The organism is Thiohalorhabdus denitrificans, assembly GCF_001399755.1.
GTDB classification, from domain to species: Bacteria; Pseudomonadota; Gammaproteobacteria; order Thiohalorhabdales; family Thiohalorhabdaceae; genus Thiohalorhabdus; species Thiohalorhabdus denitrificans.
Genome location: NZ_LJCP01000009.1, coordinates 1 through 111,429 on the forward strand (window position 1 = coordinate 1; position 111,429 = coordinate 111,429).

Here is a 111,429-nt window from a genome sequence, read left to right on the forward strand (position 1 = left end):
TCCCATTCCGAACTCGGCAGTGAAAACGCGGCGCGCCGATGATAGTGCGGGGCCTCCCCGTGCGAAAGTAGGTCACCGCCAGGCATTTACGATAAGCCCCCGGGTACGCCCCGGGGGCTTTTTTTATTGGATACGCCAAAACGATTGGTACCCTTGGGCAAGGAGGTAGGCATATGGCCATGGGAAAACGGCTGCTGCTCTTGAGCGGGGTTGTCCTCTCCGGCATCGCCTGCGCCGGGGAGGATCTCGGGGGTTCCCCGGGGTTCTCCGCCCAATCGCTGAATTACCAGGAAGGCAACAAGGCTGGGGCCCAGGAGCTTCAGGTGTACCTCTCCCCCCAAGGGAAGCGGATCGAAGGGATCCCTCCCCGCGGTGTGACCATGATCGCCCCCGCCGAAGAATCCAAGCGGTGGCTGGTTGTGGAGAGGGAACGGGTATTCGCGGTGGACGCAAGCCGGGAGCAGGGGGCGCGCCTCGGCGGGCTCCTCGCCCATGAGCCCTGCCAGGGTTTCCCGGACTCCGAGCGCATCGGCTCCGGCCAGGTGGACGGGCGGGAAACCCAGAAATGGAAATGCACGCACCCCCGATTCGGCGAGGTGACCCAGTGGTTCGACGCGGAGCTGAACACGGTCATTAAGGACCGCTCCGCCAGCGGCAAGATCGAGGAGCTCCGCGATATCCGGGTTGGCCCGCAGAAGGAAGACCTGTTCCGGTTCGAGCCTGGAGACGACTATCAGCGGGTGACCCCTCTGCAGCTGTTCTGAATCGGGGGTGGGCTATGCCCAGGCTCTTTTCCGCTCCGTCCGGCCTTCCGCCGGTCCTCTTCGTCGCCGGTGCTCTCGCCCTCGTTGGTGGTGCCTCCGCCAAGGAAGAGGCGCCCTTCGCTGACGTGCACCTGCACTACAACTGGGACCACGAGGAGGTGACCTCGCCCCGGGAGGCGGCGGAAAGGCTGGCGGCGAACAATGTGGCCCTGGGGGTGGTTTCGGGGGTGCCCGCGCCCAGGGCGTTGAAGCTCCAGGAGGCGGCCGACTTCCCGGTGATTGCCCTGTTCAGCCCCTATATCCACCATCGGGGCCGGATGGACTGGTTCCGGGATGACGAGGTGGTTCGGCGCACCCGGGAGGCGCTGGCCTCAGGACGTTTCCATGGCATCGGGGAAGTCCATTTTGTGGCCAGCGTGGGTCCCCCCTGGGACAGCCCTGTCTTCCAGGGGCTGCTGGACCTGGCCCGCGAGTTCGACGTGCCGGTCCTGATCCACGCCGAATCCTCCGACTCCGAGTATTTCCGTCCCGTCTGCGAGGCCAACCCCGAGGTCCGTTTTCAATGGGCCCATGCGGGGTCGCGCCTCGGACCTGAGGAGGTGGAGGAGCTCATGGGAAGCTGTCCCAACGTGTGGACGGAGCTCTCCGCGCGAGACCCCTGGCGGTACGGGCGCTTCGCCGGGAAGGAGGGGGGGCTGGACGAGGCGTGGGTGCGTTTGTTCAAACGCTTCCCCGATCGATTCATGACCGGCTCGGACCCGGTCTGGCCGCCGGGATCGAGCATGCGGTGGGATCAGGCCGATTCCGGCTGGGAGCGCGTCGGCCAGTTCCTCGACTACCATCGGTCCTGGCTGGCCGAGCTGCCCCCGGATCTGGCGCGCAAGATCCGGCTGACCAATGCCAAGCGGTTCTATGCCCATGCCCTGGAGGGGGATAGGAACCAATAGGGCCGGGGGTGGTCTCAATGGGCAAGGGTTGGGAATCCCTGGATCTAATGATAGAATTCGGGATTCCATGGAGTTCGGCCAATCCCGAAAAGTGGGTCGCGCACCCGCTTTTTTTTATTTTAGAAGACCGAGGCGGGAAATGTCGGCAACCGGGCGGGATGGGCTCATCGACATGCTGGAGCCTACGGTCCACGCCATGGGCTACGAGCTGGTTGAGCTCGAGCTGGTCGGTGGCGGGGGAAACCGGGTGCTGCGGCTGTTCATCGATGCGCCCTCGGGCGTAACCCTGGATGATTGCGCCGCGGTGAGCGAGGCGGTGGAGGAGGTCCTCGATGCGGAGGACCCTATATCGGGGGAGTACAGCCTGGAGATCTCGTCGCCCGGTGTGGACCGGCCTCTCCGGAAGGCGGACGACTATCGAAGGTTCGCCGGCGAACAGGTCAAGGTCAAGACCTTCGGGCCGATCGATGGGCAGCGGAGCTTTACCGGCACCCTGGTCGGCCTGGAGGAAGAGCAGGTGATCGTGGAGACCCCGGAGGGGCGGGCCGCCATTCCCCGGGAGCAGGTCGCCAAGGCACACCTAGTGGCGGATCTGTAGGCCAGTAACACCAGATTCGGCAGGATTGAGAGGATGCTCCGCCTATGAGTAGCGAAATCCTGATGGTGGTTGATTCGGTTGCCAGGCAGAAGGGTGTCGACAAGGACATCATCTTCCAGGCCATGGAGGCGGCCCTCACCACTGTGTCCAAAAAGAAATACGGCCAGGACAAGGCCATCCGGGTGGAGATCGACAAGGATACCGGGGATTTCCGGAGCATCCGGTACTGGACTGTTGTTCCTGACGATGCAGAGCTCGAGGAGCCCGAGCAGGAGATGCACCTGTCCGAGGCCCGCGAGCGCGACCCCGAGGTGGAGGTCGGCGGCACCGTCGAGGAGGACCTGCCGCCCATCGAATTCGGGCGCATTGCGGCCCAGACCGCCAAGCAGGTGATCCTGCAGAAGGTCCGCGAGGCCGAGCGGGACATGGTGGTGGAGGAGTACGAGGACCGGGTCGGGGAGCTGATCACGGGCGTCATCAAGCGCATGGAGCGCGGCAACGCCATCATCGACCTCAACCGGACCGAGGCCATCCTGCCCCGCAACGAGCAGATCCCCCGGGAAAATCTGCGCGCCGGGGACCGGGTGCGGGCCTACCTCTACGATGTGCGGCGCACCCAGTCGGGGCCGCAGGTGTTCCTGTCGCGCACGCACCCGCAGCTGATCGTTCGCCTGTTCGAGCTGGAGGTGCCGGAGATCGCCGAGGGGATCATCCAGATCCGCGGCGCCGCCCGGGATCCCGGATCGCGGGCCAAGATCGCCGTCTCCACCTCCGACGACCGCATCGATCCGGTGGGGGCCTGCGTGGGCCTGCGCGGGTCCCGGGTGCAGAAGGTGGTGGACGAGCTCGCCGGCGAGCGGGTGGACATCATCCAGCACACCGGCGACCCGGCCACCTTCGTCTGCAACGCCTTGTCACCGGCCGAGATCAGCCGGGTGGTGGTGGACGAGGAGCTGCACACCATCGACGTCGTGGTGAACGAGGACCAGCTTTCCCTGGCCATTGGCCGCGGCGGCCAGAACGTGCGCCTGGCCAGCCAGCTCACCGGCTGGGAAATCGACATCCTCACGGAAGAGGAAGAGCGCGAGAAGCGGAACAAGGAATTCGAGGTCTACCAGAAGCTCTTCATGGAGCAGCTGGAGGCCGACGAGGAAGTCGCCGGGATCCTCGCCGAGGAGGGCTTCAGCAGCCTCGAGGAGATCGCCTACGTGCCCCTGTCGGAGCTCGCCTCCGTCGAGGAGTTCGACGAGGAGGTCGCCCAGGAGCTGCGCACGCGGGCGCGCGATGCCCTGCTCAACAAGGCCATCGCCGAGGAGGAGCGCCTCGAATCCGAGATGGACCCCTCCCTCATGGAGGTGGAGGGCATGGACGAGGCCACCGCCCGGCGCTTGGTGAGCGGCGGGGTGAAATCCCAGGAAGACTTGGCCGATTCGGCGGTGGACGAGCTGCTCGACATCGACGGGATTACCGAGCAGCAGGCCCATGACCTTATCATGGCCGCGCGCCGGCCCTGGTTCGAAGGAGGCGAGCAGGCCTCCGGCCAAGCGGAGAGCTGAACGAACCGCATGGCGAGACCGGAGCGCCAATGCTGTGCCTGTCGGCAGACTCATCCGAAGGATGAGCTGCTGCGCTTTGTCAGCGGGCCCGATGGGGCTCCGACTCTGGATCTTCGGGAAAAGCTGCCCGGCCGCGGGGCCTATCTGTGCCCCCGCATGGAATGCCTGCGGAAGGGGCTCCGGCCCAAGGGGATTGGCCGGGCCCTCGGCTGCGGGGCGCCGTCACTCTCCGCCGAAGAGCTGCGCACCCAGGCCCTGGAGGGCCTGGGCCGCCTCCTGAACGAACAGCTGGGCCATGCCCACCGGATGGGGGCCGTGGTCTGGGGGGGCGAGCGCGTAACGGAAGCCCTGGATGCAGGGCAAGTGGACTGGATACTGGTGGCCGCGGACGCGGCCCAACGATTACTGACCGACATGAGCAGCCGGGCCGACGGGAGACGGGTATACCGGGGTCCCGACAAGGCGGAGCTGGGACGCGTCCTGGGGCCGGCGGAGGTGGGGGTGGTTGCCGTCACCCACCCCCCCATGGCGGAAAAGATTCAGGCTCTGGCGGTGCGCTGGAATCGGCTGAGAGAGGAGAATGGTGATGGGCAAGGTTAAGGTATCTACATTCGCCCGCGAGATGGGGACGTCCGACGAAAAGCTCCTCGAGCAGTTACGGGCCGCCGGAGTGGACAAGCACTCCGCTGATCAGTTCGTCAACGACGAGGACAAGCGGCAGCTGCTCGCCTACCTGCGCAAGAGCCACGGCGGTGCCGAGGAGGAGGAAGAGCCGGCCCCCAGCAAGATCACCCTGAAGCGGCGCTCCAGCCGACAGGTCAAGCAGAGCTTCTCCCACGGGCGCTCCCGCACGGTGGAAGTGGAGGTCCGCAAGAAGCGCACCTTCGTGAAGCGCCGGCGCGAGGAGGAACTGGGCGAGGAGGAGCGCGAGCCCGAGACCGTGGAGGCGGAAGCCGCCGAGCTGGAGATGGAAGGGGCGGGCGCCGGCCCCGCGGGCGTTCCCGAGGAGCAGGAGGCCCCCGCCGCGCCCGAAGAGGCCGAGGCCGAAGCCGCGGCCGAGGAGGCCCCGACCGAGGAAGAGGCCGCCCCGGCGGAGCAGGGCCCGGCGGCCCCCGCCGAGGAAGCACCGGCCCAGCCGGCGGAGCCCGCCGCGGAGCAGCCCGCGCCCCAGGAAGCGCCCGCCCCGGAGAAGGCCAAGGGCAAAAAGGGCCGCAAGGAGGCCTACGAGGAGGAGGGTCACCCCAAGGAGGAGGCCGAGGAGGGGCTCGAGTCCAAGAAGCAGCGCAAGAAGCGCGAGAAGCGCGCCAAGCGGGACAGCCGCAAGCGCGAGGATCGCCGCGGCTTCGAGCGGCCCGAGCCGCAGGTCCGCGAGGTGGCCGTCCCCGGCACCATCTCCGTGGACGAGCTCTCCAACCGGCTGGCCATGAAATCGGCGGAGCTCATCAAGCAGCTCTTCAAGATGGGCGTGATGGTGACCAAGAACGACACCCTGGACTCGGACACCGCCACGCTGGTGGTGGAGGAGCTGGGGCACAAGGTCAAGCACGTCTCCGAAGAGGCCCTGGAAGAGGAGGCACTGGCCACCGAGAAGCCCCAGGGCGAGGCCCGTGGCCGGCCGCCGGTGGTCACCGTCATGGGCCACGTGGACCACGGCAAGACCAGCCTGCTGGACTACATCCGCCGGGCCAAGGTGGCCGCGGGCGAGGCGGGCGGCATCACCCAGCACATCGGCGCCTACCACGTGGACACGGACAGCGGCACCCTGGTCTTCCTGGACACCCCGGGCCACGAGGCCTTCACGGCCATGCGTGCCCGCGGCGCCCAGGTCACCGACCTGGTGATCCTGGTGGTGGCGGCCGATGACGGCATCAAGCCGCAGACCATGGAGGCCATCGACCACGCCAAGGCGGCGGGGGTGCCCATCGTGGTGGCGGTGAACAAGTGCGACCTGCCCGAGGCCGAGCCGGAAAAGGTCAAGCAGGAGCTCTCCCAGCACGATCTGATCCCCGAGGACTGGGGCGGCGAGACGGTCTACGTCAACGTCTCCGCCAAGAACGGCGACAATATCGACAACCTGCTGGAGATGGTGGGCCTGCAGTCGGAGATGCTGGAGCTGCAGGCGGTGGCCGAAGGGCCGGCCCAGGGCATCGTCATCGAGTCCAAGCTGGACCGTGGCCGGGGCCCGGTGGCCACCATCCTCGTGCGTGAAGGCCTGCTCCAGCAGGGGGATGTCCTCCTGGCCGGCCCGGAGTACGGCCGCGTGCGGGCCCTGGTGAACGAGTACGGAGAGAACGTGGAGTCCGCCGGGCCGTCCATGCCCGTGGAGGTGCTCGGCCTCTCCGGCGTGCCCGAGGCGGGCGATGACGCCCAGGTGGTGACCGAGGAGCGCAAGGCGCGCGAGATCTCCGAGATGCGCCACCAGCGCGCCAAGGAGCAGCAGATCGCCGCCAACAAGCGGGCCAAGCTCGAGGGCATGTTCGAGCAGATGCAGCAGGGCGAGGTGGCCGAGCTGCCGATCCTGCTCAAGGCCGACGTGCAGGGGTCCGTGGAGGCCTTGCGCGAATCTTTGGAGAAGCTCTCCAACGACGAGGTCCGGGTCAAGGTCATCCACGCCCAGGTGGGCGGTATCAACGAATCCGACGTGAACCTCGCTCTGGCCTCGGACGCCATTATCATCGGCTTCAACGTGCGGGCGGAGGCATCCGCCCGGCGCCTGATCGAGCAGAACGGCATCGATGTGCGTTACTTCAGCGTCATCTACGAGGCGGTGGACCAGGTGAAGGCCGCTCTGGAGGGGCTGCTGGAACCGGAGGTCACCGAGGAGGTCACCGGCCGGGCCGAGGTGCGCGACCTGTTCCGGGTGCCCAAGATGGGCACGGTGGCCGGCTGCCAGGTGGTGGAGGGCCACGTGACCCGCAACGCCAAGGTGCGGGTCCTCCGGGACAATGTGGTGATCTACAACGGTCAGCTCGACTCCCTCAAGCGCTTCAAGGACGACGTCAAGGAGGTGCGCGAGGGCTACGAATGCGGCATGGGCATCAAGGACTTCAACGATCTGAAGCTGGGTGACGTCCTGGAGTGCTACGAGTCCCGGGAGACCGCCCGGACGCTCGACTGAGCCCCCGATCCGACGGGGCTCCGGGCCGCGATCGACACCACACGGTATTGGTCCGCCCCTCCGGCAGGCGGGGAGGGCGGCCGAAGGATGGAGCGTTGAGCCAAGAAACCTCCCGAACCCGGCGTGTTGGCGAGCTCATCCAGCAGGAGCTCGGCTCCCTGGTGCAGAACGAGCTGCGGGACGAGCGGCTGGCCTGGGTAAGCATCCTCAAGGTGGATGTGGCCCCGGACCTGAAGTCCGCCCGGGTCCACTACTCCTGCATGCCCGGCACGGAGGCCGATGCCCACCGCGAAGAGGTGCAGGAGAGCCTGGAGCGGGCCGGCGGTTACCTGCAGCATCAGCTGGGGCGGCGCCTCACCCTGCGGGCCATCCCGCACCTGTACTTTGCGTACGACGACTCCCTGGAGCAGGGCGACCGCATGAACCGCCTGCTCCGTTCGCTCCACGACGGGGAATCCGATGGCGAATGAGGTGAGCCTGGCCGAGGCGGCGGCCCGCATCGCCCAGGCCGACAGCGTGCTGCTTTCCACCCATGTCAGCCCCGACGGCGACGGCATCGGTTCCGGTCTGGGCCTGGCGCGGGGGCTCGCCGGCATGGGCAAGCAGGCGCTGCTGGGCATGGCCGACCCCGTGCCCGCCTACCTGTCCTTCCTCCCGGCCGGCGACTTCGTGCGCACCGGCCCCGGGGACGACAGCCACTGGGACGTGCTGCTGACCCTCGACTGCGGTGACTGGGAGCGCCTGGGCGACGCCCCCGGCAACCGCGGGCGCTTCGGTACGGTGATTAACCTCGATCACCACCAGTCCAACGAGCGCTACGGGGATCTGAACGTGGTGGTCCCCCAGGCCTCGGCCACGGGGCTGCTGGCCTTCCAGATGCTGGAAGAGGTGGGGGCCCCCATCGGCGCCGACGCCGCGTTGTGCCTGTACACCGCCATCGCCACCGACACCGGCTTCTTCCGCTACAGCAACACCGATGTTGCCACCTTCGAGGTGGCCACGGAGCTGGTGCGGGCGGGGGCCGTGCCGTACACGGTGCATCACGCCCTGCACGAGAACAATCCGGCCTCCCGTCTGCGCATGATGGGCGAGGCCCTGCGCCTCACGGAATTCCACGGCGACGGCCGCATCGGCATCATCCCCCTGGATCCCGGAGCGTACGAGCGGGCCGACGCCAGCCCGGACGACGCCGAGGGCCTGGTGGAGCTGCCGCGCTCGGTGGCTGGCGTGGAGGTCGCGGTGCTGCTGCGCCCCACCCTCGAGGAGGACGGCTACAAGGCGAGCCTACGCTCCAAGAAGCAGGTGGACGTGTCGCGCGTGGCCGAGCAATTCGGCGGGGGCGGGCACGCCCGGGCGGCGGGATGCCGGCTGGATCTGCCTCTGGAGCAGGCGCGGGACCGCCTGGTGGCGGCCATCCAGGAAGAGCTCAACCGGGCCGAGTAGGCGCCACCCGCCGTATTAGTCAACTCCGATCAGGATGAAAACCGTCTTATGAGCGAAGCCGTCAACGGGATCCTGTTGCTGGACAAGCCCCGGGGACTGTCCTCCAACGCCGCGCTGCAGAAAGCCAAGAAGCTCCTCAAGGCTCGCAAGGCCGGCCATACCGGCAGCCTGGACCCCATGGCCACGGGGCTGTTGCCCCTGTGCTTCGGCGAGGGGACCAAGGTCTCCAAGTTCCTCCTGGAGGCGGACAAGCGGTACTGGACCGTGCTCCAGCTGGGCCAGGAGACGGCCACCGGCGACGCCGAGGGCGAGGTGGTGGAGACCGCCCCCGTGGACCTCACCGAGGAGCAGGTGCGCGAGGTGCTGGAGCGGTTCACCGGCGAGATCGAGCAGGTGCCTTCCATCTATTCCGCCATCAAGCAGGGCGGCGAGCCCCTCTACAAGAAGGCGCGCCGCGGCGAGGAGGTGGAGAAGCCCGAGTCCCGGAACGTGGCCATCCACGAGCTGAATCTGCTGTCTTTCTCCGGGGACCGCCTGGAGCTGAATATCCACTGCTCCAAGGGCACCTACATCCGCACCCTGGCCACGGACATCGGCCGGGCCCTGGGCTGCTTCGCCTACCTGTCGGAGCTGCGCCGGACCGCTTCCGGGCCCTTCCGCGTGGAGGACGCCGTCTCCCTGGAGACCCTGGAGGCGGAAGAGGGCGAGGAGCGTAGGGCCCGGGTCCTTTCCGTGGATGCGGCCCTGACCGACTTCCCCGCCGTGGAGTTGGGGGAGACCGCCGCCTACTACCTGCTCCAGGGCCAGCCGGTGATGGTGCCCAAGGCCCCGGAAGGGCAGTTCCTGCGCCTCTACGACGACTCCGGGCGGTTCCTAGGGGTCGGCGCCACCCTGGCGGACGGCCGGGTGGCGCCCAAGCGCCTGTTCCACCTGTCCTGAAGCGGGCTTTTGCCTTGCTCCGACAGGGCCGGGAAGGCTAGAATTAGGCCTTCTTGCCCCGGTGCCCGTTACCGGGGCCTTGAAGTTTTCTCCGCCGCGCCGGATCCGCGGAGGGTCTGGACGGAATGGATTGCAACCGAGGGGTTATAGCGGCATGACCATGACCGCCGAGCAAAAGAACGACGTCATCAGCGAATTCAAGCAGCACGAGAACGACACCGGCTCCCCGGAGGTCCAGATCGCGCTGCTGACCACCCGGATCACCGAGCTGACCGAGCACCTGAAGGATCACAAGCACGACCACCACAGCCGCCGCGGGCTGCTGAAGATGGTGGGCAAGCGTCGCAAGCTGCTCGACTACCTGAAGGGCAAGGACGTCAACCGCTATCGCGCCGTGATCCAGCGCCTCGGTATCCGCAAGTAACCCCTCAGGAGGCCCCTTTGCCGCTAGAAGTCCACAAGGTAGAGCTCGAATACGGCGGGCAACCGCTTACGCTGGAGACGGGGAACCGTGCCCGGCAGGCGGACGGGGCCGTTACCGTCAGTCTCGGCGACACCGTGGTGCTGGTCACTGCGGTGGCCCGGAAGGAGGCCAAGCCGGGCCAGGCCTTCTTCCCCCTGACGGTGAACTACCAGGAGCGCACCTTTGCCGCCGGGAAGATCCCCGGCGGCTTTTTTAAGCGCGAGGGCCGTCCCTCCGAGAAGGAGGCCCTGACCTGCCGACTGATCGACCGACCCATACGGCCCCTGTTCCCGGACTCCTTCCTCAACGAGACCCAGATCGTGGCCACGGTGCTGTCGGCGGACGGGGAGAACGACCCCGACATACCGGCCATGGTTGGCGCCTCGGCGGCCCTGTCCATCTCCGGCGTCCCCTTCGAGGGGCCCATTGGCGGGGCTCGTGTGGGGTATGTGGACGGCGAGTACGTCCTCAACCCCACCTTCGCCCAGCTGGAGGAGTCCGATCTGGATCTGGTGGTGGCAGGCACCAGCGAGGCCGTCCTCATGGTGGAATCGGAGGCCAACCGGCTCTCCGAACAGACCATGCTCGACGCCGTGCTGTTCGGCCACGAGAAGATGCAGCCGGTGATCGAGGCCATCAACGATCTGACGGCCAAGGCCGGTAAGCCCCGCTGGGAGTGGCAGGAGCCCGAGCCGGACGCCGAGCTGGTGGAGCGGGTCCGCGAGGCGGTAGAGGCCGACCTGCGCGCCGCGTACGCCATTCGCGAGAAGCAGGACCGGCAGGCGGCGGTGGATCAGGCGAAGGACAAGCTCTTCGAGGGCGTGGGCGTGGATCCGGAGGAGGATCCCGACCGCGCTGGTGAGATCAAGGACCTGTTCAAGGACCTGGAGAGCCGCATCGTCCGCGAGGATGTGCTGGCCGGCGAGCCGCGCATCGACGGCCGCAGCCTCACCGACATCCGCCCCATCACCGTGGAGACCGACGTCCTTCCGCGCACCCACGGCTCGGCCGTGTTCACCCGCGGCGAGACGCAGGCCCTGGTGGTGGCCACCCTGGGCTCCGGCCAGGACGCCCAGGTGATCGACGCCTTGGAGGGGGAGAGCCGGGAGCGCTTCATGCTCCACTACAACTTCCCCCCCTTCTGTACGGGCGAGACCGGTTTCATGGGCTCCCCCAAGCGGCGTGAGATCGGCCATGGCAAGCTCGCCAAGCGCGCCCTGGAGGCGGTGATTCCCAGCCAGGAGGCGTTCCCCTACACCCTGCGGGTGGTCTCCGAGATCCTGGAGTCCAACGGCAGCTCCTCCATGGCCACCGTGTGCGGCACCTCCCTGGCCCTGATGGACGCCGGCTGCCCCATCGAGGCCCCGGTGGCGGGCATCGCCATGGGCCTGGTGAAGGAGGACGACCGCTTTGCCGTGCTCTCCGACATCCTCGGCGACGAGGACCACCTCGGCGACATGGACTTCAAGGTGGCCGGCACCCAGGACGGCGTCACCGCCCTGCAGATGGACATCAAGATCGCGGGGATCACCCGGGAGATCATGGCCCAGGCCCTGGAACAGGCCCGCGAGGGGCGTCTGCATATCCTCAACGAGATGGCCCGGGTTATCACCGGTCCGCGCACCGAGCTCTCCGAGCACGCGCCGCGGATGATCACCATGAAGGTGAAGCCCGAGAAGATCCGGGAGATCATTGGCCCGGGCGGCAAGAACATCCGCACCCTCACTGAGGAGACCGGGACCAACATCGACCTGGACGACGACGGCACGGTCTATATCTCCTCCACCGACGCGGCCGGGGCCGAGGAGGCCAAGCGCCGGATCGAGAAGACCGTGGAGGAGGTGGAAGAGGGCAAGATCTACGAGGGCCAGGTGGTCCGCATCACCGATTTCGGCGCCTTCGTGAACCTGCTGCCCGGCACGGATGGCCTGCTGCACATCTCCGAGATCGCCCCGGAGCGGGTGGAGAAGGTCACCGACTACCTCAACGAGGGCGACACGGTCCGGGTGAAGGTCCTGGAGATCGACAACCGCGGCCGGATCCGCCTGTCCAAGAAGGCCCTGGACGCCGGTTGAGCCTTCCGCCTTCCCGGGACCGCCGCGTCCGCAACGCTCCCACGGGTCCCCGATGAGCCCACCGCCGCTCCCCTGCGCGCAGCCTGAGCGCACCGAATCGGACCCCGTCCATGTCCTGGACAACGGGGTCCGGGTGGTGGTGCGTCCGGAGCCCGGGCACCCCGCTGTGGCCCTTGGGGTCTGGGTGGAGAACGGCAGCCGGTACGAGGGGCCGGGCGAGGGCGGACTGGCGCACCTCCTTGAGCATATGCTGTTCAAGGGCACCCGCGAGCGGTCCGTGCGGGACCTGGCGGAGGCCATGGACCGGATGGGCTCGGAGGTGGATGCCTGGACCGGCCGCGAGCTTACCGCCTACACGGTGGAGGTGCTCCGCGAGGACGCCCCCGAGGCCCTGCATCTGCTGGCGGAGATGACCGCCCGCCCCACGTTCCCCGAGGAAGAGCTGGCCCGGGAACGTCAAGTAGTGGCGGCCGAGGCGGCCATGGTTCGGGAGGACCCCGAGGGCTGGCTGTTCGACGAGCTGGTGGGGGAGGCCTGGCCCCGGCACCCCGCGGGGGCGCCCATCCTGGGCCTGCCCGAGGTGATCGGCGGCACCACCCGGGAGACCCTGGTTGATTTCCACCGCCGCCACTACACCGGGGGGCGCATCCTGGTGGGCGTGGCCGGGGATGTGGATCCCGAGGCGGTGGTGGAGCAGTGTGCCCGCGAATTCGGCGCGCTGCCCGCGGGGGAGCGGCCCGCCAGCCCGCCCCCCGCCTTCGCCCCGGGCAGCAGCTTCCGGCACGGCCACGTGGAGCAGGCCCACCTGGGCCGGGCCGCCCCGGGCCCCGCGCGCACCGACGGGGCACGCTTTGCCGCCGGAGTGGCCAACCACGTGCTCGGCGGCTCCGTCACCTCCCGGTTGTTCCGCGAGCTGCGCGAGGAGCGGGGGCTCGCCTACGCGGTCTATTCCGAGCTGGATACCCTCCGCGACTGCGGCCTCTGGGGGATCTACCTGGCCTGTCCGCCCGAGGAGCGGGAGCGGGCCGGGGAGCTGGTGGACGGCATCCTGCGGGGCGTGGTGGAGGAAGGCCTGGAGGCCCCCGAGGTGGAGCGGGCCCGGCACAGTCTGCGGTCGGGGCTGCTGCGCAGCGGGGAGACCCTGGAGCAGCGCCTGTCCCAGGCCGCGGGCGACGTCCTTTACCATGGCCGCCTGATCCCCCGGGAGGAGCGCTTGGACGCGCTGGAGTCGGCGGACATGCGCGCGGTGCATGAGGTGCTCCGGGATCACTGGGCCACCTACCGTGATATGGTCCTGCTTCCCCACGAGTACTAAGGGCGGTGGTGGGCATCCGCGCCTGGGTCTTGCCGTACCGGCCGTGACGGTGGCCGCCGCGGCTCCACTGCCTGAGGCTTCGTCCGATGCGGGCGCACCCCTTCCGGCTGTCCTCTGCCTCCCAGGATCGGATCCCAAGCGGCCAGCCTGCTGACCCTCTTCCCCCCTGGCCGCCCCTGGCTCGCCTGCATCCCGAAAAGGACAAAGCCGACCCCATCGGTCCGGTGGCTACGGACGGGGGGATGCCGGGTACAATTCCCCGTCGCTGGGACCCTGCCCCGCCTGGGGGCGGGTTACCGGAAACCAGCGGTCATGGGCCCCGGAAGGAGTTGGTATGCAGGGTTGGAGCTTCCTGGTGGCGGCCATCGTCCTGGAGGTGGCGGGCACCACCTGCCTCAAGCTGTCGGACGGCCTGACCCGGCTGACGCCCACGCTGCTGATGCTCGTGCTCTACGGGGTGTCCCTGGTCTGCCTCGCGATGGCGGTGAAGCGCATCGAGATCGGCGTGGCCTACGCCGTGTGGGCCGGGATGGGCACGGCCCTGATCGCCGTGATCGGCTTCGTCTTTTTCCGTGAGGTGGTGACCCCCCTCAAGATCGCCAGCATCGGGCTCATCATCCTCGGGGTGGTGGGGCTGAACCTCGGTCCCACGAGCTAACCCCTCGGGCGGGCAGCCCCTTCCCCGCCTGCTTCGGGCCGCTCCCCTTCTTGATTGCCCTCGAGAACTCTTCTTCCCCCCATCGCGCCGCACCTGCTACGTCTATCCTAATCCCCCAGGGGCGGGTACCGCGGGAATGAATCGTCCCCCCAAGCCGATGGGAGGCCAGTCCCCCCCTGGGATGAACGCCACGGGCCCGTGATTGCCGGGCTGTCGGGAGGATGTTGCGGTGTGGACACCGTCCGGAAGCGGGGACGACGGCTCGAGGCAGGTCCCCCGGCTGGGCCGGGAAGGGGGCCTTCTGGCCTCGCCCGTGGGGACGCGCAAGGAGCCCGTCGCCCCGTTCGCGCCCCTGAAGCTCCTCCTCATCTCCAACGACACCGGTCTGGTTCGGATCCTCCGGTCCATGCTGCCTGAGGGGCCGAGGGGCCGGATCCAGATGCAGACCTGCGACCGGCTGGCCGGGGCCTTGGCCCGGTTGCGCTATCAGCCCTTCGACGTGGTGGTCCTGGACCTGGTCCTGCCCGATTGCCGCGGTCTCCCATCCATCCAGATCCTGTCGCGTTCCTTCCCGGAGATGCCCCTGGTGGTCCTGACCGAGTCCCCTGGCGAGGTCTCCGGGCAGGAGGCCCTGGAGGCCGGGGCCCAGGACTACCTCCAGAAGGGCCTCATGGACGCCGAGGTCCTGGTCCGGACGCTGCGATTCGCGGTGCACCGGCAGCGGAGCGCCTCCGCCCTCAAGGACAGCCAGGAGGGCCTCCGCGACCTGGTGGAGAATCTGCCGGATGGGGTGGTGCTGTACAACCAGCACGGCATCACCTTCGCCAATTCCGCGGCCATGGAGCTGTTCGGGGTCGCTTCGCTCATGGAGGTAAAGGGGCGGGAGGTGACGGAGTTCCTGCGCTGCCCCCAGGACCCCGACCTGGGGAGACGCCTGGAACGGATCGCGGCGGGCGGCTACCCCCGCCGGCTCTACCAGGAAGCCGAGTGTGTGGGTGACGCCCGCCGGGGCGAATCGGTGTGCCAGGTTATCGCGGCCCCTCTTCCCCAGAGCCGGGAGGCCCAGGGGCAGCTGGTCCTGCGGGATATCTCCTACCGCAAGCGCGCCGAGCAGTACCAGCGTCTGGCTACGTCGGTCCTGGAGGCCGCCCCCGGGGCCATGATGGTGCTGGATGCGCGGGGCAAGGTGGAGGGCGTGAACCGGGCCTTCCTGGCCATGACGGGCTATGCGGAGGGGGAGGTTCTGGGCCGGGACAGCCGGTTCCTCGGGGTGGCGGGGCAGGGAACGGAGCTCTTCCCGGGGATCGCCCGATGCGTTCGCGAGCAGGATGGGTGGCAGGGGGACTTCTGGGTCCTGGAGAAGGACGGCGGTGGGTTTGTGGCGCCCCTGACGGTTACGCCCATCCGGAGCGACCAGGGGCGGGTCACCCACTATGTCGGGGCCTTCGGCGGCCCCGAGGGGCGGGAGGGGGCGTCCCCGCCTTCCAGGTATCCGGCCCATCACGATCCCGAGACCGGGCTGCCCAATCTGGGCCTCCTCCATGACCGGATCGTCCGGGCCCTGGCGGATCGCCACCGGGAGCCCCCCGGCCGGGACCGAATGGCCCTGCTGCTCGTGGGCCTGGAAAGGGGGGGACGGGCCCCGGCTGGCAAGGCCCTGGAGCGGGACGTCTGGCCGGAGATCGCCCGCCGGGCGCGGGAGACCCTGCGTTCGGGGGACACGGTGGCCCGGGCCGGGGAGTGGGAGCTTGCCGTCCTGCTGGAGAACCTGCCGGGCCCGGACATGGCGGAGGACCTGGCCCGCCGGCTGATCCGGCGCCTGACCCGGCCCGTTACCCGCGAGGACGGGGAGCCCGCGCCCAAGCTCCGGGCCCGCGTCGGCATCGCCCTCGCCCCGGAGCACGGCGAGCAGGCCCATCAGCTGCTCCACCGGGCGGACGAGGCCCGCGACGCCGCCCGCGGCTCCGGCGCCCGCTGCTACGCCCTCTCCTGCCCCGTTCCGTCCGGACCGGAGCCGCGGCGCACCTAGAAGCGGTCCTTCCACTCCCGGATGGCGGCGAAGACGCTCACGGGATCGTCTCCGGCGGCGCCCCGGGCCTGGGCGGCCTCCTGCACGACGCGCTCGCGAACGCGCAGGAAGGGGTTGGTCCGCTTTTCCGCCCCGATGGTGGAGGGCAAGGTGGGCTGGCCCCGCTGGCGCTGCTCCTCCGCCCACCGCAGCTTCTCCTCGACGTCCGGGTTGTCCGGCTCCACGGCGCGGGCGAATTCCAGGTTCTTCAGGGTGTACTCGTGGCCGCAATAGACGCGCGTGGTGTCGGGGAGGCCGGCGAGGCGGGAGAGGCTGGCTTCCATCTGCTCCGGGGTGCCCTCGAACAGCCGCCCGCAGCCGGCCACGAACAGCGTGTCCCCGGCGAAGACCAGCTCGTCGTCGGGGAAGACGAAGGTGGTGTGGGTGCGGGTGTGGCCGGGGATGTCCCACAGGACCCCCGCGCGGTCCAGGCCCGCGGGGGTGACCCGGTCCCCGTCGTACATGGGATGGGTCAGGCCGGGGATGCGGTCGCGGTCCTCGGCGGCCCCGTAGACGGGCAGGTCGTAGGCCTTCTGCAGCTCCCGGTTCCCGCCCACGTGATCGGGGTGGTGGTGGGTGTTGAAGATGGCCACCGGCTGCAGGTCGTGCTCCCTCAGGTAGCGGATCACCGGCTCCGCCTCGGCGGGGTCGATGATGGCCACGTTGCGCCCGTTGGGGGAGTGCAGCAGGGCGACGTAGTTGTCCCGTAGGGCAGGGATCAGGACCACGGGGGTGTCCATGAACGTTCCTCTCGGGTTGGGAAACCGGGGCAAATCCCCGACAATGGTTGCCGGTGGCCCCCTACCTGTCAATCGGAGGCCAAGGTGGCGTGGCACGATGGTCCCCTTGGACGGTCCCTCATGGAGGCCGAGACCGACCTGCTCCGGCGGATGCTGGCCGACCTGCCGCCCGTGCAGGACGCCCTCGCCATCGCCCCGCAGGTCTACGCCCCCATCTACGACCATCTGCGGCGGCGCAGCCGCCGCCCCAACCTACTGGTGCCCGCCAGCGGCGAGGGGCTCGGCGGCGACCCCGGGACCACCCCCCGGCCCGATACCCTGGTATGGGGGATCCCCGAGGCTCTGCCCTATCCCAGCGGCCGCATGGACCTCCTGGTTCTGGTCCACCCGCTGGAGTTCTCCCGTTCCCCCTACCAGATCCTGGCGGAGGCGGAGCGAGTGCTCGCCTCCAACGGGCGGCTGATCGTCCTGGTGTTCAACCCGCTGTCGCTGTTCGGGGTGGCCCGCTCCTTCCACCGCTGGCCGCACCCCAACTCCCCGTGGGCGGGGCGCTTCTACCCCGGGTTCATGGTGCGACGCATGCTAGAATCCACGGGCCTCGTCCACGAGCGCAGCCGGTACCTCTTCTACCGCCCCCCGGTCGATCGGGAAGCGGTCCTACGGGCCACGCGCGTCCTGGAGCAGCTGCCCAAGAGGCAGCGCCTGCCCCTCGGCGGGGTGGCGTGCATCCAGGCCCGCAAGGAGGAGGCCGGGCTGACCCTGCTCGGGCCCGCCTTCCGGGAGGAGCTGAACCAGGTCCGCCCCGGGGGGCTGCCCGCCTACACCTTGGAAAGGATGCATGGCCCGCGACGATACCGTTGAGCTGTTCACCGATGGCGCCTGCCGCGGCAACCCCGGTCCCGGGGGCTGGGGGGCGCTGCTGCGCCACAAGGGACGGGAGCGGGAGCTCTACGGCTACGATCCCGACACCACCAACAACCGCATGGAGCTCACCGCCGCCATCCGCGGCCTGGAGGCGCTCAAGCGGCCCTGCCGGGTGGACCTGACCACCGACTCCCAGTACCTACGCAAGGGCGTGACGGAGTGGATGGCGAACTGGAAGAAGCGCGGCTGGAAGACGGCCAGCAAGAAGCCGGTGCAGAACCGCGACCTGTGGGAAGAGCTGGACGCCCTCCTGCAGAAGCACGACGTCACCTTCCACTGGATCCGGGGCCATAGCGGCCACGCGGAGAACGAGCGCGCTGACGGCCTGGCCAACCGCGCCATCGACGAGGCCCAGAGCAAGATAAAGTAAGGAGCCGGCCATGCTGCGTCAGATCGTGCTCGACACCGAGACCACCGGCCTCGACCCCCAGAACGGCGACCGGGTCATCGAGATCGGCTGCGTGGAGATCGCCGGACGCCGGCGCACCGGCCGGGTGTTCCACCGCTACGTCAATCCCGAGCGCTCCATCCCCGAGGACTCCACGGCCATCCACGGCATAACCGACGCCGATGTGGCCGATTGCCCCGTGTTCGCCGAGCTGGCCCAGGAGCTCTTCGAGTTCCTGGACGGGACGGAGCTGGTGATCCACAACGCGCCCTTCGATGTGGGCTTCCTGAACATGGAGCTGCAGAGGGCCGGCTGGCCGCGCCTGGAGGACCACTGCCAGATCCTGGACACCCTCCAGGAGGCCCGCCACCGGCATCCGGGCCAGAAGAACGACCTGGACTCCCTGTGCGGCCGCTACGAGGTGGACAATAGCCGCCGGGACAAGCACGGGGCGCTGCTTGACTCGGAGATCCTGGCGGATGTCTTCCTCGCCATGACCGGCGGCCAGGAGGATCTGGCCCTGGCCGCCGAGGAGCCCTCCCCGGCGAGCGCCGCCGAGCGGCTCCTGGCCCCCGAGGAAACCGGCCAACGCGAACCCTTGCCGGTGGTGGAGCCCTCCGCCGAGGAGTGGGACGCCCATCGCCGGCTCCTGGAGCGAATCCAGGAGGCCTCGGGGGGATGCCTGTGGCTGGAGCGGGAGGATTCCGGCGCCCGTTGACGGCCATCAAGGCAGGGGGCTCCGGCGGGCGGCACCCTGATCCGGTGCCCCGATAGCCATTCTAAACCTGGAGCCGGATCAGCATGGCCCGATCCCCCGACGCCCGAGCCGAGCGCCCCGTCCTCCTGCGCGAGCCCTACCGCCTGTTCTTCCCCGCGGGCGCCCTCTACGCCCTGATCGTCATGCTGGGCTGGGGGCTGTGGCTGCTGTACCTGCAGGGGCTGGGGCCGGGCGTGCCCGCGCCGACGATTCCCCCCGGCTGGCTGCACGGCCATACCCTGGTCTGGGGGGTCCTCCAGCTCTTCATCTTCGGCTTCATCCTTACCGCCCTGCCGCGGCAATGCCGCCACCCCGACGAGATCCCGCCGCGCCGCTGGATCGCCCTGCTGGTGGCCTTCGGTGTGGCCCAGGGCGGGATCTGGCTCGGGGCCCTGGGTGGCTGGGCGGGCCTGGCGGCCGGGGCGGCGGCGCTGGGCGGGCTCCTGGTCCTTGCGACCGCGCTGGGACTGGGCCGCTGGGTGCCCGATGCCGGCAATCCCCATCAGCCCCGCTACGCCATCCTCGCCCTCGGCCTTTCCGGCGTCGCCGCCCTGACCGACGCCGTCGCCTGGGGGCTGGGTAACGCCGCCCTCCACGGGTGGGCAGTGCGGGCGGGGCTCTACGCCGAGGTCGGGCTCGCCCTGGCCCTGCTGCACCGGCTGCTGCCCATGTTCGCCCGTAACGCCATCCCCGAATACACGGGCGCCCAGGGCCCCCGCTTCCTGCCCGTGCTGGCCGCGGGGATCGGAGTACGCCTGATCCTGGCCGGGGTCCCTGGTGCCGTCCCGGGGCTGTTGGGCGGGGCGGTGGACCTCTTCCTGGCGGCCTGGGTGGCGCGGGAGGCCTGGCGCTGGTCGCCCGCCACCGCGCTGCGCCGCTGGCTGGTGGGGGCCAAGCTGGTGCCGGTGGCTTGGTTCGTCCTGGGGCTGGTCATGAGCGGTCTGGTGGCGTGGGGGATGGCCTGGCCCGACGCCGGGCGCGCCTGGGTGCACGCCCTCGGCCTGGGCGGCATGGCCTCCCTGGCGATGGTGTTCAGCACCCGGGTGAGCCTGGGCCACGCCGGCCAGCCCCTGGATCCCGGGCGCCTCCTGCGGGCGGCCCTCTGGCTCCTGCAGGGCGCCGTGCTCGCGCGCCTGCTCGCCCCCCTCTGGACGCCGGCGGGGCAGGGCGGCATGATAGCGGCCACGCACTGGGCCGCCTGGCTGTGGCTGGCGGCCTTCGCCATCTGGCTGGTGCGGCTGCTGCCGCGCATGGCCGAGCATTCCTGACCCCTCAACGCCGGCGCCACCATGAGCCACGTCGAACCCCGCTGGGATTTCCACCCCGTCCCCGACCCCGTGGCCGGCCTGGAGGCCGCCTACCAGGGTATCCACTTCGAGCTGCTGGCCTACGGCAACCCCCGCCTGAACGAACGCCTGGAGGTGCGGGCGGAGGGCCCCGAGACCCGCGAGGGCTGGCACCGGGTGCTGCTGGTGACCCCCTGGACCGCCATGCGGGTGTACCTGCCGCAGGACCCCGCCCATCCGTCCGGGCTGCCCGAGCCCGGGAGCCTGGAGGTGGAGGACGACGGCCGGGTGGTCACCGGTTGCGAGGTGGAGCTGGTCTTCGACGGGGCGGTGCGCGCCCTGGAGGTGGCCCACGATCCCCGCGTGGGCCACCATTTGACCGAAACCCTGCTGCCCAGCATGGGGGCCTTTCAGGACACGGAGGAGGCCCTGGGCTGGGCGCGCGAACGGGCCGCCCACCGGGACGGGCAGGGGGGGGCCGCGGGGGCGTCCGCCCCTGCCGAGCCGCGCCGGGTAAGCCGCCGGGATTTGTTCCGGGGGCTGCTCGGCCGCCGGTAGGCTCGGGGCATGGCCGCCGCTCCCGAGGAGTTCCCCACCGACCCTGCCGCCGCCCGGGAGGTGCAGGAGGGGCTGCGGCAGCGGGTGCGCCTCGAGCCTTACCACGGGCCGGTGGAGCGGGTGGCCGGGGTCGACGCCGCCTTCCTCGGCGATCAGGTGGTGGCCGTGGTGGTGGTGCTCCGCTTCCCCGAGTTGACGGTGGAGGAGGAGGCGGTCGCCGTCCGTCCCGTTCCCTTCCCCTACGTGCCCGGCCTGCTGTCCTTCCGCGAGGGACCGGCGGTGCTGGAGGTCTTTCGAGCCGTCGCCAATCCCCCCGATCTGATCCTGTTCGACGGGCAGGGCATCGCCCACCCGCGGCGCCTTGGCATCGCCGCCCACCTGGGCGTGCTCCTGGACCGCCCGGCCATCGGCGTGGCCAAGTCCCGGCTCACCGGGACCTTTGACGAGGGGGCGCTGGGCGCGGAGAAGGGCGCCCGCGTGCCCCTCACCGAGGCGGGGGAGGTTCTGGGGGCGGTGGTGCGCAGCCGCACCAACGTCCGGCCCCTGTTCGTCAGTCCCGGGCACCGCTGCGACGCGGACTCAGCCGTGGACTGGACGCTGGCCTGCTGCACGCGCTACCGCCTGCCCGAGCCCACCCGGCTGGCCGACCGCCGGGCCGGGGAGCACAAGCGGGAGAGGAGATCCCATGGCTGAGATGCATCGCTTGCTGGAGATCATGGCCCGCCTGCGGGATCCCGAGGGAGGATGCCCCTGGGACCGCCAGCAGACCTTCGGCTCCATCGTCCCCCACACCCTGGAGGAGGCCTACGAGGTGGCCGACGCCATCGAGCGGGCGGACTGGGAGCACCTCCCCGCCGAGCTCGGCGATCTGCTCTTCCAGGTGGTCTTCTACGCCCGGCTCGGCGAGGAGGCCGGCCGCTTCGACTTTCGGGACGTGGTGGAGGCGGTGAGCGCCAAGCTCGTGCGCCGGCACCCCCACGTCTTCGGCGCCGCGCGGGTGGACTCCGCCGAGGAGCAGAGCCGGGCCTGGGAGGCCCACAAGGCGGAGGAGCGGGCGGCCCGGCGGCACGAGGCGGAGTCGGGCAGCGCCCTGGATGACGTCGCCCGCACCCTGCCGGCGGTCCAGCGCGCCGGCAAACTGCAGGGGCGGGCAGAGCGATCGGGCTTCGAGTGGCCCCGTGACGAGGACCTGTTCGCCAAGGTGGACGAGGAGCTCGACGAGCTGCGCCACGAGGTCCGGGAGGCGGCCCCCCGCGAGCGGGTCGAGCACGAGGTGGGGGACCTGCTGTTCGCCGCTGTGGGCCTGGCGCGCCGCCTCGGCATGGACCCGGAAACGGCCCTGCGCCGTTCCAACGAGCGCTTCGAGCGCCGCTTCCGACACATGGAACGGACCCTGCAGGAGGAGGGCCGGGGCATCGGGGAGACGGATTTCGCCGAGCTCAAGCGCCGTTGGCAGGGGGCCAAGGCGGCCACGGATGGGGACGCGGAGTGACGGAGAAATAGGGGGGCCGGCGAGGGCCGCCCTTCACCGGGTTGAAAACGGTTGGCTTTGGAGAGCGTTGGGGGTATGGTAGCTACCAGGATGGAATGACCCTATGGTGCATACCCTGCTGCTAAATCGCGGAACACGTCCCATTGCCTGGGCAACCTGGCAAGAGCTGGTAATACTCCAGTGCCGGGGCCTGGTCCAACAGCGCATGGGCGACATCGTTTACCGCGTGCACGGCGGGGTCTCCCGGGAAACCGGGGAGCGCAGCATGGTGGAGGTGCCTTCCATCGCCGTGGTGGCCGAGGCACGGCACCCCGGCGACCGGGTTCCCCTCCCCAGGCGCGAGAACCGCGAGCTCTACCAGCGGGACGAGTGGACCTGCCTCTACTGCGGCGGGCGGTTCGACCGCCGTGAGCTCTCCCGCGACCACATCCATCCCCTCTCGCTGGGCGGCGTGGACCGCTGGGAGAACGTGGCCACGGCCTGCCGCCGCTGCAACCGCCTCAAGGGCGGGCGCACCCCCGAGGACGCCCGAATGCCCCTGCTGGCGGTCCCCTACGCGCCCGTCCACGCCGAATGGATGGTCCTCACCGGCCGCAACATCCGGGGCGATCAGATGGAGATCCTCCGCGCCCACCTGCCCCGCAGCAGCCCTCTGCGCCGGAATACCCCCCGCGTCGCCTGAGATTGTTTCCCCCGACGGGCCCGACGGTGCCCGGTTTCCTTGAAGGCACTCGTTCGGGCGCTGCGGCCCCCTAGAGCGGCAGCGTGTAGGCGGGCAGCAGGCCGTGGGCGTGCGCCTCGGCGATGGCCCGCAGGGCGATGTAGGCGAGCACGAAGGCGCTCGCGTCGGCCAGCGCCTTGCGGAAGTAGCGCGGTGAGGTCTCCACCCACTCGGGCTCCTGCCAGCCCTGCCCGAGCCGGGGCCAGAAACGGGGCACCTCTTCCCGGTAGCGCCGGAAGGCCTCGGGATGCTTTTGCGCCAGTTTCTCCTCCTCACTGGCGAGCACACCCGGGTAATAGAGGGCGAAGGCCGCCACCAGCAGGACCAGCAGGATGGGGTTGGCGGTGGTCAGACCGAGGCCGAGGGTCGCCAGGAAGCTGAAGAAGTACAGGGGGTTGCGGGTGACCCCGTAGGGGCCTTCCCGGACCAGATCCGTGTTCTTGCGGCCGCCGATGAATAGCGTCGACAGCAGCCGCCCGAAGATGCCCGCCACCACCAGAAGCAGGCCGATCCAGGCGCCCCCCAGGACCAGCCAGGGCTCGTGGGCCAGCGGGCTCTGGGTGAAGAGGGCCATGAAGATGACTAGCACGGCCACCCCGGCGCTCAGGCGGCGCCGGGTACGGGTGCTGTGCAGGGTGTTCGGTTGGGCTTGTTGCGCCCCTCCAAGGGCCATAGGTTCCCCTCGCTGGCTTGACGGTGCGTTCCTGGCGGCGGGCAAATTTCAACCATCCCGCGGATTTTTGCAACCCTTTCCTGCCGTGTGCGCCGGAAGCGGGGCCGCGGCCCGGGAGCGGCTGCAACCCATGGCGCTCCCGGGAATCCAAATAGTGTACGGCTCGGAATGGAGGCAGCCATGCACTATGCGGACCTTTTGCTTCATATCGACGAGCCCCTGGATGAGGGGTCGGCGGAACGGCTGACCGGGGTGCTGGAGGGATTGCCGGGGGTGGCGGGAGCGCGGCACGACCCCCACCGCGAGCACCTCTTTGTCGTGGACTTCGACCCCGGGGAGATCGCCCCCATGGGGGTCCTGGAGGCGGCCCGGCGGGCCGGATACCACGGCGAGCTGGTGGGGCTCTAGCCCTTTCCCCGTTCGGGCGGGCCCCGTTCCAAGGGCCCGCCCGCCGGAAGGCCGCTACACCCCGCTTCCCTCGGCGACGCCCGTGCTCCAGCCCGTGCGGGCCGGCAGCTCGGCCAGATCCAGTCGCTCCGCCGGACGGGGCCGGAGCACGCCCTCCCGGCCGCGGTTCTGCGCCAGCTTCTCGGCCAGGGTCTCCATGGGCGCCTCCTCACCGTGCACTACCGCCACCGCGGGGCCGCCGGAGAACTCCGCGTACCAGCGCCGCAGCCCGTCGCTGTCGGCGTGGGCGGAGAAGCCGCCCACGGTGTGGACCCGGGCCCCCACCTTGACGGGCTCTCCCCAGAGCTCCACCTCCCGCGCGCCGTCCACCAGGCGCCGTCCCAGGGTGCCCCGCGCCTGATACCCCACGAACACCAGATGGGCCGCGTCCCGCCACAGGTTGTGCTTCAGGTGGTGCTTGATGCGTCCGCCCGTGCACATGCCGCTGCCGGCGATGATGATGGCCCCGCTCCGGATGCGGTTGATGCCCATGGACTGCTTGGGCGTGCGCGTCATCTGCAGGTTGGGCAGGGCGAAGGGGTTGCCGCCGTTGCGCTGGCTGCGGTTGGTGGCCTCCCGGTCGTAGACCTCCTGGTGCTTGGTGTACACCTGGGTGGTTTCGATGGCCATGGGGCTGTCCAGGAAGACGGACCAGTCGTCCAGCCCCCATTCCCGATAGTGCTTGCCGAAGGCGTAGAGCAGCTCCTGGGTCCGGCCCACGGCGAAGGCGGGGATGAGGATGTTGCCGGCCTCCGCCCGGGCCTCCTGGAGGATGGCGCCCATCTCCTGCCAGGTGGCCGCCCAGGAGCGGTGCAGGCGGTCTCCGTAGGTGGACTCCATGACCACCAGGTCCGCCTCCTCGATGCCCTCGGGATCGCGCAGGATGGGGGAGCCGCGATGCCCCAGGTCCCCGCTGAACACCAGCTTGCGCCGCTTCCCGTCCTCCTCCAGCCACAGCTCGACGATGGCCGACCCCAGGATGTGGCCGGCGTCCCGGAGGCGCAGCCAGACCCCGGGCAGAATGCGGCGGGTCTCCCCGTAGTCAAGGGCGCGGAAGTGGCGCATGGCCCGCTGCGCCTCCTTGACGGTGTAGAGGGGCTCCACGGGCTCCAGGCGCCGGCGGGCCCGCTTGCGGTTGACGGCCTCCGCCTCCCGTTCGTTGAGGTTGCCGGCGTCCTTGAGCATGATGCGGCACAGGTCGCGGCTGGCGCGGTGGGTGTAGATGGGCCCGTGAAAGCCCGCCTGCACCAGCAGGGGAAGCCGGCCGGAGTGGTCAAGGTGGGCGTGGGTGAGGACCACGGCGTCGATGCGGTCGGCCGCGAAGGGGAAGGGCTCCCGGTTGCGCTCCTCGTCCTCCGGCGCGCCCTGGATCAGGCCGCAGTCCACCAGGAGGCGCCTGCGGCCAACCCGGATCAGAAAGCAGGAACCCGTGACCTCGCGCGCCGCGCCCAGGAACTGGATGTCCATGGGGTCAGCCCCGCGCCGGGCCGGCGTGGGGGCGCCGGGCGCTTCCGCGGCCCGGAAGGGCGGAGTAGGGATACCGGGGCCCCACGGCTCGGGACGCGGAAGGCGAAAAAATCGCTTGGCGCATGGCTTCCCTCTGGTGCTGGGTGAATCTCGCGGCGCGCGCGGCCCAGGGTACCAGAGGGGGAACGGTCTCAGCGTTGCCGGCGGGTGCTGCGCGCGCTGCGCCTGCGGCGGGGTCGGCGCCGGGACGGCTCCTGGCGCAGGCGTCGGCGGCGATGAATGGTGCGGGACACGGGGTGGCTGCGCTTCATAGGGTTCCCTCCTGGCGTTCGGACCCGTTCCGGGCTCTGGAGGGGTCCATTCCGGACCGAGCGGATTGCAGTTTGTTTACGGCCCGGAAAGGAGCGCCCCGGGAAACCGGGGCGCGCTGCACGGCGTATCGCGTGCCGGCCTCAGGCCGGGGCGGTGCTGCCGGAGCGTTGCTTCTTGCCGGCGGCACCGGAGCCTCCGGCTGCGCTTTCCGGCAGGGCGTTGAGGACGGTGGCCGCCAGGTCGGCCTGCCGGTCGGTGTCCAGGTCCCGGATCTCCCGCTCGAAGCGGATCCCCAGGTCGTCGGCCACGCGGCCCAGGGCCTCCTCGTTGTATTTGATGCCCGGATAGTAGCGCCGGGTAATCAGATGCAGCTTCATCTTGATGAGGTCGCTCTCGCAGACGCACATACGTCACCTCCTCGTGAGGCGGGGAAAATTCCAGAATGCGCCGCCACCGGGACGGGATCAAGGCGGGGTAACCCTTCGTCAGGCGGGCGGCGGGCGTTACAATAAGAGCCTTTTTGCGCGGGGGTAGTCATGGCAACGGTGCAGCTGGATGCCCAGGAGCTGGCCGTCACGGCTTGGTTCGTGGAGAGCGCGGTGGTCTCCCTGAAGGAGTACCTCGAAGAAGAAGGGGAGGAGGCGGACTCGGAAGAAGGAATGGAGTCCGCCATGCGCGTGCGTGATCTCTCCCTCCTCGAGGAGGTCCGGGCCGCCCTCCAGGGCGGGCCCGGCCAGACCGAGGGCGCGGCCCTGGAGCTTACCCCCGAGCAGCTGGAGCGTCTCGGCCGGCTGGCCGACGACGCCGCCGCCCTTTGCCGGGGGGAGCGCCCCCGGCCAGAGATGCAGGAAATGCCCCTTCCACCGGACGCCGGGGCGCTGGCCCACACCCTGGAGGGCCTCCGCGATCGGCTCCGCGCCCATCCCCAGCACCCCGAACCGGACGCCTGAGTCGGTTCCCCACAACGAGCAGCGAGGCACGACGCATGAGCCGCGAGGCGGACTATTGGATCGACAAGCTCGGCATGACCGCGCACCCGGAAGGCGGGTACTTCCGGGAGACCTTCCGGGCCCCGGAGCGGATCGGGGACTCCCAGCTCCCCGAGCGGTACGACGGTGACCGCGCCTTCAAGACGGCCATCTACTTCCTGCTGAAAAGCGACCAGATGTCCGCTTTCCACCGCATGGAGTCCGACGAGCTCTGGTTCTTCCACGCCGGCAGCCGCACGGCCATCTACTGCCTCCATCCCGGCGGCGAGCGCGAGGACATCCACCTGGGCCCGGACCCGGAGGCGGGTCAGGAGCTGCAGGCCGTCATTCCCCGCGGCACCTGGTTCGGGGCGGAGGTGCTGGAGCCCGAAAGCTACGTGCTGGTGAGCTGCACGGTGGCCCCCGGCTTCGAGTTCGACGATTTCCGCCTGGGCGGACGCGCGGAGCTGCAGGAGCGCTTCCCCGACCACGCCGCCCTGATCGACCGGCTGACCATCGAGCCCTAGCGAGGATTACCCATGAGCGACGACGGGCAGCGACCGCCCATGCTGGGGGTGATCGGCGGCAGCGGGGTCTACGACATCACGGGGCTGGAGCAGGCCCGCTGGGAGCAGGTGGAGACCCCCTTCGGCGACCCCTCGGACCACATCCTGGTGGGCGAGCTGGAGGGGCTTCCGGTGGCCTTCCTGCCCCGCCACGGCCGGGGGCATCCCCTGCCGCCCAGCGGCGTCAACTACCGGGCCAACATCGACGCCCTCAAGCGCCTGGGGGTGACCGACGTCCTGTCCCTGAGCGCGGTGGGCTCCCTCCGCGAGGAGCTGGCCCCGGGCACCTTTGTGCTCGTGGACCAGTTCATCGACCGCACCATCGAGCGGGACAAGAGCTTCTTCGGCCCGGGCCTGGTGGCCCATGTCTCCATGGCGGAGCCGGTCTGCAACCGCCTCGCCGACCTGGTGGAACGGGTAGCGGTGGAGGAGGAGCTGCCGGTACGGCGCGGCGGCACCTACCTGGCCATGGAGGGGCCGCAGTTCTCCAGCCGCGCCGAGTCGGAGATGTACCGCGCCTGGGGCTGCGACGTGGTGGGCATGACCAACATGCCCGAGGCCAAGCTGGCTCGGGAGGCGGAGCTGTGCTACGCCACCGTGGCCATGGTCACCGACTTCGACTGCTGGCACCCCGACCACGGCAACGTGGAGGTGGCGGACGTCATCCGCGTGCTCCAGGCCAACGCTAGCAAGGCCCGCTCCCTGGTGGAGGCCGTGGCCGAGAGCTTCGGGCACCGTCCCGACCCCTGCCCCCAGGGCTGCGACCGCGTCCTGGACACCGCCCTGATCACCATGCCCCAGGCCCGCGATCCCGAGAGGCTCCGCTGCCTCGACGCTGTCGCGGGCCGTGTCCTGACCAACGATACGGAGTAGTCATGAGCCAGAACCAGGCCCTTCGGGACCGGGTCCGTTCCATCCCCGACTATCCCAAGCCCGGCATCGTCTTCCGCGACATCACCACCCTGCTGCAGGATCCGGCGGGCTTCCGCGAGACGGTGGATCGGCTGGTGACCCCCTTCGGCACCCACGAGGTGGACAAGGTGGTGGGCGTGGAGGCGCGCGGTTTCATCATCGGCGGCGCGGTGGCCCACCAGCTGCACGCCGGCTTCGTTCCGGCCCGCAAGATGGGCAAGCTGCCGTGGGAGACGGTGAGCGCCGAATACGAGCTGGAGTACGGCACCGACGCCATCCAGATGCACACCGACTGCATCGACAAGGGCGAGCGGGTGCTGCTCGTGGATGACCTCATCGCCACCGGGGGCTCCGCCGGCGCCGCGCTGGATCTGGTGGAGCAGGTGGGCGGCGCGGTCGTGGGCTGCTCCTTCGTCATCGATCTGCCCGATCTGGGCGGCAGCACCCGGCTGCGCGAGCGCGGCTACCAGGTCTCGGCGCTGATGGAGTTCGAGGGCGACTGAGGTGCGCATCGACGGCACCCCCTACCGCGCCATCTGGCTGGCCGAGGACGGCTGGTCGGTATCCATCATCGACCAGACGCGCCTGCCCTGGGACTGGGCGGTGGCCCGCCTCACCACCGCGGAGGAGGCCGCCGAGGCCATCGAGACCATGCGGGTGCGCGGCGCCCCGCTGATCGGCGCCACGGCCGCCTACGGCCTGTGCCTGGCCCTGCGGATCGACGCCTCCGACGCCGCGCTGGAGGCGGCCCATGACCGGCTGCTGGCCACCCGGCCCACGGCCGTGAACCTGCGCTGGGCCCTGGAGGCCATGCGGGAGCGCCTGCGGGCCCTGCCACCGCCGGAACGGGTGGCGGCTTCCTACGCCCAGGCGGCGGAGATCGCAGAGGGCGAGGTGGCCACCTGCCGCCGCATCGGCGAGCACGGCTTGGCCCTGATCGAGGAGGCTCGGCGGGGCAAGAGCGGGGGACCGGTGAATATCCTCACCCACTGCAACGCCGGGTGGCTGGCCTGCGTGGACTGGGGCACCGCCCTGGCGCCTGTCTACCGGGCCTTCGACGCCGGGATCCCGGTGCACGTGTGGGTGGACGAGACCCGGCCGCGCAACCAGGGGGCCTCCCTCACCGCCTGGGAGCTGGGCAAGCACGGCGTGCCCCACACCCTGGTGGCCGACAACGCCGGCGGCCATCTCATGCAGCGGGGGCAGGTGGACCTCTGCATCGTGGGTACCGACCGCACGACCCGCCGTGGCGACGTGGCCAACAAGATCGGCACCTACCTCAAGGCCCTGGCCGCCCGCGAGGCCGGTGTCCCCTTCTACGTGGCCCTGCCCGGCTCCACCATCGACTGGACGGTGGCCGACGGCTTGGCGGAGATCCCCATCGAGGAGCGCGGCGCGGCGGAGGTGACGCACGTAACGGGCCGTACCGCGGCGGGGGAGGTGGCCACGGTGGCCCTGGCCCCGGAGGGGACCCCCGCCGCCAACCCCGCCTTCGACGTGACCCCGGCGTCCCTGGTGACCCGACTGGTGACCGAGCGCGGCATCTGCCCGGCCTCGGAGGAGGGGCTTATGGGCCTGTATCCGGAGCGGGCCTCGGCCTGAGGGGGCGGTAGCCGGGGTTTCCCCCACCCTGGATAAGGGGCAGGGTAAAAGGGGAAAGGGGCAACCAGCTATGGACCTGGCGCGGGAATTGCTTGCGGCCGGTGGAGGAGGAATCGCCCATGCGCCTACGTTCCAAGCTCCTGTTGCTGCTGGCCGCCGCCACCCTGCCGCCGCTTCTGGCCATCCTCCTGTACGCGGGGCATCTGAGCTCGCGGACGCTGGAGGAGCAGGTGAACCGGGATATGCACCTGCTCCTCCAGCGGGGTGTGGCGGAGGTGGAGACCCTGCTCGACAACCAGAAGGCCACCGCCCGGGCCCTCGCCGAGGTGCCAGTGCTGCGGCGGTACCTGGACGCGGTGACGGACGGAGGGGACCCCGGCGAGGCCCGCTCCCGCCTGGAGGAGTACCTGCTCGCCTTCCAAGAGGCCAAGCCGACGGTCCAGGGGGTACGGTTCCTTGATCTCCGGGGCAACTCCCTGGTGAAGGTGAAGCAGGGCCGGATCGTTCCCCCGGAAGGAACCGGGGATCACGGCCTGCCCGTGGTGGCCAACCACGCCCACAAGAAGTTCTTTCGCGACGCCCGGTTCCTGGAGTCGGACGAGGTGGGGGTCTCCAACTTCGAGCTGGGAAGCGTGAGTCCGGACAAGGACTTCTGTCCCGCCATGATCCGCTTCACCACCCCGCTGGAGCACGGGGGCGAGCGTCTCGGGTACCTGGTGGTCAATGTCTGGGGGCGCCACCTGGACCGCATGCTCGGTGGCATGATCGCCGAGCGCAAGGGGCACGCCTTCCTGGCCGAATACAACCGCATCGATTTGCCGCGGGACGGGGTCTTCCTCTACCACCCCGACGAATCCAAGCGCTTCGCCAACCAGCGGCGCCATTCCGCCTACCTGGGCGGCGTCCTGGGCGAGCCGGCCGCCCGACGGATCCACACCCAGGAGCAGGGCATGGTCGTCCTGCCGGACAGCGGCGACCGGATCTATTTCAACCGCTTCAGCCCCTATGGGGACCCCACCCGGGCCTGGGTTCTGGGGATCCGGGCGGATACGGCCGCCCTCCTGAGCCCCACCCGGGAACTGCTCTTCTCCATCGCCGCGGTGGGCCTGGTGGCTCTTTTGGCCATTCTGGGCCTGTCCCGGTGGGCGGCCGCGGGGGTGACCACCCCCATCCACCGCTTGGCCAGCAAGGTGCGCCGTCTGGCCGAAGGGGACCTGTCCGTGCGCTGTCGCACCGACCGGTCCGACGAGGTGGGCAGCCTGGCCCGCACCTTCGACTATCTCGCCGATAGCCTGGAGCAGGCGCAGCGGGAGCGGGACCAGGCGGAGGAACAGGCCTGCCGGGCCGCCAAGCTGGCCTCGGTAGGCGAGCTGGCCGGGGGCCTTGCCCACGAGATCAACAACCCCCTGAACAATATCCGCTCCCTGGCCACCCTTATCGAGCGGGACCTGCCCGCGGACGTCCCCGAACGGGCGGCCCGGGACCTGCGCACCCTGCGCCAGGAGTGCGAGCAGTGCAGCCGCATCATCCAGGGCCTGCTCAATTTCGGCCGGCAGATGGACCCGGAGCTGCGCGAGGTGGACCTGCCGACCCTGGTGGAGCAGAGCCTCCAGCTCCTCGAGCGCAAGGCCCGGGCCGGAGGGGTGGGCCTGGTGTACGAGCAGCCATCCGGCCCCGTTCCCCCCGTCCTGGGCGATCCCCACCAGCTACAGCAGGTCCTCGTGAATGTCCTGCTCAATGCCATCCAGGCCAGCCCCGACCAGTCGGCCGTGCGGGTCACAATGGCCTGTGCCGGGGAAGGGGTGGAGGTGCGCGTTGCCGACGAGGGGGCCGGCATCCCCCGGGAGACCCTGGACCGGATCTTCGATCCCTTCTTCTCCACCAAGCCGGAGGGCCAGGGGTCTGGACTGGGGCTGTCGGTGAGCTACGGGATCGTGGCCCGGCACGGCGGCGAGATCCACGTGGACAGCCTCCCCGGGGCGGGTACCACCGTGCGTCTCTCCCTGCCCACGGAGGCCGGCGGGGGTGCCGGGGAACCGGTCGCAGAGGGGCGGGCCGCGGACGAGACTCGGACCGAGGAGGGGGTGAACAGTGTCGGCTGAGCACGCCCGGATCCTGTTCGTGGACGACGACCCCGTCACCTGCACCATCTTCGAGCGATTCTGCGAGGACCGCGCCTACGCCGGCACCGTGCTGGATTCCGCCGAGAAGGCGGTGGCCCGGTTCCGCCAGGAGCCCTTCGATCTGGTGGTGACGGATCTGCGCATGCCCGGCATGGACGGGCTCGCCTTCGTCCGCGCCCTCAAGGAGCACGACCCGGAGGTGGCCGTGCTGGTGGTGACCGGCTACTCCTCCGTGGAGAACGCGGTGGAGTCCATCAAGGCGGGGGCCCTGGATTTCATCAAGAAGCCCTTCGACCTGGACGAGCTGGGCATCCAGATCGAACAGGCCCTCCAGCAGGTCCGGCTGGTCCGGGAGAACAGCCTGCTCAAGCGGCGGCTCCGGGACGAGCAGGCGGACTTCGGCATGGTGGGCTCCAGCCCCGCCATGGAGCCGGTCTTCGAGCGCATCCGCAAGGTGGCGGACATCCCCTGCAACGTCCTGATCACCGGCGAGTCCGGCACCGGCAAGGAGCTGGTGGCGCGGGCCCTCCACGACGCCGGCGAGCGGGCCGAGCAGCCCTTCGTGGTGATCGACTGCGGCGCCCTTACGGACACCCTCCTGGAGTCGGAGCTGTTCGGCCACGAAAAGGGCGCCTTCACCGGGGCCAACGCCCGCAAGCGGGGGCTCCTGGAATCGGCCCAGGGCGGCACGGTGTTCCTCGACGAGATCTGCAATATCTCCGACGCCATGCAGATGAAGCTCCTGCGTGTCCTGCAGGAGCAGCAGGTGACCCGCGTGGGCGGGGTGCAGCCGCAGTCCATCGACGCCCGCTTCGTGGTGGCCACCAACCGGGACCTGGCCGCCATGGTGGAGGCGGGAGAATTCCGCCACGACCTCTACCACCGCCTGAACGTGGTGGGTATCGAGCTGCCCCCGCTCCGCCGGCGGACGGAGGACATCCCGGCCCTGACCCGGTTCTTCGTGCAGGAGGTCCGGGACCGCTACGGCCGCCAGGTGGAGGGGTTCACGGCCGAGGCCCTGGGCCGTCTGACCGCCCTGCCGTGGCCCGGCAACCTCCGCGAGCTCCGCAACCTGGTGGAGCGCTGCGTGGTGCTCGCCGACAGTCCCTGGATCGGGCCCGACCTGGTGGACCAGCTCATCGAGCAGTCCGAAACGGAGGCCCCGTCCCCCGAGCCCGCGGGAACAGGGGCGGGGGACCCGGATGAGGGAGCGGATCTGCCCCTGATGGCCTCCCTGGAGGAGGTGGAGCGGCGCCACATCCTGCGCGTGCTGGAGGCCGTGGACGGCCACCGCGAGCAGGCCGCCCGCATTCTGGGCGTCAACAAGACCACCCTCTGGCGCAAGCTGAAGCGGTTCGCTCCGGGGGAGAAGGCCTAACGCGGGCGCGAGCGTTGCATCTTGCAGGGAAGGGCCGGTTGCATCTTGCAACCGGCCTTTTCATTTTGCACCGCCGCCCCTGCGGGAACGGGGATAAAGTCCTAATTTTTCAAAACAAATAATCATGGCATCGCGCTTGCTCAAGGAGGGGCAGGAAACACCTGCAATGGAGGAGCGCGAAATGTTCAGGATCCTGCCGAGTACGCTCGGCGTCCTCTGCCTGGGCCTCTTCTTGGCCGCCTCGGCGCAGGCCGAGGGCTATCCCTATGAGAAGGGCCAGAAGGCCGTCTATCAGGTCAACGAGATCGATCGGGCCGGTGCCGCCCTGCGCAACATCGCCAACCATATCAACGCCACCGGGAGTCCCATGGAGGGCCGCGCGGACATTGCGGTGGTCACCCATTCCAGCGGTGTATTCATGCTCCTGGAAGGGGCCACCGACCGGAAGGGCCGCGCCTATGAGCCCCGTATCCAGGACCTCATGAGCAAGGGCGTGGAGTTCCTGCAGTGCCAGAACACCCTCGACGGCCACGGCCTGAAGAAGAGCGACCTGGTGGACGGGGTGAAGATCGTCCCATCCGGGGTCGCGGAGCTGGCCAAGAAGCAGGCCAACGGCTACGCCTTCATCAAGCCCTGATCCCCCAACCCGATCACGGTGCGCCCCGGCAGGGGTGCACCACTCCGGAGGAAGCCATGAAGGACATGATCAAGCGGCACGCGCCCAAGGGGCTGTTGGTCGTCCTCGCCCTACTGGTGGGGCCGGTCCAGGCCCAGCCGGAAAGCCTGGCGGACCATCAGGTGGTGGTGCAGATCTCCGAGGGCGATGCCTTCAAGCAGAAGATCGTGCTGAACAACGTCTCCAATCTGCTCAAGCACTACGGTCCCGACCTTGTGGATATCGAGGTGGTGGCCTACGGGCCGGGCCTGCGCCTGCTGTTCGAGGACAACGCCAACCAGGGCCGCATCGACAACCTCATGAAGCAGGGCGTGGAGTTCTCCGCCTGCTCCAACACCATGGCCAATATGGGCAAGGACCTGGACGACCTGATCGCGGGCACGGAAAAGGTCGCCGGCGGGGTGGTGTACCTCATGGAGCGCCAGGAGGAGGGCTGGTCCTACCTGCGTCCGTGACCGATGGGTGCCAGGGAACCGGCCTTTCGGCAACAAAAGGGAAGGAAACGCATGACCAATAGCGTTCGCAATACGGCTGTTGCAGTGGCGCTGGCAGCGGGGGTCGGCGGGGCCACCAGCGCGCAGGCCTCAAACTGGATCCTGCTGCAGGGCACCGAGCCCTTCGGCAAGGCGCACACCCTGCAGGCCTGGGGGTTCCTGCAGCCGACGTTCCGGTCCATCGAGGATGAAGACCTGGATGTCCCCGGCACTCCCTTCGACGGTGACCGGGCGGTATTCAACACCCTGGGTCCTGACCGGCAATCGGCGCAGTCCTTCAGCCTGTTCCGGGCTCGGCTGGGGGCGCGGGGGGTACTGCACCCGGTCAACGACAAGATCAATTACTTCTTCCTCGCCGAGTTCGGCGATAACGGCATAACCCGGTTGGGGTCCCCCGGAACAGGGAGCGTCAGCCCGCAGCTCACCGACGCCTCTGTGACCTTCCGGCACTACGCCGGCGGCGGCAGCAGCGATCCCTGGAAGCCCGGGGTCAGCCTGCGCTTCGGCCAGTTCAAGATGCCCCTGGCCGACGAGGGCAGCCGCGGCATCATGTCCTTCGATTACATCAACTTCTCCGAGGTCACCCGGCAGCAGGTGCTGGAGCGCTTCATCCGGAACAACAACGAGGGCATCGACGGCTCCATCTCCGCCTTCCGCGACATCGGCGTGCAGCTGTTTGACGAGATCAAGGTGACCGACAAGTGGGAGGCCACCTGGGCGGCGGCCGTGGGCAACGGCAACGGCATCAATCGCCTGGACAACGACGAGAACCTGGATGTCTACCTGCGCGCTCAGACCGCCTACGTCTTCGATGGCGTCAAGCGCGGCGGGCCCCGGCGGGAGGACCTCAAGCTCTTCGCCTGGAGCCAGCAGGGCAAGCGGCAGTTCGATGACGGCGGCGGGGTGGACGAATACGACCGCAAACGCCATGGGGTGGGCTTCCATTTCTACAAGCAGCCCTACCGCCTAAGCGGCGAGTACATCTGGGGCAGCGGCATGGTGTTCGACGGGGCTACCCGTACGGATAGCGACGGAAATCCGGTCCCTGGTCCGGGCATCAGCGACCCCAACTCCAACTTCGGCTATCTCCCGCAGATCGCCCCGGACGAGGACAATGAGTTCGACGGCTGGTACGTGGAGGGGGCCTACTTCCCCATCCCCAACAAGTTCGGTATCCAGGCCCGTTTCGACCGGCTGAACCGGATGACCAACAATGACGCCCGGCACCGGCAGTTCGATACCTGGACCATCGGTCTGCAGTACTGGAACCACCCGGTGAAGGGCCAGTGGCAGCTCAACTACCGCATCCGCGATCTGGAGGCCCCGGACCTGCCCGGAGGCCACAACGCCAATAAGGTTGGCGAGTCCATGGGCAACGAGATCGGTCTGCAGTACTTCTTCCTGTTCAAGAACGTGGCCCTGCGCTAGGGCCGGGTAGGCTACCGCCCCCTTCCGGCGGCCCCTTCGGGGCCGCCTTTTTTCTTTCCCGCTTCCCCTGCAAGGCGGTAACTCTCCGGGTGGCGCCGGATTCCCGGTTTGAGGCCCCAGTCCCACGAGGCCTCGGACGGCGAGTGGCGGTTGCAATCGTTCACCGCTCCCCCTATCCTTCGCGCCCTTTCGGCGCTGCCGGCCCTCCGGAGCCCATCTCCGGCTGCACCGGCCCCTACCCTGGAGCCGGGCAGGGGCTGTGGTCCCGCCGAGTGCTCTCGCGAGGGGAGGAAGTGGTCCTCCGCCATAGGGCTCTTCCCGCCGTACGTCCTCTATCCGCATCCCGAACCCCGGCCCGGCCGGCCTCCGGCCTTCCGCTTGGCGTGTCCCGGAGGGCGGCCGGGCGGGGAGAAGTCCGTTTTCAACCAAGAGGGGAACCTGTCGCATGGGCATGTCCATCTCCCGCGCGCTCGCGGCCTCCGTCCTCGGGGCCGGGGCGCTGGGTCTTTCCGCCCCCGCCGGGGCGGCCAACTGGCTGGTGCTCACCAGCTCCGAGCCGGCGGAGGACCCCGCCGGCCTGCGGCTGTTCGGCTTCATGCAGCCCACCTATCGGTACATCGACGACGGTGACAAGCCGGATCTGGCCGGCACCCTTCTGGAAGGGGCGGCCCCCGATGGCAACCGCCCCATTTTCAACACCCTGTCCCCCGACCGCTCCAGCAACCAGGGCTTCAACCTGTTCCGTGCGCGGGTCGGCGCCCGGGGCGCGCTGCACGCCGTGGACGACGACATCCACTACTTTTTCCTGACGGAGTGGGGGAACAACGGCATCACCCGGCTGGCCGATCCCGGCAACGACAGCGCCAGCCCCCAGCTTACCGATGCCTCGGTGACGCTGCGTCACTTTGCTGGCGGCGGCAGCGACGACATCTGGGAGCCGGGCGTCAGCCTGCGGTTCGGGCAGTTCCAGTGGCCGGTGGCTGACGAGGCGCTGCGCGGCATCATGGCCTTCGACTACATCAACTTCTCCGAGGTGACCCGGCAGCAGGTCAACGAGCGGTTCGTGCGGGCCAACCAAAGTATTGACGGAACCAAGGATCTGACCGGTTTCGACGGCTCCATCAGCTCCTACCGCGATATCGGCGCCATGGCCTTCGACGAGATGAAGGTTGCCGACCACTGGGAGGCCACCTGGGCCGCCGGCGTGGGCAACGGCAACGGCATCAACCGCACCGACAACGACGACAACATGGATGTCTATCTGCGGGCCCAGACCGCGTATGTGTTCGACGGCGTGAAGCGCGGCGGTCCCCGGCGGGAGGACCTCAAGCTGTTCGCCTGGGCGCAGATGGGCGAGCGGCAGTTCGACGCCGACGGCAACGGGGTCTTCGATGCGGACGAGACCTACGACCGCAACCGCTACGGCGCCGGCTTCCACTTCTACCGCCAGCCCTACCGCCTGAGCGGCGAGTACATCTGGGGCAACGGCATGGTCTACAACGGCACCACCCCGCCGGTGAGCGATCCGGGGACCGGGTTCCAGGACATCGGCGATGTGCAGCCGCAGATGGCCCCGGGGGAGGACAACGAGTTCTACGGCTGGTACCTGGAGGGGGCCTATTTCCCCATCCCCAACAAGCTGGCGGTGCAGGCCCGCTACGACTACCTAGACCGCTTGAGCAGCACGGGTGGAGGATACACCTCGGCCGACGAGCGGGAGTTCGAGACCCTCACCCTGGGTCTGCAGTACTGGAACCACCCGGTGAAGAGTCAGTGGCAGCTCAACTACCGCATCCGCAGTCTGGAGGCCCCGCACAAGCCGGTGGCGGACAAGGTGGGCGCGGCCATGGGCAACGAGATCGGCCTGCAGTACTTCCTGCTGTTCAACAGCACGCCCCTGCGCTAATGCGCTGATCCGCGGCCCGAGTCGGCTTTTTGGGCGGCCCCCTACCCGGGGGCCGTTTTTATTGCGATGGTGTCGGGTGGTCGGGCCAGGGATTGCCCATAAGTAAATTAGGGATTACTGTTAGAGAGGTGGGTACCTACAGAGGGGGCTACCGTGAACCTACGGATAACCATTTCGGCCCTGTCGCTCGGCCTGTTGGCCGCATGGGGCGGCCTTTGGGCGGCGCCTAGCGCGGCGGAGGAGCCCGGGGGCGAGGAGCTGTTCAAGGAGCACTGCGCCACCTGCCACGGCCCCGATGGTGGGGGCGGCATCGGTCTGCCCCTGCACCTGGAGGACTTCCTGCGCATCGCCGACCGGGAGTACCTCATGGAGACCATGCGCCACGGCCGGCCCGGCCGGGTAATGCCCGGCTTCGAGCACATCCTGAGCAAGGAGGAACGGGGGCGCATCGCGGACTTCATCCAGGGATGGCGGGAGGGCCCGCAGGCCGAGCTTCCCGAGGTGGGCGAAGGGGATCCCGCGCGCGGCGCGGATCTGTTCGCGCGGCACTGCGCCGACTGCCACGGTCCCCAGGGCCGGGGCGGCACCCAGCCCCGGGAGGCCCCCGGCCACATCACGGGCGAGGAGCAGGTGGTTCCCCCGGCGCTGAACAACTCCGGCTTCCTGGCGGCGGCCAGCGACCGTTTCATCAAGGCCACCATGCTGCGCGGCCGGGAGGGCACCCCCATGACCCCCTTCGGCGAGGCGGAGGAGCTCTCAGATCAGCAGATGGACGATCTGGTGGCCTTCATCCGCGGCTGGGGGGAGGGCGTGGACCCGCTCGCCGAGCCCGTGATCGAGGTGCGCTCGGACATGCCCATGGACGAGCTCATCCCCATGCTCAAGATGTCCATCAACAGCCACAACTTCGTCTTCATCCGGCAGCAGACCCTCTACGAGGACCTGCCGCCGGAGGGGGAGGAGGCCGAGAGCCCGGTCCATATCCTGCATTTCTGCAGCTTCGGGCTGCTCGACAAGGCGCTGGAGGTGGACGAGCGGGTGGGGACCTTCCTGCCCTGCCAGATCACCGTCTACCGGGAGGGCGGCCAGACGGTGATGAGCGCCATCAATCCCAAGGCGCTGTCCCCGCTATTCCACAAACCGGAGCTGGAGCTGTTCTGCTCGCTGGTGAGCGAGCAGTACCTAAAGATCATGCAGGAGGCGAGCTTCTGATGGTGACAAGGATTCTCATAGCCCTGGCCCTGCTGGTGTCCGCCCCCCTGGCGGGGGCCGCCCAGGGCAACCCGAACTTCTTCGAGCGGGAGATCTCCGGTGCCTCCGTGGAGCTGGTGCTCAGCCAGCTGCAGAACGCCATCGATGAAGCGGGCTTCACCTTCATGCGGGTGCAGAATGTGGACAAGGGCCTGGCGGCCAAGGGTTTCGACCGCCCGCCTTACAAGATCGTCTTCTTCGGCGACCGGGAGGCTTTCGAGAAGGCCCGGGAGATCGATCCCCGGGTCACGCCCTACCTGCCCTTGAAGATCACCCTCTACGAGGACGAGGCCGGCAATTCGCATCTGTCCGTGGTGGATCCGGCCGTGGTGGGGCGGATGTTCAACCCCGGGCTCCAGGAGCAGTTCCAGGACTGGTCGCGCCGGATGCAGCAAATCCTCGACACCACCACGGAGGAGGTGGAAGGGAGCACCTTCTCCCCGTAGCCGAAGATCCGGCCGGTGCCGCCGGCCGGGTCTTCGTTCCCCCTCCCTCGCTTCCTTCCCGCTTGTTCCGCACCCTCCCCTCCATTGGGCCTCGCGCGCCGCGCCGTCTACCGCTGGCCGGCGGTGGTGTAGGCGTAGTACATGCTTCCCGTCATAAGCAGAAGGCTGAACAGGCCCTGAAGGACCGCCCCGGCGAAATCAAGGGCCGAGGTGAACTGCGGTGGGACCAGGTAGCCGTAAACCGCCAGGATGCTGCCTAGCAGGTACGGCAAGGGCAGGAAGCTCGCCCATTGGGCCGTGCGTCGGCGGCCGTGCAGGAGGCCCCGCAGGGGAAGCAGCAGGGGAACGGTCTTGACCGTCATCCATATCGGATAGGGGCCACCGGGGCTCCACCACAGGGCCCAGGCCATGGACGTGAGAAGCAGGCCCAGGAGGCCGGTGACCGCCGTAGCCTGCCACAAAGGCGGGGAAAGCCAAGCGGCCGGCTTGGCCAGGAGCTTTCGCATTGGTTCTCTCTCCAGGGGTACGGTTGCGGGGCATTGCAGGCCGCGTAGGACCGAATTTTTACGCCATCGGGTGCCGGAAAGAAGGGACAGCTTTAGAAAATGGTAGATTTTCTGTCCGAGGGACGCACCGTTCCAGGAATAGGCTTATAAGAAAATATTAAAACAATAATATTTCCTGTCCCTGAATTGTCCGCGAAGTGTTGACACTTTTGCCCCCTGGGGCGTACTTTCGATTGCGAAAAAAACGGCGTTGGATTGCCGGCGCGGGTCCGGTCAGGGCCCTTCGGGAAAACGCCCGAGACGGGGAACCCTCGCCTCTTTCACGGGTCGATCACCGTCACCGAGCGGAGGCTTATTCTGACGACCTGGAAAGGGAGGGGCAACCTCGGAAGGGGAAAGATGGGGATCTATCTTCCTAACCCTTTGAAGAAATTCGGTTCCCGAAGAGTCATGGGCGCGACCCTCCTTTATCCCGACGCAAGGCCGGGCCGGGTCAAGGCCCGCGGGGAGGGGGTAACCTCCAAGGCCTAAAAGCGTAAGGCAGACGCTGTCTGTCAGTAATCCTAAACCCGGGAAGGAGTAGGTGCCTTGATCAAGGAAAAGCCTTTCAAGAAAATGCTTGGACTCATTGTCGGCGGCGCCATGGTGCTGACCGCCTGCGCGGGACAGAACGGCGCCAAGATGGGGATGGCGGAGAAGGCCGAGAAGGAGGTTGCCAAGGCCGAGGAGGCGGTCGAGGAAACCCGTCAGAGCACCAATGATATCGGCCTTTGGAAGAGCACCATGAAGGTCCTCAACCAGGCCCGTTCCAGCCTTGAGGAAGGCGAATACGAGACGGCCATCGACAAGGCCGGAAAGGCCCGCTACCAGGCCAAGAAGGGGCTCGCTCAGTACCGCGAGGAGCAGGATCAGTATCAGCTGGCGGTTCAGGCCGGCGAGGCGAGCAAGGGCTTCGATGAGCAGGCCATGATCTCGGGCAACGCTCCCGGTGAGTAATGGGGGACAGATGGGTGCCCGGAATTGGGCACCCATTTCCTTTTTTGGTAGGGTTCCCGGCGACCTGGATACCAAGAACCCACTCAGCGAGGAGTGTGCGGGCTTATGAACCGAACGAGTCGACGTCTTTGTGCTGGCGGCTTGGCCCTGGGGGTCTCCCTGGCCCTGAGTGGCTGCGCCAGCCAGCCGACCGAAGAGGCGGGCCAGCTGGAGGAGCGGGCCGCCCGGGCTGTCTCCCAGGCGGAGGACGCTGTCCAGACCACCCGCCAGGAGACCGATGACCAGGGCCTCTGGAAGAGCACGCTCGGCACCCTTGACGATGCCCGTAGCAGCCTGGAGGACGGGAACTACGAAGAGGCTATCGACGCGGCCGAGGAGGCCAGCGACCAGGCCGAGAAGGGTCTGGAGCAGTACCGCGAGGAGCAGGAGCAACATAAGCTGGCCGTCAAGTCGGCCAAGAACAGCGGCGACTTCCCGGAAGGGGAGTGGGTCGGCAGCGGGGGCGACCGTGCGGCCGGTGAGCGCAAGTCCGTTGCCAACGGCACCCTGGTGATCGAGTCCGACACCGAGGGCCGGTATCAGGTCGGCAACGGGGATACCCTGTGGGGCATCGCCGCCGCGGACGCCATCTATGGCGATCCCTTCGCCTGGCCCCTCATCTACAAATCCAATAGCCGGGAGATCAACGATCCCGACCTGATCTTCCCCGACCAGGAGTTCGAGATCGAGTGGGGCGTGGACGCCGCCAGCCGCGACGCGGCCGTGCAGCACGCCAAGACCCGCGGCTCCTGGCGGCTCGGCGAGCCGGAGGCCTCCGACCTGGAGTACCTGGAGAGCAACTAACCGGGTACCCCGCCCGTTGAGGCAAAAAAACGGCGGCCGGAGGCCGCCGTTTTTTTGCGCCCCGATAGGCGCCTCCCGGACTAGGGGGCGTCCTCCAGGCGCACCTGGACATGCTCGAAGTGGATCCCCATTTCCAATAACCGAATCATCTCGCCGAGGCGATCCTGATCGTCGATCCGGATGGTGAAGGCGGTGCCGGCCCGGAAGAGCCCCGCCGGCATGAGCAGGGAGGGCGGAACCTTCGATCCGGTCAGCAAAAGAACAGGCTGCTCCTGGAGGGAGGTCCCCATGCGCCAGGAGATCCGAAACCAGCCGTCATGGAGGCTCCCGGGCAGGAGCTCCACCCCCGCCTCGGTTCGCTCCCCGTTCGGGGAGCCCTGCTGCCAGCGGATCAGACCCGCCCGCATGGGAGCGGCGGGGCCCTCGGAGGAGGGCGCCGCGGAGTCCATGATCAGCACCGGTTGGCCGACCAGCCGAAGACTGTCCGTCCGGGTCCCCCGCAAGCGGAGTCCCGTCTCTTCCCATTCGATGGCCTCCCAGGTCCCCGGGTCCGCCGGGTAGGGAGGGTGGGTCCGCGGTTCGCTCTGCAGGCGGACATTGGCCTGCAGGGAGGCGGGGTCCCGGTTGGGTGTCCAGCGTCCGGCGAAGCTGTGGCGGACGGCCTGCTCCAGGCCGACGGCAAGGCTGACCCGCCGGGGTTTGGCGAGTCGGGTTCTGCGCCGTCTGGGATCGCGGCCCAGGATGCGCTCCAGCCGCTGAAGGAGGATTTGCCGGGTGGACCGGGGGATGTCGGCGAGGCCGGGATGCAGCCGCTCGGGGGACGCACCCAGGGCCAGCCCCCGGCGAAGCTCCGAGACGCGGGCCAGGGCCCGGCTGGCATCGATGATCCACCATTTGGGGGTGTGGTCATCGGGGAAAAGCCCCCGGGGGTCCTGGCCGTCGGGAAGGGCAGGGGGATGGTCACCCGCCGCGTCGAAAACGAACCGCCCGCGTCCGCCCTCCACATAGGCCGATGGCGAAGTGGCTGGAAACAGCAAGACGTCCCGGGACAGCAGGTCGAGCATGGTCTCCAGATAGGGCTGCAGCTCCGGTTCCCACGCGAAGGGGTTGGCGGTTGCCTGGAGGAGGGTGCGGGCCGCCGGATGCAAGGGGGTGGTGCCTCCCCGCCCCTCCAGCGTTGGGCAGCGCACGGAGAAGAGCTGCGCAGAGCCGGTCGCGCGGAAGGTAGCGAGGAACCGACCCCACCATCGGGTGGGCGGCATCAGGTGCCTGCGCCAGTACCCCCGGAATTGGGCCTGCATCAGCTCAAGGGCGTGGGCGCAGGATCGCGCCAGGTTGCGCCGTCCGCGGGAGGGAAAGGGGAGAGAGGAGAACCCGCTGCGGGCCAGAAAGGCATAGGCGTTGATGAAACGCTCCAGCCGTTCGGTGTCCGTAGGCCGGAAGGTCGCATAGAGGCGGTCCAGCAACCTCAGCCGCAGGACGGCGGGGACGGTATGGAGCTCCGCCAGCCCCAGGGGATCCGGCTCCTCGGTACGAAGGGGGACGTCCGCGTTGCCCGCCTTGATGGCGTCCAGGTAGGCACCGAGGCGGGGACGTTCCGACGGAGCCGGGGTCGGGCCAGGGGGCTCGGACGGGTCCAGGGGAAGGCGGGTGTGCAGCCAGGTAGGGGGCAACCGTGCCTCGCGACGATGGTTGGAGGGATGGTTCAAGCGTTCCCTTCGCGGTCGAGCCCCGCCAGGGCCAGCCCTCGGGCGAATTTGGTTTCGGCCCCCGGCTGAAGGGGATAGCGGGAGAGCAGGGTGGAAACCAGCTCTTCGATCGCCCCCAGCGAGCCTTCCTTGAGCTCGAGCTCCACCTCGCAGATGGGGGCTTCCCGCTCCCCGGCGAGGATCCTGCCCTGATCGGCGGCCCACTCCACCAGGGTTCCTCCCTCAAGGTTCAAGTCGCGAATTCGGCGGACCATATCCACCCGGAACAGGGTGGTGAGGGGCTGGCCGGACTGCAGGGACCGCAAAGTTTCCACCAGCACGGGATCCGAGAAGACCTCCAGATCGGGCTCGGGGGCCGGTACCTTCGCCTCCCATTCCCGGTGATGGTGCAACCCGTCGCCGGCGCCTTCCCCCATGTCGGCCTTGACGGTGGCCACCCACTCCTCGCCCTCCTTGCGGATCCGGTAGGCGTAACCGCCCTTGAGGAGGCGGAGGTCGGGCGTGTCGATGTAGTCAGCCACCATGCGGACCGTGCGCTCGGGCCCTGTGGCCGCCTCCCGGATCTCGGGGGCCGACGCCACGGCCTCGAATTGGTCGGGCTGGGTCATCTGCAGCTTGTATTCCTGCTCCACCATGGAGTCGGTTCCCTCTGCCTTCGTTTTACAGTTCGCCATCGCGGAGGCGGTTCAGGATGAACTCGGCTACCGATTCCGGGCGGTCGAGGTCCAGGAGGGCGGTCCTGCCGATGTCCACTCGGGGCGGCGCGTTGGTGGCCACCGCGATGACGCCATCCACCTCGGCGGCCAGCAGCGGTTGGTCCAGCTCCGGTCGATGGACCTCGATCTTGGGTATATGCTCCCCCCGGTACCCCTCCACCAGCACGAGGTCCAAACGTTCCGGGTCCAGCCGGGTTAGCAGTTCCGGCAGGGCGGGCTCCCGTTCCTCGGGCTCCTCGGTGAACAGGGCCCAACGCCGTGGCGAGGAGACCAGGGTCTGGACCGCACCGGCCTTGCGCAGGCGGTAGCTGTCCTTGCCGGGAACGTCGGGATCGAAGCCATGATGGGCATGTTTGATTAGCCCGGGCCGCAGCCCCTTCTCCTTCAAAAGCGGGAGGAGCCGGGTGAGCAGGGTGGTCTTGCCCGAACCGCTATAGGCAACGAACCCCAGCACAGGCTTGGGAAATGGAGCCCCCATGGCATCTCCTGGACGGTATGATCGGGTGCCGTCGGCGGAGACCACAGGATACCGGGCCCCGAGGCTGGATTCGACCGTTACCCCCCCTCGATCGCGGAGATTGTTGCCATGTTCAAGCGCAAGGCGCGGATCCTGTTCCTGGATCCGGGACAAGGAGCCCTGGCCCGGGTGGCGGCGGCCTGGGCCGCACATGTCGGCACCCGCTGGGTCGAGGCGGGGGCGGGGGCCCTGGGGGAGAGGGACGATGAGATGCCGGACGGCGAAGATGTCCCCGGCCCGGGCCCCGAGGTGGTGTCCTGGTCGGGTGTGGACCCCCGGGAGTGGGACCTGATCGTGCCCCTTGTGGTGGATCGCAAGGTGGACTGGGAGGGGTATCTGTCCGGCCTCCGCCAAAAGCGCTGGGACCTGGTGGCGGAATGCGGGCGGGGGCCTTCGGGAGAGGCGCCGGATCCCCAGGCCTGCCACGAGGCCCTCCGTCACCGGGCCGAGGGCCTGGTGGGGGGGTTCCGCATGAAGGCCCGGGAGGACCAATCCGGGATGGACACCTAGAAGCCGGAGGTGGCGAGGGCGGGGCGCTGATCTGGGTGCCAAGTAGGGGGACGGGAATCCGGGATGAGGCGGAACCCCGTCCCCCTTGAAGGGATGGTGCCCCGAGCCCGCCCCGGATGGGGAGGTTAGGGCAGACGGCGGCCCTCGCGTCAGCGATCGGGATGTTCCAGGGGGCGGTGCCCTGTTGCTTTCTCGATGAGGTTCCGGGTTCTCTGCACCGCGGCCCGCCATCCCAGTTGGTCCCGCAGGACCCTCCGGGTCCGCAGCGTTACTTCGCGGGGGAGCTCCAGGTCGAGCAGCGCGGGGTCCCGACTCAATTCGTCCAGGGAGTAGATGGGCAGGTTCAGGTCCTTGTAGAAGCTGTACAGGGGATTGCGGTTGTGGAGGAATACCTTGGCCCCCATGAACAGCATGAGGGAGATGTTCCCCGCTGCCTGCTGCCGGATGTGGTTCATGATCACGTTGGAGCAGCTGCTGATCTTCTCCAGATACGCCTCCGGGGGCAGAAACAGCCGCAACGGGAGAAAGTTGGCCCCGAAGCGCTGCCGGCCGTCTTCCATGACCCAGGCGGCATAGCACTGGTTCCCGTAGCTTAACGGGCAGATGATCCGCCGTTCCGAATGGGATAAGGATTCGATCAGCTTGAAGGCCTCGATGTGGTTGTTGGAGAAAGAGGCGCTGTTTCCCAGGAGGATGTCGTTTCCCGTTGTGGTCTGGTGGTTTTCTATTCCTTCGAAGAACCCGGAGTTCAGGCTGTACCTCCAGTCCACGAACTCCGGTTTGTCGCTGTTCAGCTTGTCGGAAATGATCTCGTGCTCCCTTTTCAGGACGGGAGCGAAATAGTTCACCCTTTTTGCTAGGTCGCTTTTTTTCCGGTTTTTCTGCGTGACCCGGTCCATCAGGCCGCTATGGGAATCCTTCGGATCGCGTTGCCGGTTCTGGCAATATTCAAAGATTTCCAGGGTATCTTCCATAAGGAAATGGCGTTTGTCGTCAAAAATGATGTCGTAGTAATCAAATCCCATACCCATCCAGGAGAAATTGGTCCTTTCCGGGGCATGGGCGATGACCTCCTGGTTGAACTTGTTCAGGGAGTGCAGGACCACAAGGTCGTAGCCTTTCAGGGACCTCGTGAAAAAGGGGTCCTTGAAGCGGTAAGGGCTGATGGCCCGGGCGGGGGCCTCCTTGATGTACCGAAACCTTCTTTCTTCCGTCGGAACGAACACGGTATTGGAGGAAGGGACCGCCTCCTCGAACTGACGATAGGCCGAGTCGATGAACTTCTCGTCCGGCGCGATATGGGCGATCTTCGGCTTTTCGGGCATGGAGGGGGTCGTTCTTTCGCTGGTTCCGATGGCGCGTGCTAGGCGCTCTTGGCCGGGGACACCTCGGCGAACAGGTAGTGCTCCATGTTGTCCATCATCTCGAGCATCTCCTCCATGTCGCGGAACCGGAGGATCATGGTTCCGAGGGTGTCCTGGGAGCCGCTGAATTTCCTAACCGGATCGCCGGGGCTGGCCCAGATGTTTTGCTCCACGATCCTTTCCCTGACCTCGTCCGAGATCCATAACCGCTCCAGGATGCCGTCCGCCTGGGCGTGGACAATGTAGGAGGCCCAGAAACCCGATACCGGGGTGGGCTGTATGGCTCGGCAGTCCCCGCCCAGGGCCGCCTCCACCGTGTATTTGATGAGATCCACGCCGGTGGCGTACCGGTTTACTTCCGGAATCAGGTTTCCGCCGTTGCGTGGGCCCACCTCCAGGAAGTACAGATCGCCCTGCTCCGTGAACACCAGCTCGATATTCAAGGCCCCGTTCCGGAAGCCCGTCTCATCCAACAACCGCTGGGTATGGCGTTCCGCCGTTTCCCGTTGTTCCGCCGACAGGGTGGACGGAAAGCTGATCCCGGCCGGGACAATCCCGTTGCACTTGGGATCCGTATGCTGGTTCGACCAGCAGCAGAACCGCAGCTCGCCGTCCACTACGAAGGCGTCGGCGTCGATCTGATACCCCTCCTTTTCGATGGCCTCTTCCACCACCACCCGTCCGGACCGGGAAAACGCCTCCGCCCGGGCATAGGCCCCGGGGAGCTCCCCGGGGCCCCGCACCCGGGAGACCCCTTTGCTGCCGGAGGAGTCCGCGGGCTTGACGAAGCAAGGCCTCGCCAGGAGCTCGGCGAATTCCTGGGCCGCTCCGGCCTCCGTGAAGGTTTCCGACCAGGGCGTGTTGAAGCCGTTCTCCTCCAGAAAGCTCCGGAACCGTTGCTTGTCCGCGAGGGTCTGGACCGTTTCGTAGGGGTTGGAGGGCAGGCCGAGCCGGTTTCCCACATAGGCGGCGGTGGGGGCCGCCGGATCGGAGGCGTAGGCCACGATTCCGTCGATGTCCAATTGGCGGGCCAGGGCCAGCACTCCGTCGGAATCCGTTGTGCTCACGTTGTGGCATTCATGGGCGAGCCGATGGCCCGGGTTGTCCGGACGGTTGTCGACGGTGATTACATGGTGGCCCGCCTGCCGCGCATACCGTATGGGCGGGGTCTGCATCGGGCTCGCGCCAAGGAAGATCAGCCTGCCCATGGGGATAGTTCCTTTTTGATGGTTTCGCAGATGTGCCGGATCGTGCCTTCCCCGAGGCCGGGGTACACCGGCAGGCACAGCACCCTGGCGGCGGTTGCCTCCGCATTCGGGAACCGCTGCTCGGTGCCAAAGGGGGAGGTGGTGCTCAGGGCCGGGTAGAAATAGGGACGGCAGTGGATATCGGCCCGGGCCAGGGCGCTCCAAAGCCGGTCCCGGGCTCCCTGGTCCTCGAGGAGGATGGGTGCGTAGGCCCCGTTTCTGGTGGCATCCGGGCTCCAGCGGGGGAAGTCCACCCACCCCTTCAGCTTGGTTTCGTAGTCCTGCTGGATCTCCCGGCGCCGGACCAGGATGTCCGGAAGGTCCTCCAGCACCGCCAACCCCATGGCCGCCTGGAGCTCGCTCATTTTGGCGTTCCCGCCGGGATGGCGGATGGCCCCGGAGCCCCGCTCGATGCCGAAATTAATCAGGCTTCGGGCCCGCTGCTCGGCCTCCTCCCCGCGGAACACGATCCCCCCGCCTTCGCCGGTATGGAAGAGCTTCGTGGCGTGAAAGCTCAGGGTGACGGCGTCCCCCCACCGGAGAAGGCTTGCGCCTTCATGGTCCACCCCCAGGGCATGGGCCGCGTCATAGACGGTCGCCAGGCCCTTGCGCCGGGCCAGCTCCCCGAGAGCGCGCACATCACAGGGGTTGCCGTAGACGTGCACCGGCACGAGGGCGGTGGTGTTCGCGGTTACGGCCTGCTCGGCGCCTTCGGCGTCGAGGTTCAGCGTGGCCGGGTCGATATCCGCGTAGCGGGGCCGGACCCTCTGGTTGCTCAGGGCGGCGCTGGTGGCCACGAAGGTGAACGGCGTGGTGACGGCCTCCCCCGCGATCCCCAGGGCCTTTACGGCCACGCTCAGGGCCAAGGTCCCATTGGCCACCAGAAGCAGATGGTCGATGCCCAGGAAATCCTTCAGGCGCTCCTCCAGCTCCCGGACCAGGGGGCCGTCGTTGCTGACCTGCCCGGTCTCATAGATGCGCTCCAGATAGCTCCACAATCTGCTGCGGTCCGGCAGGTAAGGGGTCCCCACGGTGATCATCCGTTCGTTCCTTTCGCCGGATGCCGGAGCCGTTGCCGGCTGGTGGATGGTTGCGGAATTCCCATCCTTGTCATGCCCGGCCCAATGAGCCGCACATTTCTTGTTGGGATGACGGAATTTGTAGAAAAATTTTACGGTTTTTGATCCGGTTTCCCGTATTTAAAGGTTTCGGGAAAAAAATAGTTAGCCTCGTTTTGAAAAAGGTCAGCCCTTCAGTGGTCAACGGTTATAGGGGAAAGGGTACTTTCATATTTCACTGTGTTGGATTGGGGGCTACCCGGATCCAATCATGTCGTAGCATCAGGGTGGGCGAGGAGAGGTGCCGGAATCTATTCAGGACACTGGGGGATCGTCAGGCAGGATTCGAAAAGCGGTAATGGGTTAATGTGGTTTTCGCGGCTTGAATCGGTGCATTTCGTTCAGTCTCTTGTAAAAAAATCCTTGCTTCCAAGGGGAACAGGGAAGACTCCCGTAACGGAAGATGCCTATGGTTGCTTTGCCGGGCGAGCGCAGGCCCAGGGTACTGTTGATAGCCATGAGGAGCCCCTTGCAGGAGCCCATTTGCCGGGGAATCCGGGAAGGAGGTGGGGAAGTGGTCGGTATTGCCGAAAAGAGTGGCTGGCCGGAGGAACGACCGGGAAAGTGGAGGCGTTCCTGGCCAGGCCCTCCCGGCGATCCCGGCTGGTTGGCGTCGGGCCCGAGGGTGGCCATAGGAGGCGCCTCCGAACAGGAGCAGTTGGCCGGTCTCGTGGGCCGGCTTCAACCGGATATGGCCGTCGTGTCCCGCTGGAGCCTGCTTTCGGCAGATCTCATCCGGGCCTTCCCCCAGGGGGTCCTGAATACCCATCTTTCCCTTCTTCCCGAGCTGCGGGGGAAACACCCGGCGGTGGGGGCGCTGCTTGCCGGTTTGCGGAGGACGGGGGTCACCATCCAGGTCATGCAGGAGGGCATCGATACGGGGCCGATTCTCCTGCAGCGTCCCTTTCCCATAGAGGTCGGGGATGGGGAGGGGGAGATCACGGCCCGGGCTGCTTCGCTGTTGGCCCCAATGTACAGACAGGTGATCGAGGGCATGCGGACCGGCTGCTGGCCGAAGGGGCGGCAGCAATCCACGGGAATGGAATGCCATTTCAGCTGGAAGCGGCAGTTCGGCTCCGAGCCGCCCGAGCGGCTGCCCGTGGATTGGTCCGCTCCGGCCTGGCTGATCCACCGCGTGGCCCGCTTGCGGGTTTGCTGCACCCGTCTGGGTGGTAGGGAGGTCACGCTCCGGTGGACGGGCGCTGACGAGGCCGTGCCGGAGGGGTGCCTTTCGGAAACTCCCGGGGAGGTCCTGTCGGTCCAGGGTCGGCGGATACGGGTTATGACGGGCCAGGGGGTGGCGGAGCTCGAGGTGGCCGGGCCCGTTGGGGATCTGGGCCCGGGCGTCCATTTCGAAAACGGCCGATGGCCCCGGTGGAGGGAATTCGTGGCCTGGGTGGAGGCCTTGCCCCGGGAGGTCAAGCTCGGCGGGGCCACCTGCCAGGCCTAACCCAGGGCCTATTCGGTCTCCAGGTCGTACCCCTCCGGGAGCGCGCGCCCGAGGTGAGCGGCCAGGGACGCGTTCGCCTCCCTGAGTTGCTGCATCAGCCAGCGATACACCGGAACGCTGGGATCCATTCGGGTCTCGGAGAGGTCCGGAGGAGTTACATGGGCGCGGGCCTGGGCCTCCTGGATCAGCAGCCGTTTCTTACGCACGTCTCGGTAGATGTCCAGGTCGAGCAGGTTGCGGTCTCGGCCGTGGGCGGTGCGTTGCCGATGGAGGGTGGCGTGCTCGAAAAGGAGGTTGCCGAAGTCGTGCCTAACGCTCCGGTTCAGGGCCAGCTTGTGGCCGAGCACCTCCGGGGAAAGGGAAGGGTTGTGGTGCTCCAGGGCCGGGCTTTCTTCCGAAACGCCCAGGATCCGGGCGACCGCCCGCGTCAGCTCATAGCCCCGTTCGGTGGTCTTCAGGGAGCCATCCTGCTCCCGGTATTCCTCCAGGAAGCCAACGCGGACATTGGGCTCCCCGAACGCGCCGGCATAGGATTCCACCAGCTCGTTGTAGCAAAGGTCCGGGAAGAAATTCCGTTCCCGGAACTTGTAGATGTAGTCGAGGAACTCCACCCATCCCATGGGCAGGCCGTGCTTGACGTATTCATTGTAAAGGGACCACAGGAAGTGGTCCTGGCGGCGCAGCAGGGCGAATACGGTTGCCCCGGGTCCGAAGATCTCCCGCAGGCGCATGGCCATGGTCCGGGTGTCGACCATGTCGGGGGTGAACCGGAAGGACAGCCATTCCAGGGATAGGACAAGGGCCTTCTTCCCCGCCTCCGTTGCTCTGTCCGCCTGCTCCCGGATCTTGTCTCGTGCTAGGTCCCGCTCCTTTTCGAAGGCCTCCGCCCGGGCGTACAGGAGGAGGTGCTCGAATATCCGCTCGATTTCCGCATCCGCATAGCCGATCTCGCCGTCCGCCCCCACCCCGAGGTAGTGGATCTCCGGGTGTTTGGCGAAAAAATCCTTTTGCAGGGAGGTGGTTACGGTTTTGGGTATGCCGATGTGGATCAGGGTGTTCATTAGGCGTCCCGGGGTGTCGGCAAGGGGTTATGGAAACCATCCCCAGCAGCCGTCTCCGAGGATGTCAAGGAGGCAAGCCGGCCTTGCCGGGCTGGGGCTGGGTGGACAGGGGTACTTTCCGGGGAGTTGACCGGGTCGGGGGAACGCGTCCTCAGCGGCTTGTCCCGTTTTCGGTTTGTCCCTAGGGTCATAGGAGAGGCCCCGCAAAACGGGGGCGTGGAAAGGCTCATCACCTTCTTCTTTCTCATCGGAAAGGGAAGTCAATGCGGCAGATAGCGAAGCTCGGGCGGATCGTGGCGGCCCCGTTGGCGGTTCTGGTGGCCCTGGCCTCCATACCGGCCTCGGCCGGGGCGGGGCTCGTGTCCACGGAGCAGGTGGTCCAGGATGCCCGGATGGAAGCCGAGCGGGCGCGGGTGCAGTCCTTCCTGGAACGAGATGATGTCCGGCAGCAGCTGGAACGGCTCGGGGTTAGCGCCGAGGAAGCGTCCAAGCGGGTGGACAGCCTTACGGATGCCGAGGTGCGCCAAGTCGCGGGGGCCCTGGACCGCGAGCCGGCCGGGGGTGACGGTCTGGGGACCCTGGTCGGTGGGGCGATCTTCGTCTTCATCGTCCTCCTGATTACGGATATCGCCGGCCTCACGGACGTGTTCCCCTTCGTTAAGAAGCCCTAGGACCGTGGCCGTGTGGCGGGTCGGGGGCATCCTGGCGGTGCTCCTTCTCTCCGCCTGCGCCCACCTGGAAAGCGACCGCCTCCAAGAGGAGGCCGGAACGCTTCCCGATCGGGCCCGGGTCGCGGAGGTTCCCTTCTATCCGCAGGAGGCCCATTACTGCGGTCCGGCCTCCCTGGCCATGGTCCTGTCCTGGTCCGGCCGCGAGGTGGGGCAGCGGGAGGTGGCGCCGGAGGTGTTCACCCCCGACCGGGACGGCAGCTTCCGTACCGACATCCTGGCCGCTGCCAGGCGGCACGGGCGTCTGGCGATTCCGGTGAAGGATCTGGAAGGGGTGCTGGCCGAGGTGGCCGCCGGCCATCCGGTGCTGGTCTTCCAGAATCTGGGCCTCGACTGGCTGCCCCGGTGGCATTACGCCGTGGTGGTGGGGTACGACCTCGGTAGCGGGCGAATGGTGCTGCACACCGGGCGCAGGGAAGCCCGGGAGGTAGCCCTTTCTACCTTCGAGCGCACGTGGGAGCGCGGGGGGCGGTGGGCCCTGGTGGTCCTCCCGCCGGGGGAGATGGCGGCCACGGCGGAGCCGCTTGCGGTGCTGGAGGCGGGCGTGGGCCTGGAGCGGGCCGATCGCCATGCGGCGGCCGGACGGGTCTACGCCGCCGTGACCCGCCGCTGGCCCGACCGCGTGGAGGGCTGGATCGGACTGGGGAACGTCCGGTATCACCAGGGCGAGCTGGAAGGCGCGGAGTCGGCCTACCGGGAGGCCTTGCGCCTCGAACCCCGGAAGGCGGAGGCCTGGAATAACTTGGCCCTGGTGCTCGGGCGGTCCGGCCGGACCCGGGCGGCCCGGGAGGCCGCCCGTTCCGCCATCCGTTCCGCCGGGGGGAAGGGGGAGGCCTACCGGGAAACCCTGCAAGAACTAGGGGGAACCCCCGAAAAATTTCAATGAAAATCTGGATTGCCGGACCCTCCCGGCTACGGGAGACCATCAAACGAGATCAACCTGTGTGGCTCCGGACAAGGAGGTAGACATGCGCGTTACCGAAGGAATGGGGCTGGCCGCGGTGGCGGCCGTGCTGCTGGGCGGGCTCGCGGGGCCGGCCCACGCCGGCGACGCTTCCGCCGAGCTGCAGGACACGGATGGCGAGGCGGTCGGGGAGGTCAAACTGAAGGAGAGCCCCCACGGGGTCCTCGTGCACGCGGAACTGGAGGGGATGCCGGAGGGCACCCACGCCTTCCACATCCATGAAACCGGCCGGTGCGAACCGCCGTTCAAGTCCGCCGGCGGGCATTTCAATCCGGAGGACAAGGCCCACGGGTTCATGAGCGAGGAGGGGTACCACGCCGGGGATATGCCGAACATCCACGTCTCCGACTCCGGCGACCTGGAGGTGGAGTACTTCGCCCCGGGCGTGGAGCTCGATGAGCTGCTGGACGAAGACGGCGGGGCCATCCTGGTGCACGAAGGCGGGGACGACTACGAGACCGACCCCGCGGGGGACGCCGGGTCCCGTATCGCCTGCGGCGTGATCGAAGACTAGGATTCCCCGGGGTCGCAGCGGCCACCGCCGCGGCCCCGTTCCCCCGGACCCGGTCTCAGCGCGGCGTCGCTTCCCGGTCCCCGCGCCCCTCCTCCAGCTCCTGCCAGCAGGTTCCCGTCCAGATCTCCGCCGGCCGGAAGCGGTCCTTGTAGGCCATCTTGTCGCAGTCCCGGATCCAATACCCCAGATAGACGTGGGGGAAGCCTTCCTCCCGGGCGTGGGCGATCTGCCAGAGGATGGCGTAGGTTCCCAGCGAGCGCCGGCTCTCCTCCGGAGCGAAGAAGGTGTACATGGCGGAAAGACCGGTGGGCAGGAAGTCGGTTATGGCCACCGCCAGCAGGCGCTCCCCGGGGTCCCGGAGCTCCACCAGCCGGGTGTCCACCGGGGAAGTCAGGCAGGCCCGCCCGAATTCTTCCGGCTCCCGGAAATCCATCTCCCCGCCCGGGTGGCGGCTTTTCTGGTATCTGCGGTAGAGCTCGAAGTGCTCCAGGTCGAGCTCCGCCGGCCGGATCCGCGCATGGAGGTCGGCGTTGCGCCGCCAGGTTCGCCGCTGGCTGCGGTCGGCCCGGAACCGGTCGGCGGGGATGCGCAGGGATTCGCAGGCGCTGCAGCCCGGGCAATGCGGGCGGTAGAGCCGCGGGCCGCTGCGCCGGAAGCCGTACCGGATGAGCTCGCCGTACAGCTGGCTATCTACCGGCACCCCCGGGTCGTAGACCGCGGAAACCGCCGTCCGGTCGGGCAGATAGGGGCAGTCGTAGGGAAAAGTGGCGTATAATGTCATGCCTGGGGTTGGCCGATGGGGCTTGGTTGACACCCTGGCGGACCGGACCTAGGGTGCGTAAAATCGGGAATTTCCTGTCTACGAGCCAACCATGATAACGCAGTAGCCGTTTCCGGGTGGCGGCTCCGGCCCGCCGCCCTCAAGCCTATATACAGGAGCGAGCCTTGAAGCTCACTGGCGCAGATATCGTCGTCCGATGCTTGCAGGAAGAGGGAGTGGATACGGTCTTCGGGTACCCCGGAGGGGCCGTGCTCCACGTATACGATGCCCTGTTCAAGCAGGACCGCGTGCGCCATGTATTGGTTCGCCACGAGCAGGCCGCCATCCATGCGGCCGAGGGCTATTCCCAGGCCACCGGCAAGGTGGGCGTGGGCCTGGTGACCTCCGGGCCCGGGGCTACCAACGCCGTTACCGGCCTGGCCACCGCGCACATGGATTCGGTGCCTATGGTGGTTATCACCGGCCAGGTGCCCACCGCCATGATCGGCAACGACGCCTTCCAGGAGGCGGATACCGTCGGCATTACCCGGCCGTGCACCAAGCACAATTTCCTGGTGAAGGACGTCAGCGAGCTGGCCTCCACCATCAAGAAGGCCTTCTACATCGCCTCCACGGGGCGCCCGGGGCCCGTGGTGGTGGATATCCCCAAGGATGTCACCGCCACGGAGTACGAGTTCGAGTATCCCCAGGAAGTGCATATGCGCTCCTATAACCCCACCATCAAGGGGCACTCCGGGCAGATCAAGAAGGCCGTGGAGCTTATGCGCAACGCCGAGCGCCCCATGGTCTATACCGGGGGCGGCGTGGTGCTCGGTGACGCCGCCGAGGAACTGACCCAACTGGTGCGCAAGCTCAACTTTCCCATCACCAACACCCTGATGGGGTTGGGCGGCTACCCCGGCGACGATCCGCAGTTCGTGGGCATGCTCGGCATGCACGGCACCTACGAGGCCAACATGGCCATCACCCACTGCGACGTGCTGGTGGCCATCGGCGCCCGGTTCGACGACCGGGTCACCGGCAAGATCGAGCGCTTCGCCCCGCACGCCAAGATCGTCCACGTGGACATCGACCCCGCGAGCATCTCCAAGAACGTGGAGGTGGACGTGCCCATCGTCGGGCATGTGCAATCCGTCCTGGAGGAGATGAACCAGATCGTGGACCGGGAGGGCCCCGGGGAAACGGGGCGCCTGCAGCCCTGGTGGGATCAGATCAACGAGTGGCGCGGCCGCGATTGCCTGAAGTACGACCGCGACAGCGGCCTGATCAAGCCGCAGTTCGTGCTGGAGAAGCTCTACGAGGTGAGCGAGGGCAACGCCATCATCACCTCCGACGTGGGCCAGCACCAGATGTGGGCGGCGCAGTTCTACCACTTCAAGCGCCCTCGCCAGTGGCTCAACTCCGGTGGCCTGGGCACCATGGGCTACGGCCTGCCCGCGGCCCTCGGCGCGCAGATGGCCTACCCGGACGCGGCGGTGGCCTGCGTTACCGGGGAGGGCAGCATCCAGATGAACATTCAGGAGCTGTCCACCGCCAAGCAGTACCGGCTGCCCGTCAAGGTGATCAACCTGAACAACGGCTACCTGGGCATGGTGCGCCAGTGGCAGGAGCTGTTCTACGAGAGCCGCTACGCCGAGTCCTACGTGGACGCCCTGCCGGACTTCGTGGCCCTGGCCGAGTCCTACGGCCACGTGGGCCTGCGCACCGACAAGCCCGGGGACGTGGAGGGGATGCTCCGCGAGGCCCTGAGCACGGACCGGCTGGTGTTCCTGGACTTCGTCACCGACCCGGCCGAGAACGTCTATCCCATGGTCCCGGCCGGTGCCGGCCTGGACGAAATGGTCCTGGTGTGAGGGGCGCCCCATGCGACGCGTGATATCCGTACTGCTGGAGAACGAGGCCGGGGCCCTGTCCCGGGTGGCCGGCCTGTTCTCCGCCCGGGGCTACAATATCGAGGGTCTGTCGGTGGCCCCCACCGACGACGAGGGGGTCTCCCGGATGACCATCGTCACCTGGGGCGACGACCAGATCCTCGAGCAGATCATCAAGCAGCTCCGCAAGCTCGTGGAGGTGATCAAGGTCACCGATCTCACCGAGGGCGCCCACGTGGAGCGGGAGATGGTGCTGCTCAAGGTGCAGGCCGAGTCGGGCGACGAGCGCGCCGAGGTGAAGCGCATCGCCGACATCTACCGCAGCCGCATCATCGACATCACCGACACCTCCTACACCCTCGAGGTGACCGGCGACGGCCAGAAGGTGCAGTCCATGGTGGAGCTGTTCGAGCCTTCCCGGGTCGTGGAGGTGGTGCGAACCGGGGCCATCGCCATCGGACGCGGTGCCCGCGGCATGTGAGCCGCCCTCCAGCGGGCTCCTGACGGGGGTGCGAGGTTCGCACCCCCGTCGCATTCGGTGCCGAAAGCCTTCGCACCGGATACCGAATCCCCATCCGTAATCCAACGCATGTGGTCAGGTCTAGGAAAGGACGCGAGTGCCATGAAGGTTTACTACGATCAGGACGCCGACCTCTCTCTGATCCAGGGCAAGGAGGTGGCCATCATCGGCTACGGCTCCCAGGGCCACGCCCACGCCAACAACCTGAAGGATTCCGGGGTCTCCGTGACCGTGGGCCTGCGGGAGGGCTCCGGCTCCTGGGCCAAGGCGGAGAACGCCGGCCTGAAGGTGGCCAGCGTGGAGGACGCCGTGGCCAAGGCCGACGTGGTCATGGTGCTGGCCCCCGACGAGCACCAGAAGGAGCTCTACTACGGCCAGATCGAGCCCAACCTGAAGGAGGGCGCCGGGCTCGCCTTCGCCCATGGCTTCAACATCAACTACGGTCAGGTGATCCCCCGCAAGGATCTGGACGTGTTCATGGTGGCCCCCAAGGGCCCCGGCCACACCGTGCGCGCCACCTTCGAGCAGGGCAGCGGCGTGCCCAGCCTGATCGCCATCGAGCAGGACGCCACCGGCAAGGCCCAGGACATCGCGCTTTCCTACGCCCGCGCCAACGGCGGCACCCGCGCCGGCGTCATCGAGACCACCTTCCGCGAGGAGACCGAGACCGACCTGTTCGGCGAGCAGGCGGTGCTGTGCGGCGGCCTGTCGGCGCTGATCCAGTCCGGCTTCGAGACCCTCACCGAGGCGGGCTACGCCCCGGAGATGGCCTACTTCGAGTGCCTGCACGAGATGAAGCTCATCGTGGACCTGCTTTACGAGGGCGGCATCGCCAACATGCGCTACTCCATCTCCAACACCGCGGAATACGGCGACTTCTCCCGCGGACGGCGCCTCATCAACGAGGACGTCAAGGAGGAGATGCGCAAGGTCCTCGGCGAGATCCAGGACGGCAGCTTCGCCAAGGAGTACATCCTGGAGAACCAGGCCGGTACCCCTCGGCTGCAGTCCGCCCGACGCTTGGCGCGGGAGCATCCCATCGAGGAGGTGGGCGAGCGCCTGCGCTCGCAGATGAAGTTCATGAGCGCCGGCAAGCTGGTGGACCGGGATAAGAACTGAGTCCCGCGGCAAGCACTGCAACGGATCCGGGCCCGTTCCGCCGCCTCCGCGGCGGGGCGCGGCCCGGCTTTTGCGAGGAAACGGAGGAATGAGAACCCGCGCCAACCCCCGCAAGGGGGTGTTCGTGCTGCCCAATCTGCTCACCACGGCGGCCATGTTTAGCGGCTTCTTCGCCCTGATCAAATCCGTGGAGGGGGCCTACGTCCTGGCCTCGGTGGCGATTCTGGTGGCACTGGTGTTCGATGGCCTGGACGGCCGGGTGGCCCGACTGATCAACGCCGAGACGGATTTTGGCGCCGAGTACGACAGTATTTCCGACGTCATCGCCTTCGGCCTGGCCCCGGCGGTGCTGGTGCACCAGTGGGCCCTGGGGCCCTTCGGCAACATCGGCTGGCTCGGTGGCTTCCTGTTCACCGCCTGTGCCGGGCTGCGCCTGGCCCGCTTCAACACCCAGAGCGCGGTCAAGGACAAGCGCTACTTCCAGGGCCTTCCGGCCCCCGCGGCCGCGGCCACCCTGGCCACCTGGGTGCTGTTCGTGGCGCAGACACCCGTAACCGGGGTCTGGGTGAACCTGGCCTCCCTGTTCGGGGTCTATGCATTGGCATTGCTCATGGTGAGCAATATCCGTTTCCGCAGCTTCAAGGACGCCGATCTCCGGCACCGGGTACCGTTCTTCGCGGCGGTTCTGATCGTGGGGGCGCTGATCCTGGTGGCCATCCATCCGCCGCTGGTGCTGTTCGGCTTCTTTTTCCTCTACGCCCTGGCCGGGCCGGTGGATACCATGCGCCAGCTCCGACGCAAGCGTTCGCAGCGCCGGAAGCGGGGCGAGGTTGACAGCCCCGGTCGGGAGCAATAAGTTCTATAACTGGCGAAAATTCATGCCCAGGGGATTTGCACCAATGGGAGTGTCAGCGATTCAAGGCGCCGCATCCCCCCGGTTCCGGGCCGCCCCTCATGGCGGCTGCGGTCCCGTACGTGCTGCTGTCGCGATGTCCTTCCTGCGCCTATCCCACCTCCTGCCCCTGCGGCGGCTACGCCTCCTACGCGGCTGACCGCACCCCCGATCCCCATTTCGCGGAATCCGGCCGGGTGCGCCGCCCTCGAAGTAGCGCGCACCGCCTACGCCGTTGATTCGCGCCGTTTCCCAATTTGCCCGTAGCCTTCCGTTGAGGCCGGTTGGACGAGCGGAGACTGCCCCATGGCCGACCGAGTACTGATTTTCGATACCACCCTGCGCGACGGGGAGCAGAGCCCCGGCGCCTCCATGAACGCCGACGAGAAGATGCAGATCGCCCGTGCCCTGGAACGGCTGCGGGTGGACGTGATCGAGGCCGGCTTCCCGTCCGCCTCCAAGGGCGATTTCGCCTCCGTGAAGGCCATCGCCGACGAGATCCGCGATTCCCAGATCTGCGGCCTGGCCCGGGCGCGCGAGGCGGACATCGACGGCGCGGGGGAGGCGCTGGCCGGGGCCTCCGATCCGCGCATCCACACCTTCATCGCCACCAGCGATATCCATCTGCGCGCCAAGCTCAAGATGAGCCGGGACGAGGTGCAGGATATCGCGGTGGCCGCGGTGAAGCGGGCCCGCCGCTACACGGATAACGTGGAGTTCTCCGCCGAGGACGCCGGGCGCACCGATTCCGATTTCCTGTGCCGGATGGTGGAAGCGGCCATTGACGCCGGCGCCACCACCATCAACATCCCGGACACGGTGGGCTACGCCATTCCGCAGGAGTTCGGCGACCGCATCCGCATGCTGCGCGAGCGGGTGCCCAACAGCGACCGGGCCACCTTCTCGGTGCACTGCCACAACGACCTCGGCCTGGCCGTGTCCAACTCCCTGGCGGCGGTGGAGAACGGCGCCCGGCAGGTGGAGTGCACGGTGAACGGCCTGGGCGAGCGTGCCGGCAACGCCGCCATGGAGGAGGTGGTCATGGCCCTGCGCACCCGGGCCGACCACTTCGGCGTGGACACCCGCATCGAGACCACCGAGATCGTGCCCACCAGCCGCCTGGTGGCCACCGTCTCCGGCTTCGCCGTGCAGAACAACAAGGCCATCGTCGGCGCCAACGCCTTCGCCCACGAGTCGGGCATCCACCAGGACGGCGTGCTCAAGGAGCGCGAGACCTACGAGATCATGACCGCCGAGAGCGTGGGCTGGTCCCGCAACCGCATGGTCCTGGGCAAGCTCTCCGGGCGCAATGCCTTCCGCACCCGGCTCCAGGAGCTGGGCGTCCACCTGGACGAGCAGCAGTTCGAGGCCACCTTCGAGCGCTTCAAGGCCCTCGCCGACCGCAAGCGGGAGATCTTCGACGAGGACCTCCTGGCCCTGGTGAACGACGAGGTGACCCGGATCGCCGAGCGCTACAAGGTGGCCCGGCTCCACGTCTGCTCCGACACGGGGCAGGCGCCGGAGGCGGATCTGACCCTGGAGGTGGACGGCGCTGAGCGCTCGGCCACCGCCGGCGGGGACGGCCCGGTGGACGCCGCCTTCAAGGCGGTGGAGGCCATTACCGAGGTGGATGCGGAGCTCAAGCTCTACTCGGTGAACGCCATCACCGGCGGCACCGATGCCCAGGGCGAGGTGACGGTGCGCCTGGAGCGCGGCGGCCGCATCGTCAACGGCCAGGGGGCGGACACCGACATCGTCACCGCCTCCGTCAAGGCCTACGTGCATGCGCTGAACAAGCTGATGGGCGAGCCGCCGGCCAAGCATCCGCAGCTCTGAGGAGTGTCTGGTGCCCGGCAGGCCGGGCGCAGACTCCGGGGCGAGCGGAAAATTGGACCGCAGAGGGCGCGGAGGTCGCAGAAAACCGCAAACAATGGGTAAGCGCTTCCATTTTCTTCGTGCCCTCTGCGTATTCTGCGGTACCTAATTTGGCGCCGGTAGCCCGGCTCGCTGCCGGCGGCTCTTGAGTAGCAAGACAACGGAAAACGCAATGTCCGGAAAGACCCTTCTCGACAAGCTCTGGGACGCCCACGTGGTGGAGACCGATGACAACGGCGTCTCCCTGCTCTACATCGACCGCCACCTGGTGCACGAGGTGACCAGCCCGCAGGCCTTCGAGGGCCTGCGCCTGGCCGGGCGCACGGTGCGGCGTCCCGAGCTCACCTACGCGGTGCCCGACCACAACGTGCCCACCACGGATCGCTCCCAGGGCATCAGCGATCCGGTCTCCGCCAAGCAGGTGGCGGCCCTGGACCGCAACTGCGCGGAATTCGGTGTCACCGAGTTCAAGATGGACGACCCGCGCCAGGGCATCGTCCACGTGGTGGGGCCGGAGGAGGGCATCGTCCTGCCGGGCATGACCGTGGTCTGCGGCGACAGCCACACCTCCACCCACGGCGCCTTCGGCTGTCTGGCCTTCGGCATCGGCACCTCCGAGGTGGAGCACGTGCTGGCCACCCAGACCCTGCCGCAGCGCAAGCCCAAGTCCATGCGGGTGACGGTGGACGGGCCGCTGCCCACGGGAGTTACGGCCAAGGACGTAATCCTGGCCATCATCGGCCGGATCGGCACCGCCGGCGGCACCGGCTACGCCATCGAATTCGCCGGCCAGGCCTTCCGCGACCTCTCCGTGGAGGGGCGCATGACCGTCTGCAACATGGCCATCGAGGCGGGCGCCCGGGCCGGCATGGTGGCGGTGGACGACAAGACCATCGACTACTTCCGCGGCCGGGCCTACGCGCCGGAGGGCGAGGCCTGGGAGGCCGCCGAGGCCTACTGGCGGACCATGGTCTCCGATGCGGACGCCGTCTTCGACGCCGAGGTGAGCCTCGACGCCGGCGAGCTCATCCCCGAGGTGACCTGGGGCACCTCGCCGGAGATGACCGTGCCGGTGAGCGGCCGGGTTCCGGACCCGGCGCAGGAGGCCGATCCGGTGAAGCGTTCCGCCATGGAGAACGCCCTGGCCTACATGGGCCTGGAGCCCAATACCCCCATGCGGGAGATTCCCCTGGACAAGGTGTTCATCGGTTCCTGCACCAACGCCCGCATCGAGGACCTGCGCGCCGCCGCAGCGGTGGTGGACGGCAAGCGGGTGGCCGAGGGCGTGGAGGCCATGGTGGTGCCCGGCTCCGGCCTGGTGAAGGAGCAGGCCGAGAAGGAAGGGTTGGACAAAGTGTTCACCGAGGCCGGCTTCGAATGGCGCGAGCCCGGCTGCTCCATGTGCCTGGCCATGAACGAAGACCGGCTTGCCCCCGGCGAGCGCTGCGCTTCCACCTCCAACCGCAACTTCGAGGGCCGGCAGGGCCGGGGCGGGCGCACCCATCTGGTGAGCCCGGCCATGGCGGCCGCCGCCGCCATCGCGGGGCATTTCGAGGACGTGCGCGAGGTCTGAGCCGGTTTTAAAGGGGATTTGATCCGCAGAGACGCAAAGGACGCAGAGAAGGCAGACAAGCAAGGTGGGCCGAGCCTTTTGTAGGCGAGGCTGAACCGCGACCTACGAAGCCTGATTGGTCAAGGTCGTGGCGTGGACGCCGCTTCTACAACGGTCCCTCAAGCCAGGCTCGTTTTGTTCGTCCTCTGGGTTCCCCGCGTCTCTGCGGGCAACCTGCCGTCAAAGGGAGTACGACTGTGGAACCGTTTACCCGCATGAGGGGCCTGGTGGCGCCGCTCGACCGCGCCAACGTGGACACCGACGCCATCATCCCCAAGCAGTTCCTGAAGTCCATCGAGCGCACCGGATTCGGCGTGAACCTGTTCGACGAGTGGCGCTACCTGGACGAGGGCGAGCCTGGCAAGGACAATAGCGCCCGCCCGGAAAATCCCGATTTCCTCCTCAACCAGGACCGCTACCGCGGCGCCACCGTGCTCCTGGCGCGGGAGAACTTCGGCTGCGGCAGCTCCCGCGAGCACGCCCCCTGGGCCCTGGCGGACTATGGCTTCCGCGTCATCATCGCGCCGAGCTTCGCCGACATCTTCGCCAACAACTGCACCAAGAACGGCATCCTCACCATCACCCTGGAAGCCGATACGGTGGACCGCCTGTTCAAGGAGGTGGAGGCGCAGCCCGGCTATGAGCTGGACGTGGACCTGGAGGCCCAGACCGTCACCACCCCCTCGGGGGAGCGGGTCCCCTTCGAGGTGGACGAGCACAAGAAGCACATGCTCCTCAATGGCCTCGACGAGATCGGCCTCACCCTGGAGCGCGACGCCGCCATTGCCGCCTTCGAGGCGGAATACCGCAAGCGGGCTCCTTGGGTGTTCGAGGCACAAGGGTAGGGCGGACCGCGGGTAGAACCGCAGAGACGCAAAGGCCGCAGAGAACGACCAAAAACGCCTTGATGGTTGCCCGTAGCAGGAGCGGCGTCCCCGGCGCGACCTTGGTCCGACGGCCCGCACCGCTCCCACGGGAGACCGGCTTCCGTTCAATGGTATGCCTTCTCCGTGCCCTCTGCGTCTCCGCGGTTGGAAGAATCGTATAAGGAAAGGAACCCCATGACGCACAAGCTCGCCGTACTGCCGGGTGATGGCATCGGCCCTGACATCGTCCGCGAGGCCTGCAAGGTTCTGGAGGTGCTGCGCGCCGACTTCGGCCTGGACGTGGCCTGGGAGGAGGCCCCCGTGGGCGGCACCGCCTACGATCAGACCGGCCACCCCCTGCCCGACACCACTCTGGAGCTGGCCAAGAGCGCCGATGCGGTTCTGTTGGGCGCTGTGGGCGGCCCGCAATGGGATAACCTGGACTACACCCTGCGCCCTGAGCGGGTGGCCCTGCTTGGCCTGCGCAAGGAGCTGGACCTGTTCGCCAACCTGCGCCCGGCCAAGGTATTCCCCGAGCTGGTGGACGCCTCTGCCCTGCGCCCCGAGGTGGCGGAGGGCATCGATATCATGGTGGTGCGCGAGCTCACCAGCGGCATCTACTTCGGCGAACCCCGCGGGGTGGAAGAGCTCCCCGATGGCCGCCGCAAGGGCCTGAACTCCCTCGTCTATACCAGCGACGAGATCGAGCGCATCGCCCGGGTGGCCTTCGAAATCGCCCGCAAGCGCTCGGGGCGGGTATGCAGCGTCGACAAGGCCAATGTGCTCGAGGTTAGCCAGCTGTGGCGGGACGTGGTCAGCCACGTGGGGCAGCGGGAATTCCCGGACGTGGAGCTGTCTCATATGTACGTGGATAACGCGGCCATGCAGCTCGTCCGGGACCCCAAGCAGTTCGATGTCATGGTAACCACCAATATGTTCGGCGACATCCTCTCCGATGAGGCCAGCATGCTCACCGGCTCCATCGGGCTGCTGCCGAGCGCCTCCCTGAGCGCCGAGGGCGCCGGCATGTACGAGCCCATCCACGGGTCCGCCCCAGATATCGCCGGCATTGGCAAGGCCAATCCGCTGGCCACCATCCTGTCGACGGCCATGATGCTCCGCTACAGCCTGGATGAGATCGAGCTGGCCGACCGGATTGAGCGGGCCGTGGGGCAAGTCCTCGCTGACGGGCTGCGCACCCCGGATATTGCGGGCGAGGGCGAGCGGGCCATCGGCACCGCCGAGATGGGCGACGCGGTGGTGGCGGCGCTGCGCGGCTAGGCAGCTACCTGAAGGAGCCCGCTTTAGCGGGCGATTAGGCGAAGGAAGCCCCGGGACCCGGCCAGGGATCGCCCACCGAAGTGGGCTCCTACCAGCGGGGTCCGGAGGTTGAATTTCCGGGAATTTTGCGGCGCGGCCCCAGCAGGCCAGACAGTGGGCAATCAATTATAGGTACGGACGCAATGGCGGCAGGCAGTGTGAAGCGGATCGGATTCGTGGGCTGGCGGGGCATGGTGGGCTCCGTGCTCATGCAGCGCATGCGGGAGGAGGGCGATTTCACCGGCATCGAGCCGGTGTTCTTCTCCACTTCCCAGGCCGGCCAGCCGGGGCCCGACGTGGGCGTGGAAGTGCCGGCGGTGCAGGACGCCACAGACCTCGACGCCCTGCGCGAAATGGACGCGGTGGTCACCACCCAGGGCGGCGACTACACCGAGGAGGTGTACGGGGCCCTGCGCGAATCCGGCTGGGACGGGTACTGGATCGACGCCGCCTCCACCCTGCGCATGGCCGACGACAGCGTCATCATCCTCGACCCGGTGAACCGCGACCGCATCGACGCCGCCCTGGAGCAGGGCACCCGGACCTTCGTCGGCGGGAACTGCACGGTGAGCCTCATGCTCATGGCCCTGGGCGGGCTTTTCCGCGAGGGGCTGGTGGAGTGGATGACGTCCATGACCTACCAGGCCGCCTCCGGCTCGGGGGCCAAGCACATGCGCGAGCTCATTACCCAGATGGGCGCCCTGCGCGACGCCGCCGGGGCCCGGCTGGACGACCCCGCCGCGGGCATCCTGGAGATCGACCGAGCGGTGACCGAGCGCATGCGCACCGGGGACTTCCCCGATGACAACTTCGGGGTGCCCCTGGCCGGCAGTCTCATTCCCTGGATCGACAAGCCCATGGACAACGGCCAGAGCAAGGAGGAGTGGAAGGGCTCCGAGGAGACCAACAAGATCCTCGGCCGTCAGGGGGCCCCGGTGCCCATCGACGGCACCTGCGTGCGCATCGGCGCCATGCGCTCTCACGCCCAGGCCTTCACGATTAAGCTCACCCGCGACGTGCCCACCGACGAGGTGGAGGGCATCATCGGCTCCGCCAACGACTGGGTGCGGGTGGTGCCCAACGAGAAGGATCCCAGCATGGAAGACCTGACGCCCGCGGCGGTGACCGGGACCCTCGAGGTCCCCGTGGGGCGCCTGCGCAAGATGCGCATGGGCGGCGAGTACCTGAACGCCTTCTCCGTGGGCGACCAGCTCCTGTGGGGCGCCGCCGAGCCGGTGCGGCGCATGCTGGGGATCCTCACCCACTCCTAGCGGCTCCCGGTCCCCGATCCGGGCCGGACTGACGACCCCCGGGCGACGGCCCGGGGGCGTTTTGTTATCGGAACCGGCGCTGCTGGGCGGCTGCTTTTTTCCCAGAGCTTGGTCCTAACAAAACCTTGTTAGGTAAATTTTCCTGGAAACCGGAGCAGGTTTCCCCGGTTTCCAAAACCCCAGCTCTTATCCAGTGCGCCTGGCGCTCGGGCCGTTTTCTACCGGTTCCGGGCCCCATTCAAGTCGGACTGGAGGCGAGGGCCGAAAGGATGACGCGGCATCCCGGACGGGCTGGCTGTTGCCCATCGGGGACGGACGACTGTCCTCGACAAATCGGGAAATCTTTGGTTTGTTGCTAGCTGCATTGAAAAAGGGGCTGCATTCCACATAATCCCAATCGTCGAGTTGCTCGTAAGGGAGGGTTTGCGGTAAAAAAGGCCCCGTCAGGCCCGAACAGGAGACCCTTCATGCCGAAATCCGCCCAGACAGGGCGCCTGCGCAGCCCATCTCGGGCCCGTGTGTCAGCCGCCGGGAAGGCCGGCCCCTTGGCCGGCCTTTTCCTGGGGCTGGTGGCCGTGTCCGAAACGGCGGTGGGTCTCGGGCTGGGAAAGCTCGAGGTCGAATCGAGGCTCGGCAGTCCCTTGCACGCGGAAGCGCCCGTCCACCTGAGCGGTCAGGAGTCCGCTACCTCTTTGGAAGTGGCCCTGGCGTCCGCCGAAGATTACCGGATGGTGGGCCAAACCCCGGCGCCGATCGTCCGGCAGCTGGAGGTGCGCCTGTTGGGCGGGGAGCCTCCGCGGATCGTCCTGCTCAGCTCTGAGCCCCTCCATGCCCCCCTTTTCGAGGTCATGGTCCGGATTGGTGACGGGGACAACCAAGTCCTGAAGATGTTCACCGTGGCCCTGGACCCGGCCCGGGCGGCCCCGCCCGAGGCGAAGGCCTCCGCCTCCCAATCCGCTGGCTCGGGATCCTCAGGGGGCGCTGGTACGAAGCCTCGCCCCGCCACCGCTTCGGCGGCACGGGAAGTCTCCGCCCCCCGCGGTGGGGAGCCGGCCGTTGAGCGCCCCGCGGTGGAGGTGACTGAGGGGTGGGCCAAGCGCGACCGCTACGGTCCGGTGCGTCCCGGGGACACCCTGGCCACCGTCGTTCAACGGGTCCGTCAGGACGCCTCGGTGCCCATGGAGTCGGCGCTCGTAGCGGTCTGGAAGGATAATCCCGAGGCCTTCGTGGACGGCAACATGAACCTGCTCCGGCGGGGGGCGGTTCTGGACCTCCCCGGAGAGGAACGCATCCGCCGCATCTCCGTGGAGGAGGCGGAGAGCCTGATCGCCGAGCAGCGCCGCGAGTGGGAAGAACGGGGGCAGCCGGGTGCCGATCCCAACCCCGGCCATGAGCGCTACCACCTCAAGGTGGGGCTGGACCGGGACGATAATGGAGCGCCCACCGCCTCCACGGAACCCGATTCCTCCGAGTCGGGGGATGACCCCGAGGAGGAAAAGAAGCCGGAAGAGGGAAAGGGGGAAGAAGAGCCCGAACAGGCTGAGCCGCCCGAGAAGGGGGAGGACTCCGAGGGCCCTGCGAAAGGGGAAGACCCCGAACAGGCGGAGTCTCCGGGGGAAGCAGAGGATCCCTCGGAGTCCGAGCCCGTCGCCGGGGATTCCCGGGACGGGGGCAGCCTCCAGGAGGCCGCCGTAGAGGCCGGCAAGGATATTGCCGGGGAAGGGGCCGCGGGCGAGCAGCCCGGGCTGGCGGTGGCCGAGGAGGTGCAGGCCGACCTGGAGGAGCTGCGCGGTTCCCTGGAGGACCGGCGCAGCTCCATGCAGACCACCATCGGCTCCTTGGAGGACCGTCTTACCTCCCTGAACGAGCGCCTGGACCAGCAGAGCGCCCTGATCGACAAGCAGAGCGAGACCATGTCCGCCATGGCCACTCGCCCGGCGGACGATGGCGGTATGCCGAGTCGTGACCGGTACACCCTCTGGGGGCTGGCCGGGGTGAATCTGCTCATGCTCCTCGCCATCCTAGCCCTATGGCGGAAGGTGAGCGGAGGGCCAAGGGGCACCCCTCCGCCCTCCGGGGATGGGGGGCTGGATGGGTCCGACGGGGCCATGGAGGACCTCGATCCCTTGACCCGGGCCAACGCCCAGGCGGCAGCGGGGGAGCTCAAACAGGCCCGTTCCACCCTCTGGCAGGCGCTGGCCCTGGAGCCCCAGAACTGGGCCCTGTACGGGCGCCTCCTGGACCTTTACGAAGAGGAATGGGACGGAGACCAGTTCGAGGAGGTGGCCCGCCGCCTCTTCTCCCAGCTGGGGGATTCCCATCCGGATTGGCAGGAGGAGATCCGCTGGCGTGGTCGGCAGCTCAAGCCCGAGAGCACCCTGTTCGCCGGCCTGGGCCATTCCACTCCGGTCGCAGGGTCGGAGGCAGGCGGCGCGGCGAAGGGCGACGAAGGCCCTTCCTTCGACATGGACGACTTCGATTTGGGTTTGTCCTCGGAGGCGGGGGCCGCGAACGAGTCTGCGCCGCCTTCCCCCGCGCCGACAACTGAACCGGAGTCCGGCGGGAATGCCGCTGCGGCGATGGGGGAGCCGGAGCCGGAAGATGACTTGGTCTTCAGCTTTGGGGACGAGCCCCAGGCCGAGGAGGAGCCGGTTCCCGCCCCGGATAAAGGGACCACGGGGGTGGCTTCCGCCGAAGCGGCGGGCACCTCTCTGGAGGAGGACCTGAGTCTGTCCCTGGATGGGGACGCTACGGAGCCCTCCTCCGCCTCCAACGGTCACGAATCGGGTACCGGGGAGGCCGGGGAGCATGCCGATCTGGCCCTGAATATGGACACCGGGGGCGGGTCGGACGAGCTTACCGCCGACCTCTCCGGGGCGTCGGCCCCGGTGGACTCTTCGGAGCCCACACCTTCGCGGGTGGGCTCCGGGGCAGCGGATGATGGCGGCAACGAGCTGGAATTCGATCTCGGCCTTGACGCCGGCAGCGAGGATTCCGGGTCGGCCGGGGAAGAGGATCTGGAATGGGCCGCCCCGGAGGGCTCGACCGGGAACGGACCCGAGGTCGCGGATGACGGCCTCGAATTCGACCTCGGGTCGCTTGAAGAGGAAGGCCCTGCCCCTTCCCCCTCGGCCCCGGAGGCCACCGCGCCCAATGACGGCGCGGATGACCTGGACCTTTCGCTGTCCGATCTGTCCGGGGAAGGGCCGTCCGGCGGGGCTCAGGACGAGTCCTGGCTGGATCTCGATGCCTCCGGCGGCAACGAGGCCGGCGGAAGCGGTCCCGTTCCCGGCGAAGGCGGGGAGCCGGATGACAATGAGCTCGATATCAAGCTGGACCTCGCCCGCGCGTGGATCGATATGGGCGACCCCGAGTCGGCCCGGGGCCTGCTCCAGGAGGTGGAATCCCAGGGGGAGACGGAGCAGCAGGAGCGTGCGCGCCAGCTCCTGGCCTCCTTGTCCTGAGGTCGACCGAACCCTGCCAGCGGCGCCCCGTTCCGGCGGGGCGCCGCTTTTTTGGGTGAGGGGGGTGGTGCGTCATGGGTGATCGTGGCGCCGCCAACGGCAACGAGGGCCTGCATGCGGGCGGCAAAGTCCTGGCCGTCCTCCTGCTGGCCCTCGGGCTGACCCTGGGCGGGGGCCTGGCCGAGGTGCTGGCTACGGCGTTGCCCGTGGCCCTGGCCCTGCTCCGCTCTCCCGGTGCCGGAGGGGCTTTCCTCCTCCTGCTGCGGCGGCTCCGGGTGGTCTTCCTCTTCATCCTGATCCTGCACGGCTGGTTCTCGCCCGGCGTCCCGCTCTTTACCGAGCTGGGCGCATGGTCCCCCAGCCGGGCGGGGTTGGTGGAAGGGGTGCGGCTGGTGGGGGTGGTGGGATTGATGGCGGCCATGGTGGCCGCCCTAGTCCGGACCACCCCGGTTCCCGAGCTTGCCGGTGGGGTGGCCTGGGTCCTCCGGCCCCTGGGGCACCTGGGGGTGCCGGTGGAGCGGTTCGGCCGGCTGCTGGCCTGGACGGTGGAGCGGGTGGAGCCTGTGCGGCGGGAAACGGGCGCGGTGCGTCAGGTCCTGCGGCTGCGCCGCCCCTCCGGCCGGGGCCTGGCCGCCAGGCTCGGCCAGGAGGCGGCTGCGGCCCGGGTGGTTCTACGGCGCGCCCGCGAGGCCGCCGACCGCAACGCGGAGGCCCTGTACCTGCGCCGGGCCGGCGGCGTTCGTCCCCCCGGCGCCCCGGACCGGTACGATTGGGGCCTGATGGTCGCCGCCGGGACTTGGGGCCTACTGATGGCGGCGCTCTGACCGGAACGGGGAGACCGAATGCCACGGCGCATCGCCCTTCTGCTGGAGTTCGACGGGGCCCGCTTCCACGGCTGGCAGCGTCAGGCCAATGCCGTCAGCGTCCAGGAGACCCTGGAGTCGGCCCTGTCGCGGGTAGCCGATGGGCCCTTGCGTACCGTCGCCGCCGGGCGGACGGATTCCGGCGTGCACGCCCTGGGCATGGTCGCCCACTTTGATCCACCGGTGGAGCGGCCGCCCCGGGCCTGGGTGCAGGGGGCCAACGCCCACCTGCCGCCAGGGGCGGCGGTGGTGGAGGCGGCGCCCGTGGAGGCCGAGTTCGACGCCCGGCGCAAGGCCACTGCCCGTACCTATCTGTACCGGCTGCTCGCCCGGCCGGCCCGCCCGGGCCTGGAGCACGGCCGGGTAACCTGGGTGCGCGGCCCGCTGGACGTCGAGGCCATGGCCGCGGGGGCGCGCCACCTGGAGGGGAGGCACGATTTCTCCGCCTTCCGCGCTTCCGGCTGCCAGGCGGCCCACCCGGTGCGCGAGGTACAGCGCATCGCGGTCCGCGCCCTCGGCGAGGAGGTCCAGGTGGCGGTGCGCGCCGACGCATTCCTGTACAATATGGTGCGCATCATGGTCGGGTCCCTGGTCGAAGTGGGGCTGGGTCGGCGGGAACCGGCGTGGATCGGAGAGGTCCTGGTAGGGGGCGACCGGGATCTTGCCGGCCCGACGGCCCGCCCGGAAGGCCTGTATTTCGCCGCCGTCCACTATCCCCCCGAGTGGGGGGCGCCGGCGCCGCCGACACGGGGGCCGGGCGGCTTCGAACCGAGGAATTTCTGAGCGAGCGCCGTGGCCCGAACGCGCGTCAAGATCTGCGGGATCACCCGCCCGGAGGACGGCCGGATGGCCGCAGCGGCGGGCGCCGATGCCATCGGGCTGGTGTTCCATCCCGACAGCCCGCGGGCGGTGAGCCCGGAGCGGGCGGCGGAGATCTGCGCGGCGCTGCCGCCCTTCGTCACCGCCGTGGGCCTGTTCGTGGATCCCGCCCGCGAGCAGGTGGAGCGGACCCTGGCGGCTTGCCCCCTGGACCTCCTGCAGTTTCACGGCGGCGAGGCGCCGGAGTTCTGCGCCGCCTTCGGCCGACGCTACCTCAAGGCGGTGCGGGTGGGGGCGGAGACGGACCTGGCCGCGGCGGCGGCGCGCTACGGGGCCGATCGCCTGCTGCTGGACGCCTACGTCCCCGGGCAGGCCGGCGGCACCGGGCGCAGCTTCAACTGGGCGCTGATCCCCGCCGATCTCGCTTCCAGGGTGGTCCTGGCCGGTGGGCTGGATGCGGAGAACGTGGGCGAGGCGGTTCGGGCCGTGGGGCCTTATGCAGTGGATGCGAGCAGCGGTGTCGAGGAGGGACCGGGGGTCAAGTCGGCCGCCCGGGTGAAGGCCTTCATACAGGGAGTCCGGGATGCGGACCGAGGATAATTTGCCGGACAGCAACGGCCATTTCGGCATCTACGGGGGGCGTTTCGTCTCCGAAACGCTCATGGCGCCCATCCTCGAGCTGGACCGGGCCTACAGCGAGCTGCGTGAGGATGCCGCGTTCCAGGCCGAGCTGGCCGACGAGCTGCGCGATTATGTGGGCCGGCCCACCCCCATCTACGAGGCCAAGCGGCTCTCCCGGGAAACCGGCGGTGCGCGGATCTTCCTGAAGCGCGAGGACCTGACCCACACCGGCGCGCACAAGATCAATAACACCATCGGCCAGGGGCTGCTCGCCCGCCACATGGGCAAACAGCGCATCATCGCCGAGACCGGGGCGGGGCAGCACGGCGTGGCCACCGCCACCGTGGCCGCCCGCCTCGGTCTGGAGTGCGTGATCTACATGGGCGCCGAGGACATGCGGCGCCAGGCCATGAACGTCTACCGCATGCGGCTGCTGGGGGCGGAGGTGCGCGCCGTGGAGGCGGGCTCGCGCACCCTCAAGGACGCCATGAACGAGGCTATGCGCGACTGGGTCACCAACGTCGCCGATACCTTCTACGTCATCGGTACCGTGGCCGGCCCTCATCCCTATCCCCTGCTCGTGCGCGACTTCCAGGCGGTGCTCGGCCGCGAGGCCCGGGGGCAGATCCAGGACAAGCTGTGCCGCCTGCCCGATGCCCTGGTGGCCTGCGTGGGCGGCGGAAGCAACGCCATGGGCCTGTTCTACCCGTTTCTGGACGACGAGCAGGTGGCCATGGTGGGCGTGGAAGCCGGCGGCTACGGCCTGGCCACCGGCCACCACGCCGCGCCCCTGACCGGCGGCACCCCCGGGATCCTGCACGGCTCGCGCAGCTACCTCATGCAGGACGACCACGGCCAGATCCTGGCCACCCATTCCATCTCCGCCGGCCTGGACTACCCCGGCGTGGGGCCCGAGCACAGCCACCTCAAGGACCTGGGGCGGGTCGCCTACGAGACCGTGGACGACGACGAGGCCCTGGCCGCCTTCAAGCAGCTCACCGCCACCGAGGGCATCCTGCCCGCCCTGGAGTCCTCCCATGCCGTGGCCGCCGGGATGCGCCTGGCGCGCACCCTGGACCCCGAGCAGGCGGTGCTGGTGAACCTCTCCGGACGGGGCGACAAGGACATCCACACGGTGGCGGAAACGGAAGAATTGTCGTGAATCGCATCGATACCACCTTCGCCCGGCTGCGCCGGGAAGGCCGCAAGGGGCTGGTGACGTTCCTCACCGCCGGGGACCCCGTTCCCGAGCAGACCGTGCCCCTGCTGCACACCCTGGTGGCTTCCGGCGTGGACGTGCTCGAGCTGGGGGTGCCGTTCACCGACCCGCTGGCGGACGGTCCGGTGATCCAGCGCGCCTCCGAGCGGGCGCTGGCCCATGACGTCAGCCTGGAGGACGTCCTGGAGATGGTCCGCGCCTTCCGGGCCGACGACCCCCATACCCCTGTGGTGCTCATGGGCTACGCCAACCCGGTGGAGCGCATGGGCCCGGCCCCCTTTGCGGAGCGGGCCGCCGAGGTGGGGGTGGACGGGCTGCTTACCGTGGACATGCCGCCGGAGGAGGCCGCTGAGTGGACGCGGCCCCTGCCCGGGGCCGGCGTTGCGCCCATCATGCTGGTGGCGCCCACCACCGCCGAGGAGCGGCTGGCGAAGACCGTGGAGCTGGCCGAGGGCTTCATCTACTACGTCTCCATGACCGGCGTAACCGGCGGCGGGGGGCTGGACGTGGCCTCCGTGCAGGAGCACGTGGAACCCATCCGCGCCCGCACCGACCTGCCCGTGGCGGTGGGCTTCGGGGTGCGGGACGCCGACTCCGCCGCCGCGGTGGCCGAGGCGGCCGACGCGGTGGTGGTGGGAAGCGCCCTGATCCGTACCGTGGAGGCGCACGTGGAGCATGCGGACGCCGGGGCCCTGCGGGAGGCGCTGGCGGCCCAGGTGGCCGACCTCCGCCGCGGGGTGGACCGCCACCAGACCGCTTCGAACTGAGCGCCGGAGGCTGGGCCCGCAACCGAGCTTCGGCGAACCAGGCAGCAGGTGGGGCGGTGCGGAACGCCCTCCACCACAAGTATCGTCGGCCCATTGAGCCGGCGGGTGCGCCAGGCGCGCCCGGGCCGTGGCCGCCAAAGGGGAAGGACGGTCGTACCATGAGCTGGTTTCAGAAGATCATGCCCCCCAAGATCAAGGAAAAGCAGAGCAAGGGGGGAACCACGCCGGAGGGCCTGTGGGACAAGTGCCCGAGCTGCCAGGCCATTCTCTACCGCAAGGACCTGGAGCGCGCCTACCAGGTCTGCCCGAAATGCGACCACCACCACCGCCTGAGCGCCCGCCGGCGGCTGGATTTTTTCCTGGATCCGGACGGTCGCGAGGAGATCGGGGTCGGGCTGACCGCCAACGATCCCCTGCGCTTCCGGGACTCCAAGAAATACCGCGACCGCCTGGCCCAGGCCCAGAAGCAGACCGGGGAGAAGGACGCCCTGGTGGCGATGCGCGGCACCCTGCTGGGGCAGGGGGTGGTGGGCTCCGCCTTCGATTTCCAGTTCATGGGCGGCTCCATGGGGTCCGTGGTGGGCGAGCGGTTCGTGCGGGCGGTGGACCGGGCCCGCGAGGACCGGGTGCCCCTGGTGAACTTCTCCGCCAGCGGCGGGGCGCGCATGCAGGAGGGGCTTTTCTCCCTGATGCAGATGAGCAAGACCTCCGCCGCCCTGGCCAAGCTGGACGACGCGGGGCTGCCCTTTGTCTCCGTGCTCACCGATCCCACCATGGGCGGGGTCTCCGCCAGCCTGGCCATGCTTGGGGACGTGATCGTGGCCGAGCCCAAGGCCCTGATCGGCTTCGCCGGTCCCCGGGTGATCCAGCAGACCGTGCAGGAGACCCTTCCCGAGGGCTTCCAGGAGGCGGAGTTCCTCCAGGACCACGGCGCGGTGGACTTCATCGTCGACCGCCGTGAGATGCGGGAGGCCATCGCCGACCTCCTGGCCACCCTCAATCATCTGCCCGCCACCGGCTGAGGCGGGAAGCGCGCCGACCGTGGCGGAATCCCCGGAGCTCCGGGCCTGGCTGGAGCGGATAGAAGCCGGCCATCCCGCCGACATCGCCCTTGGTCTCGACCGGGTCGGCGCCGTGGCGGAGCGGCTGGGCCTGCTCCCGGCGCCCGTGCCGGTGGTGCTGGTAGGGGGGACCAACGGCAAGGGGTCGGTGGTGGCCTTCCTGGAGGCCGCCCTCCGGGAGGCCGGCCACCGCGTGGGCGCGTACACCTCGCCCCATTTTTTCCGCTTCAACGAACGCATCCGGATCGGGGGCCGACCCGCCGCCGATGCCACGCTCCTTTCTGCCTTCGAGGCGGTGGAGGCGGCGCGCGGCAATACCCCCCTTACCTATTTCGAGTTCACCACCCTGGTCGCCATGAGCGCTTTCCGGGAGGTGGTGGACATCGCCGTGCTGGAGGTTGGGCTGGGAGGGCGCCTGGATGCCGTCAACCTCTGGGACCCCCTCCTCAGCGTGGTGACCTCCATCGACCTCGACCATCAGGCCTTCCTTGGTGGTGACCGGGAGACCATCGGCGCCGAGAAGGCGGGAATCTTCCGTCCCGGTGTGCCGGCTGTCTGCGGGGACCCCCGGCCACCGCGGTCCCTGCTGGAGGCCGCCGGTGAGGATCTCTGGGTCCAGGGCCGGGACTTCACGGCCACCCCCGGAGAGGCGGGCGAGTGGCAGTGGGTCGGGTCCGGGCGGACCCTGGGCCCGCTTCCCGGTCCGCGTCTGGCCGGGGCGTACCAGCTCCGCAATGCCGCCACCGCCGTGGCCGCCGGCCTCCGCCTTCCCGAGCCCTTCGGCCTTGATGAGGTCCATTGGCGGGCCGCCCTGCCGCGGGTTGCCCTTCCTGGCAGGGGGCAGCAGGTGCCGGGGCCCATTCCCGTTTGGCTGGACGTCGCGCACAATCCGGCCGCCGCCCGGGGGCTCGCCGATCTGTTGCAGGGGAACCCGGCCTCCGGACGCACCCTGGCGGTGTTCGGCGCCATGCAGGACAAGGACGCCCGCGGCGTGGCGGACTCCATGGCCGCTGTCATCGACCGGTGGTACCCTTGCAATATGCCCGCGGAGCGCGGCATGGCGGGGGAGGAGCTGGCCCGGACCCCGCCGATCTCAACCATGGAGTGCCGGGGGCCGTTCCCGGATCCCGCCGCCGCCCTGGAGGCGGCCCGTGGGGACGCGCGGCCGGGCCGCGACCGGATCGTGGTTTTCGGCAGCTTTTTGATGGTGGCTGCCGCCCTGGAGGCGTTGGAGGAGGCGTTCGCCCGGGAAGGGCGGGAGCCGCCCCCGGAGGAGGGGTTGCTGCAATGAGCGCAGGGCGTGCACGAGGCTCGGAAGAGGGCGGGAAAGGATCCCGTTTCTATAAGGTCGTCGGCGGCATGGTGGTCGCATTGGTGGTGGCGGTGGTCGTCCTGCCCCTCTGGTTCGGCGGCGGGCAGACGAACCAGGGCCGGGTGGTGGAGATCCAGCCGGGGGGGACCGATTCCGACGGGGGCGAGGCGCCCGGTTCCGGTGAGGATACCGGCCCGTCTGCAGGTGATGCGGTAACCCATCCCCTGGAAGAGGGCGGGGACGCCGAGGAGGAAGGCCAGGAGAAATGGTGGCGGCGCACGGTGGATGGAGGCGAGGCTGCCTCCGACGACCCCTCAGCTGCCGCCGCGGAGCAAGTCCTGCCGGACCAGGGGAAGGCAGGTTCCGGGGGCGACCGGAGCCAAGTGCAGGCCCCCGAGGAGGCGGAGGCCGAATCCGTCGATCCGTCCGAGCCGGAGGAGCCCGAAGAAACGGCCGATCCGCCGGCGGAGCAGACCGCCGCCAGGGAGAGCGGCGGGGAGGCTGGGGCGCAGGCCCCCGGAATGCCTGATGCCCCGTTCTGGGGTGTGATGGTGGGCTCCTTCCAGGACCCCGGCAACGCCAAAGGGCTCCGGGACCGCCTCCAGGAGCAGGGCTACGAGGTGTCCGTGGTACCCACGAAGGTGAAGGGGCGGCAGTGGCACCGCGTGATCGTGGGCAGCGGGGAGAGCCGCGAAGCCGTCCAGGATTTGGTGCCGTCCCTGGAGGAGACGGGCTTCGAGAACCTCCTCGTCATCGAAATCGAGGAAGGCCCGGCCTCCTCGTAAACCTCCTTCCACCGAAAACCGTCGAGCAAAGGACCGCTTTCCCGTGACCCTCCTGGACGTCCTCTGGCTGGTGATCATCGGGGTCTCCGCGGCCATCAGCCTGTGGCGCGGGTTCGTAAAGGAGGTGTTCTCCCTGGCCGCCTGGGTCCTGGCGGTGGTGGTGGCGGCCCGGCTCGGCTCGCCTTTGGCCCGGGCCCTCGGAGAAAGCATCGCCGATCCCCAGGTGCGTGCCGTCACCGCGTTCTTGCTGTTATTCTTCCTCACCCTGCTGGCGGCCTCCCTGGTGGGGGTCTTCGCCTACCGGCTGGTACACTCCGCGGGCCTCAAGCCCACGGACCGAACCCTGGGACTGTTTTTCGGGCTGCTGCGGGGAGTCGTGGTGGTAGGTGTTGTGGTCCTAGTGGTGCGGGGTACGCCGCTGGGCGAATCGCCCGTGTATGAGCAGGCCTACCTGCGCCCGGGGCTGGATCCGGTGGCGGATTTCCTGCACCGCCTCCTGCCGGCGGAGTATGGGGCCTACTTCGATGCCGGCATGCTGCCCCTGGAAGAGCTCCAGGAACGGGCCCGGGACGTGGGGAAGGACGCCCTGGACCGGGAAGGCCTGGAACGCGTAATCGAAAACAGTCTGGAAAGCGGTGAGTGACTACATGAACCACGCGGTGACCATCGACGACGACGCCTTCCACCACGAGTGCGGCGTCTGCGGGGTCTTCGGCCACGAAGAGGCGGCCAACCTCACCTACCTGGGGCTCTACGCCCTGCAGCACCGGGGCCAGGAGGCCGCCGGCGTCACCTCCTGCGACGGCACGCTGTTCCACACCCACCGCGGCATGGGCCGGGTGGCGGACGTCTTTGGCGCCGAGGACATGGACCGCCTCAAGGGGCGTCACGCTATCGGCCACGTGCGCTACTCCACCTCCGGGGCCTCCGTGGAGCGCAACGCCCAGCCGCTGGTAATCGATTACCAGCACGGCGGCCTGGGCATGGCCCACAACGGCAATCTGGTGAACGCCGCCCAGCTCCGCCAGGACCTGGAGCGCCAGGGCTCCATCTTCCAGACCGAGATGGATACCGAGGTGATCATCCACCTGGTGGCCCGGGCCCTGGGGACCAGCGTGGAGGAACGGCTTGCCAACGCCCTGCGCGAGGTGCGCGGTGCCTACACCCTGGTGGCCCTGACCGAATCCCGGCTGGTAGGGGCCCGTGACCCTCTGGGCTTCCGCCCGCTGGTCCTCGGCGAGATCGACGGCGCCTATGTGCTCGCTTCCGAGACCTGCGCCCTGGACCTGATCGGCGCCGAGCTGATCCGCGACATCGAGCCCGGGGAGATGGTGGTGATCACCCGGGACGGCGTCCGGTCCCTCTTCCCCTTCGAGCCGCAGCCGCGCCGTATGTGCGTGTTCGAGTACATGTACTTCGCCCGGCCCGACAGCACCCTCGACGGCATCAACGTCTACAACGCCCGCAAGGCCATCGGCCGGGAGCTGGCCCGCGAGCACCCGGTGGAGGCGGACGTGGTGGTGCCGGTGCCCGACTCCGGGGTGGCCGCCGCCATGGGCTACGCGGAGGAATCCGGTTTGCCGCTGGAGCTGGGCCTGATCCGCAACCACTACGTGGGCCGCACCTTCATCGAGCCCAAGCAGGCCATCCGCCACTTCGGCGTGAAGGTGAAGCTCAACGCCGTGCGCGATGTCCTGAAGGGCAAGCGGGTAATCCTGGTGGACGACTCCATCGTCCGGGGCACCACCAGCGCCAAGATCGTGGGCATGGTGAAGGCCGCCGGGGCCGAGGAAGTACATATGCGCATCAGCGCGCCGCCCACCATCGGCCCCTGCCACTACGGCATCGACACCCCCGACCGCGACCAGCTCATCGCCGCCACCCATACCCAGGAGCAGATCCGTTCCAGCCTGGGCTGCGAGACGCTGGCCTATCTGAGCCTGGACGGGCTCTACCGCGGGATGGGCGGCCGCGCCCCGGGCTACTGCGACGCCTGCTTCTCCGACGACTATCCGGTGGCCCCCGAGGGGAAGGTCCAGCAGATGAGCCTGCTGCGAGAGGAGGCGGGATGAGCGAGGAGGACGCCCATTTCGAAACCCGCGGTATCCGAACGGGCATCCACCGCACCGGGGAGAAGGAGCACAGCGAGGCCCTGTTCCCCACCTCAAGCTTCGTCTTCGACAGCGCCGAAGAGGCAGCCGCCCGCTTCGCCGGGGAGAGCCCGGGCAACATCTACTCTCGCTTCACCAACCCCACGGTGCGCGCCTTCGAGGAGCGCCTGGCCAGCCTCGAGGGCGGTGAGCGAGGCGTCGCCTTCGCCTCCGGTATGGGCGCCATTACCGCCACCCTTATGGGCCTGCTCAACGCCGGCGACCACGTGGTGGCCTCCAACAGTTTGTTCGGCTCCACCACCGGCCTTCTCAACAACATCTTCTCTCGTTTCGGGGTGACCACCACCTTCGTCGACCCCGCGGACGGGGAGGCCTGGTCGGCGGCGGTTACCGAGCAGACCCGGCTGTTCTTCCTGGAGACCCCCTCCAACCCGGGCATGGCGGTGGCCGACATCGCCGACCTGGCCGGGCGCGCCCACGAGGCCGGTGCCTGGCTGGTGGTGGACAACTGCTTCTGCACTCCCGCTCTGCAGCGCCCCCTGGCGCTGGGCGCCGATCTGGTGATCCACTCCGCCACCAAGTACCTGGACGGCCAGGGCCGGTGCGTGGGAGGCGCCGTGGTGGGTCCCGAGGCGCTGGCCGGGGACAAGGTCTTCCCCATCCTGCGCACCGCCGGCATCACCATGAGCCCCTTCAACGCCTGGGTCTTCCTCAAGGGTCTGGAGACCCTGTCCCTGCGCATGGAACGCCACTGCGACAACGCCGAGCAGGTGGCCGGCTACCTGGCCGAACGCCTGGGCGCCGAGCGGGTCCGCTACCCGGGCCTGCCCAACCATCCCGGCCACGAGCTGGCCAGGCGTCAGCAGGACCGCTTCGGCGGCCTGCTGGCCTTCGATCTGCCGGGCGGTCGTGAGGACGCCTTCCGCTTCATCAACGCCCTGAAGATTCCCTCCATTACCGCCAACCTCGGCGACACCAAGACCACCGTCACCCATCCCGCCAGCACCACCCACGCCCGGGTTTCCGAGGCCGAGCGCCAGGCCGGAGGCGTTACCGAAGGCCTGGTACGGATCTCCGTGGGCCTGGAGAACGCCGAGGACCTGAAGGCCGACCTGGAGCAGGCGCTGGCGGCTGCCCGGCTGCTCTGAACCCTTCAATGGCCGTACGGTACCGGCCCCGCTAATCTCCCATACGGGGCCTAGAGGAAGAGTGCCGGGGGTGCCCCCGGTACCGACCGGGACCCCGCCCGCATCGGGAGAGGGGGCCGTCCCGTTGAGGCTTGGGGAGGCACTTTGACCTGGTCAAACCGAATGCGTGCCGATGCTGAGGCGGCCCTGAGCGCCGCTCTGGCCACAGCCGATCCCGCACGGGGTGTTGCCGAGTGGCTGCGGGACCATCCCAGGGCCGGCCCGGGGCGCCGCGTGGTGGTGGCCATGGGGAAGGCGGCCTGTGCCATGGCAGCGGGGGCGGTGGCGGAAGGGGGCGTGGATCCCGCGGATGTCCTGGTGATCACCAAGGACGGCCACGGTGCGCGCTGCCCGGAAGGTGCCCGGTTCCTCGAGGCGGGCCATCCACGGCCCGATGGACGGTCCCTGGCGGCGGGGGCGGCCATCCTGGAATGGGTGGTGGGCCTTGGTGCCCGGGACGAGCTGCTCCTGCTGGTGTCGGGAGGAGCCTCCGCCCTGGCCGATGCCCTCCCGCCCGGCATCCCCCCGGGGGACTGGTACGCCGCCAACGAGGCGCTGGTCGGGGCGGGTTTGCCCATCGAGGCCATCAACGCCGTGCGCAAGCACTGCTCCCAGCTCAAAGGGGGGCAGCTGGCCCGTGCTGCCGCCCCTGCCCGGGTCACAGCTCTCCTTCTGTCCGATGTGATCGGGGATGATCCCGCCGTGATCGGCTCCGGGCCCGCCGCCCCCGACCCCTCCACCTTCGACGACGCCCTGGCCGCCCTGCACGGCCTCTCGGGCATCCCGGACTCCCTCCGCGCCCACCTGGAAGCGGGGCGAGGCGGGCATCGGGCCGAGACGCCGGTGGAGCTGCCCAACAGCCGAAACGTGGTGGTGGGAAGCAACCGGCAAGCCCTGGAATCGGCGGCCGAGGCCCTTCGGGAGCGGGGCTATGGGGCCCTGATCCTTACCGGCCGCCTCCAGGGCGAGGCCCGGGAAGTTGCCCGGGCGGTGGGGGCGGTGGCCCTGGAGGCGGCCGCCACCGCGGTCCCGGCCCCGCCCCCCGTGGCGCTGCTGTGGGGCGGAGAGACCACGGTCACCCTGGGACCCGAATCGGGGGAGGGGGGGCGCAACCAGGAGATGGCCCTGGCCATGGGCGAGGACCTGGCCGGGACCGAAGGGGTGGGGGTCCTGTGCGCGGGGACGGACGGCACCGACGGTCCCACCGACGCGGCGGGAGGATGGGTGGACGGGACCACCTGGGATCGGGCTCGGGAGGCGGGGTGGTCCATACGTGGTTCGCTGGCGGGCCACGACAGCGGCTCCCTGCTGGAGGCCCTGGGGGACCGGGTAGTGACGGGCCCGACGGGGACCAACGTGATGGACCTCTGCCTGGCGTTGGTGTCCCCCAAGCGGCCCTGGACACAGTCGGACAGTTCGGCAAACTAGGGCGCCAGGATGGCTGAAACGCGGATTGTCCCAAAGGAGAGGAACATGGCGTGTACCGGGCGGTGGATCATCGTGCTGCTGTTGGCCGGGCTGTTGGCCGGGTGTGGCGGGACCGATTTCCGGGCCCAGCCGGTACCCGACAGTGTGCCGGACAACTGGCGCGGTATCGTGAACGAGGCCAACAAGGACCCCTGGACGGTCCTGGGCTTCGGGCGCTCGGCGGAGGAGGGCGGCAGTCCGCTTTCCGGACGGAGCGGGGCCGATAGCAGGGCGCGGGACGATCTCGCCAGCCGCATGGCGGAGCGCCTGGACCATCTCCAAAGCCGCCTCGGGGAGGCCATGGCCTCGGAAGAGCAGGGCGAGGGACTGGAATCCTCGGATGTGGAGGCCATGCTGAAGCGGGCCGGGGATATCGCCATGAACCAATCCCACATCCCCCGCCGGCATCGCAACGAAAGCGGCACCTGGCAGGCGCTGGCCGTGGCGGACCTGGAGAAGGGGCTGCGCGAGGTTGCCTCCCGCCGGGACCTTTCGCAGGGCGTGCAGGAGAAGCTCATGAAGGAGGCGCGGAAGGCCCTGGGGAGCCGCAAAGGGGGCCAGGAAGGATCCGAATCGGGGGAGGCGGGCTAGGAGCCCCACTCCAGGGCGGCTTTCCCGGTCTTGGTCCAGGGCCGGGAAGTTGGTAGCGTGAAGCCATGAAGCTCGATCCTGGGGGCCGGCGCCCTCCCTCGGAGGCGGGGGGCGCCTTCCTGGCCCAGCCCTCCGCTCCCCTCTGGAAGCGGGTTCCTGCCCGGGATCCCGAAGGCCGTCCCCTGGCCGATTTCATGATGATCATCCCGGGGCTGCGCGACCGGCCCGAGCCCGCCCTGCGCGCCACCGTTGCCGAGATCGAGGCCGTTTTCGCGGCCTACCGGCCCGTGGTGGTCTTCGCCGACCTGAACCTACGCCTCAACCTCCTCTGGGTCTCCCTTCGTCCCGCCCCGGGCATGTGCCTGGAGGTGGCCGCGGCCATCAAGAGCCGGGTCCCGGAGGCCCTGCTGGTGGCCAACCGCCGGGAGGCCATGGGGCGTTAGCTCCAGATCCGCTTCTGCTTGCGCCCGCGGTGGGCGAGCTGGGCCCGGCCCAGCCAGCCGATGGCGACCCCCACCAGAAGCACCATGAGCACCAGCAGCCCGCGCGACAAAGTGAACTCCCAGATCAGGAAGTTGATGTCGACGATGGTGGTGTTCTGCAGCACGAAGATCAGCACCAGCACCAGGAGGACAATGGCCAGTAGCAGCTTGTAGTGCATCGCGCGCCTCGGCTTGGGTAGGGGTCCGCTGAATGGGCGTCCGCATCCGGCCCCAGGCGAACCGGGGGATTGCCAAGTATGGAAGCATCGCAGGGCCGGGGCCGGCAAGAGGCGGGAAGGGAACGGGTTTCGGAGCTCCCTAGCCGCCGTTGGGCCGATCGCGGAAGCGCATGGACAGGTCGAGGCTGGTGAGGTCCCGGGTGAGGGCCCCGGAGCTGATGGCGTGCACGCCGGTTTCCGCCACCTCCCGGACGTTGGCCAGGTCAATGTTGCCGCTGGCCTCCAGGAAGCAGCCGCCGTTATTGTTGGAGACGGCCCGGTTCAGGTCGTCCAGGGAGAAGTTGTCCAGCAGCACCGCGTCCACTCCGGCGGCCAGGGCGGTCCGGAATTCCTCCAGATCCTCCACCTCCACCTGGATCCCCACCGTGTGGGGGGCCGCCTCCCGCGCCGCGCGCACCGCCGGTTCCAGCCCGCCCGCCCAGGCGAGGTGGTTCTCCTTGAGCAGCACGCCGTCGAACAGACCGTGGCGGTGGTTGTGGCCGCCGCCCACGCGCACGGCGTACTTCTGCGCCCCGCGCAGGCCGGGGAGGGTCTTGCGGGTGTCCACGATCCGCACCCCGGTTCCGGCCACCGCCTCCACCATCTCGGTGGTGGCGGTGGCGGTTCCGGAAAGCGTCTGCAGGAAGTTTAGAGCGGTACGCTCCCCGGTAAGCAGCGGCCGGGCGGGACCGCGCAAGCTGGCGACCTCGGCATCCACCTCCAACCGCTCGCCCTCCCCGGCATGCCACCGGATCGCGATCCGGGAATCGAGCTGGTGGAAGGCCTCCTCCACGAAGGGGCGCCCGCACAGGATGCCCTTCTCGCGGGCCACAATGACCGCTTCCGCGTCCCGGTCCGCGGGGACCGCCGCGAGGCTGAGGTCGCCGGGGCCGATGTCCTCGGCGAGGGCGCGGGCCACCGTCTCCTGAACCCCTGCCAGGGGAAGGGGAATGGTGCTCATCAAGGCCTCCTTGCGGCCCCTCGGCCGGCTCGCTGCGCCTTCTGTTGTGGCTCTGCGGTTCCCAAGCCGCCTTCTTTCATCCCTGAAGTGCGGCAAGCCGCTCGCGCTGGTCCCGGAGCTGTTGTTGCCGGGATTCGAACTCCGCCAGCTTCTCGCGCTCTTTGTCCACCACGTCCTCCGGGGCCTTGTCGCGGAAGCTGGGGTTGTCCAGCTTCTTGCGGCTGCGCTCCAGGTCGGCGTCCACCTTCTCCAGCTCCTTGTCCAGGCGCTGGATCTCGGCCTCCACGTCGATAAGGCCTTCCAGGGGTACCAGCACCTGGAGGTCGCCGGCCAGGCCGGTGGCGGATTGTGGCGGCTCCTCGCCTTCCGGCACCCAATCCAGGGATTCGGGCCGGGTCAGCGCATCGATGAAGATCCGGTGCTCCTCCACCCGCTGCCGGTCGCGCTCCCCACCGCTGCGCAGGAGCAGGGGAATGGCCTGGTTCGGGTTGATGTTCATCTCGCCGCGAATGGAGCGCACTGCACCCACGAAGGCCTCCAGCCACTCGAACTCGGCCTCCGCGTCCGAATCCATGCGGCCCTCGTCCGCCTCAGGGTAGGGCTGGCGCATGATGGTCTCGCCCTCCCGGCCCGCCAGGGGGGCCACCTTCTGCCAGATCTCCTCGGTGATGAAGGGCATGAAGGGGTGCAGCAGGCGGAGGCTAGCCTCCAGGACTCGGATCATGGTGCGCCGGGCGCTCTCGGCCGCCTCGCGGTCGTCACCGTTCAGGGCGGGCTTCACCAGCTCCAGGTACCAGTCGCAGTAGCTGTGCCAGATGAAGTCGTAGGCGGCGTGGGCGGCGTCATTGAAGCGGTAGGCGGCCATGGCCTCGGCCACCTCCGCCTCGGTGCGCTGCAGGCGGGAGACGATCCAGCGGTCCGCCCAACCGGGCGCGGTATCCGCCGCGGGCGGCTCGGTGACGTTCATCAGGTTGAAGCGGGCAGCGTTCCAGAGCTTGGTGCAGAAGTTGCGGTAGCCCTCGATGCGGCCCAGGTCGAACTTGATGTCGCGGCCCATGGTGGCCAGCGAGGCGAAGGTGAAGCGCAGGGCGTCGGCGCCGAAGGCGGGGATGCCGTCGGGGAACTCCTTGCGGGTCATCTTCTCGATGGCCTTGGCCTTGGCCGGCTGCATCATGGCGCTGGTGCGCTTCTCCACCAGCGCCTCCAGGTCGATGCCGTCGATGAGGTCCAGGGGGTCGAGGACGTTGCCCTTGGACTTGCTCATCTTGTTGCCCTCGGAGTCGCGCACCAGGCCGTGCACGTACACTTCCTCGAAGGGCACGTCGTCCATGAACTTCAGCCCCATCATGATCATGCGGGCCACCCAGAAGAAGATGATGTCGAAGCCGGTGACCAGCACGGAGGTGGGGTAGAAGGTTGCCAGCTCCTTGGTGTCCTCCGGCCAGCCCAGGGTGGAGAAGGGCCACAGCGCCGAGGAGAACCAGGTGTCCAGGACGTCCGGATCCTGGATCAGGTGGCGACCGCCGCAGTGGGGGCAGTCCTCCGGTCGGTCCTGGCCGTCCTCCGGCACCAAGGGGGTGGCCTCCGTGCCCACGCTGACGTGCTCGACCTGGTCCAGGACCTCCTTGAGGTCGAAATCGTGGTACTTGAGCCAGGCCGGGGAGGCCGGACCCACCTTGACCCCGTCCAGCTCCAGGTCGTGGGCGGCCAGCTTCAGGTGGTTCTCGTCGCAGTCGGCGCAGTACCAAACCGGCACCCGGTGGCCCCACCAGATCTGGCGGGAGATGCACCAGTCCTCCAGGTTGTGCATCCACTCGAAATAGGTCTTGGCCCAGTTCTCGGGCACGAAGCGGATGTCGCCGGTCTCCACCGCCTCGATGGCGGGTTTGGCCAGTGGGCCCACCTTCACGAACCACTGGTCGGTGAGGAAGGGCTCGATGACCGTCCCCGAACGATCGCCGCGGGGCACCATGAGGTTGTGGTCCTCCACCGCCTCCATCAGGCCCTGTCCCTCCAGGTCCGCCACCACCCGCTCCCGGGCCTCGTAGCGGTCCAGGCCGCGGTAGGCAGGCGGGGCGTTGTGATTGATGCGGGCGTCGTCGGTGAGGATGTTGAGCATGGGCAGGTCATGGCGCCGGCCCATCTCGTAGTCGTTGAAGTCGTGGGCCGGGGTAATCTTCACGCAACCGCTGCCGAACTCGGGGTCCACGTACTCGTCGGCGATCACCGGGATCTCCCGCTCCGCCAGGGGCAGGCGGATGGTCTTGCCGATGAGGTGGGTGTAGCGCTCGTCCTCGGGGTGCACCGCCACGGCCTGGTCGCCGAGCATGGTCTCCGGGCGGGTGGTGGCCACGGTGACGTGGCCCGAGCCGTCGGCCAGGGGGTAGCGGAAGTGCCAGAGGTGGCCGGGCTCCTCCTCGGACTCCACCTCCAGGTCGGAGATGGCGGTGTGCAGCACGGGGTCCCAGTTCACCAGGCGCTGACCGCGGTAGATGAGCCCCTCGCGGTACAGGCGCACGAAGACCTCGTTCACCGCGCGGGACAGGCCCTCGTCCATGGTGAAGCGCTCGCGCGACCAGTCGGCGCTGGCGCCCATGCGCCGCAGCTGCTGGGTGATGACGTTGCCGGAGGTCTCCTTCCATTCCCAGACACGCTCCACGAAGGCCTGCCGGCCCAGGTCATGGCGGGTCTGTCCCTCCTGCTCCAGCTGGCGCTCCACCACCATCTGGGTGGCGATGCCGGCGTGGTCGGAGCCCGGCTGCCACAGGGTGCGGTGGCCGCGCATGCGGTGATAGCGGGTCAGGGCATCCATGAGGGTGTCCTGGAAGGCGTGCCCCATGTGCAGCGTGCCGGTGACGTTGGGCGGCGGGATCATGATGGCGAAGGGCGGCGCCTCCGCCCCCAGGTCGGGGCTGAAGTAGCCGCTGGCCTCCCAGTGGGTGTACCACCGGGTCTCCACCTCCTTGGGGTCGTAGGTCTTGGGCAGGGAATCGGATGGCTGCGTCATGAAATCCTCGTCTGGGCGCCCACGCCAGTGAATGCGGGTTGCGGTCCGGGCCGGGAAGGCGGTACCCGGGAACCGGACGGAGAAACCAAAAAGCCCCCGATCCGGCGGATCGAGGGGCTGAAAAGCCGTTCAGGGGGGCGGTTCGGCCCTATTCCCCCCGCTTGATGCGCTCGATCTCCGCCTCGGCCAGTTCGCGCAGCAGCTCGGGAAGCCGCTGCTGCAGATAGCCCTCCAGGGCCTCCCGAATCTTGGGCTCCAGGGCCGTGGCCAGGGCCGAATCCAGGTCGGCGGTGGCCTTGGCTACCTGCTCGCTTAAGGTCTGCTCCACCGTTTCCCGCAGCGCGGCCTCATCCACCTCCGGCGCGGTAGGGGCCGCCGGGGAAGGCTCGGAGGCGGGGGCAGCCGCTCCCGAGGCCGGTGCGGCCGCCTCCGGGGCGGGAGATTCCGGAGGCTCGGGGGCGGGCTCCTCGGGGAGGTCCAGGTCGCCTACCTCGGTTGCCGGTCCCGGAGCGATGGGGGAGGGCTCGTCAGCGGGGCTTCCGGCGGCCTCCGTCGCCGTCTCACCGCCGAACGGGGCTGTGCCGGCGGTGTCCAGGGACGGGGCTTCCGGGGCGGGCGCGCTGGGCTCCTCGTCGAGGGGAAACGCCGGGCCCTTGGCGGCGGCCTCGGCCCCGGCGGGATCGCGCTCGGGACCGGAGGGGTCCGGTTCCTGCTGGTCCGAACCCGCGGAGCCCCAGTCCTCGAACATGCCGTCGATCTGGGAGGTCGCTGACGAGGCGGCGGGGGTCTGTTCCTCCTGGCCGTCGAGCTGGAGATCCTCCAGGCCGCCGATATCGCCCTGGGAGTCCTCCTCCCCGGACGGGGCGGAGGGCTCGGTGGTCGAAGGGGGTGGGTCCTCCTCCACCACCTCGGTGAGCAGGAGCTCCTCGCCGTCGTCCTGATCCTGTCGGGATCCGGGCTCGGCGGGGGGGTTCGGGGGTTCGGACTGGTCCTCCTCCAGGATGCTGCGGAGGCTGGTCAGGATCTCGTCCATGCTGATGTCCGAGTCGGCACCCTGACCCGGGTGCTCGGGAGAAGCCGATTGGTTGCGTTCTTGATCCGCCATGCTCGATTCCTTGGAACCGCGATCCGGGAAGTGGGGGGATCAGTATCGGGCCGGCAAACGCCGGCTGTCAATTGACCCGCAGGTCGTGGGTGTGCAGCTCGAAGCCGCTCTCCCGGTAGGCCTTGTAGCGGCTCCGCGCCGCCTCGCGGCCCGCGGAGTCGGGGGGGACGAACTCCGCGACCCGCTGGAAGCCGGACAGGCATTCCATAGGGGGTGGGCTCGCGCAGACCAGGACCTGGGCCCCGCCGGGATCGGCGCAGTCCGAGGCCAGGACCACCGGCTCCGGGGCCTCCGGGTCCCGGTGCTCCAGGCGGGCGTGGGGGACGAAGCTGCCCGCCCGGTAGGTCCACAGGCGGGTATCCAGGTCGCTCAACAGGGCCTCGGAGGTCGCCAAAACCAGTACCCCGTAGCCCGATGCGTACGCCTTGCCGGCCACCATGCAGGCGGCGCGTGGTACGGCGTCGCCGTCTTCTCCGCCGAGGCGGAAGAAGTCCACGCGGGTGGTCATCCGGCGGCGCGCTCCACCAAGTACTGGCTGATCATGCGGACCGGATGGCCCGTGGCGGACTTGTCGTCGCCGCTCTTCCAGGCCACCCCCGCGATGTCCACGTGGGCCCACTCGTAGTCCTCGGTGAACCGGGACAGGAAGCAGCCGGCGGTGATGGTCCCCGCTTCCCGGCCGCCTACGTTCTTCATGTCGGCGAAGTTGCTCTTGAGCTGTTCCTGGTAGTCGTCCCAGAGGGGCAGCTGCCATCCCCGCTCGCCCGTCTCGTCGCCGGCGTCCATGAGCTCGCGGACCAGGCGGTCGTTGTTGCCCATCAGCCCGGCGGCGTTCTTGCCCAGGGCCACCAGGCAGGCACCGGTGAGGGTCGCCATGTCGATCACCACCCGCGGGTCGTAGCGCTGGATCCAGGTCAGGGCGTCGGCCAGGACCAGGCGGCCCTCCGCGTCGGTGTTGATGACCTCGATGGTCTGGCCGGACTTGGAGGTGAGGATGTCGCCGGGGCGATAGGCCTGCCCATCCGGCAGGTTCTCCGCCGCCGCCGCCACCCCCACCACGTTGATGGGCAGCTGCAGCTCGGCGATGGTACGCATGATGCCGAACACCCCGGCGGCGCCGCACATATCGTACTTCATCTCGTCCATGGCCGCGGCGGGCTTGATGGAGATGCCGCCGGAATCGAAGGAGATCCCCTTGCCCACCAGGACGTAGGGCTTGTCGCCCTTGGCCCCGCCCTGGTACTCCATGGCCATCAGTCGGGGCGGGTTCACCGAGCCCTTGCCCACCGCCAGGAAGGCCCCCATGCCCTCCTTTTCCAGCTGCTTTTCGTCGAGCACGGTGAGCCCCAGGTCCCACTCCTTGGCGAGCTCCTCGGCGTGCTCGGCCAGATAGGCGGGCGTGGCCACGTTGGGCGGCTGGTTGGCCAGGTCGCGGGCCTCCATGACCCCATTGGCGTAGGCGAGGCCCCGGTCCACGGCCACCTGGCCGTCACGGAGGTCGCTGCGGCGGGGTACGCAGAAGGTCAGCCGCCGCAGGGGGCGGCGGGGCTTATCCGTCTTCGACTTGTACTGGTCGAAGCGGTAGAGGGCCAGGGCCCCGGATTCCGTGGCGGCCCGCACCTTCCACTCGATCTCCCGGCCCTTGACGTGGAGCTCGGGGAAGTAGACCACCGCCTCCATGGAGCCGGTGCCGTCCAGGTGCTTGACCAGCGCCTCCACCGTCTCCCGGTAGCGCTTGTCGTCGAGGTCGCGCTCCTTGCCCATGCCCACGAGAAGGACGCGATCCGGTAGGATATTGGGCAGGTTGTGGAGCATGAGGAACTGCCCCTGGCGCCCCTCCAGGTCTCCGCGGCGAAGGAGCTTGGTCAGATAGCCGTCCGTGGCCCGGTCGATGTCACGGGCTGCCGGGGATAGCCGCCGGGGCTCGAAAACGCCCACCACCACGCAGGCGGTTCGCTGTTTCTCGGGGCTGCCGCTCTTGATGAAGACTTCCATCGCCTGACTCCTTCGCTGACCCGGAAGGATGGCAAGGGGCTTCCTTCCCCGTCTCCGGGTGGGACGGGCCTTTTCGGGAAAATTGGAGATTTCAGTTTATCTTCCCTGAAAAGACCGGTAAAGGTCTGTTTTGTTGAATTCTGTCCAGTAATCCGGCGGTTGAGCCATTGCGCATGTCCCGGTCCTCATTTTCGGCTATTAACCCTTTCGTCACTGGGGTTGTTCCGCAGCTCCTCTCTGGCCCTTTCGCGGGGGTTTCGGCTCCGCCACGGCGGGGCGTGGGGTTCGTCCCGGCCGGTAAGGTGGCGATGGAAGGGTCCAGGCCATGAAGGTGCTCCACCGCTACGTGGGGCTGGAGGTGGTGGGGCGGGCCGTCCTGATCCTCGCCCTGGTGACCTTCCTGATGTTGCTGGCCAAGGGCCTGGATTTCCTGAAGGACATGGCCCAGGGGGAGCTCCCCGGAGAGGCCATCCTGGCCCTGCTGGGGCTGGCGGTGCCCAAGATCCTGAGCCTGGCCCTGCCGCTGGCCCTCTTCTTCGGTCTCCTGACCACCATCTCCCGGTTGTGTATGGACAGCGAGATGGACGCCCTGGGTGCGGCGGGGGTGGGTCTGTACAACCTGCTGCCCCTCGTGGTGGTCATCGCCCTGGTCGGCGCCGTGCTGGAATCGGCGTTGACCCTGTGGGCCGAGCCGGCCGGGGAGGCCCGTCTGGAGCGGGCCACCGCCGAGTTCCAGCGTCAGGCCCTGACCAGCCTGGTGCGGCCCGCGGAGTTCAATGAGTTCCCCGGGGGCCGCGTGCTCTACTTCGATCACCGTGGGCAGGACGGCCACATGCGGCCGGTGTTCTTCCACGACGGCGATGCCGAGCCCGCCGCCACGATCACGGCCAAGCGGGGAGAGCTCCGCTATCAGGAGGACGGCCGGGTGGAGGCCGTCTTCCGCGACGGGCTGCGCTTCCAGGCCAGTCTTGCGGGGGAGGGCTACGGCCGGGTCATGCATTTCGAGCGCTACCGGGTGCGCAAGTCGCTGGCCGAGGTGGAGACCGGGGACCTGGACCGGGAGGCCATGCCGACCCCGGCGCTGCTCACCGCCTCCCGGGAGGGAGAGGACGCCATCCCCAACCGCACCGAACTGTTCCGGCGCCTGGCGCTTCCGCTCAGCCTGCCCATTCTCCTGCTGCTGGCCCTGCCCCTTGGGGTGGAGAACCGCCGGCAGGGACGCTCCTTCGGCGTGCTCTGGGGAGCCATGCTGGTGCTCGCCTACCACAACGGCCTGATCGTCGTTGAGGAGTGGGCGGGCCGGGGCGAGGTGCCGCCCCACTGGCTGCTCTGGGCTATGCCGGTGCCGGCCCTCCTCCTGGCGCTCCACATGCTTCGGCAGCGGGTCCATTCCCGTCCGCTGCTGCCCTCGCCGGGCGGGCTGCTGCCCGGGCGTCGGCGGGCCGGGAAGGACGCCCCATGAAGACCGTAGACCGCTTCCTCCTGGTCGGTTTCTTCGGCCGCACCGGGCTGATGCTGTTCCTTCTCACGGGCATCTATCTGCTCTCGGAGACCCTGAACTACAGCGGCAAGCTGGGCGAGGGCGGGTTCGGGGTGGTGGAGCTACTCGTCTACCTGGCCATGCGGGTGCCGGGGATCCTGGTGGAGATGGCCCCCTTCGGGGTGCTCCTGGGGACGCTGGTACTGCTCAGCGAGCTGGCGCGCAACGCCGAGCTCACCGCCCTCCGGGCCGGTGGCATGAGCCTGCCCCGGGTGGCCCGCCCCCTGCTGCTGGGGGGTGCGGTGGTGGCGGCGGTGACCTTCGTGCTGAACGACAGCGTGGCGGGTCAGCTTACCTACATGGCCGACCGCTACGTGGACGAGCAGGTGAAGGGCTCCCGGCAGGGGCGTTGGCTCCCCGGGGGTGGGGTCTGGTTCCAGGACGGCCGCTGGGTGGTCTCCGCCTCCCGGGTGGCCCGGTCCGGGCAGGAGCTGCGCCGGGTGCGGATCTTCCAGCGCGACGAGGGCGGCATGCTCGAGACCATGGTGGAGGCCCGGACCATGGTGCACGAGGACGGCGGCTGGCGGCTGCACCAGGCCCGGGGCGTCTCCACGGAGGAGCTCGCCCCGAGGCTGCAAGAGGCGGGGGTGATGCCCTTCCGCATCCAGCCCTCGGTGCTTGCCGATCTCGGCAAGACCCCGGAGCGCATGCCGTTCACGGACCTCTGGGCCTACGTGGGCGATCTGAGGGATCAGGGCCAGCCGGTGCGGGGGCTCGCCTTCAGCCTGTGGCAGAAGATCACCATGCCCCTGGCCGCTTTGGTTATGGTGCTGGTGGCCACCCCCTTCGTGACCGTGAACACGCGGGGCGGCGGCCGGGTGGGCCGGCTGCTGGCGGGCATCGCCCTGGGGTTCGCCTTCCACGCCAGCAACGTGCTCACCGGCCAGCTCAGCGCGGCCGGTGCCCTGCCCGCCGTGGTGGCGGCCTGGCTGCCGGTGGCCGTCTTCGGCCTGGCCGGCGGGGTGCTGCTCTATCGGGCGCGCTGAGCGTCCTTGGGCAGGCGCTGCAGGCGGGTTCCCGAGAGGCGGCCGTGCCAGGTGCGGCCCTGCGGGTCCGCCAGGGACCACAGGACTCCCAGCCCGGCGGCCAGCCAGGAGGGCAGGGCAGCCAGGAAGCGCACCAGGGCGCGGTCCGGGGGCACGGGCTCTCCGTCCTCGGTTACTATGCGGATCTTCCAGGCCCGCATCCCGATGGTCTGGCCGCCCCGGGTCCAGGAGAGCAGGAAGTAGCCCAGAGGCAGAAGGACCCAGGTAGTGAGCAGCAGCGCCCGGCCGGCGGGTCCGGGGCCGCGCAGCTCCTCGGTGGTTCCCCCCATGAGCAGGGTGAACAGGATGCCGGCCCCGAGGATCAGGCCGAGGCAGATGAGGGCGTCGTACAGGGCGGCCCCCAGGCGGCGCAGCAGGGACACGCGGGAGTCGAGGCTGGGCGCGGTGGGCATGGCTCCTCCGGTTCGGCCGGGTTTCCGTATCAGGGGCATTGAGTCTACCATCCGCTCATGGGTACGAAGAGCGACGACATGGACGGGTTCGCCGAGCAGGTGGAGACGGCCATCACGGAGCTGCCGCCGGAATTCCGGGGGGCGGTGGAGAACGTGGCCATCCTGGTGGAGGAGGAGGCCGACCCGGAAACCAGCCGGGAGATGGAGCTCGGCCATCCGCTGGAACTGCTGGGCCTGTACCGCGGGCTGCCCCTGCCGGAGCGGGGCAGCCACTACGCCGGCGCCGAGCCCGACCAGGTCTTCCTCTATCGGCGGGCCATCCTGTTGTATTCGCGGGATCACGGGCTGGAGGTGGCCGACTGCGTGCGCAACACCCTGATCCACGAGCTCGGCCACTACCTGGGCTACGACGACGACGATCTGCACCGCATCGAATACGGCGAGCCCCCGGAAGGGGGCCCGGATTGAGGCGCAAGGCAAATCCCGGTCCGGCCCGCTCGTAGGAGCCCGCTTCAGCGGGCGCACCCCAAAGCAGCCAGCGCGCGACCGATATGCGTACCGCTCGCTGACGCGAGCTCCTGCAGGTTCTGCACGGGCAATCCGTATCCCAAAAAGGAGGGGCCTCCCCGCCCATGAAGCTGCGGCGCATCAAGCTATCGGGCTTCAAGTCCTTCGTGGACCCCACCACCATCCCCCTGCCGTCCCACATCACCTCCGTGGTGGGGCCCAACGGCTGCGGGAAATCCAACATCGTCGACGCCGTGCGCTGGGTCCTTGGCGAAGGCTCCGCCAAGCACCTGCGCGGCGGCCACATGACCGATTTCATCTTCAACGGCTCCGACAACCGGGCCCCGGTGAGCCGGGCCGTGGCGGAGCTGGTCTTCGATAACCGCGAGGGGGTCCTGGGTGGGCCCTACGCCGCCTACGACGAGATCAGCGTCAAGCGGGCGGTGGACCGGGACGGCAACTCCGAGTACTACCTCAACGGCAGCCGCTGCCGGCGCAAGGACATCACCGACCTGTTCCTGGGCACGGGCCTGGGGCCGCGGGCCTACGCCATCATCGAGCAGGGCATGATCTCCCGCACCGTGGAGGCCCGTCCCGAGGAGCGCCGCTTCATGCTCGAGGAGGCCGCCGGCGTTACCCGCTACAAGGAGCGCCGCAAGGAGACCGTGCGGCGCATCGAGCAGACCCGCGAGAACCTGGACCGCGTGGAGGACCTGCGCGGCGAGCTGGCCGACCGCCTGGAGAAGCTCGGCGAGCAGGCCGAGGTGGCCAAGCGGTACAAGGCCCTGAAGCAGGAGCAGCGCGAGGTGGACCACCAGCTCCTGGGCGCCCGCTACCGGGACCAGCAGCGGGCCCTGGAGACCAAGCAGGGCGAGGTGCGCCACCTGGAAACCCAGCTGGAGGAAGCCCGCAGCCGGGTTACCGAGGCCGAAGCCGAGGCGGAGCGCCAGCGGGTGGCCTATGAGGAGGCCAACGAGGCGGTGAACGAGGCCCAGGGCCGCTACTACGCCCGCGAGTCGGAGATCGCCGCCCTGGAGCGGGAGCAGGACCACGCCCGCCAGGAGCGCCAGCGCCTGGAGGAGGAGCGCGACGCCGCCGGCGGGGAGATCGCTGAGCTGGAGGAGCGCCTCGCCGAGCACCGCACGCGCATCGAGGAATCGGCCGGAGAGCAGGAGGGGCTCAACGAGGAGGTGGAGCGCCTGACCGAGCGCCACGAGCAGGCCGCCGAGACCCTGGAGGCGGCCCGGGAGCGCCTGCGCGCCGCGGAGGAGGCCGAACAGCAGGCCCGCGAGGCGGTCCAGGGCCCCGCCCAGGAGGCGCGCCTCCAGGAGGAGCGGGTCCAGCAGGCGGAGCGGCGCCTGGAGGCCATCGGCGAGCGCAAGGCCACCCGGGAGGGGGAGCGGGACGAGCTGGAGCGCCAGGCGGGAGAGGTGGACACGGAGAGCGCGGAGACCGAGCGCGCGAGAGCCGAGGAGCGGCGTGACGGCCTCCGCGAGGCGCTGGAGGCCGTCGAGACGGCCCTGCGGGACCGGGAGCGGGAGCGCGACGATGCCGCCGAGGCGGTCAGCGAGCGGCGCCACGAACGCGAGCGGACCGCCGCGCAGCTGGAGTCCCTCCGGGCCCTGGAGCGCCGCGGCGAGGACCTGGATGCCGCGTCCCGGGAGCTGCTGGAGCGCGTGGACCACGACCGGGAGCGGCTGCTCGGCGGCCGCCTGCGAGTGGAGCCGGGCTGGGAGACCGCCGTGGAGGAGGTCCTGGCCGAGCGCCTGAACGCCTTGGTGGCGCAGGGCGCGGAATGGGAGGAGCTCCTGGACTGGATGCGGGAGCGGGAGGGCGGCCGGTTCCCGGCGGTGCGACCCACGGCGGAGGGGGGCGGCGTCGAGGCCGCCGGAACCCTGCTGGACCGGGTGGAATGCGAGGCCGGCCTGCGTCCGGTGGTGGCGGACTGGCTGGCCGGTGTGCACGCCGCCGAGGACCTGGATTCGGCTCTGGCGCGATCCGGGGACCTGCCCCCGGGGGCCTACTTCGTCACCCCCGCCGGCGATCGGGTGGGGCGCGACTGGGTGGTGGTCCACCGCGGCGAGCGCGACGCCAGCACTTCCTGGCTGCAGCGTCGCCGGGAGATCGAGGGCCTGGAGGAGCGCCTGGCAACCGAGGAGGCCCGGGTCACCGAGGCGGAGGAGGGCCTGGAGGCGGCGAAGGGGGCCCACGAGGAGACCCGCGAGCGCCTGGAGGCGGCGCGCGCCGAGCTGGAGCAGGCGGAGGAGGCCGTCCGCGAGGCCCGAGAGGTGGAGAGCCGCCAGCGGGCCGAGGCTGACCGCCTTGCCGAGCGGCGCACGCACCTGAACGAGGAGCTGGCCCAGCTCGCCGAGGAGGCGGAGAGCGAGCGGCTGGCCCGGGAGGAGGCCACCGAGGCCGCCGCCACCGCCCGCGAGCAGGAGCGGGAACTGGGTGGCAACCTGGAGGAGGTGCAGCGGCAGCGCAACGAGGCCCAGGCCGCCGCGGCCGAGGCCGAGACCCGGGAGCGGGAGGCCCGCGAGGAACTGGGCCAGGTCCGCTCCCGCCTGCAGAGCCTGGAGGCGGCGCGCGCCGAGGCGGAGCGCCACACCCAGTGGGCCACCGAGGAGCTGGACAAGCGGCGTCGGCGCCTTGAGGAGCTGGAGGAACGCCTGGCGGAGCGCGGCGCGCCCGCCGAGGAGGTGCAGGAGCGCCTGGAGGCGGCCCTCGAGGCGCGCGCCGAGGCGGAGCGGGAGCTAGCCGAGCGGCGGAAGGTGGCCGAGGAGGCGCAGGGGGCCCTGAGCCGCGCCCAGGAGGCCCGCACCGAGGCGGAGGCCGAGGTGGAGCGGCGGCGCAACGCCCTGGAGGAGGAGCGCCAGAACCTCAACAAGGTCGAGGTGCGCCTGGAGGAGGCCGAGGCCCGCATCCAGGAGGCGGGCACCACGCCGCGGGACTGCCTGGCCGCGCTGGCGGACGACGCCGACGCCAAGGCCCTGGAGCGGCGCCGCGGCGAGCTGCAGAAGGCCATCGACGCCCTGGGCACGGTCAACCTGGCCGCCATCGAGGAGCACGAGGAGGTGGAGCAGCGCAAGGCCCACCTGGACGAGCAGGCCGCCGACCTGGAGGAGGCCCTGCAGACCCTGGAGAGCGCCATCCAGCGCATCGACGCGGAGACGCGGAACCGCTTCCGGGAGACCTTCGAGGCCGTGGACGCCAACTTCCGCACCCTGTTCCCCCGCCTGTTCGGGGGCGGGCGCGCCTACCTGGCCATGACCGACGAGGATCCCCTGGAGACCGGCGTGGACGTCATGGCCCAGCCCCCGGGCAAGAAGGTGGCCTCCATCAACCTGCTCTCCGGCGGCGAGAAGGCCCTGACGGCGGTGGCCCTCACCTTCGCCATGTTCCAGCTGAACCCGGCGCCCTTCTGCGTCCTCGACGAGGTGGACGCCCCGCTCGACGACGCCAATGTGGGCCGCTACGGCGACCTGCTGCGGGAGATGTCGGAGACCACCCAGTTCATCGTCATCTCCCACAACAAGATCACCATGCAGGCCTCCGACCAGCTGGTGGGCATCACCATGGCCGAGCCGGGCGTGAGCCGCATGGTGTCCGTGTCGGTGGAGGAGGGCGCGGAGCTGGCCCAGGCCTGACGCCCCGGGCCAGGAGGCTGGAAAAGGTCCGGGTAGGAGCTCGCTTCAGCGGGCGATTGGGCAAGCGGGCACCGGTGCTCCGGAAGGAATCGCCCGCTAAAGCGGGCTCCTACAAGTGCGCTCCTTTGGCCCGTTTTCTACTGCGTGAGCTGGGCGTAGAGCTGCGGCAGCCGGCGGGGCAGCTCCTCCGGCGTGCGGATCACCACGAACCCCTGGCTGCCGAACAGGTGGGGCAGGTAGTCCTCGGCGTCGCGGTCGATGGTCACGCAGAAGGGCTGCAGGCCCGCCTCCCGCGCTTCCCGCACCGCCATCCGGGTGTCCTCCACCCCGTAGCGGGCCTCGTACTGGTCCATGTCGTTGGGCTTGCCGTCGGTGAGCAGCAGCAACAAACGCTGCTCGGCGCTGCGCTTCCCCAGCAGGTGCGTGGCCTGCCGCAGGGCCGTGCCCATGCGCGTGTAGAACCCCGGCTTGATGGCGGCCAGCCGGCCGCGCACCCCCTCCCCGTACCGCTCCCCGAACTCCTTCAGGACGTGGAAGCGCACGTGCTCGCGCTTGCGCGACGAGAACCCGTACAGGGCGAAGGCATCGCCGGTGGCGGCCAGGGACTCGGCGAAGAGGAACAGGCTGTCGCGGATGACGTCGATGACCCGGGCCTCGCTGTTCACCCAGGTATCGGTGGACAGGGAGAGGTCGGCGAGCAGCAGACAGGCCAGCCGCCGGTCGCCGCCGCGCAGGTCCTGATACAGGGCGGGCTCGCCGCTGGCCTGTCCGGCTGCGCGTTCGGCGGCGAAACGCTCGTAGGCGTCGAGGTCGATCTCCGTGCCGTCGGGCTGGGCCTTGCGCCAGGTGCGCACGGGGTTCAGCTGCTGGAACTGGGCCCGCAGCCGTCGGGCGGTCCGGTGCAGGTGGTGGGGCAACGGGGTGGGCTCGGCCTCCAGCGCCACCATGGGCTGCAGCCGGCAGTGATCGGGCCGGTGGGTCCCCCGCCGGTAGTCCCATTCCGGCAGGAGGATGCCCGAGCCCAGGGGGGTGTCGTCGTTGGCCGCGCTCGGCAGATCGAGGTCGAAGCGCAGCCGAGAGGCGGAGCGGCGGTTGTCCCGGGCCAGGGAGAGCAGATCCAGGTCGTCGGCCGCCGACGCGGCGTTGTCCAGGTCCTCGTCCTCCTCGGTGGGGCGGTCCACGTTCAGGTACTCGGACCAGCTCAGGATGCTGTCGAAGGGGAACAGGAGCAGCCCGCTGTTCCGCTCGGGCATGGCCACCTGCTGGCCCCGGCGCCGCCGGCGGTCCTCCAGGGCCCGGGTCTCGCCCTCGCCCTCCGGGTCCGCCGGCTCGCCGTCGTCCCCCGCGGGCGCCCGCGGCTCGTCCCAGCGGGGCGGGTGCGGGTGCAGCCAGAGGGCCACGGGGTAGGGCGGGCGCCGGGCGGCGGGGAGGGCCAAGGGCTGGCGTGGGTCGATCAGGGCCTCCCGGACGGCCCGCTCGGCGGCCGCCTCGTCCGCGGGTAGGCGCTTTGGGTCGGGGCGCAGCGGCAGGTAGGCCTCCGCCAGGCGGGCGTAGCGCGCCCGCATCCCGGGCAGGCGCGCCAGCGCCCGGGCGGTCAGCCAGGGTCCGCGCTCCCAGCCCGACGGCCCCTCCGCCGTGCGGTCCAGCGCCGCCAGGGCGGCGACCCACAGGTACAGGTCGCGGTTGCGCTCCGCGTCGGGGAAGAGGTCGATGCGTTCCGGCAGGCGCAGCGCCTCGGCGTCCGCCCAGGCGCGCTCCACCCGGCGGTGGCTGCCCGCGATCCGCTGCAGGAGACTGCGCCGGGCGCCATGGGGCTCGGCCCCGGCGGCCTCGATGGACAGGCCGGGGTCCCCGCCCAGGGCGCGGAAGAGCAGGCCGAGGCGGGGGCGGAGCCCGTCCAGGGTGACCGCCGCCTCCGGGTAGGCGGTCCGTGCGGCGCCGCTGATCAGGCGGTCCCAGACCTTGCCGACTTCCTCTTCGGGATCCATGGGCTTCCTCAGTCTTCGTAGACGATGCGCGGGCCCTCGGCGGTCCGGTCCGCGCGGAAGCAGTCCGGGGGTACCTCGGGGCGGTGGCCGAAGTCGTGGGCGGAGACGTCCAGGGCGCATTCCCCGTCCACCCAGCGCAGCAGGGATCCCTCCGGATTGTTCGCCTGGACGGTCTCGCAGGCAGTGATGCACTGGGCGCATTGGGTGCAGGCGAACATGTGGCGTTTGATGGTGCGGGGCTTCAGCCGCATGGGGCAGGCGTTGTCGCAGGCGGCGTTGCACGAGGCGCAGTCCGCTGCCCGCGCGCGGTCGAAGCCCACCACCATGGCCCGGCGGTTGGCCAGCCACACCAGGCTCTGGAACAGGCCCACCGCGCAGCCGTAGCGGCAGAAGAAGTGGCGCGCGGCGAGGAAATCGATCAGGAACAGGGTGGTGGCCACCCCGATAAAGAGGGCCTGGTTCCGGGTGAGCTCCGCGGTGACCAGGTTGCCGTAGACCGTGGCCGGGGGCAGCAGGTAGGTGAGCAGCACCACGGCCCACAGCAGGGCGAAGCCGGCGGCGGCCAGCAGGGTCACGGGCCACAATCGGCGGTCGCTCCGGCGCAGGCCGCCGTCGGCCCGGCGCGCGGGCAGGGGCTTGGGCTCCCAGAGGGAGGGCCGGCCGATGCTGCGCTCCATGAGGCCGTTGACGGTCTCCACCACCGAGAAGTGCGGGCACAGCCAGCCGCAGTACAGGCGGCCCCACCGCCAAGCCACGAGCAGGAACAGGGCGGCCCCGCCGAACACCGGGAGGAAGAACCGCCAGAACAGGTTCCAGCCCGCCTCCAGGGCGCTCGCCTCGCCCGCCACGAAGGGGCCCAGCCCGAGGGTCCAGTCCTGGCCGAACAGGATGGCGTGGCCCAGGGTCAGGTCGATGCGGAAGAGGTCCAGTGGCGGGGCCAGTACGAACAGGGCGAAGAAGCCCAGCCGCGTCAGCCGCCTGCGGTCCTGTAGCGCGCCCATCGGGTTCCTCCCATACGGGGTCCAGATCTGGACCCAAGCATAATCCCGACCGTTCGGGTCGGGCGTTGACCGCGGTCAACGCCCGGTCGCGTCACTTCTCCCCGCAGCGCGGACCGATGAGGGGATAACGGAAGGGTTGGCCGGCCATGGCGCGGGTCAGGCCGATGACCCCGAACAGGATGAACATGGAGTGCACGCAGGTGATGTACAGGATCAGGAGCACCCAGGTGGCGGGCCGGTCGAAGCCGCCGACCCCGACGATGAGCAGGGCCGCCGCCCCGATCAGGATCCCCGCCCAGATGCTTGCCGCCACCGCCTGGCGCAGGTGGCAGGCAGCGAGGGGGGAGGCCGTGGGCCCTCGGGTGAGGAACAGCCACAGCAGGAGGCCGAAGCCGAGGACCGGGGCCGGCAGGAGGTTGACCAGGTAGAGGGCCTCGGCCCAGACGGCCAGGCGGCGGTCGCCGGGGGCGGAACGGTCAGTCGCCGAGGACTGCATGCACCACCTCCATCAGGCCATCCAGGGTCTCGGTGTCGTCGCTTAGGGGCTCCACCAGCGCGTTCTCGCAGGCGGCCACCGGGTCGAAGCCGTCGCGGATCAGGGTGGCGGCGTGGACCACCAGGCGGGTTGAGGCGGCCTCCTCGATGTCGTGGTCCTCCAGGCGGCGCATGCGGTTGGCCAGTTCCACCAGCTGGTCGGCCCTCTCGGCGTCCAGGCCGGTCTCGGTGACCACGATGTCGCGCTCGGCGGCGGGCTCGGGGAAGTTGAAGCGCAGCCCCACGAACCGCTGGCGGGTGCTGGTCTTCATGCCCTTCAGCAGGTTCTGGTAGCCGGGATTGTAGGACACCACCAGCATGAACTCCGGAGGGGCCTGCAGGGTCTCGCCGGTGCGGTCGATGGGCAGGATGCGGCGGTCGTCGGAGAGGGGGTGGAGGACCACGGTGGTGTCCTTGCGGGCCTCCACGACCTCGTCCAGGTAGCAGATCCCGCCCTCGCGGACTGCGCGGGTCAGGGGGCCGTCCGACCAGTAGGTGGCACCGTCGCCGATCAGGTGGCGGCCCACTAGGTCGGCCGCGGACAGATCGTCGTGGCAGGCCACGGTGTACAGGGGCCGTCCCAGCTCCGCGGCCATGTGCTCCACGAAACGGGTCTTGCCGCAGCCCGTGGGTCCCTTGATGAGCACCGGGAGCTGGTTGCGGTGGGCGTGCCGGAACACCTCCGTCTCCCGCCCCTGGGGGCGGTAGAAGGGGGTGTCCGGGGTGGCAGCGGCGAAGGCTTGCGTAGCCATTGGGATCCTCCGGGATCGGGTCAGCTTCCGGCCAGTAGGAAGGCGGTGGCGATCAGCCCGCCCACGGCCGCCAGCCAGGCGCCGAGCACCAGGCGCCAGAGCGGCCGCACGCGGGCGAGCTCCATGTAGCGCCAGGCGATCAGGCGCCCCTTGAGCAGGGCGATCCCCAGGGCGCCGAAGATCAGGACCGGGCCCTCGACACCGAACTCGCCGATGGCGTAGGTGGCCCCGGTTAGGGCCAGCAGGAGCAGCCAGGTGGCGGTGGCGGCGGGCTCCGGGACGGTGGAACGGGCGAATCGGTTCATGGCGCTACCGCATCACGTAGACGAGGGGGAACAGGATCAGCCACACCAGATCCACCATGTGCCAGTAGGCGGCCCCCGTCTCCACGCCCGTGTGCTCGGCGGCGGTGTAGGCCCCGGCGCGGGCCTTGGCGGCCACCGCCGCCAGGATCACCATGCCCATGATCACGTGCATGAAGTGGAAGCCGGTCAGCGACAGGTAGAACATGTAGAAGGTGTTGGTGGAAAGTCGGATGCCTTCCCCGTAGTGGTGGACCAGCTCGGCGCCCTTCACCAGCAGGAAGGCCCCGCCTGTGGCCAGCGCCGCCAGCAGCCAGCGCTGGCAGGCGGCGGCGCCGCCGCGGCGGATGGCGCCGACCGCCCGCACCGCGAAGTAGCTTCCGGTGAGCAGCAGAGCGGTGTTGATCAGCCCGCCCGTGCGGTCGAGGTTCGCCTGGTACTGGTTGAACAGCGCCGGGTTGCCCGCGCGGGCGAAGGCGTAGGCGGCGAAGAAGACCCCGAATACCAACAGCTCGGCCAGGATGAACACCCACATGGCCAGGTCGCCGGGCGGGTAACGGCGCAGGCCGGCGGCCACGGGTTGCGGATCGGTGCGCATGGGCGCTTTCCCTGTGGGATCCACCGCGGAGCCGCAGGGACCCCGGCGGGGTCCGGCCACGGGGTGGGCCGAAATCGCCGCTCGGGGGGGAAGGGCGGACCGTTGCGGCCTCGCCGGGGTCCCTGCGGCTTCGCGGTGGATCCGTCCTAAGAAGGGCCCGGAGGGGCACGGGCCCCTCCAGGCGTCGCGGCGGTCTCAGCCGGCCGCCTGGGCGGCCGCCTTCTCGGTGACCGGCTCGCCCTTGGCGAAGAAGCTCGCCAGGTAGACGATGAGGCCGGTCAGGAACACCAGGCCGGTGAGCACCCGGGCCCAGTAGAACAGGGCTACCTCCTCCTGGACCTGCATGAACGGCATGGGGTCGGCCCCGTAGCGCTGCAGCCACACCTGCAGGATGCCGGCCGCGGTCAGGAACAGGACGATGAAGAACATGGACACGGTCATCAGCCAGAAGGACCACATCTCCATCACCTGGGCGCGGTTGCTGGCCGCGGACCCCTGGCCGCGCAGGTGCGGCATGGCGTAGGAGATCATGGTCAGCACCACCAGCACGTAGGCGCCGTAGAAGGCCAGGTGGCCGTGGGCGGCGGTGATCTGGGTGCCGTGGGTGTAGTAGTTCACCGGGGCCAGGGTGTGCATGAAGCCCCACACCCCCGCGCCCAGGAAGGCCATCACGGCGGTGCCCAGCGCCCACAGGGTGGCGGCCTGGTTGGGGTGGTCCCGGCGGCGCCGGTTCACGATGTTGAAGGCGAACACCACCATCATGAAGAAGGGGATCGGCTCCAGTGCGGAGAAGATGGAGCCCCACCACTGCCAGTACTCGGGGGCGCCGATCCAGTAGTAGTGGTGGCCGGTGCCGAGGATGCCGGTGATCAAGGTCACCGCGATGATCACGTACAGCCACTTCTCGACCACCTCGCGGTCCACGCCGGTGAGCTTGATCAGAACGAAGGCCAGGATGGAAGCCATGATCAGCTCCCAGACGCCCTCCACCCAGAGGTGCACCACCCACCACCAGTAGTACTTGTCCAGCGCCAGGTTGTCGGGGTTGTAGAAGGCGAACAGGAACAACCCGGCGAGCCCGATCAGGCCGATCAGCAGCACCGAGGACACCACCGTCTTGCGGCCCTTAAGGACGGTCATGCCGATGTTGTAGAGGAAGCCCAGGGCCACCACGACGATACCGATCTTGGTGATGGTGGGCTGCTCCAGGTACAGGCGGCCCATGGTCGGCCAGTACTCGTTGCCGGTGATCTTGGCCAGGGTGCTGTAGGTCATGGTCAGGTAGCCCACCACCGTCAGCAGCACCGCCACCAGGAAGATCCAGAACAGGGCGATGGCCAGCTTGGGGCTGTGCAGCTCGGTCTCCGACTCCTCGGGGACGAGGTAGTAGGAGGCCCCCATGAAGCCCAGAAGCAGCCACACGATCAACGAGTTGGTGTGGACCATCTTGGCGGTGTCGAAGGGGATCGCCGGGAAGAGGAAATCCCCGACCACGTACTGGGTGCCCATGATCAGCCCGAACAGGATCTGGACCACGAACAGCCCCAGGGCGGCGATGAAGTACGGCTTGGCGACGGATTGCGAGGCGTATTGCATGGTTGGCGCTCCTACCCTTCCACGTTCGGCGGCCAGCCGGCGGTGTCCATCTCGTCGGCCCATTTCAGGAAGGCCACCAGGGCGTCCAGCTCCTCTTCCGTGAGGTCGAAGTTGGGCATCTGCCGGCGTCCGGGCGCGCCGGTGGGCTGGGCCTTGATCCAGCTCTTGATGAACTCCGGACCGCGCCGGGTGTAGACGTTGCCCAGCTCCGGGGCGAAGAAGGAACCCTCGCCGTGGAGGGTGTGGCAGCCGGTGCAGTTGTTTTCCTCCCACACCTCCTTGCCGTGCGCCACCTGCTCGGTCAGGTTCTCGGTGTTGGTCCGCTCCGGGAAGGTTCCGTGGGTGTCGAAGGTCAGGGCCAGGAACAGCAGGATGAAGAACAGGCTCCCCCCGTAGAAGATGTTCCGGGCCATGGATTTGGTGAAGGCCTCGCTCATGTTGGATACCTCCCGGTGTCCGGCGGCGGGAAGCCCCGCGGGAATTCGGATTGCCGCGGCATGGATGCGCCCTCCTTGGGATAGGGTTTTCCAGTATCCTGCGTGCACCTTTATGGGCGATCCATGATCCTGATCAATTCAATCAACTTTCCGGCGGCACGGACCGGGGAGGCTGATGGAGAAGGGGATTCCGGGGGCCGTACGGGGGTCAGGTAAGGAGGCGGATGGTCAGCGGGTAGCGGAAGGGTTGGTGGCGGTGGGCGCGCAGGGCGGCGTAGAGCACCAGGATGGTATCGAGGAAGAACAGGCCCAGGATGACGGGGTAGGCCACCGACGGGCTGGCCATGGCCAGGGCGGCCAGGGCGTAGAGGGTTATGCTGATCTGGAAGTTCACCGCCTCGCGGCCCTCCCGGTCCACCTCGGGAGCCACACCGCGGCGTCCCAGCCAGGCGAACAGGGTACCGAGGAGGTTGCCGAGGGGAACGAAAAGGCCGGCGAAGGCGGCGAGGTGCACCAGGGCGGCCCATTTGCCCACGTCCGCCCGGGGGTCCGATGGGGTCTGCGACTCCATGGCCGCAGGGTCCAGGGGCCGTGGTTCCTCCGGATGTGCCGGCCCCTCTTCCGGCTCGGGGTGTAGCTCACCGGAATAGTCCTGTTCCAGGATGGAGTGGGCGCGGGCCGCGTGGGCCTCGGGGACCTGGACCTTGATCCCGCCGAGGGCCACGCCGTAGAGCCAGTCCGTCTGGATCAGATGGTCGTCGGCGATCTCGGCTGGAATGCCCTCCGCTTCGAGGCGCCCCTTGGCGATATGGGCGAGGGCCTGGTTATCGAAGGTGGCAATGGTGATCACGTGGAGCACTCCCGGCAGGGCCATGGGTAAGCGGATCGCGGTTATGCGGGCCGCGGGGGAGGGCCGCCCCGCCGTTAGCTATGGACTCCGGACGCGGGCGGGCGTTCGCCGGTGGCTGGCGCGGGTCGGCGGCGAGGGCGGAGGTGGGTAGCCAGGTCTGGCCCCTGGGCCTCAGCCTGGCCGTCTTCGGCCTGGCTACCTTGGTGATAGCCGTGGTCGGCGTGCGCCTGGCGAGCCTCGCCGACCGCTTGGCGGACCGCACCGGCCTCGGCGAGGCCTTCGTCGGGGCGGTGTTCCTCGGGGCCAGCACCTCCTTGCCGGGGATTATCGCATCGGTAACCGCGGCGGCAAACGGCTACCCCTCCCTGGCCATGTCCAACGCCCTCGGCGGCATCGCCGTCCAGACCGCCTTCCTGGCCGTCGCCGACCTGGCCTACCGGCGGGCCAATCTGGAGCACGCCGCCGCCTCCCTCCCCAACATGATGTGGGGCATACTGCTGGTCATCCTCCTCGGCGGCCTGCTGGTGGCCGTACTGGGCCCGGAGGCGAGCATCCTGGGCGTGCATCCCGTCAGCCCCGTCCTGCTGGTGGCCTATGGATACGGCGCCCATCTGGTGGCCGAGAGCCGGGAGGAGCCCATGTGGCACCCCCGCCAGACCGCCGCTACCCGCACCGATCAGCCCAACGCGGAAAACCTGGAGCGCGGTTCCCTGGTCGGCCTGTGGGCCGCCTTTTTGGCGGCCGCCTTGGTGGTCTCCGTGGCCGGCTGGGGGGTGACCCGCGCCGGAGAGTCCCTGTCGGAGCTGACGGGCATCAGTCAGAGCGTGGTGGGGGCCCTGATGGTGGCGGTGGCCACCAGCCTGCCGGAGCTGGTGACCTCGGTGGCGGCGGTGCGGCGAGGCGCCCTCACCCTGGCGGTGGGGGGCGTGCTGGGGGGCAACGCCTTTGATACCCTCTTCGCGGCCGTCGCGGACATGGCCTACCGCGAAGGCTCCATCTACCACGCCATGGGGCCCCGTGAGCCGGCCCTGGCCGCCCTGACCGTGCTCATGGCCGGGGTGCTGGTGCTCGGGCTGCTGCGCCGCGAGCGCCAGGGCCCGGGGCGGATCGGCTTCGAGAGCGTGGTGGTGCTGTCCCTGTACCTGCTGGGGGCCCTGATACTGGGCGCCGGGGCCTAGCCCGGCTCCGGCCGGCCCCCATCACCTTTCCCCGTCCGCCACAGGAAGGATCCCATGGAAAAGCCGTACTCCCAGGCCTGCGAAAACAACAAGGACCCGATTCTGGAGGTGCTTGCGGAGGTCTTCCGGGAGGCGGGGCCCATCCTGGAGATCGGCAGCGGTACCGGCCAGCACGCGGTGCACTTCGGGCGCCACCTGCCCCACCTCACTTGGCAGCCCACCGACGTTGCGGACAACCTGCCGGGGATCCGGGCCTGGCTGGCGGAGGCGGGCCCGCCCAACGTGCGCGCGCCCCTGGTGCTCGATCTGGACGCGGAGCCGTGGCCGGTGGGGGAGGCGGATGGGGTGTTCTCCGCCAACACCGTCCACATCGTGAGCTGGCCGCAGGTGGAGCAAATGTTCGCGGGGGTTGCGGGGATTCTCGGGGAGGGGGCCGCCTTCTGCCTGTACGGCCCCTTTGCCTACGGCGGCGAGCACACCAGCGACAGTAACGCTCGCTTCGACGCCATGCTCCGCCAGCGGGACCCGGCGAGCGGCATCCGGGACCTGCGGGACCTGGAAACCCTGGGCCGGCGGGTGGGGCTGCGTCTGGAGGCGGATTACGCCATGCCGGCCAACAACCGGACCCTGGTGTGGCGGCGGGTCTAGTGCCCGTTGCGGGAATGCCCAGCCAAGGTAAACGCCCGGGAGGCGGGGCAAGGTTGGAGGGCGACTGAAGGGATGCCCGCAGGGCAGGGAACCCTTGGAGCCCGGAAGCCTTGCCCCGCCTCCCGGACTACCACCGGAATTGTTGACAGGAATTCCCGGGACGGGGCCCCGGCTACCAGTTGTAGCCGAGGGACATGGACAGCTCGATGATGCCGTTGTCCTCGCGGATCTCCGTGCCGGCCTTGCCGATGTACTTCAGCTCCAGGGCAAAGGCGGTGTTCTGCGCGTCGCCGTTGATGATGCCCATGCCCACCTGCCAGAAGGTCTCCTGGACGCTGTCCGTCTCGCCGGCGGCGGTGTCCCCCTCGGCGGTCAGGCGTCCGCCGCCCGCCAGGAAGTAGGGCACCTCGTTGCGGTCGTTGGCGGGCATGCCGTAGTAGAGGTCCACCCCCACGCGGTCGAGCACCAGCTCGTCGGTGAAGGATCGGTCATCGGCGGCCACCGGGGAGGAGACGTCCAGGGTGCTGTGCATCCAGTTGACGCCGAGACCGAGGCGGTTGCTCTCGGGGGAGCCGCCGAAGTACTTGATGGTGGCGCCGTAGGACCAATCCTGGTCGGGCAGCTCGTTGCGCTGGCCGAGCCAGAAGTCGTAGCCCGCCACGGCGGCGGTGTGGAGGATGGAGCCGCCGCCTCCCCGCCGATCCTGCGCCCAAGCGTCCGGGGTCAGCGGGAGGGACAGGCACAGGGCCGCCATGGCGAGGGCCGGAAGCCGGAACCGGATCGCCCGCGTCATCGGTCCCGTCGCCAATGGGCCAGGACGTATTTGTCTTCGCTCGGGTACTTGATGTCCAGATCCCCCTTGTGCGCCCGATGGATGGCGTCGGCGATGCCGCGCGCCAGATGCTCATAGGTGGTCCGGATTATAACGGAACCGTCATCCTCTTTTCGAATCTCCATGATCCGTTCGAGAGGGCGCCGGGCGACCTCGCGCTTCTCCACGTTCTCGATGAGGTTCCGGATGTCCTCCCAGTGCTCCTGGAGGAAGTCCCCCTCCAGGGTGATCATGCCCCCCGTGTAATCCTCCTTGATCCGGGAGCAGGCCGGGCAGGTCATGAGCTCGGCCTCTTCCGGCGGGTTCTTCATCCACTGGAAGATGCCGCCGTCGAACACCACGCCGCACTCCCGGCAGACGGCGGGCTGGCTGTACTTGGCCCGCATGAAATAGGGGTCGTTGCGGTGCTCCTGGATCATCTTGTCCAGACGGGAATGGTTCTTGCCGGTGTCTCCGTTCATGCCGTTGCCTCCTTGGCGGTTCGGGCCTGGATCACGGAAAGCCCCGTTCACCCTACCCCAGCCGGAGGAAGGGGGGCAGTCGGGTCGCACCCCATGGCCCCCTCGGCAAAAAAAACCCGGAGCCGGGCCCCGGGTCTGTCGGCGGTGAGGAGAGGGGCTACATGCCTACCACCTCCTGACGGGTCAGCGTAACCTCCTCCGGAGAGGCCCGGCGGACCTTGTGCCAGTTCTGCGGGAACTCCAGCCGGTAGTGCTGCGGATAGTCGTAGGGTTGCACCCCCGCCTGCTCGAGGGCCTCGATGAGATCGTCGGCCTCGCCGTCCATCAGCTCGGCGTGGCTCTTGAGCTCGCTCAGCAGGAGGCTGGCCTCCTCGGGGTGCACGGCGATCTGGACCTGCTCCCGATCCTGGTTGGCGATACGCATGGCTCAGTCCTCCACGCTCGGCTGCTTCGGTGCCTGCTCGTCGAAGGCGTGCGGAGGCTGGCGGAAGTTGTCGCGCATGCCGAACTTTGCTTCCCGCAGCAGGTAGCCCAGATCGAGGATGGAGCGCGACATCTTCGCCGCCTTGCCCATCACCGGGTCCGCCAGGTCTTCGACCTCGTTTTTATCAAAGGTGAGGATGTAGTCACCGTGTCCTTCGCTGGAGTGCTGCACGTCCATTGGTTACCCCCATCGGGTACGTGTATGGATCTCGGACAACCTACTTATTTGATCCGTACCCGACGCTGGAGGTTCAATCGCCGCGTTTCAAGGACAGGGTTCCGGGGAGGGTCCGGCTAGCGGCGCTGGTCGGCGGGGACGTGGCTCTTCAGCTCGGCCAGCATGGGCCGATGGACACGGGGGGACGCGGCGAGGATGTTGCCGCTGGTGAAGAAGTCGTCGCCGCCCTCGAAGTCCGTTACGATGCCCCCCGCCTCGCGGACGATCAGGGCGCCCGCCGCCATGTCCCAGGGGTTGAGCTTGAACTCCCAGAAGCCGTCGTAGCGCCCGCAGGCGGTGTAGGCTAGGTCCAGGGCCGCCGAGCCCCAGCGCCGGATGCCGCTGGTGTGGCGGACATAGGCGCGGAAGGTGTCCAGGTAGGCCTCCATGAGCTCCGGATACTTGAAGGGGAAGCCGGTGGCCAGCACGGTGCCGTCCAGCCCCTTGCGCTCGGGCATGCGGATGCGGCGCTCGTTCAGCTGGGCGCCCGCGCCCCGGGAGGCCACGAACAGGTCGTTCTTCACCGGGTCGTAGATGACGGCCTGGTCCAGCTTGCCGTCCTCCTCCAGGGCGATGGACACCGCGAAGTGCGGCAGGCCCTGGAGGAAGTTGGTGGTGCCGTCCAGTGGGTCGATGATCCAGCGGTAGCGGGAGCCCTCCCGGTGGACGCCTCCCTCCTCGCCGACGATGGCGTGGTCGGGGTAGGCCTTGTGGAGGGCGTTGACGATGGTCTCCTCCGCGGCCCGGTCCACCTGGGTGACGAAATCGTGGGGACCCTTGGTGTCGACGGTCAGCTCGTCGAGGCGGTCAAAAGCGCGCACGATCAGGTCCCCGGCGGAGCGGGCGGCGCGGACGGCGGTAGTCAGCATGGGATGCATGGGAGTCCCCTCGGCTGCGGAACGGGCGGCTAACGGTAACCTCCCCTCATCCCGCCATGCAACGCGCGGCGGGGGGAATGCGGGGAAGCGTAAGAGGATAGCAGGATGTGCTTGGACAAGGTGGCCATCGTCTTGGTGGAGCCCAGCCACCCGGGCAACATCGGCGCCGCGGCGCGGGCCATGAAGAACATGGGACTGGGTGACCTGCGCCTGGTACGCCCGGCGCGCTTCCCCGACGCCGAGGCCACGGCCCGCGCCTCGGGGGCCGACGACCTGCTGGCCGCCGCCTCCGTCCACCAGGATCTGGGGGCGGCCCTGGAGGATGTCGGTTGGGTGGCGGGGACCACCGCCCGTGGGAGGGAGCTCAGCATCCCCGTGCGCACCGCGCGCGCGGCCATGGACGAGCTCCTGGGTCAGGCGCGGGCCGGTCGGCGTGGGGCGTTGGTTTTCGGGCGGGAGCGCAGCGGGCTGACCAACGCCGAGCTGGACCGCTGCGACCGCCTGGTCCACATCCCCACGTCCGGGGAATACAGCAGCCTGAACCTCGCCCAGGCGGTCCAGATCCTGGCCTACGAGGCCCGGCTGGCAGCGAACGCCGAGGGCGAAGCGGTGTCCGACCCGGAGCACCTGCCCGCCGGCGGGGAGGTGCTTGCGGGCCTGTTCGAGCACCTGGAGCGGGTGGTCCGGGACGTGGGCTTCGTCAATCCCCAGAGCCCCAAGCGCACGGACCGGCGCATGCGTCGCCTCCTGCTGCGCGCCCGGCCCACGGAGACGGAGGTCCATTTCTTCCGCGGTTTCCTGAGCGCCATCGAGAAGCGGATCCACGGCCACCGGCCCCGGAAGAAGGCGGGGTTTTCTTCCGAGGAAAACGGTCGGGATTCTTGACACGCTTACTTGGTCTTAGTAAAAAACCCCAATAACCGAGCAGGTATTAACGGCGACCATGGTTCAGTCCCTTTCCCGGGTCCTCCGGGAGCACACCGATATCGTCTTCGAGCGAGATCCGGCCGCCCGGACCCGGTGGGAGGTACTCACCACCTATCCCGGCGTGCACGCGGTGCTGATGTACCGGCTGGCCCATCGGCTGTGGTGCCGGCGGTGGCGCTGGCTGGCGCGGGTCCTGTCCCATGTCGCCCGCTTCCTGACCGGCATCGAGATCCATCCGGGGGCCGAGATCGGCCGTCGCTTCTTCATAGACCACGGCATGGGCGTGGTGATCGGCGAGACCGCCAAGGTGGGCGACGACGTCACGCTCTACCACGGCGTCACCCTGGGCGGCACCACCTGGAAGCGGGAGCGGCGCCATCCCACCCTCGGCGATCAGGTGGTGGTGGGGGCGGGCGCCAAGATCCTCGGGCCCATCGAGGTGGGCAGCTGCAGCCGCATCGGCTCCAACGCCGTGGTCATCAAGGACGTGCCGGAGAACGCCGTGGTGGTGGGAGTGCCCGGGCGGGTGGTGAACAAGGAGGGCGCCCGCACCAGCGAGGGCTTTGACCCCTACGGGCAGAAGGAGCACATGCCGGACCCGGTGGCCAAGGCCGTGGAGTGCATCTCCGAGCATGTCCACGCCGTGGAGCGCCGGCTGGAGTCCCTGGAGCACGATCATCGCGCCGCCGTGCCCGCGGACAGCGAGGGCTGGAGCTGTCCCTTGGGCGAGGGGGACGAAAATGCGGGGGGC

Annotated in this window: 109 protein-coding genes and 1 rRNA gene (1 of these 110 only partly in view); 76 read left to right on the forward strand and 34 right to left on the reverse strand. The window is 69.0% G+C overall.

Translation table 11 applies throughout. The features are described from left to right. The 15 genes from rrf to AN478_RS06200 form a co-directional block, all read left to right on the forward strand. Nucleotides 1-84, forward strand: a 5S ribosomal RNA gene (gene rrf / locus AN478_RS14885); the annotation flags it as partial. 89 nt (nt 85-173) lie between these two features. Next, nucleotides 174-764, forward strand: a complete 591-nt coding sequence (locus tag AN478_RS06135) for a hypothetical protein (RefSeq protein WP_054965743.1) — start codon at nt 174-176, stop codon at nt 762-764. A 14-nt stretch (nt 765-778) separates the two neighbouring features. Further along, nucleotides 779-1,711, forward strand: a complete 933-nt coding sequence (locus tag AN478_RS06140; RefSeq protein ID WP_143004173.1) for an amidohydrolase family protein — start codon at nt 779-781, stop codon at nt 1,709-1,711. Between the two features lie 139 nt (nt 1,712-1,850). Continuing rightward, nucleotides 1,851-2,309 (forward strand): ribosome maturation factor RimP, encoded by a 459-nt coding sequence (locus AN478_RS06145; protein WP_054965745.1) that lies wholly within the window; start codon nt 1,851-1,853, stop codon nt 2,307-2,309. 44 nt (nt 2,310-2,353) lie between these two features. After that, complete coding sequence (gene nusA / locus AN478_RS06150; protein WP_054965746.1) at nt 2,354-3,865, forward strand: transcription termination factor NusA; 1,512 nt, start codon at nt 2,354-2,356, stop codon at nt 3,863-3,865. A 9-nt stretch (nt 3,866-3,874) separates the two neighbouring features. Continuing rightward, complete coding sequence (locus AN478_RS13515; RefSeq protein WP_074471454.1) at nt 3,875-4,465, forward strand: YlxR family protein; 591 nt, start codon at nt 3,875-3,877, stop codon at nt 4,463-4,465. Further along, nucleotides 4,452-6,983: a translation initiation factor IF-2 gene (gene infB / locus AN478_RS06160; RefSeq protein ID WP_054965747.1), complete on the forward strand. Its 2,532-nt coding sequence runs from the start codon at nt 4,452-4,454 to the stop codon at nt 6,981-6,983. Before AN478_RS13515 ends, infB begins: the two co-directional genes overlap by 14 nt. A gap of 95 nt (nt 6,984-7,078) precedes the next feature. Then, a complete protein-coding gene (rbfA, locus tag AN478_RS06165; protein WP_054965748.1) occupies nt 7,079-7,453 on the forward strand; it encodes a 30S ribosome-binding factor RbfA in 375 nt (124 codons plus the stop codon). Next, a complete protein-coding gene (locus AN478_RS06170) occupies nt 7,443-8,426 on the forward strand; it encodes a DHH family phosphoesterase (RefSeq protein ID WP_054965749.1) in 984 nt (327 codons plus the stop codon). Before rbfA ends, AN478_RS06170 begins: the two co-directional genes overlap by 11 nt. A 48-nt stretch (nt 8,427-8,474) precedes the next feature. Beyond that, nucleotides 8,475-9,365: a tRNA pseudouridine(55) synthase TruB gene (truB, locus tag AN478_RS06175; protein WP_054965750.1), complete on the forward strand. Its 891-nt coding sequence runs from the start codon at nt 8,475-8,477 to the stop codon at nt 9,363-9,365. 154 nt (nt 9,366-9,519) lie between these two features. After that, entirely contained in the window at nt 9,520-9,789 is a 270-nt protein-coding gene (gene rpsO, locus AN478_RS06180) for a 30S ribosomal protein S15 (protein ID WP_054965751.1), read from the forward strand. Nucleotides 9,790-9,806: 17 nt separating this feature from the next. After that, on the forward strand, nt 9,807-11,903 hold the full coding sequence (pnp, locus tag AN478_RS06185; protein WP_054965752.1) for a polyribonucleotide nucleotidyltransferase: 2,097 nt from the start codon (nt 9,807-9,809) through the stop codon (nt 11,901-11,903). A 52-nt stretch (nt 11,904-11,955) separates the two neighbouring features. Further along, on the forward strand, nt 11,956-13,218 hold the full coding sequence (locus AN478_RS06190; RefSeq protein WP_054965753.1) for a M16 family metallopeptidase: 1,263 nt from the start codon (nt 11,956-11,958) through the stop codon (nt 13,216-13,218). Nucleotides 13,219-13,552: 334 nt separating this feature from the next. Then, nucleotides 13,553-13,876, forward strand: a complete 324-nt coding sequence (locus AN478_RS06195) for a DMT family transporter (protein WP_054965754.1) — start codon at nt 13,553-13,555, stop codon at nt 13,874-13,876. A 229-nt stretch (nt 13,877-14,105) separates the two neighbouring features. Next, nucleotides 14,106-15,905 (forward strand): PAS domain S-box protein, encoded by a 1,800-nt coding sequence (locus AN478_RS06200; protein ID WP_143004174.1) that lies wholly within the window; start codon nt 14,106-14,108, stop codon nt 15,903-15,905. Here the strand turns inward: AN478_RS06200 and gloB are convergent. Further along, complete coding sequence (gloB, locus tag AN478_RS06205) at nt 15,902-16,684, reverse strand: hydroxyacylglutathione hydrolase (RefSeq protein ID WP_054965756.1); 783 nt, start codon at nt 16,682-16,684, stop codon at nt 15,902-15,904. The two genes, AN478_RS06200 and gloB, sit on opposite strands and share 4 nt — an antisense overlap. Before the next feature lie 84 nt (nt 16,685-16,768). Between gloB and AN478_RS06210 the strand changes: the two genes are divergently transcribed. The 8 genes from AN478_RS06210 to AN478_RS06245 all read left to right on the forward strand — a co-directional run bounded on the left by AN478_RS06210 (nt 16,769) and on the right by AN478_RS06245 (nt 22,771). Continuing rightward, complete coding sequence (locus AN478_RS06210; RefSeq protein WP_143004175.1) at nt 16,769-17,545, forward strand: class I SAM-dependent methyltransferase; 777 nt, start codon at nt 16,769-16,771, stop codon at nt 17,543-17,545. Then, nucleotides 17,523-17,978 (forward strand): ribonuclease HI, encoded by a 456-nt coding sequence (gene rnhA, locus AN478_RS06215; RefSeq protein ID WP_054965758.1) that lies wholly within the window; start codon nt 17,523-17,525, stop codon nt 17,976-17,978. The genes AN478_RS06210 and rnhA overlap by 23 nt, the downstream gene beginning before the upstream one ends. Nucleotides 17,979-17,988: 10 nt before the next feature. Continuing rightward, nucleotides 17,989-18,714, forward strand: coding sequence for a DNA polymerase III subunit epsilon (dnaQ, locus tag AN478_RS06220; protein WP_317622994.1), 726 nt, complete (start codon nt 17,989-17,991; stop codon nt 18,712-18,714). Between the two features lie 83 nt (nt 18,715-18,797). Next, nucleotides 18,798-20,021: an NnrS family protein gene (locus AN478_RS06225; protein WP_054965759.1), complete on the forward strand. Its 1,224-nt coding sequence runs from the start codon at nt 18,798-18,800 to the stop codon at nt 20,019-20,021. 21 nt (nt 20,022-20,042) lie between these two features. After that, nucleotides 20,043-20,597 carry a [NiFe]-hydrogenase assembly chaperone HybE gene (hybE, locus tag AN478_RS06230; RefSeq protein ID WP_054965760.1) on the forward strand — a complete coding sequence of 185 codons (555 nt, stop codon included), beginning with the start codon at nt 20,043-20,045 and terminating at the stop codon, nt 20,595-20,597. Between the two features lie 9 nt (nt 20,598-20,606). Beyond that, a complete protein-coding gene (gene nfi, locus AN478_RS06235) occupies nt 20,607-21,290 on the forward strand; it encodes a deoxyribonuclease V (protein ID WP_054965761.1) in 684 nt (227 codons plus the stop codon). After that, nucleotides 21,283-22,089, forward strand: coding sequence for a nucleoside triphosphate pyrophosphohydrolase (gene mazG / locus AN478_RS06240; RefSeq protein WP_054965762.1), 807 nt, complete (start codon nt 21,283-21,285; stop codon nt 22,087-22,089). Before nfi ends, mazG begins: the two co-directional genes overlap by 8 nt. 205 nt (nt 22,090-22,294) lie before the next feature. Continuing rightward, nucleotides 22,295-22,771 (forward strand): HNH endonuclease, encoded by a 477-nt coding sequence (locus AN478_RS06245; RefSeq protein WP_176758778.1) that lies wholly within the window; start codon nt 22,295-22,297, stop codon nt 22,769-22,771. A 70-nt stretch (nt 22,772-22,841) separates the two neighbouring features. On the opposite strand, the gene AN478_RS06250 is transcribed toward AN478_RS06245, so the two are convergent. Then, nucleotides 22,842-23,483: a methyltransferase family protein gene (locus tag AN478_RS06250; protein ID WP_054965764.1), complete on the reverse strand. Its 642-nt coding sequence runs from the start codon at nt 23,481-23,483 to the stop codon at nt 22,842-22,844. Nucleotides 23,484-23,663: 180 nt separating this feature from the next. On the opposite strand from AN478_RS06250, the gene AN478_RS06255 reads away from it, so the two are divergent. Then, nucleotides 23,664-23,891, forward strand: coding sequence for a hypothetical protein (locus tag AN478_RS06255; RefSeq protein ID WP_054965765.1), 228 nt, complete (start codon nt 23,664-23,666; stop codon nt 23,889-23,891). A 54-nt stretch (nt 23,892-23,945) separates the two neighbouring features. Here the strand turns inward: AN478_RS06255 and AN478_RS06260 are convergent, their stop codons facing one another. Together AN478_RS06260 and AN478_RS06265 are read right to left on the reverse strand one after the other, a co-directional pair. Beyond that, on the reverse strand, nt 23,946-25,397 hold the full coding sequence (locus tag AN478_RS06260) for an MBL fold metallo-hydrolase RNA specificity domain-containing protein (protein ID WP_054965766.1): 1,452 nt from the start codon (nt 25,395-25,397) through the stop codon (nt 23,946-23,948). A 452-nt stretch (nt 25,398-25,849) separates the two neighbouring features. After that, nucleotides 25,850-26,116 carry a hypothetical protein gene (locus AN478_RS06265; protein ID WP_054965767.1) on the reverse strand — a complete coding sequence of 89 codons (267 nt, stop codon included), beginning with the start codon at nt 26,114-26,116 and terminating at the stop codon, nt 25,850-25,852. Between the two features lie 129 nt (nt 26,117-26,245). Here AN478_RS06265 and AN478_RS06270 point away from each other — a divergent pair, with 129 nt between their 5' ends. The 13 genes from AN478_RS06270 to AN478_RS06330 all read left to right on the forward strand — a co-directional run bounded on the left by AN478_RS06270 (nt 26,246) and on the right by AN478_RS06330 (nt 39,459). Then, complete coding sequence (locus AN478_RS06270; protein WP_054965768.1) at nt 26,246-26,659, forward strand: hypothetical protein; 414 nt, start codon at nt 26,246-26,248, stop codon at nt 26,657-26,659. 35 nt (nt 26,660-26,694) lie between these two features. Then, nucleotides 26,695-27,204 carry a cupin domain-containing protein gene (locus tag AN478_RS06275; protein WP_054965769.1) on the forward strand — a complete coding sequence of 170 codons (510 nt, stop codon included), beginning with the start codon at nt 26,695-26,697 and terminating at the stop codon, nt 27,202-27,204. A 12-nt stretch (nt 27,205-27,216) separates the two neighbouring features. Continuing rightward, nucleotides 27,217-28,116: an S-methyl-5'-thioadenosine phosphorylase gene (locus tag AN478_RS06280; protein WP_054965770.1), complete on the forward strand. Its 900-nt coding sequence runs from the start codon at nt 27,217-27,219 to the stop codon at nt 28,114-28,116. A gap of 2 nt (nt 28,117-28,118) precedes the next feature. Then, complete coding sequence (locus AN478_RS06285) at nt 28,119-28,658, forward strand: adenine phosphoribosyltransferase (protein WP_054965771.1); 540 nt, start codon at nt 28,119-28,121, stop codon at nt 28,656-28,658. A gap of 1 nt (nt 28,659) precedes the next feature. Then, complete coding sequence (gene mtnA / locus AN478_RS06290; protein ID WP_054965772.1) at nt 28,660-29,757, forward strand: S-methyl-5-thioribose-1-phosphate isomerase; 1,098 nt, start codon at nt 28,660-28,662, stop codon at nt 29,755-29,757. Between the two features lie 119 nt (nt 29,758-29,876). Beyond that, entirely contained in the window at nt 29,877-31,859 is a 1,983-nt protein-coding gene (locus AN478_RS06295) for a sensor histidine kinase (RefSeq protein WP_054965773.1), read from the forward strand. Next, nucleotides 31,849-33,258, forward strand: a complete 1,410-nt coding sequence (locus AN478_RS14705; protein ID WP_054965774.1) for a sigma-54-dependent transcriptional regulator — start codon at nt 31,849-31,851, stop codon at nt 33,256-33,258. The genes AN478_RS06295 and AN478_RS14705 overlap by 11 nt, the downstream gene beginning before the upstream one ends. A 181-nt stretch (nt 33,259-33,439) precedes the next feature. Further along, complete coding sequence (locus AN478_RS06305; protein WP_176758779.1) at nt 33,440-33,895, forward strand: DsrE family protein; 456 nt, start codon at nt 33,440-33,442, stop codon at nt 33,893-33,895. Nucleotides 33,896-33,951: 56 nt separating this feature from the next. Further along, on the forward strand, nt 33,952-34,389 hold the full coding sequence (locus AN478_RS06310) for a DsrE family protein (RefSeq protein ID WP_054965776.1): 438 nt from the start codon (nt 33,952-33,954) through the stop codon (nt 34,387-34,389). A 51-nt stretch (nt 34,390-34,440) separates the two neighbouring features. After that, nucleotides 34,441-35,856, forward strand: a complete 1,416-nt coding sequence (locus tag AN478_RS06315; protein ID WP_054965777.1) for a porin family protein — start codon at nt 34,441-34,443, stop codon at nt 35,854-35,856. 445 nt (nt 35,857-36,301) lie between these two features. Beyond that, entirely contained in the window at nt 36,302-37,762 is a 1,461-nt protein-coding gene (locus AN478_RS06320; RefSeq protein WP_054965778.1) for a porin family protein, read from the forward strand. A gap of 153 nt (nt 37,763-37,915) precedes the next feature. Continuing rightward, nucleotides 37,916-38,974 carry a c-type cytochrome gene (locus AN478_RS06325; RefSeq protein ID WP_054965779.1) on the forward strand — a complete coding sequence of 353 codons (1,059 nt, stop codon included), beginning with the start codon at nt 37,916-37,918 and terminating at the stop codon, nt 38,972-38,974. Beyond that, nucleotides 38,974-39,459 (forward strand): DUF302 domain-containing protein, encoded by a 486-nt coding sequence (locus tag AN478_RS06330; RefSeq protein ID WP_054965780.1) that lies wholly within the window; start codon nt 38,974-38,976, stop codon nt 39,457-39,459. The genes AN478_RS06325 and AN478_RS06330 overlap by 1 nt, the downstream gene beginning before the upstream one ends. Nucleotides 39,460-39,566: 107 nt before the next feature. Here the strand turns inward: AN478_RS06330 and AN478_RS06335 are convergent, their stop codons facing one another. After that, nucleotides 39,567-39,965, reverse strand: a complete 399-nt coding sequence (locus tag AN478_RS06335) for a DUF2069 domain-containing protein (protein ID WP_054965781.1) — start codon at nt 39,963-39,965, stop codon at nt 39,567-39,569. 615 nt (nt 39,966-40,580) lie between these two features. On the opposite strand from AN478_RS06335, the gene AN478_RS06340 reads away from it, so the two are divergent. Together AN478_RS06340 and AN478_RS14090 are read left to right on the forward strand one after the other, a co-directional pair. Further along, nucleotides 40,581-40,961 (forward strand): hypothetical protein, encoded by a 381-nt coding sequence (locus AN478_RS06340; protein ID WP_143004176.1) that lies wholly within the window; start codon nt 40,581-40,583, stop codon nt 40,959-40,961. A gap of 105 nt (nt 40,962-41,066) precedes the next feature. Beyond that, on the forward strand, nt 41,067-41,804 hold the full coding sequence (locus tag AN478_RS14090) for a LysM peptidoglycan-binding domain-containing protein (protein ID WP_176758780.1): 738 nt from the start codon (nt 41,067-41,069) through the stop codon (nt 41,802-41,804). Nucleotides 41,805-41,884: 80 nt separating this feature from the next. On the opposite strand, the gene AN478_RS06350 is transcribed toward AN478_RS14090, so the two are convergent. The 3 genes from AN478_RS06350 to mobB are packed head-to-tail and all read right to left on the reverse strand — an operon-like array spanning nt 41,885 to nt 44,707. Then, the gene (locus tag AN478_RS06350) at nt 41,885-43,477 is read right to left on the reverse strand and encodes a hypothetical protein (protein ID WP_074471456.1); all 1,593 of its coding nucleotides are present in this window, start codon (nt 43,475-43,477) and stop codon (nt 41,885-41,887) included. 32 nt (nt 43,478-43,509) lie between these two features. Then, complete coding sequence (locus tag AN478_RS06355; RefSeq protein ID WP_054965784.1) at nt 43,510-44,148, reverse strand: CYTH domain-containing protein; 639 nt, start codon at nt 44,146-44,148, stop codon at nt 43,510-43,512. Between the two features lie 25 nt (nt 44,149-44,173). Next, nucleotides 44,174-44,707, reverse strand: a complete 534-nt coding sequence (mobB, locus tag AN478_RS06360; RefSeq protein ID WP_054965785.1) for a molybdopterin-guanine dinucleotide biosynthesis protein B — start codon at nt 44,705-44,707, stop codon at nt 44,174-44,176. A 108-nt stretch (nt 44,708-44,815) separates the two neighbouring features. Here mobB and AN478_RS06365 point away from each other — a divergent pair, with 108 nt between their 5' ends. Beyond that, nucleotides 44,816-45,256 (forward strand): hypothetical protein, encoded by a 441-nt coding sequence (locus tag AN478_RS06365; RefSeq protein ID WP_054965786.1) that lies wholly within the window; start codon nt 44,816-44,818, stop codon nt 45,254-45,256. A gap of 149 nt (nt 45,257-45,405) precedes the next feature. Here AN478_RS06365 and AN478_RS06370 read toward each other — a convergent pair whose 3' ends face one another. From AN478_RS06370 to AN478_RS06380, 3 genes are read right to left on the reverse strand one after another with little or no spacing between them, the layout of a single operon-like run. Next, nucleotides 45,406-46,581, reverse strand: coding sequence for a TDP-N-acetylfucosamine:lipid II N-acetylfucosaminyltransferase (locus tag AN478_RS06370; protein WP_054965787.1), 1,176 nt, complete (start codon nt 46,579-46,581; stop codon nt 45,406-45,408). Nucleotides 46,582-46,619: 38 nt separating this feature from the next. Further along, nucleotides 46,620-47,828, reverse strand: coding sequence for an ATP-grasp domain-containing protein (locus AN478_RS06375; protein ID WP_054965788.1), 1,209 nt, complete (start codon nt 47,826-47,828; stop codon nt 46,620-46,622). Continuing rightward, nucleotides 47,816-48,907 (reverse strand): DegT/DnrJ/EryC1/StrS family aminotransferase, encoded by a 1,092-nt coding sequence (locus AN478_RS06380; RefSeq protein WP_074471457.1) that lies wholly within the window; start codon nt 48,905-48,907, stop codon nt 47,816-47,818. The genes AN478_RS06375 and AN478_RS06380 overlap by 13 nt, the downstream gene beginning before the upstream one ends. Before the next feature lie 535 nt (nt 48,908-49,442). Between AN478_RS06380 and AN478_RS06385 the strand changes: the two genes are divergently transcribed. Beyond that, the gene (locus AN478_RS06385; protein WP_269434443.1) at nt 49,443-50,435 is read left to right on the forward strand and encodes a formyltransferase family protein; all 993 of its coding nucleotides are present in this window, start codon (nt 49,443-49,445) and stop codon (nt 50,433-50,435) included. An 8-nt stretch (nt 50,436-50,443) separates the two neighbouring features. On the opposite strand, the gene AN478_RS06390 is transcribed toward AN478_RS06385, so the two are convergent. Beyond that, a complete protein-coding gene (locus AN478_RS06390; RefSeq protein ID WP_054965790.1) occupies nt 50,444-51,496 on the reverse strand; it encodes a hypothetical protein in 1,053 nt (350 codons plus the stop codon). A gap of 263 nt (nt 51,497-51,759) precedes the next feature. Here AN478_RS06390 and AN478_RS06395 point away from each other — a divergent pair, with 263 nt between their 5' ends. The 3 genes from AN478_RS06395 (at nt 51,760) to AN478_RS06405 (ending at nt 53,702) form a co-directional block, all read left to right on the forward strand. Continuing rightward, complete coding sequence (locus AN478_RS06395) at nt 51,760-52,167, forward strand: PA2779 family protein (protein ID WP_054965791.1); 408 nt, start codon at nt 51,760-51,762, stop codon at nt 52,165-52,167. Between the two features lie 10 nt (nt 52,168-52,177). Further along, complete coding sequence (locus AN478_RS06400) at nt 52,178-53,110, forward strand: PA2778 family cysteine peptidase (RefSeq protein WP_197289211.1); 933 nt, start codon at nt 52,178-52,180, stop codon at nt 53,108-53,110. An 82-nt stretch (nt 53,111-53,192) separates the two neighbouring features. After that, the gene (locus AN478_RS06405) at nt 53,193-53,702 is read left to right on the forward strand and encodes a superoxide dismutase family protein (protein ID WP_074471458.1); all 510 of its coding nucleotides are present in this window, start codon (nt 53,193-53,195) and stop codon (nt 53,700-53,702) included. Between the two features lie 55 nt (nt 53,703-53,757). Here AN478_RS06405 and AN478_RS06410 read toward each other — a convergent pair whose 3' ends face one another. Further along, nucleotides 53,758-54,483 carry an arginyltransferase gene (locus tag AN478_RS06410; protein WP_054965793.1) on the reverse strand — a complete coding sequence of 242 codons (726 nt, stop codon included), beginning with the start codon at nt 54,481-54,483 and terminating at the stop codon, nt 53,758-53,760. A 164-nt stretch (nt 54,484-54,647) separates the two neighbouring features. Here AN478_RS06410 and ilvB point away from each other — a divergent pair, with 164 nt between their 5' ends. From ilvB to AN478_RS06530, 24 genes are all read left to right on the forward strand, one after another. After that, complete coding sequence (ilvB, locus tag AN478_RS06415) at nt 54,648-56,336, forward strand: biosynthetic-type acetolactate synthase large subunit (protein ID WP_054965794.1); 1,689 nt, start codon at nt 54,648-54,650, stop codon at nt 56,334-56,336. 10 nt (nt 56,337-56,346) lie between these two features. Beyond that, the gene (gene ilvN / locus AN478_RS06420) at nt 56,347-56,835 is read left to right on the forward strand and encodes an acetolactate synthase small subunit (RefSeq protein WP_054965795.1); all 489 of its coding nucleotides are present in this window, start codon (nt 56,347-56,349) and stop codon (nt 56,833-56,835) included. 141 nt (nt 56,836-56,976) lie between these two features. Beyond that, a complete protein-coding gene (gene ilvC, locus AN478_RS06425; RefSeq protein WP_054965796.1) occupies nt 56,977-57,993 on the forward strand; it encodes a ketol-acid reductoisomerase in 1,017 nt (338 codons plus the stop codon). A gap of 88 nt (nt 57,994-58,081) precedes the next feature. Next, a complete protein-coding gene (pssA, locus tag AN478_RS06430; RefSeq protein WP_054965797.1) occupies nt 58,082-58,849 on the forward strand; it encodes a CDP-diacylglycerol--serine O-phosphatidyltransferase in 768 nt (255 codons plus the stop codon). A 342-nt stretch (nt 58,850-59,191) separates the two neighbouring features. After that, complete coding sequence (locus tag AN478_RS06435) at nt 59,192-60,721, forward strand: 2-isopropylmalate synthase (protein WP_054965798.1); 1,530 nt, start codon at nt 59,192-59,194, stop codon at nt 60,719-60,721. 211 nt (nt 60,722-60,932) lie between these two features. Next, nucleotides 60,933-62,333: a 3-isopropylmalate dehydratase large subunit gene (leuC, locus tag AN478_RS06440; RefSeq protein WP_054965799.1), complete on the forward strand. Its 1,401-nt coding sequence runs from the start codon at nt 60,933-60,935 to the stop codon at nt 62,331-62,333. Between the two features lie 236 nt (nt 62,334-62,569). Continuing rightward, nucleotides 62,570-63,217: a 3-isopropylmalate dehydratase small subunit gene (gene leuD / locus AN478_RS06445; RefSeq protein WP_054965800.1), complete on the forward strand. Its 648-nt coding sequence runs from the start codon at nt 62,570-62,572 to the stop codon at nt 63,215-63,217. 216 nt (nt 63,218-63,433) lie between these two features. Then, nucleotides 63,434-64,519, forward strand: coding sequence for a 3-isopropylmalate dehydrogenase (gene leuB, locus AN478_RS06450; RefSeq protein WP_054965801.1), 1,086 nt, complete (start codon nt 63,434-63,436; stop codon nt 64,517-64,519). Nucleotides 64,520-64,716: 197 nt separating this feature from the next. Then, nucleotides 64,717-65,829 (forward strand): aspartate-semialdehyde dehydrogenase, encoded by a 1,113-nt coding sequence (gene asd, locus AN478_RS06455; RefSeq protein WP_054965886.1) that lies wholly within the window; start codon nt 64,717-64,719, stop codon nt 65,827-65,829. Nucleotides 65,830-66,374: 545 nt separating this feature from the next. Further along, nucleotides 66,375-69,293 (forward strand): FimV/HubP family polar landmark protein, encoded by a 2,919-nt coding sequence (locus tag AN478_RS06460; protein ID WP_054965802.1) that lies wholly within the window; start codon nt 66,375-66,377, stop codon nt 69,291-69,293. Nucleotides 69,294-69,367: 74 nt separating this feature from the next. Next, on the forward strand, nt 69,368-70,117 hold the full coding sequence (locus AN478_RS06465; protein ID WP_054965803.1) for a hypothetical protein: 750 nt from the start codon (nt 69,368-69,370) through the stop codon (nt 70,115-70,117). Nucleotides 70,118-70,135: 18 nt separating this feature from the next. Next, nucleotides 70,136-70,939, forward strand: a complete 804-nt coding sequence (gene truA, locus AN478_RS06470; RefSeq protein WP_054965804.1) for a tRNA pseudouridine(38-40) synthase TruA — start codon at nt 70,136-70,138, stop codon at nt 70,937-70,939. Between the two features lie 9 nt (nt 70,940-70,948). Further along, entirely contained in the window at nt 70,949-71,575 is a 627-nt protein-coding gene (locus AN478_RS06475; RefSeq protein ID WP_054965805.1) for a phosphoribosylanthranilate isomerase, read from the forward strand. Next, a complete protein-coding gene (trpB, locus tag AN478_RS06480; RefSeq protein WP_054965806.1) occupies nt 71,559-72,758 on the forward strand; it encodes a tryptophan synthase subunit beta in 1,200 nt (399 codons plus the stop codon). The genes AN478_RS06475 and trpB overlap by 17 nt, the downstream gene beginning before the upstream one ends. Next, a complete protein-coding gene (trpA, locus tag AN478_RS06485) occupies nt 72,755-73,582 on the forward strand; it encodes a tryptophan synthase subunit alpha (protein WP_054965807.1) in 828 nt (275 codons plus the stop codon). The genes trpB and trpA overlap by 4 nt, the downstream gene beginning before the upstream one ends. Before the next feature lie 158 nt (nt 73,583-73,740). Further along, nucleotides 73,741-74,604 (forward strand): acetyl-CoA carboxylase, carboxyltransferase subunit beta, encoded by an 864-nt coding sequence (gene accD / locus AN478_RS06490; protein WP_054965808.1) that lies wholly within the window; start codon nt 73,741-73,743, stop codon nt 74,602-74,604. Between the two features lie 19 nt (nt 74,605-74,623). Further along, a complete protein-coding gene (locus tag AN478_RS06495; RefSeq protein WP_074471459.1) occupies nt 74,624-75,934 on the forward strand; it encodes a bifunctional folylpolyglutamate synthase/dihydrofolate synthase in 1,311 nt (436 codons plus the stop codon). Continuing rightward, nucleotides 75,931-76,740 carry an SPOR domain-containing protein gene (locus AN478_RS06500; RefSeq protein ID WP_143004178.1) on the forward strand — a complete coding sequence of 270 codons (810 nt, stop codon included), beginning with the start codon at nt 75,931-75,933 and terminating at the stop codon, nt 76,738-76,740. Before AN478_RS06495 ends, AN478_RS06500 begins: the two co-directional genes overlap by 4 nt. A 43-nt stretch (nt 76,741-76,783) precedes the next feature. Continuing rightward, nucleotides 76,784-77,383: a CvpA family protein gene (locus AN478_RS06505; RefSeq protein ID WP_054965810.1), complete on the forward strand. Its 600-nt coding sequence runs from the start codon at nt 76,784-76,786 to the stop codon at nt 77,381-77,383. A gap of 4 nt (nt 77,384-77,387) precedes the next feature. Continuing rightward, entirely contained in the window at nt 77,388-78,812 is a 1,425-nt protein-coding gene (gene purF / locus AN478_RS06510; protein WP_054965811.1) for an amidophosphoribosyltransferase, read from the forward strand. After that, nucleotides 78,809-79,999, forward strand: a complete 1,191-nt coding sequence (locus tag AN478_RS06515) for an O-succinylhomoserine sulfhydrylase (RefSeq protein WP_054965812.1) — start codon at nt 78,809-78,811, stop codon at nt 79,997-79,999. The genes purF and AN478_RS06515 overlap by 4 nt, the downstream gene beginning before the upstream one ends. A 162-nt stretch (nt 80,000-80,161) precedes the next feature. After that, nucleotides 80,162-81,466: a glycerate kinase type-2 family protein gene (locus tag AN478_RS06520; RefSeq protein WP_074471460.1), complete on the forward strand. Its 1,305-nt coding sequence runs from the start codon at nt 80,162-80,164 to the stop codon at nt 81,464-81,466. A gap of 45 nt (nt 81,467-81,511) precedes the next feature. Next, complete coding sequence (locus AN478_RS06525; RefSeq protein WP_054965814.1) at nt 81,512-82,096, forward strand: hypothetical protein; 585 nt, start codon at nt 81,512-81,514, stop codon at nt 82,094-82,096. A 65-nt stretch (nt 82,097-82,161) separates the two neighbouring features. Further along, nucleotides 82,162-82,539 (forward strand): hypothetical protein, encoded by a 378-nt coding sequence (locus AN478_RS06530; protein WP_054965815.1) that lies wholly within the window; start codon nt 82,162-82,164, stop codon nt 82,537-82,539. On the opposite strand, the gene AN478_RS06535 is transcribed toward AN478_RS06530, so the two are convergent. The 6 genes from AN478_RS06535 to AN478_RS06560 form a co-directional block, all read right to left on the reverse strand. After that, entirely contained in the window at nt 82,536-82,757 is a 222-nt protein-coding gene (locus tag AN478_RS06535) for a lipopolysaccharide assembly protein LapA domain-containing protein (protein ID WP_054965816.1), read from the reverse strand. The two genes, AN478_RS06530 and AN478_RS06535, sit on opposite strands and share 4 nt — an antisense overlap. 139 nt (nt 82,758-82,896) lie before the next feature. After that, the gene (gene nadC / locus AN478_RS06540) at nt 82,897-83,757 is read right to left on the reverse strand and encodes a carboxylating nicotinate-nucleotide diphosphorylase (RefSeq protein ID WP_054965817.1); all 861 of its coding nucleotides are present in this window, start codon (nt 83,755-83,757) and stop codon (nt 82,897-82,899) included. 76 nt (nt 83,758-83,833) lie between these two features. Beyond that, nucleotides 83,834-86,743, reverse strand: a complete 2,910-nt coding sequence (locus AN478_RS06545; protein ID WP_054965887.1) for a valine--tRNA ligase — start codon at nt 86,741-86,743, stop codon at nt 83,834-83,836. A gap of 169 nt (nt 86,744-86,912) precedes the next feature. Further along, nucleotides 86,913-87,869 (reverse strand): hypothetical protein, encoded by a 957-nt coding sequence (locus tag AN478_RS06550; protein WP_054965818.1) that lies wholly within the window; start codon nt 87,867-87,869, stop codon nt 86,913-86,915. A gap of 67 nt (nt 87,870-87,936) precedes the next feature. Beyond that, nucleotides 87,937-88,377, reverse strand: coding sequence for a DNA polymerase III subunit chi (locus tag AN478_RS06555; RefSeq protein WP_054965819.1), 441 nt, complete (start codon nt 88,375-88,377; stop codon nt 87,937-87,939). Beyond that, nucleotides 88,374-89,864: a leucyl aminopeptidase gene (locus AN478_RS06560; RefSeq protein ID WP_054965820.1), complete on the reverse strand. Its 1,491-nt coding sequence runs from the start codon at nt 89,862-89,864 to the stop codon at nt 88,374-88,376. Before AN478_RS06560 ends, AN478_RS06555 begins: the two co-directional genes overlap by 4 nt. A 325-nt stretch (nt 89,865-90,189) precedes the next feature. On the opposite strand from AN478_RS06560, the gene lptF reads away from it, so the two are divergent. Beyond that, nucleotides 90,190-91,326 carry an LPS export ABC transporter permease LptF gene (gene lptF, locus AN478_RS06565; protein ID WP_054965821.1) on the forward strand — a complete coding sequence of 379 codons (1,137 nt, stop codon included), beginning with the start codon at nt 90,190-90,192 and terminating at the stop codon, nt 91,324-91,326. Then, nucleotides 91,323-92,390: an LPS export ABC transporter permease LptG gene (lptG, locus tag AN478_RS06570; protein ID WP_054965822.1), complete on the forward strand. Its 1,068-nt coding sequence runs from the start codon at nt 91,323-91,325 to the stop codon at nt 92,388-92,390. Before lptF ends, lptG begins: the two co-directional genes overlap by 4 nt. Here lptG and AN478_RS06575 read toward each other — a convergent pair. Beyond that, nucleotides 92,375-92,842 carry an RDD family protein gene (locus AN478_RS06575; protein WP_054965823.1) on the reverse strand — a complete coding sequence of 156 codons (468 nt, stop codon included), beginning with the start codon at nt 92,840-92,842 and terminating at the stop codon, nt 92,375-92,377. The genes lptG and AN478_RS06575 overlap by 16 nt on opposite strands. A 57-nt stretch (nt 92,843-92,899) precedes the next feature. On the opposite strand from AN478_RS06575, the gene AN478_RS06580 reads away from it, so the two are divergent. Continuing rightward, nucleotides 92,900-93,310: a metallopeptidase family protein gene (locus AN478_RS06580; RefSeq protein ID WP_082432915.1), complete on the forward strand. Its 411-nt coding sequence runs from the start codon at nt 92,900-92,902 to the stop codon at nt 93,308-93,310. 164 nt (nt 93,311-93,474) lie between these two features. Further along, complete coding sequence (gene smc, locus AN478_RS06585; protein WP_054965825.1) at nt 93,475-96,996, forward strand: chromosome segregation protein SMC; 3,522 nt, start codon at nt 93,475-93,477, stop codon at nt 96,994-96,996. A 137-nt stretch (nt 96,997-97,133) separates the two neighbouring features. Here the strand turns inward: smc and AN478_RS06590 are convergent, their stop codons facing one another. From AN478_RS06590 to AN478_RS06630, 9 genes are all read right to left on the reverse strand, one after another. Beyond that, nucleotides 97,134-98,984 carry a nitric oxide reductase activation protein NorD gene (locus AN478_RS06590; protein ID WP_054965826.1) on the reverse strand — a complete coding sequence of 617 codons (1,851 nt, stop codon included), beginning with the start codon at nt 98,982-98,984 and terminating at the stop codon, nt 97,134-97,136. A gap of 8 nt (nt 98,985-98,992) precedes the next feature. After that, nucleotides 98,993-99,985, reverse strand: coding sequence for a 4Fe-4S binding protein (locus tag AN478_RS06595; protein WP_054965827.1), 993 nt, complete (start codon nt 99,983-99,985; stop codon nt 98,993-98,995). A 91-nt stretch (nt 99,986-100,076) separates the two neighbouring features. Continuing rightward, nucleotides 100,077-100,481, reverse strand: coding sequence for a hypothetical protein (locus AN478_RS06600; RefSeq protein ID WP_054965828.1), 405 nt, complete (start codon nt 100,479-100,481; stop codon nt 100,077-100,079). Beyond that, nucleotides 100,462-101,271 (reverse strand): CbbQ/NirQ/NorQ/GpvN family protein, encoded by an 810-nt coding sequence (locus AN478_RS06605; protein WP_054965829.1) that lies wholly within the window; start codon nt 101,269-101,271, stop codon nt 100,462-100,464. Before AN478_RS06605 ends, AN478_RS06600 begins: the two co-directional genes overlap by 20 nt. 20 nt (nt 101,272-101,291) lie before the next feature. Continuing rightward, entirely contained in the window at nt 101,292-101,576 is a 285-nt protein-coding gene (locus tag AN478_RS06610) for a cytochrome C oxidase subunit IV family protein (protein ID WP_054965830.1), read from the reverse strand. A gap of 4 nt (nt 101,577-101,580) precedes the next feature. Next, on the reverse strand, nt 101,581-102,171 hold the full coding sequence (locus tag AN478_RS06615; RefSeq protein ID WP_054965831.1) for a cytochrome c oxidase subunit 3: 591 nt from the start codon (nt 102,169-102,171) through the stop codon (nt 101,581-101,583). Nucleotides 102,172-102,366: 195 nt separating this feature from the next. Then, entirely contained in the window at nt 102,367-103,767 is a 1,401-nt protein-coding gene (locus AN478_RS06620; RefSeq protein WP_054965832.1) for a cbb3-type cytochrome c oxidase subunit I, read from the reverse strand. 11 nt (nt 103,768-103,778) lie between these two features. After that, the gene (locus AN478_RS06625; protein ID WP_054965833.1) at nt 103,779-104,204 is read right to left on the reverse strand and encodes a c-type cytochrome; all 426 of its coding nucleotides are present in this window, start codon (nt 104,202-104,204) and stop codon (nt 103,779-103,781) included. Between the two features lie 208 nt (nt 104,205-104,412). After that, nucleotides 104,413-105,078, reverse strand: a complete 666-nt coding sequence (locus AN478_RS06630) for a DUF4870 domain-containing protein (RefSeq protein ID WP_054965834.1) — start codon at nt 105,076-105,078, stop codon at nt 104,413-104,415. 119 nt (nt 105,079-105,197) lie between these two features. On the opposite strand from AN478_RS06630, the gene AN478_RS06635 reads away from it, so the two are divergent. Then, nucleotides 105,198-106,232, forward strand: coding sequence for a sodium:calcium antiporter (locus AN478_RS06635; RefSeq protein ID WP_054965835.1), 1,035 nt, complete (start codon nt 105,198-105,200; stop codon nt 106,230-106,232). 54 nt (nt 106,233-106,286) lie between these two features. Next, complete coding sequence (locus tag AN478_RS06640) at nt 106,287-106,880, forward strand: DUF938 domain-containing protein (protein WP_054965836.1); 594 nt, start codon at nt 106,287-106,289, stop codon at nt 106,878-106,880. 172 nt (nt 106,881-107,052) lie between these two features. Here AN478_RS06640 and AN478_RS06645 read toward each other — a convergent pair whose 3' ends face one another. The 5 genes from AN478_RS06645 to AN478_RS06665 form a co-directional block, all read right to left on the reverse strand. Then, nucleotides 107,053-107,673, reverse strand: a complete 621-nt coding sequence (locus AN478_RS06645) for a hypothetical protein (RefSeq protein WP_054965837.1) — start codon at nt 107,671-107,673, stop codon at nt 107,053-107,055. Continuing rightward, nucleotides 107,670-108,173, reverse strand: a complete 504-nt coding sequence (locus AN478_RS06650) for a BCAM0308 family protein (RefSeq protein ID WP_054965838.1) — start codon at nt 108,171-108,173, stop codon at nt 107,670-107,672. The genes AN478_RS06645 and AN478_RS06650 overlap by 4 nt, the downstream gene beginning before the upstream one ends. A gap of 157 nt (nt 108,174-108,330) precedes the next feature. Continuing rightward, nucleotides 108,331-108,597 carry an SET domain-containing protein gene (locus tag AN478_RS06655; RefSeq protein ID WP_054965839.1) on the reverse strand — a complete coding sequence of 89 codons (267 nt, stop codon included), beginning with the start codon at nt 108,595-108,597 and terminating at the stop codon, nt 108,331-108,333. Between the two features lie 3 nt (nt 108,598-108,600). Further along, complete coding sequence (locus AN478_RS06660; RefSeq protein ID WP_143004179.1) at nt 108,601-108,828, reverse strand: hypothetical protein; 228 nt, start codon at nt 108,826-108,828, stop codon at nt 108,601-108,603. A gap of 122 nt (nt 108,829-108,950) precedes the next feature. Further along, nucleotides 108,951-109,751: an inositol monophosphatase family protein gene (locus AN478_RS06665; protein WP_054965841.1), complete on the reverse strand. Its 801-nt coding sequence runs from the start codon at nt 109,749-109,751 to the stop codon at nt 108,951-108,953. 105 nt (nt 109,752-109,856) lie between these two features. Between AN478_RS06665 and AN478_RS06670 the strand changes: the two genes are divergently transcribed. Further along, a complete protein-coding gene (locus tag AN478_RS06670) occupies nt 109,857-110,636 on the forward strand; it encodes an RNA methyltransferase (protein ID WP_054965842.1) in 780 nt (259 codons plus the stop codon). Between the two features lie 58 nt (nt 110,637-110,694). Next, nucleotides 110,695-111,429, forward strand: partial view of a serine O-acetyltransferase gene (gene cysE, locus AN478_RS06675; RefSeq protein ID WP_054965843.1) — the 5' portion only. The gene runs 57 nt beyond the window's last position; the window shows 735 of its 792 coding nt (coding positions 1-735); it begins with the start codon at nt 110,695-110,697; the stop codon falls past the right edge of the window.

Bases quoted from the DNA above. Each gene is read 5' to 3' on its own strand.
- AN478_RS06135 (WP_054965743.1), top strand. From the start codon at position 174: ATGGCCATGGGAAAACGGCTGCTGCTCTTGAGCGGGGTTGTCCTCTCC.
- AN478_RS06140 (WP_143004173.1), top strand. From the start codon at position 779: ATGCCCAGGCTCTTTTCCGCTCCGTCCGGCCTTCCGCCGGTCCTCTTC.
- AN478_RS06145 (WP_054965745.1), top strand. From the start codon at position 1,851: ATGTCGGCAACCGGGCGGGATGGGCTCATCGACATGCTGGAGCCTACG.
- nusA (WP_054965746.1), top strand. From the start codon at position 2,354: ATGAGTAGCGAAATCCTGATGGTGGTTGATTCGGTTGCCAGGCAGAAG.
- AN478_RS13515 (WP_074471454.1), top strand. From the start codon at position 3,875: ATGGCGAGACCGGAGCGCCAATGCTGTGCCTGTCGGCAGACTCATCCG.
- infB (WP_054965747.1), top strand. From the start codon at position 4,452: ATGGGCAAGGTTAAGGTATCTACATTCGCCCGCGAGATGGGGACGTCC.
- AN478_RS06170 (WP_054965749.1), top strand. From the start codon at position 7,443: ATGGCGAATGAGGTGAGCCTGGCCGAGGCGGCGGCCCGCATCGCCCAG.
- truB (WP_054965750.1), top strand. From the start codon at position 8,475: ATGAGCGAAGCCGTCAACGGGATCCTGTTGCTGGACAAGCCCCGGGGA.
- rpsO (WP_054965751.1), top strand. From the start codon at position 9,520: ATGACCATGACCGCCGAGCAAAAGAACGACGTCATCAGCGAATTCAAG.
- AN478_RS06190 (WP_054965753.1), top strand. From the start codon at position 11,956: ATGAGCCCACCGCCGCTCCCCTGCGCGCAGCCTGAGCGCACCGAATCG.
- AN478_RS06195 (WP_054965754.1), top strand. From the start codon at position 13,553: ATGCAGGGTTGGAGCTTCCTGGTGGCGGCCATCGTCCTGGAGGTGGCG.
- gloB (WP_054965756.1), bottom strand. From the start codon at position 16,684: ATGGACACCCCCGTGGTCCTGATCCCTGCCCTACGGGACAACTACGTC.
- rnhA (WP_054965758.1), top strand. From the start codon at position 17,523: ATGGCCCGCGACGATACCGTTGAGCTGTTCACCGATGGCGCCTGCCGC.
- dnaQ (WP_317622994.1), top strand. From the start codon at position 17,989: ATGCTGCGTCAGATCGTGCTCGACACCGAGACCACCGGCCTCGACCCC.
- AN478_RS06225 (WP_054965759.1), top strand. From the start codon at position 18,798: ATGGCCCGATCCCCCGACGCCCGAGCCGAGCGCCCCGTCCTCCTGCGC.
- hybE (WP_054965760.1), top strand. From the start codon at position 20,043: ATGAGCCACGTCGAACCCCGCTGGGATTTCCACCCCGTCCCCGACCCC.
- nfi (WP_054965761.1), top strand. From the start codon at position 20,607: ATGGCCGCCGCTCCCGAGGAGTTCCCCACCGACCCTGCCGCCGCCCGG.
- mazG (WP_054965762.1), top strand. From the start codon at position 21,283: ATGGCTGAGATGCATCGCTTGCTGGAGATCATGGCCCGCCTGCGGGAT.
- AN478_RS06245 (WP_176758778.1), top strand. From the start codon at position 22,295: ATGGGCGACATCGTTTACCGCGTGCACGGCGGGGTCTCCCGGGAAACC.
- AN478_RS06250 (WP_054965764.1), bottom strand. From the start codon at position 23,483: ATGGCCCTTGGAGGGGCGCAACAAGCCCAACCGAACACCCTGCACAGC.
- AN478_RS06255 (WP_054965765.1), top strand. From the start codon at position 23,664: ATGCACTATGCGGACCTTTTGCTTCATATCGACGAGCCCCTGGATGAG.
- AN478_RS06260 (WP_054965766.1), bottom strand. From the start codon at position 25,397: ATGGACATCCAGTTCCTGGGCGCGGCGCGCGAGGTCACGGGTTCCTGC.
- AN478_RS06265 (WP_054965767.1), bottom strand. From the start codon at position 26,116: ATGTGCGTCTGCGAGAGCGACCTCATCAAGATGAAGCTGCATCTGATT.
- AN478_RS06270 (WP_054965768.1), top strand. From the start codon at position 26,246: ATGGCAACGGTGCAGCTGGATGCCCAGGAGCTGGCCGTCACGGCTTGG.
- AN478_RS06275 (WP_054965769.1), top strand. From the start codon at position 26,695: ATGAGCCGCGAGGCGGACTATTGGATCGACAAGCTCGGCATGACCGCG.
- AN478_RS06280 (WP_054965770.1), top strand. From the start codon at position 27,217: ATGAGCGACGACGGGCAGCGACCGCCCATGCTGGGGGTGATCGGCGGC.
- AN478_RS06285 (WP_054965771.1), top strand. From the start codon at position 28,119: ATGAGCCAGAACCAGGCCCTTCGGGACCGGGTCCGTTCCATCCCCGAC.
- AN478_RS06295 (WP_054965773.1), top strand. From the start codon at position 29,877: ATGCGCCTACGTTCCAAGCTCCTGTTGCTGCTGGCCGCCGCCACCCTG.
- AN478_RS06305 (WP_176758779.1), top strand. From the start codon at position 33,440: ATGTTCAGGATCCTGCCGAGTACGCTCGGCGTCCTCTGCCTGGGCCTC.
- AN478_RS06310 (WP_054965776.1), top strand. From the start codon at position 33,952: ATGAAGGACATGATCAAGCGGCACGCGCCCAAGGGGCTGTTGGTCGTC.
- AN478_RS06315 (WP_054965777.1), top strand. From the start codon at position 34,441: ATGACCAATAGCGTTCGCAATACGGCTGTTGCAGTGGCGCTGGCAGCG.
- AN478_RS06320 (WP_054965778.1), top strand. From the start codon at position 36,302: ATGGGCATGTCCATCTCCCGCGCGCTCGCGGCCTCCGTCCTCGGGGCC.
- AN478_RS06330 (WP_054965780.1), top strand. From the start codon at position 38,974: ATGGTGACAAGGATTCTCATAGCCCTGGCCCTGCTGGTGTCCGCCCCC.
- AN478_RS06335 (WP_054965781.1), bottom strand. From the start codon at position 39,965: ATGCGAAAGCTCCTGGCCAAGCCGGCCGCTTGGCTTTCCCCGCCTTTG.
- AN478_RS06340 (WP_143004176.1), top strand. From the start codon at position 40,581: ATGCTTGGACTCATTGTCGGCGGCGCCATGGTGCTGACCGCCTGCGCG.
- AN478_RS14090 (WP_176758780.1), top strand. From the start codon at position 41,067: ATGAACCGAACGAGTCGACGTCTTTGTGCTGGCGGCTTGGCCCTGGGG.
- AN478_RS06355 (WP_054965784.1), bottom strand. From the start codon at position 44,148: ATGGTGGAGCAGGAATACAAGCTGCAGATGACCCAGCCCGACCAATTC.
- mobB (WP_054965785.1), bottom strand. From the start codon at position 44,707: ATGGGGGCTCCATTTCCCAAGCCTGTGCTGGGGTTCGTTGCCTATAGC.
- AN478_RS06365 (WP_054965786.1), top strand. From the start codon at position 44,816: ATGTTCAAGCGCAAGGCGCGGATCCTGTTCCTGGATCCGGGACAAGGA.
- AN478_RS06370 (WP_054965787.1), bottom strand. From the start codon at position 46,581: ATGCCCGAAAAGCCGAAGATCGCCCATATCGCGCCGGACGAGAAGTTC.
- AN478_RS06375 (WP_054965788.1), bottom strand. From the start codon at position 47,828: ATGGGCAGGCTGATCTTCCTTGGCGCGAGCCCGATGCAGACCCCGCCC.
- AN478_RS06380 (WP_074471457.1), bottom strand. From the start codon at position 48,907: ATGATCACCGTGGGGACCCCTTACCTGCCGGACCGCAGCAGATTGTGG.
- AN478_RS06385 (WP_269434443.1), top strand. From the start codon at position 49,443: ATGAGGAGCCCCTTGCAGGAGCCCATTTGCCGGGGAATCCGGGAAGGA.
- AN478_RS06390 (WP_054965790.1), bottom strand. From the start codon at position 51,496: ATGAACACCCTGATCCACATCGGCATACCCAAAACCGTAACCACCTCC.
- AN478_RS06395 (WP_054965791.1), top strand. From the start codon at position 51,760: ATGCGGCAGATAGCGAAGCTCGGGCGGATCGTGGCGGCCCCGTTGGCG.
- AN478_RS06405 (WP_074471458.1), top strand. From the start codon at position 53,193: ATGCGCGTTACCGAAGGAATGGGGCTGGCCGCGGTGGCGGCCGTGCTG.
- AN478_RS06410 (WP_054965793.1), bottom strand. From the start codon at position 54,483: ATGACATTATACGCCACTTTTCCCTACGACTGCCCCTATCTGCCCGAC.
- ilvN (WP_054965795.1), top strand. From the start codon at position 56,347: ATGCGACGCGTGATATCCGTACTGCTGGAGAACGAGGCCGGGGCCCTG.
- ilvC (WP_054965796.1), top strand. From the start codon at position 56,977: ATGAAGGTTTACTACGATCAGGACGCCGACCTCTCTCTGATCCAGGGC.
- pssA (WP_054965797.1), top strand. From the start codon at position 58,082: ATGAGAACCCGCGCCAACCCCCGCAAGGGGGTGTTCGTGCTGCCCAAT.
- AN478_RS06435 (WP_054965798.1), top strand. From the start codon at position 59,192: ATGGCCGACCGAGTACTGATTTTCGATACCACCCTGCGCGACGGGGAG.
- leuC (WP_054965799.1), top strand. From the start codon at position 60,933: ATGTCCGGAAAGACCCTTCTCGACAAGCTCTGGGACGCCCACGTGGTG.
- leuB (WP_054965801.1), top strand. From the start codon at position 63,434: ATGACGCACAAGCTCGCCGTACTGCCGGGTGATGGCATCGGCCCTGAC.
- AN478_RS06465 (WP_054965803.1), top strand. From the start codon at position 69,368: ATGGGTGATCGTGGCGCCGCCAACGGCAACGAGGGCCTGCATGCGGGC.
- truA (WP_054965804.1), top strand. From the start codon at position 70,136: ATGCCACGGCGCATCGCCCTTCTGCTGGAGTTCGACGGGGCCCGCTTC.
- trpB (WP_054965806.1), top strand. From the start codon at position 71,559: ATGCGGACCGAGGATAATTTGCCGGACAGCAACGGCCATTTCGGCATC.
- accD (WP_054965808.1), top strand. From the start codon at position 73,741: ATGAGCTGGTTTCAGAAGATCATGCCCCCCAAGATCAAGGAAAAGCAG.
- AN478_RS06500 (WP_143004178.1), top strand. From the start codon at position 75,931: ATGAGCGCAGGGCGTGCACGAGGCTCGGAAGAGGGCGGGAAAGGATCC.
- purF (WP_054965811.1), top strand. From the start codon at position 77,388: ATGAACCACGCGGTGACCATCGACGACGACGCCTTCCACCACGAGTGC.
- AN478_RS06515 (WP_054965812.1), top strand. From the start codon at position 78,809: ATGAGCGAGGAGGACGCCCATTTCGAAACCCGCGGTATCCGAACGGGC.
- AN478_RS06520 (WP_074471460.1), top strand. From the start codon at position 80,162: ATGCGTGCCGATGCTGAGGCGGCCCTGAGCGCCGCTCTGGCCACAGCC.
- AN478_RS06525 (WP_054965814.1), top strand. From the start codon at position 81,512: ATGGCGTGTACCGGGCGGTGGATCATCGTGCTGCTGTTGGCCGGGCTG.
- AN478_RS06530 (WP_054965815.1), top strand. From the start codon at position 82,162: ATGAAGCTCGATCCTGGGGGCCGGCGCCCTCCCTCGGAGGCGGGGGGC.
- AN478_RS06535 (WP_054965816.1), bottom strand. From the start codon at position 82,757: ATGCACTACAAGCTGCTACTGGCCATTGTCCTCCTGGTGCTGGTGCTG.
- nadC (WP_054965817.1), bottom strand. From the start codon at position 83,757: ATGAGCACCATTCCCCTTCCCCTGGCAGGGGTTCAGGAGACGGTGGCC.
- AN478_RS06550 (WP_054965818.1), bottom strand. From the start codon at position 87,869: ATGGCGGATCAAGAACGCAACCAATCGGCTTCTCCCGAGCACCCGGGT.
- AN478_RS06555 (WP_054965819.1), bottom strand. From the start codon at position 88,377: ATGACCACCCGCGTGGACTTCTTCCGCCTCGGCGGAGAAGACGGCGAC.
- AN478_RS06560 (WP_054965820.1), bottom strand. From the start codon at position 89,864: ATGGAAGTCTTCATCAAGAGCGGCAGCCCCGAGAAACAGCGAACCGCC.
- lptF (WP_054965821.1), top strand. From the start codon at position 90,190: ATGAAGGTGCTCCACCGCTACGTGGGGCTGGAGGTGGTGGGGCGGGCC.
- lptG (WP_054965822.1), top strand. From the start codon at position 91,323: ATGAAGACCGTAGACCGCTTCCTCCTGGTCGGTTTCTTCGGCCGCACC.
- AN478_RS06575 (WP_054965823.1), bottom strand. From the start codon at position 92,842: ATGCCCACCGCGCCCAGCCTCGACTCCCGCGTGTCCCTGCTGCGCCGC.
- AN478_RS06580 (WP_082432915.1), top strand. From the start codon at position 92,900: ATGGGTACGAAGAGCGACGACATGGACGGGTTCGCCGAGCAGGTGGAG.
- smc (WP_054965825.1), top strand. From the start codon at position 93,475: ATGAAGCTGCGGCGCATCAAGCTATCGGGCTTCAAGTCCTTCGTGGAC.
- AN478_RS06590 (WP_054965826.1), bottom strand. From the start codon at position 98,984: ATGGATCCCGAAGAGGAAGTCGGCAAGGTCTGGGACCGCCTGATCAGC.
- AN478_RS06595 (WP_054965827.1), bottom strand. From the start codon at position 99,985: ATGGGCGCGCTACAGGACCGCAGGCGGCTGACGCGGCTGGGCTTCTTC.
- AN478_RS06600 (WP_054965828.1), bottom strand. From the start codon at position 100,481: ATGCAGTCCTCGGCGACTGACCGTTCCGCCCCCGGCGACCGCCGCCTG.
- AN478_RS06605 (WP_054965829.1), bottom strand. From the start codon at position 101,271: ATGGCTACGCAAGCCTTCGCCGCTGCCACCCCGGACACCCCCTTCTAC.
- AN478_RS06610 (WP_054965830.1), bottom strand. From the start codon at position 101,576: ATGAACCGATTCGCCCGTTCCACCGTCCCGGAGCCCGCCGCCACCGCC.
- AN478_RS06615 (WP_054965831.1), bottom strand. From the start codon at position 102,171: ATGCGCACCGATCCGCAACCCGTGGCCGCCGGCCTGCGCCGTTACCCG.
- AN478_RS06620 (WP_054965832.1), bottom strand. From the start codon at position 103,767: ATGCAATACGCCTCGCAATCCGTCGCCAAGCCGTACTTCATCGCCGCC.
- AN478_RS06625 (WP_054965833.1), bottom strand. From the start codon at position 104,204: ATGAGCGAGGCCTTCACCAAATCCATGGCCCGGAACATCTTCTACGGG.
- AN478_RS06630 (WP_054965834.1), bottom strand. From the start codon at position 105,078: ATGGCCCTGCCGGGAGTGCTCCACGTGATCACCATTGCCACCTTCGAT.
- AN478_RS06640 (WP_054965836.1), top strand. From the start codon at position 106,287: ATGGAAAAGCCGTACTCCCAGGCCTGCGAAAACAACAAGGACCCGATT.
- AN478_RS06645 (WP_054965837.1), bottom strand. From the start codon at position 107,673: ATGACGCGGGCGATCCGGTTCCGGCTTCCGGCCCTCGCCATGGCGGCC.
- AN478_RS06650 (WP_054965838.1), bottom strand. From the start codon at position 108,173: ATGAACGGAGACACCGGCAAGAACCATTCCCGTCTGGACAAGATGATC.
- AN478_RS06655 (WP_054965839.1), bottom strand. From the start codon at position 108,597: ATGCGTATCGCCAACCAGGATCGGGAGCAGGTCCAGATCGCCGTGCAC.
- AN478_RS06665 (WP_054965841.1), bottom strand. From the start codon at position 109,751: ATGCATCCCATGCTGACTACCGCCGTCCGCGCCGCCCGCTCCGCCGGG.
- AN478_RS06670 (WP_054965842.1), top strand. From the start codon at position 109,857: ATGTGCTTGGACAAGGTGGCCATCGTCTTGGTGGAGCCCAGCCACCCG.